Source organism: Pseudomonas sp. NPDC079086, assembly GCF_044542155.1.
GTDB lineage: Bacteria > Pseudomonadota > Gammaproteobacteria > Pseudomonadales > Pseudomonadaceae > Aquipseudomonas.
The window spans coordinates 1-115343 of the sequence record NZ_JBITTY010000001.1; the positions used below are offsets into that span (position 1 = coordinate 1).

The following is a 115343-nucleotide window of genomic DNA, read 5'->3' on the forward strand; positions in this document are numbered from 1 at the left end:
ACGAATTGCTTGATTCAGTTGTTAAAGAGCGGGTTGGTTAAGCCTTTCGTCTCAACCGAGGCGCGCATTCTACAGCAGCCTCACCTTCCGTCAAGTGATTTCGAAAATTTCTTTTCAATCTCAACCACTTGCGCCTTCGATCAACATCTAGCTTCTCGTCAGCGGGAGGCGAATTCTACAGCGTTTCAAACCGCTGTCAACCGCATCTTTTACCGCCTCCGATCAACTTGACCGACCCCCTTCAGACCTAAACACATCACCCCGAAGAGGAGGCTCATTCTACGCAGCTTTCGCTGCTTTGCAACCCCTTTTTAAATCTAACCTCTTGTTTTATAAGAAGTTTAAGGAGCCGCATACGCCTGAAGAGCTGCGCATTATAGGGACAATGAAACGCAGGTCAATCGATTGTTGTGCTTTTGTTGCAATAACCACCAACACCCAGGCCGCCAGCCCCAGAACCGCGTCGCCTGCAGAAACGACAAAGCCGTTGAAGCTGACGCTTCAACGGCTTTGTCGAACCAACCACACCTAACGCATCATGACTCGAGCTTAAGCGTAATGCGCGCAAACGCTTTCTTACCCGCCTGACAAACGTGCACCGCCCCCACCTTATATATAAAGGAGCGATCCACCACCTCACCATCCACGCGCACACTGCCAGAGCCCAGCAGATCACGCGCCATAGCAGCGTTCTTCACCAAGCCGGCTTTATTCAGCAACGCGGCTATTGGCATGTCCTCCGCAGACAACACCTCGATCTCTGGCAGATCTTCAGGCAGCTCGCCTTCTTTCATACGGTTGCCCGCCGAGCGATGAGCACTGAGCGCCGCCTCTTCGCCATGGAATCGCGCGACAATCTCTTCGGCCAGCTTGATCTTGATGTCACGCGGATTGGCACCCTGCTCGACATCACGCTTGAACTGCCCAATCTCTTCCATGGAGCGGAAGCTGAGCAACTCGAAGTAGCGCCACATCAAAGCATCCGGCATTGAGACCAGCTTGTTGTACATGACACCAGGCGCTTCTTGGATGCCTATATAGTTGCCCAATGACTTGGACATCTTCTTCACGCCATCCAGCCCCTCAAGCAACGGCATGGTGACGATGCACTGCGACGCCTGGCCATAGGAGCGCTGCAACTCGCGCCCCATCAGCAGGTTGAATTTCTGATCGGTGCCACCCAACTCGACATCCGCCTGCAGCGCGACCGAGTCATAACCCTGAACTAACGGGTAGAGGAACTCGTGGATGGCAATCGGTTGATTGGTCGAATAACGCTTACTGAAATCATCACGCTCGAGCATGCGCGCCACGGTGTACTGCGAGGTCAGGCGAATGAAGTCAGCCGGGCCCATCTTGTCCATCCAAGTGGAGTTGAAGGCGACTTCGGTTTTCGCCGGATCGAGAATCTTAAATACCTGGGTCTTGTAGGTCTCCGCGTTCTCCAGCACCTGCTCACGCGTCAGCGGCGGACGCGTTGCGCTCTTACCGCTGGGATCGCCGATCATCCCAGTAAAATCGCCAATCAGGAAAATCACCTGATGACCCAACTCCTGGAACTGACGCAGCTTATTGATAAGCACGGTGTGCCCGAGGTGCAGATCCGGCGCAGTCGGATCAAAACCGGCCTTGATACGCAGTGGCTGGCCACGCTTGAGCTTTTCAACCAGCTCGGCCTCAACCAGAACCTCTTCCGCACCACGCTTGATCAGCGCCAACTGCTCTTCAACCGACTTCATGACAGGACTCACGACCACTCAAAAACGAAAGGGAACCAACCATACAAGATCGCAGACAAATCACAAGTTCTGCCCACCACCCACCTACGCTAAGACCACCTTGCGACAACCGGGGTTGCCTAGCTAGCGATTTGGTTATATTTTATACAGTTACTGCATATTCATCATTTCGTTTATCTATTTCTTTTCATTTTTAAAGTCAAAAAGCAGCCTATGACCTCTACAACTAAAGCGCCGCCCCTGTACCCGAAAAGCCATATTCTGGCGGCCAGTGGCGTCGCCGCCCTACTGAGCCTTGCCCTACTGGTATTCCCCTCCCGCGAAGTCGAAGCAAAGAAAACCTACTTAAACCTTGAGCTGGACAACGGAGCAGAATACGCCGAGCAGCAGGATGGGCTGGAATCAGCCGCTTCACTGACGCGCCAGTCGCCGTTCGCCAGCACCGCCGTAACTGATACATCGACAAATGATGAGTCGCAGGCCGCACAAGTTGCCCCGCCACCAGAAACCGATCCATTGCACCGCATTGTTAGCGTGGAGAACGGCGATACGCTGTCCACGGTATTTGCCAAGGTCGGCTTGAGCGCTACCACTCTGCATACAGTGCTCAATAGCAGCAAAGAAGCTAAACAGCTGACTCGCCTGAAGGTCGGCCAGGCACTTGAGTTCAAACTGAGCGCGGATGGCCAGCTCGAAAGCCTGCATAGCAAGCTCAGCGACCTGGAAAGCATCGCACTGACGAAGAGTGATAACAGCTTCAGCTTCAAGCGTGAATTGGTCAAACCAGAAGTGCAGACTTCCTATAGTCACGGCGTAATCAAGAGTTCGCTGTTTCTCTCGGCCAAGCGCGCAGGCCTGTCGCATAGCCTGACCATGGATCTGGCCAATGTATTTGGCTACGACATCGACTTCGCCATGGATATTCGTGAAGGCGATGAGTTCGAGCTGATCTATGAAAAGAAAGTGGTTGACGGTAAACAGGTGGGCACCGGCAATATCCTTTCGGCGCGTTTCACCAACCGTGGCAAGACCTACACTGCAGTGCGTTACACCAACAAACAAGGCAACAGCAGCTACTACAGCGCCAATGGCGAGAGCATGCGCAAAGCCTTTATCCGCACCCCGGTGGATTTCGCCCGCATCAGTTCACGCTTTTCCACAGGGCGCCGCCACCCCGTGCTCAACAAGATTCGCGCACACAAGGGCGTGGATTACGCCGCACCACGCGGTACACCGATCAAGGCAGCCGGTGATGGCCGCATCGTCCTGGCCGGTCGCCACGGCGGCTACGGCAATGCGGTAATCATTCAGCACGGCCAACGCTACCGTACCCTGTATGCCCACATGAATGGCTTTGCCAAGGGCATCCGCAGTGGCGGCAACGTCAAACAGGGCCAAATCATCGGTTATATCGGCACCACCGGCCTGTCCACCGGGCCGCACCTGCACTATGAATTCCAGGTCAACGGCGTGCACGTTGACCCACTGAGTCAGAAGCTGCCTATGGCCGATCCTATCGCCAGCAGTGAGAAAGCCCGCTTTATGCAGTTGAGCAAACCGTTGATGGCACAAATGGACAAAGAGAAGTCCACGATGCTCGCCCTCAACAATCAGCGCTAAACCATGCCCCTCTATCTTGGCGTGATGTCCGGCACCAGCCTGGACGGGCTGGACATTGCGCTGATTGAGCAGGAACACAGCACCCGCCTGCTTGGCACCCGCTACCTGCCCATGCCAGACGAACTGCGTAGCAGCTTACTCAGCCTGTGTGCCTCCGGCCCGGATGAGCTTGCACGCGCGGCTATCGCCGAACAGCAGTGGGTTGCGCTCGCCGCACAAGGCATCAATGAGCTGCTGTTGCAGCACGACATACCAGCGCACAGCGTTCGCGCCATCGGCAGCCATGGTCAGACTGTGCGTCATGAGCCTGCTCGCGGCTTCAGTATCCAGATCGGCAACTCGGCCCTACTCGCTGAACTGACAGGTATCAGCGTCGTCAGCGACTTTCGCCGCCGCGATGTTGCGGCGGGTGGTCAGGGCGCACCACTGGTTCCGGCGTTTCACCAGGCATTGTTTGCAAGCGAGGGCAGCACTCGCGCCATCCTGAATATCGGCGGTTTCAGTAACCTCAGCCTGATTGAGCCCGAGCGACCAGTGCATGGCTTCGACTGTGGCCCTGGCAATGTGCTACTCGACGCCTGGATTCAACGCCACCAAGGTCTGACATACGACCAGAGCGGTCAGTGGGCTACCACCGGCCAGGTACAGGCGCTACTTCTGCAAGCGTTGCTGAGCGATCCCTACTTCCAGACTCAGGGCCCGAAGAGCACTGGACGTGAGCTGTTCAACCTTGCCTGGCTGGATAAGCACCTGCAGCACCTACCGACATTTGCGGCGGCTGACGTGCAGGCAACTCTGCTGGAACTGACTGCCATCAGTATTACCGAAGCGCTCAAAGCCGCTCAGCAGAACACCGAGATACTGCTGGTGTGCGGTGGTGGCGCGCATAATCATGCGCTGATGCACCGCCTTGCGCAGTTGCTGCCCAATAGCCAGGTGAGCAGTACCGATGCGCATGGTGTGCCCGCCGATTGGGTCGAGGCCATGGCTTTTGCCTGGCTGGCACACTGCTGCCTAGAAGGCATTCCCGCCAACCGGCCAAGTGTCACCGGCGCTCGCGGCCTGCGAGTGCTCGGCGCGATCTACCCCGCTTAACCACTTTTTCAAATCTGCGGCACCCAGAAACGAAAACGCCGCGCACAAGGCACGGCGTTCGCTTGAACAGCCTGCAGATCAGATCGAGAACGACGAGCCGCAACCGCAGGTGGTAGTAGCGTTCGGGTTGTTGATGACAAATCGCGAACCTTCCAGACCTTCCTGATAGTCGACCTCGGCACCTGCCAGATACTGGAAGCTCATCGGGTCAACCACCAGGCTCACGCCCTCGCGCTCAATAATGGTGTCATCGTCGGCCACTTCTTCATCGAAGGTGAAGCCATACTGGAAGCCGGAACAACCGCCTCCCGTTACAAACACGCGCAATTTCAGGCGCGGGTTGCCTTCCTCATCGACCAGGCTCTTCACCTTGTTCGCTGCGCCCTGCGTAAATTGCATAGCGCTGGGGGTGAAGGTTTCGACGCTCATGCTGATTAACTCCCGGCGCTACGCGCCATACTGCATTCTGATCGGCATTATCCGCTTACCCGAGAAAAGCGGTCAACTATTGTGCGGTATCCAGCGTTTCTGGCAACTCCAACGGCCGCGCCTCGTCTTGCAAGCGGCAGAGGCGGCCTTCGATCTGTGCGCCCATGGCCATTTCCATCAGGGCGTAATACAAATTGCCGCGCACTCGCGCCCGCGCGCCCAGCTCAAGATGGCCACTGGCGTGTACATCGCCAACTACTTCACCATCAATCACTATATGGGGGGCACGGATCTCACCTTCAACCTGGCCTTGCACACTGACGCGCACCATGCCTTCGCTGGCGACCAGGTTACCGATGACCTTGCCATCGACCTGAACTGCGCCTTGAAAGCGTAAATCGCCATGCAGTTCGGCACCTACCGCAATCAAGCTGGTCTTGCCCGCGAAACGCTGTACGTCAGTGCGCGCTTTATCTTTATTCCACATAAGGAACAGTTACTCCTCTTTGTTCCATTTGAATGTGCGCAGCAGAGGTTTCTCACCCTGCACCTCGGCACGCACCTTGATCTCGCGCGGGGTAAACCCTTCAGGCAACTTTAGCTCGGCAAATCGTCCCGCTTCGGGAATAGCCTGAAAGTGCTTGAAGGCGAAGGCAATAGGCTGTTCAGGCAGGCCATCCGGCAAGCCTGCACCAAGCGCCTCCAGCTCGAGCGTGACATCCTTGTCGCCCTGCTTGCCGGCGATCGACACATGCAGTTGGCCTTCCAGCGGCGCCTCGCCTTTACCCACGCGACTGAGGAGTATCTTGTAGCGGAAATGCTCAGGCCTGTCCGTGGCCTGCAGCTCAAAGGTTTTGATGCGCAAACCTTCACGACGGCTGGCAGGCGCTAGTACACCCTTATAAAAGGCCAGATCCTGTTGTTGTTTGTAGATCTGCTCTTCCAGCAGCTTGATGGTCAGACGGCTCTGCTCGTTGGCTTGCTGGCTGACCTTTTCCGCGCTGCTCAAGACCACCACACGCTGACGCAACTCATCGACCTCGCGCAACAACTGCTCATCGCGCACCGGCTTGGCCGGTTGCTCAGCAGTCACGGTAGGCTGCATGTACTGCTGCCACCAGCCGCCGACATAGAACGCCAACGGAATGCACAGCACCAGCAGCAGCCCGAGCATGCGCCGTCGCCGAGTGCGCCCCGGATCGCTTGGACGAACCTCCCAGCCCGCCATCAGGGCAACATGGCCGCATGAGACAGCCCCAAGCGCTCGTCGAGGCCGAAGAGAATGTTCATATTCTGCACCGCCTGGCCTGACGCACCTTTGACCAGGTTGTCGATTACCGACAGCACCACCACCAGGTCGCCATCCTGCGGCCGATGCACGGCGACCCGGCAAACGTTGGCACCGCGTACGCTGCGGGTTTCCGGATGGCTGCCGGCCGGCATCACATCGACGAAAGGTTCGTTGGCATAACGCGCCTCGAACAGCGCCTGCAGATCTACTGAGCGGTCGACCACAGTGGCGTAAAGTGTGGCGTGAATACCACGGATCATAGGCGTCAGATGTGGCACAAAGGTCAGGCCAACATCCTTACCGGCAGCCCGGCGCAGGCCCTGGCGAATTTCCGGCAGATGCCGGTGACCTTTAACCCCGTATGCTTTCATGCTTTCACCGGCTTCACTGAACAGCGAGCCAACGCTGGCACCACGCCCCGCACCGCTAACCCCGGACTTGCAGTCGGCAATCACTTGCGTGGTATCAGCCAGGCCAGCCTCTAGCAGCGGAATTAGCGCCAGCTGTGCGGCGGTGGGATAGCAACCAGGTACAGCGACCAGGCGCGCCTGCTTGATGGCTTCACGGTTGACTTCCGGCAAGCCGTAAACCGCCTCAGGCAGCAGATCCGGCGCACCGTGCGGCTGGCCGTACCACTTGGCCCATTCATCAGCATCCTGCAGGCGGAAGTCGGCGGACAGGTCGATCACCTTGGTCCCGGCGGCCAGCAGCTCGCCAGCAAGGGCATGAGCCACACCATGTGGGGTGGCGAAAAACACCACATCGCAAGCGCCCAGGGTCGCTACGTCCGGCACACTGAAGGCCAGCTTGTCGTAATGACCACGCAGGTTCGGGTACATCTCGTCGACACGCATGCCGGCCTCAGAGCGCGAGGTAATCACCTCGACCTGCGCTTGCGGGTGTTGCGCCAACAAACGCAACAGCTCGACACCGGTATACCCCGTGCCGCCGACGATTCCGACCTTGATCATCACTTGCCCCTTTGCAATACCAGCAGTGGAAAGCTGCCGATGATACGGCCGCTTCGGCCAGGGGCCAACACTTGAGCGCCACCAGTGATGACGGAGGCGGTCATGCCCACTACTATCGGGGCACTTTCCTGCAACGAGGTCGAACAATGCTCTATCTGTGGCTCAAGGCCCTGCACATCATCGCCATGGTCTGCTGGTTCGCCGGCCTGTTCTACCTGCCGCGCCTGTTCGTCTACCACGCCATGAGCACCGACGAGGTCAGCCGCGAGCGCTTCTGCATCATGGAGCGCAAGCTGTACCGCGGGATCATGTGGCCATCGCTGATTCTCACCGTCGGCCTGGGTCTGTGGCTGATCAGCCTCAACCCGAGCTACTACTTCAGCCAGGGCTGGATGCACGCCAAGCTGAGCCTGGTGCTGCTACTGGTGGTTTACCAGTTTATGTGCGGCGCCCAGATCAAGGCCTTTGCCCGGGGTGAGAATCAACGCAGCCATGTGTTCTACCGCTGGTTTAATGAAGCGCCCGTGCTGGCCTTGCTTGGCATTGTCATTCTGGTCGTGGTTCGCCCTTTCTAAATACATCAAGAGGATTACTGCATGTCGCTGCCAGCCCTGCTCGAACAACGCCTGCGCCTGCCCATCGTCGCGGCGCCGATGTTTCTGGTGTCCAACCCGCAACTGGTGCTGGCCTGCTGTAACAACGGCATCGTCGGCAGCTTCCCGGCGCTGAACCAACGCGACAGCAGTGGCTTCAAGGATTGGCTACAAGAGATCGAAGCCGGCCTGGACAGCTCAGCAGCACCTTATGCGGTCAACCTGATCGTACATGGCAGTAACCCGCGCCTGCAGGCAGACCTGGCCATCTGCGTCGAGCAACGCGTGCCTATCGTGATCACCAGCCTCGGCGCAGTGAAGGAAGTGGTAGATGCGGTGCACAGCTACGGCGGCCTGGTATTCCATGACGTGACCACTCGCCGACATGCCGAAAAAGCCGCCGAAGCCGGCGTCGACGGCTTGATCGCAGTCGCTGCAGGCGCTGGGGGGCATGCCGGCACCTGGAGCCCGTTTGCGCTGATCGCCGAAATTCGCCAGTTCTTCGATAAAACCCTGCTGCTCGCCGGCTGCCTTAATCAGGGCCACGAAGTGCTGGCCGCGCAACTGCTTGGCGCCGACCTCGCCTACCTCGGCACCCGCCTGATCGCCACCCAGGAAAATGCCGCTTCAGCTGCCTACAAGCAGATGATCCTCGACGCCAAAGCCGCCGATATCATTCACACCCCAGCGGTCTCCGGGGTGCCGGCGAGTTTTATGCGCCAGAGCCTGGAGCTGGCCGGCTACGATCTCAAGCAGCTGCAGAATAAAGGCGAGGTCAACTACGGCGAGAAGCTCAAACCCATGGATGAAGAAGCCAAGGCTTGGAAAACCGTGTGGTCGGCTGGCCAGGGCGTCGGCAATATCCGCGACCTGCCCAGCGTCGAGCAATTGATCGCCCGACTCGACAACGAATACCGCGCCGCCCTCACGCACAGCCTGCAGTTGCAACAACGCTGGGCGCGATGAAGCGACGCAGCCTGCTCGGCCTCGGCGCACTCGGGTTGTTGACCGGCTGGGCGCTGCGCCCGAGCGATCTCGGCCAGCCCCACGCGCCCTACTTTGCCGCACTCAATCAGTTGCTGCGGCGCGCAGGCACCGGGCTGCCGCTGCTGGTGGTAGACCTCGAACGGCTCGATCAAAACGCCGAGCTGCTGGCTAGTCAGCTGGGTAGCCGACTGCCGCTGCGCCTGGTAGCCAAATCGCTGGCGTCCATCGGTATGCTCGACTACCTGGCGAAGAAGCTCGGCACCCAGCGCTTTATGGTCTTCCACCAGCCGCAGATCAATCAGCTGGCGATGAGCTTCCCGCAGTCCGACCTGCTGCTCGGCAAACCCTTGCCCAGCGCAGCCGCCCTGAGTTTCTACCAGCAACTGCCACAAGACAGTGGCTTTTTCCCGGCCGAGCAACTGACCTGGCTGATTGATAGCCAGAGCCGTCTGCAGGAATACGCGGCTCTGGCCAACGCCCTCAACCAACCACTGCAGATTGCCTTTGAAATCGACATCGGCCTGGCCCGTGGCGGCTTTGCTACACCCGCCGAACTCGGCGCCGCATTTACCTGGCTAGATAACACCCCTAACCAGCTACACGTGCGCGGCCTCATGGGTTATGACGCCCACCTCGCCCATACGCCGTTCTGGACTGACCAGGCCAGCGCCTTTGCCCAAAGCGCTGCGCGTTACCGGGCGTTTATCGCCAGCGCGGCTGCATTCAACGAACTGTGGCCACAACAGCCGCTGCTCAATGGCGCAGGCAGCCTGACCTATGCCCTGCATACCAAACGCGATACACCGCTGAATGAAGTTGCGGTCGGCTCCGCATTGCTCAAACCCAGTGATTTCGACAGCGATCTGCTGGCCGCCCAACAAGCGGCCCTGTGGATCGCCAGCCCGGTGCTCAAGGCTCTGCCTGGGCAGCTGCCGTTTCTCGACAGTTCACAACAGCTGCTGCAACGCTGGAACCGCAATCGCCAGCAGGCTTATTACCTGTATGGCGGGCAATGGCCGGCAACCCCAGTGTCTCCAGCCGGGCTCAGCTATGACTCACTGTATGGCCGCAGTGCCAACCAGGAACGTCTGATCGGCTCAGCCGGCACAGGCTTACAGGTCGACGATTGGGTGTTTCTTCGGCCGCTGCGCTCGGAAGGTCTGTTCGAGTTGTTCAACCAGCTCTACTTGCTCCGCAACGGCCGCTTGGTCGGTAGCTGGTCCGCCAACAGAGCGTGAACCGCCTCTAGGCCCGTGCACATTTGCGCGCAGGCGGCTTGTTTACTGGCCTGCAGGCCGGCTAGTCTGTAGCGCAACTCCATTCTGGCACCGACAAGGACGCCGACATGACCCAAGCCCGCTTCAAGATTGTGTTCAACGGCGAGCTGATGCCCGACGTCAGCCTGGAAACAGCCAAAGAGAATCTCGCCCGCCTGTTCAAAAGCGACCAGACCCGGATCAACGCGCTGTTTAACGGCGGCAATGTCGACATAAAGCGTGACCTCAGCGAAAACGAAGCCGACCAGTACCTCAAGGCCTTGCAGAGCGCCGGCGCCAAAGTGCGCAAGGAACAGGACCTGGCGGCCAGCCTGAGCCTGGTGGAAACCGATGATCACCGTACGGAAAGCAGCGAAGCCGAAAACAACGTACCGATGACCTGCCCAAAGTGCGGCCACCAGCAAAGCAAAGCTATCGAGTGTTCGGCCTGCGGCATCGTTATCGAGAAATTTATAGCCCGCCAGGCCATGCTTGCGGAAAACCCGCCTGAAGTGGTCAGCGCAGCTGCCACCCCCTACGCCACACCCAAAGCAGCAGTGGCAGAAGCCTTGCCGGAGTTCGGCGAGCTGAAGGCTTTTACCACCGACGGGAGAATCGGTCGTTTGCGCTACCTGGCCTGGTCGATGGTGCTGATGCTGGCCTGCTTGCCGTTGTTCGGCATCGCCGGCGGCTTCTTCGCCGCATCGGAGATTCTCGGCGGTCTACTGATGGTGCTCGTGGGTATCGCCGTAGCGGTGGTGGGCATCATGTTCGGCGTACAGCGACTGCATGACATCGGCTGGTCTGGCTGGTTGCTGCTGGTCACCCTGGTGCCGATTGTCGGCGGGGTGTTCTCCCTGCTGATGTTTATCATCCCCGGCAGCACCGCCGCCAACCGCTTTGGTCCGCCGCCACCGCCGAACAGCCGCGCAGTGAAGATTCTCGCCCTGCTCTGGGTGGCAATGATCGTCATCGGTATTGTTGCGGCCATCGCCCTGCCTGCCTATATGGGTTATGCCGACGCCGGCCTGTAACCCACTGGCAACCTTGCGCGGCACATGGGGTCGAAAGGCCCCATCACGGAGAACGCTATGACCCGTTACGCGCTTATCACTGGAGCCTCTAGCGGCATTGGCCTGGCCCTGTCGGAAGCCCTGGCCCGGCGTGGCCGCAATCTGATTCTGGTGGCGCGCCAGCGCGATGCGCTGGAAAGCATTGCCTGCGAGCTGACACAACGCTTTTCCGTGGACGTGCTATTTCGCGTCTGCGACCTCAGCCAGCCGCTGCAGGTCAGCGGCCTGCTACATGAACTGGAGCAAGGCGAGCGCAGTATCGACCTGTTGGTTAACAACGCTGGAATTGGCACATCTGGCTCATTCGTTGCCCAGGACTGGGCGCGTGAGCAACAGTTGATCGAATTGAATGTTCTGGCCCTTGCCCGGCTCTGCCACGCCATCGGCACCATCATGGCCGGCCAGGGCAGCGGGCAGATTCTCAACGTCGCCTCGGTTGCCGGCTTTCAGCCAGGCCCAGGCATGAGCAACTACTACGCAAGCAAGGCCTACGTGCTGCACTTATCCGAAGGCCTGCGCGAAGAGCTGAAAGAGTACGGCGTTAAAGTCTCCGTACTCTGCCCAGGGCCAACCCGCAGCGCGTTTTTCCGCACGGCACGCATGAGCAGCGAGGCGCTACAGGGCAGCAAACTGATGATGAGCGCCGAGGAAGTGGCCTTGATAACCGTCAAGGCGCTGGAAAAAAACCGCGCGATCATTATTCCTGGCTGGCGCAACCGCCTGCTCGCCCTCAGCCCTCGACTGGGACCGCGCTGGCTGGTTCGGCGAATCAGCGCACGGCTCAATCGCCAGTTCGGCAAGCCAATCTAAGCGACTGTTCTAGCCCGCGTTGACCGTGCGCCCATCCGCCCAGGCGCGCAGCGCGGCAAGATCCTCGGCCATCACCACCGACAGTGGCGCAGTGCTCTGGATGCTCTGCAGCAGCAATGCCTGATCCACCATTTGTTGCTGGGCTTGCGCGGCATACAGGGCGCTGACCACCGCCTGTTCGATCTCCGCCCCGGAAAACCCTTCACAAGCAGCCGCCAGTTGCGTCAGATCAAAACCAGTCACTTCCAGCTCGCGCCGCGCCAGGTGAATCCGGAAGATTTCGGCACGCACCGCAGCATCCGGCAGATCGACAAAGAACAGCTCATCGAATCGCCCCTTGCGCACCAGTTCCGGCGGCAGCCGGGAGATGACGTTGGCAGTGGCCACCATAAATACCGGCGCCTTGCGCTCGGCCATCCAGGTCAGCAGGGTACCGAGCACGCGCTGGCTGACACCGCCGTCATGGTCACCGCTGGCCAGGCCTTTCTCGATCTCGTCCATCCACAGCACACAGGGCGCCATCTGCTCAGCCAGCTTGAGAGCCTCGCGCAGGTTGCGCTCGGTTTCCCCGAAGAACTTGTTGTACAGGCAGGCAAAGTCCAGACGCAGCAGAGGCAAGCCCCACAGACCGGCGATGGCCTTGGCGGCGAGACTCTTACCGCCGCCCTGCACCCCAACCAGCAGCACACCCTTGGGCAGATCAACGCCTTTGCCTTCAAGAAAGATGCTCTGCCGCTCACCCAGCCAGCGCTTGAGGTTGCTCAGCCCACCGACCTCGGCGAAACGTGCGGTGTCGTACTCGAAACTCAGCACGCCATCGAGATCGAGCAGCTGAAATTTGGTCTTGTTCAGCTCCGGCAGGTCTTCCTGGGTAATCGCGCCGTCATCGCAGATTACATTGCGCGCCAGCGCACGGGCCTCTGCATGGCTAAGGCCGCGCAGATTCTTCACCACCTGTTGCAGGGTGCGGTTATCGGTGCGCACGCGAGCATTGCGGTTGCGCGCACTCCAGGCCGTAGCCTCATCACGCACAATGGCCAGCAGCTCTTCCTCGGAGGGTAACGACAGGCTGAAACGCGAGGCGTAACGCTGCACTTCCGGCGGCAGTTTGCAGGCGTGGGATACCAGCACCAGTGTCGGTTTGCTGGGCTGCTCGTTCATGGCGATTTCTTTGAGCAAACGCACCAGTTTGGGATTGTCATCAAGAAAGGGATGCAGGTCGCACATCACATACAACGTCGGCTGCGTATCCGCCTTGATCAGACGTAGGGCGGTTTCTGGCTCAAGCGTCGTGCTGTCAACAGGCTCTTGAATGGAAAACCCCACCCGCTGCAAACCTTCGGTTACCGACCACAGCTGCAAGCCAAGACTGCGACGCACCGCCAGGCTGGTCAGGGTTTCCAGCACCCGCAGCTCATCCCAGGACTCAATCAGTACAAGCTTGGTCTTGGAATCCAATACCAAGCCCAGATCATGAATATCGTTTTTCACCCACGCTCCTTGTCCACAAAAAGGCCGTTGAAAAATGTCGGCGAGGCAGCCGAGACAAGGCAAAAGCAGACGAAAAAGCGGAGTTTACGAGTAGTAAATGAGCATTTTGAGTCTGTTTTTAACGCAGTATCGGCAACGCAGGTAGTTTTTCAACGGCCTGTTAAACTCGGCCTCTTAATATTGGCCGGGAGACTGTCCATGGACTGTCTATTTTGCAAGATCGTCGCTGGTGAAATACCGGCGCGCAAGCTTTATGAAGATGATCAAGTGATTGCCTTTCACGATATCGGCCCGCAAGCACCGGTGCACTTTCTGGTTATCCCGAAAAAGCACATCAGCACTCTCAATGATCTGAGCGCAGCCGACACGCCGCTGGCAGGGCATATCCTCTTCACCGCTCAGCGCCTGGCCAAGGAACAAGGCTGCGAGGAAGGCTTTCGCGTGGTGATGAACTGTAATGACCTAGGCGGCCAGACGGTGCACCACATCCATATGCACGTACTGGGTCAGCGGCAGATGGCATGGCCACCGGGTTGAATCGTTCATTACTCGGCACACTGACCTTGCTCGCCCTGCTGATTGGCAATCCAGCGCATGCGTATACGCCTGGCAGCGTTTTCAGCGACGCGTTGCCCCAGGATCAGCAAGGACCGCCGCTGGTTGTGGTCCCGCCCGGGCGCTATCTGCTGGGTGACCACAGCGGCCGCGGCAATCATAACGAACGCCCGCTTACCCCCATCGAAATCAGCCGTCCCTTTGCCATCGGTCGCTACGAAGTCAGCTTTACCGACTGGCAGCACTACGCCGAGGCCACCTCCACGGCGATGCCGGATAACGAGGGCTGGGGACTGTCGGCGCAGCGACCGGTAATCCATGTGTCATGGCATCAGGCCCTGGCTTACAGCCAATGGCTGTCGAAGGTTACCGGCCAGCGCTATCGACTGCCCACCGAAGCCGAGTGGGAATACGCCGCCCGCGCCGGCAGCACCAGCTACTACTGGTGGGGCGAGCAGCTCGACAGCCCGGAAACACGACCGCGCGCGCATTGCCGTGGTTGCGCAACGTCACGCCTGATCCAAAGCAAAACTGAGCGCGTCGGCCAATTCGCCGCCAATGCCTTCGGCCTGTATGACACCGCCGGCAATGTCTGGGAATGGACCGCCTCGCGCTTTGCCAGCCCCTTCGATGGCAGCGAGCAGCAGGCGGCCAGCCTGCTCGACAAAAGCCCCCGGGTGGTGCGCGGCGGCGCCTGGAACGGTGGTCCGACCTACCTGCGTAGCAGCCAGCGCGACATGAAACAACCACAGCACAAGGACTATGCCCTGGGTTTTCGCGTGCTACGCGAATTGCCCTGACGGTGGCCATGCTTCATAGGTGGTTGACGAATCGGCGAGGCTGCGACGAAACGTCAACAGACCTTCTCCCCCGCGTGGAGTAAACTGATCGCCGTCATCATCGCCGGAGGTCCCTATGGCCAGCGAACGTCACTTCTCACCTGTTGATCGCCTGCTGCTGCAAGCCGATGCTGCGCTGCGCACATTGCTGCCCTTCAGCGGTCAGCCGACCCGGCCATCGCCAGCCATCGTGCAGCCGGAAGCCGAGCTGGATGGACAGCAGGCCCAACATGTCGCTGGTTTGATGCGCATCAACCACACCGGTGAAGTCTGCGCCCAGGCGCTGTACCAGGGCCAGGCACTGACCGCCAAGCTGCCACAGGTACGCAAAGCCATGGAGCATGCCGCCGATGAGGAAATCGACCACTTAGCGTGGTGTGAGCAGCGTATCCGCCAGCTGGGCAGTCAGCCGAGCATCCTCAACCCGCTGTTCTACGGTTTGTCCTTTGGCGTAGGCGCGGCCGCCGGGCTGATCAGCGACAAGGTCAGCCTGGGGTTCGTCGCGGCCACCGAAGACCAGGTGGTCAAACACCTTGATGAACACCTGCAGCAGATTCCGCAGGAGGATCAGAAATCCCGCGCGATTCTCGAACAAATGCGTGTCGATGAAGAACAGCATGCCTGCAACGCTCTGGATGCCGGCGGCCTGCGCTTTCCGGCGCCGGTGAAGTTCGGCATGAGCCTGCTGGCCAAAGTGATGACCAGCACCACCTATCGGGTGTAAGGCTGAATGAGGGGCACAAAAAAGGGCACCGCGGTGCCCTTCTTCGTTCACGGGTTTATCGCAGCAGGCTACTCGCCCAGCTCGATAATCTCGTAGTCGTGGGTGATCTCAACGCCGCCACGGCCCAGCATGATCGAGGCCGAGCAGTATTTCTCTGCCGACAGTTCAACCGCACGCTTGACCTGAGCCTCCTTTAAACCGCGGCCCTTGACCACGAAATGCAGATGAATCTTGGTGAATACCTTGGGCTCTTCAGTGGCGCGCTCAGCTTCCAGAAAGGCTTCACAGCTTTCTACCGCCTGACGGGATTTTTTCAGAATGCTGACCACATCGAAGTTGCTGCAACCGCCCAAACCGATCAGCACCATCTCCATCGGGCGCACACCCAGATTGCGTCCACCGCTCTCTGGCGGGCCGTCCATTACCACCGCATGGCCACTGCCCGACTCACCGATAAACAGGGCTTCGCCGGCCCACTGAATACGCGCTTTCATTACTTGGGCTCCGCTGTTAAAAAGGAAGGGAGCTTAGCACAGCACCGTTACAACCTCTTTGGGTGCCAATAGAGCCAAAAGCTCGTGCTGAGTGTTAGCCAGGTCGCAAAACAACACCTAGTCTTGGACTGGTGGTTAAGCTGATAGCTAATTACTGGCACACTTGTACAGATAACTATTATTAGAACTTCAGCCGCACAACGGCTTACCTTTATAAATTCGGGATTCAGGCATGGTAGCTATTACCCTCACACCTAAAATAAAAAATCTCGACAAGCTTCTCGCGCATTGCCACCGTCGTCGCTACACCGCCAAGAGCACCATCATCTATGCGGGCGATCGCTGCGAAACGCTGTTCTTCATCGTCAAAGGGTCGGTCACTATCCTGATCGAAGACGATGATGGTCGTGAAATGATCATCGCTTACCTCAACTCCGGCGACTTCTTCGGAGAAATGGGCCTGTTCGAAAAGGACGGCACCGAAAAAGAACGCAGCGCCTGGGTGCGCGCCAAGACCGAGTGCGAGGTGGCGGAGCTGAGCTACGCCAAATTCCGCGAGCTGACTCAGCAGGACCCAGACATCCTCTACGCCCTGGGCAGCCAGATGGCCGAGCGCCTGCGCAACACCACGCGCAAGGTCGGCGACCTGGCCTTCCTTGATGTTACCGGTCGTGTTGCCCGTACCTTGCTCGATCTGTGCAAACAACCAGACGCCATGACTCATCCTGACGGCATGCAAATCAAGATCACCCGCCAGGAGATTGGCCGTATCGTCGGCTGCTCCCGCGAGATGGTTGGCCGCGTACTCAAGGCTCTGGAAGAGCAGGGCCTGGTTAACGTCAAAGGCAAGACCATGGTGGTATTTGGCACGCGCTAAGCCGTATGTCGCAGACATAAAAAAGCCGACTCATGCGTCGGTTTTTTTATGTCTGGCTATCAATCCACATCAGGCGAAGTGATCACCCGTTTGCGCTCAGGAAAAAACAAGCGCTCTAGCTCAGCGCCCGGATTATCAGCGCGCATAAATGCTTCACCGACCAGAAAGGCATACACCTCGCTGATTTCCATCAGCTCGACATCGGCGCGATTGAGGATGCCGCTCTCGGTCACCACCAGCCGGTCACGGGGAATGCGTGGCAGCAGGTCGAGGGTGGTTTCAAGATTCAGCTCGAAGGTGTGCAGGTTGCGGTTGTTGATGCCCACTAACGGCGTATCCAGGGTTTTCAGCGCACGCTCCAGCTCGTCGCCATCGTGTACTTCCACCAACACATCGAGATCGAAAGACTTAGCCGTGGCCGCCAGCTCGGCCATCTGCCCGTCTTCCAGCGCCGAGACGATCAGCAGCACGCAATCAGCCCCCAGGACGCGGGCTTCAACGACCTGATACGGGTCGATCATAAAATCCTTGCGAATCACCGGCAGCGTGCAGGCCGCACGGGCCTCCTGCAGGTAGCGATCGGCGCCCTGGAAGAAGTCGATATCGGTTAGTACCGACAGACAGGTAGCCCCGCCGGCCTGGTAACTCTGGGCAATCTCGGCAGGAACGAAGTGCTCACGCAGCACGCCTTTGCTCGGTGAGGCCTTTTTGATTTCAGCGATCACTGCCGGTTGTTTGCGCTTGGCCTGACTGATCAGTGCCTCGGCAAAGCCGCGTACCGGGTCGGCAGTGCGGGCTTGCTGCTCAAGCTCGGCCAGCGAAACAACGGCGCGGCGCGCGGCAACCTCTTCAGCCTTGCGCGCCAGAATCTTCTCCAGAACGGTTGGAATACTCACCCGGCATTCTCCTCTTTGAATACAGCGGTAAAGGACACCAACTCCTGCAACTTTTCCCAGGCCAGGCCGGTATGCAAGGCGTCATGGGCCAGCTGCACGCCCTGCTTGAGGCTGCTCGCCAGGTCCGCCGCATACAGCGCCGCACCGGCATTCAGGGCAATCATGTCGGCTGCTTTCTGCCCGGCGTCGGTCTTGCGTTTCGTCAGGGCATCACGAATCAGTGCCAACGAGGCTTCCGGGCTTTCCACTGCAAGACCGACCAAACTCTGGCTCTTCAGCCCAAGGTCTTCCGGCAGCACTTCGTACTCGCTGATCTGCCCATCTTTCAGTTCCGCCACATGGGTCGCCGCCGCCAGGCTGAATTCATCCAAGCCATCGCGCGAATGCACCACCAGGATGTGTTGGCTGCCGAGGCGCTTGAGCACCTCGGCCAGCGGCCGACAAAGGGCCTGACTGAACACGCCCACCACCTGATGCTTGACCCCGGCCGGATTGGTCAGCGGGCCGAGCATATTGAAGAGGGTACGCAGGCCCAGCTCACGACGCGGTACGGCGGCATATTTCATCGCTGAGTGATGCACCTGGGCAAACATGAAGCCGACGCCGACGCTCTCGATACAACGCGCCACCTGCACGGGCGTCAGGCTCAGGTAAATCCCTGCAGTCTCCAGCAGATCAGCACTGCCGCTCTTGCCAGAAACCGCACGATTGCCGTGTTTGGCCACCTTGCCGCCTGCAGCCGCAACCACAAAGCTTGCCGCCGTGGAGACGTTGAAGATGTTCGCACCATCGCCGCCGGTGCCGACGACATCCACCACATGATCGAGGGTCTGCAAGTGCACATGGCTGGCCAGCTCACGCATCACCGAGACCGCTCCGACGATTTCGTCGATGGTCTCGCTTTTCATGCGCATGCCCATCAGGAAGGCGCCGATCTGCGCATCCGCGCACTGGCCCGTCATGATTTCGCGCATGACGTCCTGCATTTCTTCGGTGCTAAGGTCGAGCTGATTGACCACTCGATTGAGGGCTTCCTTGATATTCATCAGCGCAGGCCTCCTTGTTGTTTGAGGAAGTTAGCAAACAGCTCATGGCCCTGTTCGGTAAGGATCGACTCAGGGTGGAACTGTACGCCCTCGATATGCAGGGTCTTGTGGCGCAGGCCCATGATCTCATCCATCGAACCATCTTCATGCTGGGTCCAGGCGGTGATTTCCAGGCAGTCCGGCAAGGTTTCGCGTTTGACCACCAGGGAATGATAGCGGGTGACCGTCAACGGGTTGTTCAGGCCGGCGAAGACGCCCAGATCACGGTGGAACACCGGGCTAGTCTTGCCGTGCATCACCTGGCGGGCGCGCACGACATCGCCGCCGAAAGCCTGGCCGATGCTCTGGTGGCCCAGGCACACACCGAGAATCGGCAGCTTGCCGGCGAAATGCAGGATGGCCTCAATGGACACCCCTGCTTCAGTCGGCGTGCACGGCCCCGGAGAGACCACGATGCGCTCAGGCTGCAGCGCCTCGATCTCGGCAATCGACAGCTCATCATTGCGGATCACATGCACGTCAGCGCCCAGCTCACCCAGGTACTGCACCACGTTGTAGGTAAAGGAGTCGTAGTTATCGATCATCAAAAGCATGGCGGGACTCCTCAGCGCGTGGACAGGTCAGTGACGGTTTGCTCGGCGAGCGCCACAGCACGGAACATGGCGCGACGCTTATTCAGCGTCTCCTCCCACTCCAACGCGGGCACCGAGTCGGCCACAATGCCGGCACCGGCCTGCACGTGCAGTTCACCGTTTTTGATCACTGCGGTACGGATAGCGATGGCAGTGTCCATATTGCCGTTCCACGCCAGGTAGCCCACGGCGCCGCCGTAGACACCGCGTTTGACCGGCTCCAGCTCGTCGATGATTTCCATCGCACGAATCTTCGGTGCGCCGGACAAGGTGCCTGCCGGCAGAATCGCGCGTAGCGCGTCCATCGCCGTTAAGCCTTCCTTCAACTGGCCGGTAACGTTGGAGACGATATGCATCACGTTGGAATAGCGCTCGATCACCATCTTCTCGGTGAGTTTGACGCTGCCGGTACTGGCCACCCGGCCAACATCATTACGGCCCAGGTCAATCAGCATCAGGTGCTCGGCAACTTCCTTAGCATCGGACAGTAGGTCTTCTTCCAAGGCCAGATCGGCTTCTTCGTTCACGCCACGCGGGCGTGTGCCGGCAATCGGGCGTACGGTGACCAAGCCATCTTCCAGGCGTACCAGTACTTCTGGCGAACTGCCGACTACGTGGAAGTCGCCGAAGTTGAAGAAGTACATATAGGGCGTCGGGTTGATACAACGCAGCGCACGATACAGATCAATCGGCGCGGCCTTGAAGGGGATCGACATACGCTGCGAGATCACCACCTGCATGCAGTCGCCAGCGAGGATGTAATCCTTGATCGCCTTAACCGCGTGCTCGTAATCATCGCGTTTGAAACTGGAAACGAAGTCTGGATCAGCCGCTGCAGGCGCTGCCAAGTCAACACCCAAGCGCGGAGTGATCGGCTGACGCAACTTGTGCAGAATTTCCTGCAACCGCGCCTGCCCCTGTTCCAACGCATCGGCATCAGCGGGGTCAACCAGCACAATGGCGTGCATCTTGCCGGCGAGGTTGTCGAACACCACCACGGCATCGGAGACCATCAACAAAATATCCGGCGTGCCCAGTGCGTCCGGGTTCACGCCCTTGGCCAGCTTTGGCTCGACATAACGCACGCTGTCGTAACCGAAGTAACCGACCAAACCACCGTTAAAACGCGGCAAGCCTGGCAGGGTCGGTACCTTGTAGCGGTCCTTGAACTGCTCGACAAAGGCCAACGGGTCTTCGCAGTGATGGCGCTCGACCTCCACACCATCGACGCTGACCGTTACATCGTGCTCATAAGCCCGCAGCACGGTGCGAGCCGGCAAGCCGATGATCGAGTAACGCCCCCACTTCTCACCGCCCTGCACGGATTCGAGCAGGTAGGTGTTGGCTTCGTCAGCCAGTTTTAAATAGATGGACAGCGGCGTATCGAAATCCACCAGGGTTTCGCAGGCAACAGGAATGCGGTTATAGCCGGCAGCGGCTAAACGCAGGAATTCTTCGCGGGTCATGATCAGCCTCGTGGCTTGAGGTTAAAACGGTCGTGTGCAAACGCGCCGGCTAAGCGGCCAAGATCAGGTCAGAGGCGCCAGCGCCAACGGGCCAAGGCCTTGATGATTTTCATGTCGGAACTTGCCGACCAGCGATTGCAGGTAACCACCACGAAGCTCTCTTAATTCAGGCGGGATTGAATTCCGGCCACACTAGCGCAGGGCCGGAAGCGAATCAACCCGCAAGGCCCGGCAAAAGCGTGGGCTCGGCGGAGCGCAGTAAACCGCTCAGGCAATCCAGCACATGCGCCGGGTTCTCCTCGGCAATCGGCCGCCCGTGGTTATAGCCATAACTCAGCGCCACACACTGGACATCTGCAGCCTTGGCCGCCAGCACGTCATTGCGCGAGTCGCCGACAAACAGTGCCTGCGCCGCATCTACCCGCGCCAGCTGCAGCACATGCAGCAACGCCGCAGGGTCGGGCTTCTGCTGCGGCAAGGTATCTCCGCCGATAATCCAGCGAAAATAGCCCCCCAAACCCTTCTCATCCAGCAGCGGCGCGACAAAACGCTCGGGCTTATTGGTGACAATCGCCAGCTCGACCGGCTGCTCGCGCAGCCAGTCCAAGGTAGACCGCACGCCAGGATAGACCTGGGTCAGCGTGTGGTTTTCGGCGTAGTACTGCATAAACAGCTCCAGCGCCTGCTCGGTACGGGCCTCGTCTATATGCTCATGCTGCAGGCCGCCCGCCAGGGCGCGGCGCACAAGCACCCGCGCGCCATTGCCAACCCAATCGCGCACCTGTTCGATGCCCGCTGCCGGCAGGCCGAGCAGCAGCAAGGTTTTGTCGATGGCGACAGCCAAATCAGGCACCGAATCCACCAGGGTGCCGTCCAGGTCGAACATCACCAAGCGCGGCAGCTCACCCTGGAACAGCTCGCGCAGCAGACTCACCCGCGCGCCTTTGCCAGTTCGGCACGCATGGCGTCGATTACGGTTTTGTAATCCGGCTGATTGAAAATAGCCGAGCCGGCGACAAAGGTATCGGCGCCCGCCGCAGCGATTTCGCGGATGTTCTGCACATTCACCCCACCGTCGATTTCCAGGCGAATATCACGCCCCGATGCGTCGATCAGTGCACGCGCCTCTTTGAGCTTCTCCAGTGTATGGGGGATAAATTTCTGCCCGCCGAAGCCGGGGTTGACGCTCATCAGCAGGATCATGTCGACCTTGTCCATGACGTGTTTGAGCACCTCCAGCGAGGTGGCCGGATTGAACACCAGCCCGGCCTTGCAGCCGCCATCGCGGATCAGCTGTAGAGAGCGGTCGATATGCTGCGAAGCTTCAGGGTGGAAGGTGATGTAGCTCGCCCCGGCCTCAATAAAGTCGCCAATGATACGGTCCACCGGCTGCACCATCAGGTGCGCATCAATCGGCGCGGTGATGCCATATTTACGCAGCGCGGCGCAGACCATCGGGCCAATCGTCAGGTTAGGCACATAGTGGTTGTCCATCACATCGAAGTGCACGATGTCAGCCCCGGCGGCGAGCACCTTGTCCACTTCCTCACCCAGGCGAGCGAAGTCAGCAGAAAGAATCGACGGAGCAATGGCGAAGGGTTGCATAACGCACCTCGGTGGCATTCACGGAAGGCGCGCATTGTACCAGCCCGATCCAAGGCCTGGCGCGCGTGAGCGACACCTGACAAAGCTGGACGGAAAAGGCTAGGCTGCTGAGACTCGATGTTCGCTGGAGAACCCCATGTTTTCGCGCCCCGCCACCCTTGCCCTGAGCCTGCTGCTAGCAATCAGCCCACTGCAGGCGGAAGAACAAACACCCGCAGAAGAAGCACCCGCGGCGACAGACAGCTCAACCGCACCTGCAGAAGAAGTGCGCGCGCCCTTAGCCGAACGCAGCGAGGTGGAAGCCACGGCGCTGGAGCAGCAACTGGAGCAAAAGGAACAGCAGCAACTGCAGGCTGGCGATGAACGCTTCCTGGCCCTCTGGCTACCTGCCAATGTTGCCGAGCCCAGCGGCGCGGTAATCATTCTGCCGGGCGACGATGAAAGCGCCGACTGGCCGCAAAGTGTCGGCCCCTTGCGCAGCAAGCTGCCCAATGGCGGCTGGCACAGCCTCAGCCTGACCCTACCCGACCCCAACAGCGATGCGCCGCCACTGCGCAGCGCCGAACCACCGACGACAGCCCCAACAGAAGACACTGCAGACGCCACGCAGACATCCGCAGAGGGCAGCCCTGCTGTAGATGAAGCCACTAGCAATAGCCAACTCGACAGCGCCGAAACCGCAGCGAGCAAAGTGAAGACCATCGAGGAGGAGGAGCAAGCCCATGCCGAACGCGTATTGGCACGCATCGAGTCGGCCATCGGCTTTGCCGAACAACAGCAAGCCAAGACCATAGTGCTGCTTGGCCACGGCAGCGGCGCTTACTGGGCCGCACGCTACCTGGCCGAACGCAAACCAGCCAAAATTCAGAACCTGCTGCTGGTAGCTGCACAATTGCCAGCCGGCTATACCCCGCCACTCGATGAGTTGATCCCGCAGCTGCAACTGGCCACCGGCGATTTCTATTACAAGGATCTACCCGCCGACCGCCAGGCCGCACTCAAACGCTCGCAAGCCAGCAAACGGCAGAAGCACCCCAGCTATATACAGATCGCCATGAAGGCGCTGCCGGGCAACCGTGAAGCCGAACAGGAGCAGCTCTACCGCCGTATTCGTGGCTGGCTGACACTGAAACTACAGGCGAAATAGCCGCTAACGAAAGCCGTGACGCTGGCGAATCAGGTCATAGGCCTGGTGCAACTCACGGGTACGCTCAGTCGCCTCGCGCACACGCCCTGGCGTGGCGCCGCTGCCCGCCAGTTTGTCGGGGTGATGGCGGCTCAATAAGCGCCGATAGGCCTGCTTGATCTGCGCCGGCTCGGCATCGGCATTCACGTTCAACAGATTCAGGGCACGCTGATAGGCATTGCTGGCCGTCGAAACCAGCGGCCCCCGTTGCGGCGCATAAGCATCACTTAGCTGCGCCTGGGTAGCAGATGAAACCTGCAGCCATTTACCCCAGAGCATAATCAGCTCGCGCTCGGCTTGACCGACCTGGCCATCCACCCAGGCCATTCGCCAGCACGCGCGCATCAGCATTTCACTTCGCGCGTGCTGGCGCCGCAGCGGCATGCGCAAACTGTCGCGCCCGGTCTTGCCCCGAGCAAAAGCCGCGATGGCCTGACGCTGCCCCTCGGCATTCAGCCCCAAGCGCTGCATTTCCGCCTGCGCCTGCTGGATATGCGCCGGCATCACGCGACCACCGCTTTTGGCCAAACGCCCCAAAAGCACGAATAGCAGCCACTCGTCACGCACCTCGGCACGGCCGCCTAGGCGCTCCCGCAAGGCCGCCCAAGACTGCAGACGCAAGCGCCGATCCAGAACCTGGCCCAGCAAACCGCCGAGCATGGCACCTGGAATACTGGCAACCGCCAGCCCGGCAACCGCCCCTAGAAAGGTCACAGGCCAGATCATCCTAGCCGCGCGCCTCAAGCAAACGCTCGACCTGAGCCAGCCGCTCATGGGTACCCACATCCACCCAGCAACCGGCAAACCGCTCGCCGCTGACCTGCCCCGTCGCCATGGCCGCACGCAGCAATGGCGCAAGCGAGAACACGCCTGCCTCACAACCAGCAAACAGCCCAGGCGATAACACGGCCATGCCGCTGTAGGTCAGACTGTCCTGCCCTTCCTGCGCGTCCGTAACCTGCCCATTCTGCAAACAAAAATCGCCCTTGACGTGATGGCCAGGGTTATCGATCAGCACCAGGTGAGCCAGGCCGGATAACGGACGGCGCAACTCGGCAAAGGGGTAGTCGGTGAAGATATCGCCATTGATCAATACAAACGGCTGATCCCCCAGCAGCGGCAAAGCCTGGAATATCCCGCCGCCAGTTTCCAACGGCTCCCCTTCAGCGGAATAGGCAATGCTGACGCCAAAGCGCGATCCATCACCCAGGTAATCCTCAATCTGCTGCCCCAGCCAGGCATGATTGATCACCAATTCGGTAAACCCGGCCGCTGCCAACGCGCGCACGTGGTATTCGATCAAGGGCACGCCAGCCGCACGCACTAACGGTTTGGGTGTGTGCAGGGTCAGCGGGCGCAGCCGCTCACCTTTACCGGCAGCCAGAATCATCGCCTTCATACAGGTTCCCGCCGAAGGCTGCCAAGTAGCTCAGCCAGCTCAGCCAACTCCGGCCGACGCGCCAATACCGCTTCTACATAAGAGAAAAACCGCGGCACATCCCCCAGGTACTTGGGCTTGCCATCGCGATGGCAGATGCGTGCGAAGATGCCGATGACTTTGAGGTGGCGTTGTACGCTCATCAAATCACTGGCACGCAGGAAGTCTTCCAACTCTGCCTGTACCGGTACACCCAGATCACGCGCCTGCTGCCAATATTGCTCCAACCAACTGCGCACGCGCGCCTCGGGCCAACTAAGGAAGGCGTCTTTGAACAGACAAGTGACGTCATAAGTCACCGGCCCATAGACCGCATCCTGAAAATCCAGCACACCAGGATTCGGCTCACTGAGCATCAGGTTGCGCGGCATATAGTCACGATGTACCAGCACCTTGGGTTGGGCCAGGGCGCTGTCGATCAGCAGCTGACTGGCGCGCTGCCACAGGGCCTGCTGCTGCTCACTGAACTCAACACCCAGGTGGCGTTGTACATACCACTCGGGGAATAGCTGCAGCTCACGGCGCAGCAGGGCATCATCGTAGCTGGGTAGCGGCGTGGTCATCGGCAGCTGCTGAAGTGCCAGCAGGGCCTGCATGGCATCTGCAAACAGCACATCCGCATTGTCTTCGTTGATCACATCCAGATAGGTCTGCCGGCCCAAATCGTTGAGCAATAAAAAGCCTCGCTCAAGATCAGCGGCGAGAATCTGCGGCACGTTGAGGTGCGCCTCAGCCAGTAGCTGCGCTACTTTGACAAAAGGCGCACAGTCTTCCTGTGGCGGCGGCGCATCCATAACGATCAGGCTGCGCCCAGCTCCTTGCCAGCGGAAATAACGACGAAAACTGGCGTCACTGCTGGCAGAGGTAAGCGTGGCGGCCGGTACAGCGCCCCAACCCTGCTCGGCAAACAGCCCAGGCAGCTGCTGATCCAGCCAGTTTTCGAGAAGTTTTAAGCGTACATCTTCATCAGGCATTACAAGGTCTCCGACGGCGCTAGCCGTTGCGCGGGTCATGCTTTATTATCCAGCATCTTTTCAAGCCCATCGAGAGGCGTGCGGCCTCAGGGCCATTGGCGCGCAGGAAGCCCGGAAAAAATAAGATGGCAGTAAAATACCCCGCGTTTCGTAAAAAATTCCCTCTACTGGTAACTGGCAGCCTTCTGGCGCTACAACCTTTAGCCGTTCCTTTTGCTATCGCTGCCGAGCAGTACGATTGCCAGGTTTCCGCCACCGGCGGCTGGGCATGCGCCCCGAAGACCAGCAATGCTGCACTGCCAGCACGGCCAGTACAACGTGATTCGCTTGCCAGCAGCAAGGCAGGTGAAAGCAGCGCTGAACCCGGCCAGAGCAAAGCAGCGCAAGCAACTCTGGTTACGGAAAGCCGTGGCAAAGGCCTGTCATCGCGCAGCGCCGACTACAGCCACCTCGATTGGGTCTCACGTGAAAACCTCACAGCGGCTCAACTGGCTGAAGCCGGCCCATACTGCGCAGGTGCGTATGTAGAGCCTATTCGACCAGGCATGAACGACAAGACGCCAATGAGCGAAGCGCCGATGTTCCTCTCTGCCAAAGCCTCGCGCTATGAGCAGGAAGAGCAAGTCGCCACCCTCGCCGGTGATGTAGTGCTGCGTCAAGCTGGCATGCAGGTTGAGGCCGATGAGGCCAATCTGCGCCAGGCGGAAAACCGTGGCGAGCTGATCGGTAATGTACGCCTGCGCGATCAAGGCATGCTGGTTGTCGGTGACCGCGCCGAGCTGCAACTGGACAACGGTGAAGCCAAAGTCGATAACGCCGAATATGTGCTGCACAAGAGCCATATTCGCGGTAACGCGCTCTACGCCAAGCGTGAAGAAAGCGCGATTATCCGCCTGAAAGACGGCACCTATACTAGTTGCGAACCGGGCAGCAATGCCTGGCACCTGAAGGGCAACAACATCACACTGAACCCGGCAACCGGCTTCGGCACTGCAACCAACGTTACCTTGCGGGTGAAGAATATTCCGGTGTTCTACACACCTTATATTTACTTCCCGATTGATGACCGTCGCCAGTCCGGTTTTCTGCCGCCGAGCATTAGTAGCTCAGGCAGTAATGGCCTGACACTGCAAACGCCTTACTACTTCAACCTGGCACCGAACTACGATGCCACGCTGTACCCAACCTACATGAGCGACCGCGGCTTGCTGATGGAAGGCGAATTCCGCTACCTCACCAAGAACAGCGAAGGCCAAGTTGGCGGCGCATTCCTGCAAGACAGCAATGACGACCGCAAACTGCAGTCTGATTATGAAGATCAGCGCTGGATGTACAGCTGGCAGCACAAGACTGGCCTTACCTCACGCCTGCTGGCCGAAGTCGACTACACCGACATCAGTGACCCTTACTACTTCCAGGATCTGAGCACAGATCTGGGTGTTGGCTTCAACAGCTACGTCAATCAGCGCGGCACTCTGACTTACCGTGGCGACAGCTATACCGCGCGCTTTAACGCTCACGCCTACGAGCTGGCGAATATCACTGACACCACACCTTATAACCGCTTACCGCAGCTAACGCTTGATGGCGTACTGCCATTTAAGCCTGCTGGGGTTAACTTCAGTTATGGCACGGAATACGTGCGCTTTGACCGCAGCCTACGTAAAGGCAGCTTTATCGACGAAGACGGCGGTCCGCTCAACCCCGACGGTACAGTAGGCACGCCATGGTACGACACTCGCCTAAAAGGCCTGGCCCGCGCGAACGGTGACCGCCTGCACGTAGAGCCAGGGATTAGCCTGCCGTTGAACTGGAGCTGGGGCTATATCAAACCCCAGGTCAAATACCTGCAGACCAATTACGATCTGAGCCTGGACCCGCAAGGCAAAAGCACTTTACTGGACGAACAGACCTACAAGAGCAGCCAGAGCCGAGGCGTCGGCATGTTCAGCTTAGACAGTGGCCTGTACTTCGACCGTACCACTCAGCTGTTTGGTACCCAGTACCGACAGACACTAGAACCACGCGCCTTCTATCTTTATGTCCCAGAAGAAGACCAGACTGATATTCCAGTCTTCGATACTGGCGAAAGCACTTTCAGCTACTCCTCGCTGTGGCGCGAAAACCGCTTTTCAGGCAAGGACCGCATCGGTGACGAGAACAAGTTGTCGCTGGGGATAACAAGCCGCCTGATTGAGTCAAACGGCTTTGAGCGCCAGCGCTTTAGCATCGGCCAGGCCTTCTATTTTGAAGATCGTCAGGTGCAACTGCCAGGTATTGATTACCGCACACGTGCCGACGCAACAGCATCAACCTCACCTTATGCGCTTGAGTACCTGTATCGCTTTAACCGCGACTGGCGCTTCTCCTCCGACTTCAACTGGGATCCGGATAGCGGCAGCACCCGATCGGGTAGTGCAATGTTCCATTACCAACCGGAAGATAACCCAAACAAGGTGATTAACGCCGGTTATCGCTACCGCAATGACACTGTGCGCTATGACGAGGCAAGCGGTAATTGGGTAGTAGGCGGTGGCGACTACGGCACCCCTGGGTCGCCTGAATTCATCAAGGACTACTACAAGATCAGCCAGCACGATTTCTCGGTTATCTGGCCAATCGTGCCACAGTGGAGCGTGATCTCCCGCTGGCAGTATGACTACGGCCGCGACCGTACGCTGGAAGCCTTTGCCGGCTTCGAGTACGACAGTTGCTGCTGGAAACTACGCCTGATCAACCGTTACTGGATCGACTACGACGAAGTCAGCCTCAACCCGTCGCTGAACGACCAGGCTGATCGCGGCATCTTCCTGCAGATCGTACTCAAAGGCCTGGGCGGTGTAGTGGGTAGTAAAGTTGAGACTTTCCTCGACAAAGGCATTCAAGGTTATCGTGAACGTGAAGATCAAGCTTTCTGATTGCGTGCGCCCCCTGCTGTTGGGCGCGCTGTTTCTGGGTACTGCGGCAAACGCTGAGGTACAACCACTCAACCGCGTTGTAGCGATTGTCGATAACGATGTCGTCATGCAAAGCCAGCTCGATTCACGCTTGCGTGAGGTGCAGCAGACCATCACACAGCGCGGTGCGGCTTTGCCGCCTGAGCATGTGCTCAGCCAGCAGGTGCTTGAACGCCTGATCATCGAGAACATTCAGCTGCAGATTGGTGAGCGCTCGGGTATTCGCATTACCGACGAAGAACTGAACCAGGCCATCGGCACCATTGCCCAGCGCAATGGCATGAGCATCGAGCAGTTCCGTGCAGCCTTGGCGAAAGACGGCCTGTCCTATACCGACGCCCGTGACCAAGTGCGCCGCGAGATGATCATCAGCCGCGTGCGCCAACGTCGTGTGGCGGAGCGTATCCAGGTAACCGATCAGGAAGTGCAGAACTTCCTCGCCTCGGACATGGGCAAGATGCAGCTTTCGGAAGAGTTCCGCCTGGCTAACATTCTTATCCCAGTACCCGAAGGTGCCTCCCCGGAGGACATCCAGGCTGCTGACCGCCAGGCCCGCGACCTGTATCAGCAATTGCAGCAAGGCGCCGATTTCGCCCAGCTAGCTATCGCTCGCTCTGCCAGTGAAACCGCGCTGGAAGGTGGCGAAATGGGCTGGCGCAAGGCCGGACAACTGCCACCGCCCTTCGACAAAATGCTCAGCGCCTTGTCGGTTGGCCAGGTGACTGAACCGATGCGTACCCCGGGCGGCTTTATCATGCTCAAGCTGCTGGAAAAGCGCGGCGGCGACAGCCAGGTACGTGACGAAGTGAATGTTCGCCACATCCTGATCAAGCCAAGCGAAATCCGTAGCGAGGCCGAAACCAAACGCCTGGTCGAGCGCCTGTACCAGCGCATCCTGGCCGGGGAAGATTTCGCCGAACTGGCGAAGAACTTCTCCGAAGACCCAGGCTCTGCGTTGAACGGCGGTACGCTGAGCTGGATCGACCCGAACGTATTGGTGCCCGAGTTCCGCGAAGTGATGAACAGTACGCCGGCAGGCGAGCTGTCCAAGCCGTTCAAGAGTCCTTATGGCTGGCACGTACTGGAAGTAATGGGCCGCCGCGCCACCGACAGCAGCGTGCAGTTCCGCGAACAGCAGGCGATGACTGTGCTGCGTAACCGCAAGTACGACGAAGAGCTGCAAGCCTGGCTGCGCCAGATCCGCGATGAAGCCTACGTCGAGAGCAAGCTCTGATCGACCTAGCACGCGGACGCAGCTAGCGTACGCAACAAATCAAGCCCGGCTTTATGCACACGCAAAGCCGGGCTTTTTTTCGCCTGCTAACAACGCGCCTCTTTACTAACCGCTGCCGCACTAACAGAGTTGGCGCATCGCCACGGAGAGTTCACCAATGACCACGCCCCGCCTTTTCGCACTGACTCCCGGCGAGCCGGCAGGAATAGGCCCTGACCTGTGCCTGCTGCTGGCACGCGAAGCACAACCACACCCGATCATCGCAATAGCAAGTCAACAACTGCTGGCCGAACGCGCGAAACATCTGGGCCTGAATATCCAGCTGATCAGCGTCAGCCCCGACACCTGGCCGCAGCAGGCCGCAGCTTCCGGCAGCCTGTATGTCTGGGACACACCATTGGCAGCGACGGTCATTCCCGGTCGACTGAGCAACGCTAACGCCGCCTATGTACTGCAAACCCTGACACGTGCCGGGCAAGGCTGCATCGACGGGCACTTCGCCGGAATGATTACCGCCCCCGTACACAAAGGCGTAATCAACGACGCAGGTATTGCCTTCTCCGGCCATACTGAATTTCTAGCCGAGCTGACCCACACCGAGCAGGTGGTGATGATGCTCGCCACCCACGGTCTGCGCGTAGCGCTGGTGACCACGCACCTGCCACTCAAGGACGTAGCCGCAGCTATCACCCCAGAGCGACTCAGCCGAGTCACGCGCATTCTCGATCATGACCTGCGCACAAAATTCGGTATCGCCCAGCCGCGCATTCTGGTTTGCGGCCTCAACCCGCATGCCGGCGAGGGCGGCCACCTGGGCCGGGAAGAGATCGAAGTGATCGAACCCACCCTGCAGCAGTTGCGCAGCGAAGGCATCGACCTGATAGGCCCGCTGCCGGCCGACACCCTGTTCACCCCCAAACACCTCGATCATTGCGACGCGGTGCTGGCCATGTACCACGACCAGGGCTTGCCGGTGCTCAAATACAAAGGCTTTGGCGCTGCAGTAAACGTCACCCTGGGCCTGCCCATCATCCGCACCTCGGTCGACCACGGCACCGCGCTGGATCTGGCCGGCAGCGGCAAAATCGACAGCGGCAGCCTGCAGGTCGCCCTGCAAACCGCGTATGAAATGGCCGCCAGCCAGGTGAAAAGCGCCTGACTGCCACGCCCGGCACGGGGCGTACGCCGCCAATGCTGTTAAACTGCCGGGCTTTCTACCCGCGTTACATTCGCTTCAAGCCGATGCTTTGAAGCCTGGAGCTGCTGCATGTCCGAATACCAACACCGCGCGCGCAAGCGTTTCGGCCAGAACTTCCTGCATGACGCCGGGGTGATTCATCGCATTCTGCGCGCCATCCACGCCCGCGAAGGTGAGCACATGCTGGAAATCGGGCCAGGCCAGGGCGCACTGACCGAAGGCCTGCTGAACAGCGGCGCGCAGCTCGACGTGATTGAGCTCGACCGCGACTTGGTGCCAATCCTGCAACACCAGTTCGGCAGCAATCCGCGTTTTCGCCTGAACCAAGGCGATGCCCTCAAGTTCGACTTCAATCAGCTGCAGGCCGCGCCACACAGCCTGCGCGTGGTCGGCAACCTGCCGTACAACATCTCCACGCCACTGATATTCCACCTGTTGAGCAATGCCACGCTGATTCGCGATATGCACTTTATGCTGCAGAAGGAAGTGGTCGAGCGACTGGCCGCCGAGCCTGGTGGCGGCGACTGGGGTCGCCTGTCAATCATGGTGCAGTACCACTGCCGCGTGGAACATCTGTTCAACGTCGGCCCCGGCGCGTTCAACCCGCCGCCCAAGGTCGACTCGGCGATCGTCCGCTTGGTGCCGCACGAAGTGCTGCCTCATCCGGCCAAGGACCATCACCTGCTCGAACGCGTGGTACGCGAAGCCTTCAACCAGCGCCGTAAGACCTTGCGCAATACTCTCAAGGCCCTGCTGCCGGCCGATGCCATCGAAGCGGCAGGTGTGGATGGCAGCCTGCGCCCTGAACAACTGGACCTGGCTGCGTTTGTACGCCTGGCGGACAAACTGGCCGAACAACCCAACACCGACTGACAACGGCTAGACTGGTTTTCTGCCTACCGAGTTAATTACGCATGAGCGATTCGCGCTACAACATCGACGTCAGCGTCGTTACCCGCTACCTGCCGGAGCAATCGCAGCCGGAGCAGAACCGCTTTGCCTTCGCCTACACTGTCACGGTGAGCAACAACGGCGAACTGCCGGCCAAACTGCTCTCGCGGCACTGGGTGATTACCGATGGCGATGGCCGCGTGCAGGAAGTACGCGGTGCCGGCGTGATCGGCCAGCAGCCACTGATTGAAGCCGGCGCCAGTCACACCTACAGCAGCGGCACGGTGATGACCACCCGCGTGGGCATTATGCAGGGCAGCTATCAGATGCTCGCCGACGACGGCAAACGCTTTGACGCCCTGATCGCGCCCTTCCGTCTCGCGGTGCCGGGCTCGCTGCACTGATGGCCACCTACGCCGTTGGCGACTTGCAAGGCTGCCTAAAGCCCTTGCAATGCCTGCTTGAACGCGTGGCCTTTGACCCGGCACAAGACAAACTGTGGCTGGTCGGTGACCTGGTCAATCGCGGTCCCGAGTCTCTGGCGACGCTGCGTTTTCTCTACAACATTCGTGACGCGCTAACCTGCGTACTGGGCAATCACGACCTGCACCTTCTGGCCGTGGCGCACAATATCGAACGCCTGAAAAGAGGCGACACCCTGCGCGAGATCATCGACGCACCGGATGCTGCCGATCTGCTCGACTGGCTACGCAGGCAGAAGCTTCTGCATTTCGACGAAGCCCGCGCTACCGCTCTGGTGCATGCTGGCATCCCGCCGCAGTGGAGCATGGACAAAGCGCTCAGACGCGCCGCCGAAGTGGAGGCAGCCCTACGTGACGATGCACTCATGCCGCTGTTTCTCGACGGTATGTATGGCAACGAGCCCGCCAAGTGGGACGGCGACCTGCATGGCGTAACCCGCCTGCGGGTGATCACCAATTACTTCACCCGCATGCGCTTCTGTAAAGCCGACGGCACCCTCGACCTGAAGAGCAAGGAAGGCGTCGGCAGTGCACCACCGGGCTACGCGCCCTGGTTCAGCTACAAGCAGCGCAAGACCCGCGGCCAACGGATCATCTTCGGCCACTGGGCAGCGCTCGAAGGGCAATCCACGGAACCCGACGTGATTGCCCTGGATACCGGCTGCGTCTGGGGTGCGAGCATGACCTTGATGAACATTGATAGCGGCGAGAAATACACCTGCGACTGTAAGGAGCAAGCATGAGCGAATTTAAACGCATCCCCCCCGAGCAGGCTCAGGCCTTACGTCAGCAGGGCGCAGTGGTGGTCGACATCCGTGATCCACAGAGCTTCGCCGCCGGCCATATCAGCGGCTCACAGCACCTCGATAACCACTCGCTGCATACCTTTATCACCCAGGCGGATCTCGATGCGCCGCTGATTGTTGCCTGTTATCACGGCAACTCCAGCCAAAGTGCAGCGGCCTACCTGGTCGGCCAGGGCTTCAGTGATGTGTACAGCCTCGATGGCGGTTTCGAGCTGTGGCGTGCGACCTTCCCTGGCGATACCGCACAAGCGTCCGAAGAATAATTTTTTCAACGGCCAGGCCGCACCAGCAGCGGCCTGCCGGCCCCTCCCGACCAACGGTAATATCCTGTTATCGTTGCGCGCCCCTTGCCCCCGCCGATTCCGAACTATCCTTTGTCTCAGGCCATCCAAAACAAGGTAGAGCCGGCCAAACGGCATCGGGCCATCGGTAAGACTATTAGGTGTTCTGGGGGGTTATCCCGGCTGTATCCGCACCGGAGCTGCCAAGCACCTGACCGATCCCGCACCGGCTCTGCGCATCGAGCGAGGTGAAGTCATGAGTATTTTCAGCCACTTCCAACAACGTTTCGAAGCGACTCGCCAGGAGGAGTTTTCCCTCCAAGAGTACCTCGAACTGTGCAAGCAGGATCGTAGCGCCTACGCATCGGCGGCCGAACGCCTGCTACTGGCCATTGGCGAGCCTGAATTGCTCGACACCTCAACCGATCCACGGCTGTCGCGCATCTTCTCCAACAAGGTGATCCGCCGTTACCCTGCCTTTGCCGACTTCCACGGCATGGAAGAGTGCATCGACCAGATCGTCTCCTACTTCCGCCATGCCGCTCAGGGCCTGGAAGAGAAGAAACAGATTCTCTACCTGCTCGGCCCGGTGGGCGGCGGCAAATCGTCCCTGGCGGAAAAGCTCAAGCACCTGATCGAGAAAGTACCGTTCTACGCGATCAAGGGCTCGCCCGTATTCGAGTCGCCACTCGGCCTGTTCAGCGATGCCGAGGACGGCGCCATCCTCGAAGAGGATTACGGCATCCCACGGCGCTACCTCAACAGCATCATGTCGCCCTGGGCGACCAAGCGTCTGCAGGAGTTCGGTGGCGATATCAGCCAATTCCGCGTGGTCAAGCTCTATCCCTCGATCCTTAACCAGATCGCCGTCGCCAAGACAGAGCCGGGCGATGAGAACAACCAGGACATCTCCGCCCTGGTCGGCAAGGTAGACATTCGCAAGCTCGAGGAATACCCACAGAACGACGCCGATGCCTACAGTTACTCGGGCGCGCTGTGCCGAGCCAACCAGGGCCTGATGGAATTCGTCGAGATGTTCAAGGCGCCGATCAAGGTGCTGCATCCGTTGCTGACCGCCACCCAGGAAGGCAACTACAACAGCACCGAAGGCCTCGGCGCGATTCCTTACAGCGGCATCCTGCTGGCTCACTCCAACGAATCGGAATGGCACAGCTTCCGCAACAACAAGAACAACGAGGCGTTCATCGACCGCATCTACATCGTCAAGGTGCCGTACTGCCTGCGCGTAACCGACGAGATCAAGATTTACGACAAGCTGCTGTTCAACAGCTCCCTGGCCAAAGCCCATTGCGCCCCAGACACACTGAAGATGCTCGCGCAGTTCTCCACCCTCAGCCGCCTGAAGGAGCCGGAGAACTCCAACGTTTACTCGAAAATGCGCGTGTATGACGGCGAAAACCTAAAGGACACCGACCCCAAGGCCAAGTCGATTCAGGAATACCGCGACACCGCTGGCGTCGATGAAGGCATGAACGGCCTGTCGACCCGCTTCGCCTTCAAGATCCTTTCCAAGGTATTCAACTTCGATCCCCACGAAATTGCCGCCAACCCAGTACACCTGCTCTACGTGCTGGAGCAGCAGATCGAGCAGGAACAGTTCCCCGCCGAAGTGCGCGAGCGTTACCTGCGCTTTATCAAGGAGTACCTGGCGCCGCGTTATATCGAATTCATCGGCAAGGAAATCCAGACCGCCTACCTCGAGTCCTACAGCGAGTATGGGCAGAACATCTTCGACCGCTACGTGCTGTATGCCGACTTCTGGATTCAGGATCAGGAGTACCGCGACCCGGAAACCGGCGAGATTCTCAACCGCGTAGCACTAAACGAGGAGCTGGAGAAAATCGAAAAACCTGCCGGTATCAGCAATCCGAAGGATTTCCGCAACGAGATCGTCAACTTCGTGCTGCGCGCCCGCGCCAACAACAACGGCAAAAACCCAACCTGGCTCAGTTACGAAAAGCTGCGTGTGGTGATCGAGAAAAAAATGTTCTCCAACACCGAGGACCTGCTGCCGGTCATCAGCTTCAACGCCAAGGCGAGCAAGGAGGATCAACAGAAACACAACGACTTCGTCACTCGCATGGTCGAGCGCGGTTACACCGACAAGCAGGTACGCCTGCTGTCCGAGTGGTATCTGCGGGTTCGTAAATCGCAATAACGCGGCCTGACGCGACAGGCCGCCAGTGGGTACAGGGCGCGCAACTAACGCCGCCCTGTACTCGCTGCGCCTGATGTCTGCAGCGCACGGAGGGCAGTTATGAGCCATGTAATCGACCGACGCCTGAACGGCAAAAACAAGAGCACGGTAAACCGCCAGCGCTTCCTGCGGCGTTACCGCGACCATATCAAGAAGGCCGTCGAAGAGGCGGTCAGCCGCCGCTCCATTACCGACATGGAGCACGGCGAGCAGATCAGTATTCCCGGCCGCGATATCGACGAGCCGGTGCTGCACCACGGCCGCGGCGGCCGCCAGACCACCGTGCACCCCGGTAACCGCGAGTTCACTACCGGCGAGAAGATTGCCCGCCCGCAAGGCGGTGGCAGTGGCCAGGGCGCAGGCAAGGCAAGCAACTCCGGCGAAGGTATGGATGAGTTTGTCTTCCAGATCACCCAGGAAGAATTCCTCGACTTTATGTTCGAGGACCTGGAGCTGCCCAACCTGATCAAACGCCACCTGACCGGCAGCGACACCTTCAAGAGCGTGCGCGCCGGCATCAGTAATGAAGGCAACCCGTCACGCATCAATATCGTCCGCACCCTGCGCTCGGCTCACGCCCGGCGTATTGCACTGTCCGGCAGCAGCCGCAACAAACTCAAGAGCGCACAAGCCGAACTGGAACGTCTGAAGCTGGAGCAGCCGGATAACCTTGGCGATATCCAGGCACTGGAAGAGGAAGTCAGCAAACTGCGCGCACGGATCAAGCGCATCCCCTTCCTCGACACCTTCGACCTCAAGTACAACCTGTTGGTTAAACAGCCTAACCCCAGCTCCAAGGCAGTGATGTTTTGCCTGATGGACGTGTCCGGCTCGATGACCCAGTCGACCAAGGACATCGCCAAACGCTTCTTCATCCTCTTGTACCTGTTCCTCAAACGGAACTACGACAAGATCGACGTGGTGTTTATCCGCCACCACACCAGCGCCAAAGAGGTCGACGAAGAGGAATTTTTCTATTCGCGGGAAACGGGCGGCACCATTGTCTCGAGCGCCCTCAAATTGATGCACGAGGTCATGACCGAGCGCTATCCGATCAACGAATGGAATATCTATGCCGCCCAGGCGTCGGATGGCGACAACTGGAATGACGACTCCCCCGTCTGCCGCGATCTGTTGATCAATCAGATCATGCCGTTTGTGCAGTACTTCACCTACGTCGAGATCACCCCGCGCGAGCACCAGGCGCTGTGGTTTGAGTATGAACAAGTCAGCGAGGCCTTCGCCGACACCTTTGCCCAGCAGCAGCTGGTATCGGCCGGCGACATCTACCCGGTATTCCGCGACCTGTTCCAGCGGAGGCTAGCCACATGAGCACCAGCAAAGACAAGCGCCGCCAGCCGATCTCCACCGGTTCGGAATGGACCTTCGAGCTGATCCGTCAGTACGACCGCGAAATCGGTCGCATCGCCGAACGCTATGCCCTGGACACCTACCCCAACCAGATCGAGGTGATCACCGCCGAGCAGATGATGGACGCCTATGCCTCGGTCGGCATGCCGCTGGGCTACCACCACTGGTCCTACGGCAAGCACTTTCTCAGCACTGAGAAAGGCTACAAGCGCGGGCAGATGGGTCTGGCCTACGAGATCGTGATCAACTCCGATCCATGCATCGCCTACCTGATGGAAGAAAACACCATCTGCATGCAGGCCTTGGTGATCGCCCATGCCTGCTACGGCCACAACAGTTTCTTCAAGGGTAACTACCTGTTCCGCACCTGGACCGACGCCAGCTCGATCATCGATTACCTGGTGTTCGCCAAGCAGTACATCATGCAATGCGAGGAACGCCACGGCATCGACGCGGTGGAAGACTTGCTCGACTCCTGCCACGCCTTGATGAACTACGGCGTCGACCGCTACAAACGCCCCTACCCGATTTCTGCCGAGGAAGAACGGCGGCGCATGAAAGACCGCGAAGAACACCTGCAAAAGCAGATCAACGACCTCTGGCGCACCATCCCGAAAAACGCCAGCAAGGGCAGTGACACGGACAGCAAGCGCTTCCCCGCCGAACCGCAGGAAAACATCCTGTACTTTCTGGAGAAGCACGCCCCGCTTCTGGAGCCCTGGCAGCGCGAGATCATCCGTATCGTGCGCAAGATCGCCCAGTACTTTTATCCACAGCGCCAAACCCAGGTGATGAACGAAGGCTGGGCGACCTTCTGGCACTACACCCTGATGAACGACCTGTATGACGAAGGCCTGGTCACCGAAGGCTTCATGATGGAGTTCCTGCAGTCGCACACCAGCGTGGTCTACCAGCCACCGTTCGACAGTCCCTACTACAGTGGCATCAACCCTTACGCCCTGGGCTTTGCCATGTACCGTGACATCCGGCGCATCTGCGAAGAACCTACCGAAGAAGATCGCCGCTGGTTCCCGGAGATCGCCGGCAGCGACTGGTTGAGTACCTTGAAGTTCGCCATGAACAGCTTCAAGGACGAGAGCTTTATTTTGCAGTACCTGTCACCCAAGGTGATCCGCGACCTCAAGCTGTTCAGCATTCTCGATGACGACCAGAAAGACGAATTGTACGTCCCGGCGATTCACGACGAACCCGGCTACCAGCAGATTCGTGAAACCCTGGCCGCGCAGTACAACCTCGGTAACCGCGAGCCCAATGTACAGATCTGGAGTATCGACCGCCGCGGCGACCGCTCATTGACCCTGCGCCACCAACAGCACGACCGCAAACCGCTGGGCAACTCAACCGAGGAAGTGCTGAAACACCTGCACCGCCTATGGGGCTTCAATATCCACCTGGAGATGTACCAGGGTGAACAGCTGATCGGCACCCAGCATGTACCGCCCAAGCATGAAGCCGAACATGACAGCGATTACCCACGCCTCGACCTGATGATCCCGCCCATTTGATCGGTTGCGCACCCACGATGCCAAGCACCAGCATGCGCAGCAGGCCAACCAGGAATCTGCCGATGCGTTTGTTTATCGTATTACTGCTGTGCCTGGCGCTGGCCACCTGCAGCAGCCAGTTGCCACGCGCCCAGGTGCTGACACCCGCCAGCGCAGAGCTGACAGGCAAACGCAGCTTCAGCCTGATCGCTGCCGAACAGGCAGTAGCAGGTCACGTGCCATTTGCCGAGCGCTATGCTCAGCTTGAGCAATTGTTGCGTGCAGGTTTGAGCGCGCGCGGTTACCAGGCCAACCCGCAGGCAGAGATTCAGGTGTATTACTGGCTGGCCGTGCAGGACAGTCCACTGGAGTTCAAAGCTGATGCTGCCCCACCAACCCCGCTCGGCCCTTACCAGGCCATCCATCGTCTGCGCGATGAAACTGGCACCCTGCGCATCCGCCTAACCACCCCAGAACAGCACATCCTCTGGGAGGGTCTGATCAGCACCGGCCTGAGCCCAGCCAAGGACAGCGCCGAACTGCTCGAACGCGCCACCCTAGTACTATTGCAGCAGATTCCCGAAGCAGCCCTCTAGCAGGTAGTTCCTAGCCCGGATCTCGCACTGAAAAACTCTCAGGACTGCATCCAGGCTACCCCTCGTCAGCGGCCAGCCGCTATCCTCCGCACTTAGCGGAGGAACCATGATGCAGATTTACAAAGTAGGCGGCGCAGTACGGGATCGCCTGTTAGGCCGCGCGGTCAGCGAGATCGACTGGGTAGTGGTCGGCGCCAGCGCCGAACAGATGCTCGAATTGGGCTACCGCCCGGTGGGGGCGGACTTCCCGGTGTTTCTGCATCCGCAGAGCGGCGAGGAATATGCCCTGGCCCGCACCGAGCGCAAAAGCGGGCGCGGCTACGGCGGCTTTACCTTCTTTGCCAGCCCGGAAGTAACCCTGGAAGAAGACCTGATCCGCCGCGACCTGACCGTCAATGCCATGGCCGAGGACGATCACGGCACGCTGATCGACCCCTACGGTGGCCAGCGCGACCTCGCTGCTCGGCTGCTACGCCATGTATCTCCCGCCTTCGCCGAAGACCCGCTGCGCGTGCTGCGCGTTGCCCGTTTTGCCGCCCGCTACGCGCCTCTGGGCTTTACGGTTGCGCCGGAAACCATGGCACTGATGCGTGCACTGAGCGAGTCCGGCGAACTCAACGCGCTGACGCCCGAACGCAGCTGGAAGGAAATCTCCCGTGCGCTGATGGAGCCGCGCCCGGATGTGTTTATCCAGGTGCTACGCGACTGTGGCGCGCTGCGCGAGCTGCTGCCCGAGGTCGACGCACTGTTTGGCGTGCCGCAGCCGGCCGCCCATCACCCGGAAATAGATACAGGCGAACATGTACTCAGCGTGCTGCGCCAGTGCGCCGAACACCAGCAACCACTGACCGTACGCTGGGCCTGCCTGCTGCACGATGTCGGCAAAGGCCTGACACCCGAGGCCGAATGGCCCCGGCATATCGCCCACGAACACACCGGGCTGAAGCTGATCCGCGCCATCAACCAGCGCTGCAAGGCACCCAAGGATTGTCAGGAACTGGCCCTGCAGGTCGGCGAGTTCCACACCCACGGCCATCGCGCCCTGGAGCTGAAAGCCTCGACCCTGCTCAAGCTGCTGCAAGGCTTCGATGTGTTCCGCCGCCCGCAGCGCTTCGAAGAGTTTATTGCCGCCTGTGAAATGGACGCCCGCGGCCGCCTCGGCCTGGAACAACGCGCCTACCCGCAAGCGGACTACCTGCGCGCCGCCATGCACGCCGCCCGTGCAGTGGCTGTGCAACCGCTGCTCGAGCGCGGCCTGCAAGGGGCCGAACTGGGCAGCGCACTACAAGAAGAACGCCTGCAGGCGCTTCAACAATTTCGCCAGAACCACCCTCAACCGTAGCGTTACGCGCAGCACACTGATAGGCTGCAGGCCTTGCAGCACTAGGCCTCCAGCCATATCACGCATAAATTTTGACGCCAAAATATAAGCATGTGAGCTTTACTTAAAAGAGCCTGCCTCGCCACGCGTCAACGCGCGTCGCATCAGCGCCGAACAGGCCACGCCGGAGACCTATACCTTGTACCTGAATCGTCCAGTGTTTATGCGCGCCAACCGAAAAGTTCTCTGCTGCACCCTACTGGCACTCTTGCCGATACCGGCCCACGCCGAATCGAGCGACGCGGACAGCGCCACGCTGCGCGCCACTCAGGTTGCCCATGTGGTGCACGGCATCCTCAGTTATGCGCGCTGGCCGCAGCAGCCAGAAACGCTGCGCCTGTGTGTGATTGCACCAACTGAGTACGCTGACTTGCTGTGGCAGAACCACGAGCTGGAGTCCCGCCAGCCTGTAGAGGCCAAACGCCTGCTGATCGACAGCCCACTGCTGGAAACCGACTGCGAAGCCGTTTACCTCGGAGTGCTCGAGGAAAGCCAGCGGATTGCCCTGTTCAGCCGCCTGGTCGGCAAACCCATCCTGACTATCAGCGAAAGCAGCCAGGCCTGCAGCGAAGGCAGCCTGTTCTGCCTGGGTATCAGCGATGAACATGTGGGATTCAAGGTCAACCTCGATGCCGTCGCGCGTAGCGGCATTCGCATCCACCCGAACGTGCTGCAGCTGGGCAAGCGCGCAGGACCGCAACCATGAATCGCAGAAAGCCCGAAGTCATCCAGCAGCGCCCAAGCCTGCGCCGCCTGCTGCATAACGCCCACCTGCGTGTCGCGCTGCTGGCCATGGGCCTGACCAGCCTGTCACTGACCCTCGTCAGCCTGCTGGCGCTCAGCACCTACGCCAGCCATAACCTGCAACTGATCGCCCGCTCCCTGGCTTATACCCTGGAAGCTGCCGTGGTGTTCAACGACCGCGCGGCAGTGCGTGACGCCTTGGAGCAGATCTGCAAGACCGAGGAAATCGCCCAGGTCGCGGTCTTCGATAAAGACGGCACGCTGCTCGCCAGCCTGGACGCACCCAGTAACACCGTACTCAGCAACGCCGAACAATCGATCGCCCGCCTGCTGCTGCCGGATACAGTGGTTCAACCCATCACCTATCAAGGGCAACAGATCGGCGCGCTGCACCTCAGCGGCCAAGGCACCACCCTGCTGCGCTTTCTGATCGGCGGACTGCTTGGCCTGTTGGCCAGTTTGGCACTCAGCGCCCTGGGAGCCACCTATGGCTCCAAGCGCATACAGCGAGCAATTACTCAGCCGCTGCGTAACCTGTCGTTAGTGGCGCACAACATTTCCGTGGAGCGCACCTTCAACCAACGCGTACCGGCTACCCATATCGCCGACCTCAACGAGCTGGCCGAGGACTTCAACGCCCTGCTCGACCAACTGGAGGCCTGGCAGCATCAGTTGGAGCGCGAGAACGCCTCGCTAGCACACCAGGCCAGCCACGACGCCCTTACCGGGCTACCCAACCGCGCTTTCTTCGAATCGCGCCTGCTCGGCAGCATGCGCGAGGCCCGCGACAGCCAGACGCAGATGGCCGTGCTGTTTCTCGACAGCAACCGCTTCAAGGAAATCAACGATCAGCTCGGCCACGCCGCCGGCGATGCGGTGCTGATCGCCATTGCCCAGCGCCTGCGCGCCCAATTGCGTGAAGGCGACACCGTTGCACGCCTGGGCGGCGACGAGTTTGCCGTGCTGCTCAAACCTATACACCACGAAGACGATGCCGTGCTGATCGCCGACAAGATCATCGACAGCATGCACGAGCCTATCGCCCTGCCCGAAGGCGGCAGCATCACCACCTCACTGAGCATCGGCATCGCCCTCTACCCGGAGCACGCCGACAACCCTGAAGCCTTGGTACACGAGGCAGATGTCGCCATGTATCACGCCAAACGCAGCCAGGGCGGGCGAACCATGGCCAAAAGCCAGGACTCACTTACCAACTGAAAAGGAGCTTCATCTTGCGCAGCTTAATGCGATTGATCTTTATCGGCGTGCTCGGCGCGGCACTGCTCATCAGCGGCTGCCAGAGCACACCCAAAGGCCTCAGTGCCGAGCAAGTGGCCTTGCTCAAAAGCCATGGTTTCCAGTGGACCGAAGACGGCTGGGAACTCGGCCTCTCCGGCAAAGTGCTATTCGATACCGACTCGGAAGTCGTCTCCAGCGCCAGCACTGTACAACTGACGCAAATCACCCAGGCGCTGCTTGGCGTCGGTATTCAGCAGGTGCGCCTGGAGGGCCACACCGACAATGTCGGTGTGGCGGTTTATAACCAACAGCTGTCGCTACGCCGCGCCCAGACGGTAGCAGCCGTAATGCAAGGCGCAGGCATGGATGCGCAATTGATTGCGACATACGGCATGGGGCAGAGCAAACCGATTGCCGACAACAACACCGCCGAAGGGCGCAGCGAAAACCGCCGCGTGGCGATTATCGTCAGCACGCCCTGATCAGGGTTTGGCCGGAAACTCGGCGCATAGCGCCGCCGGCGTCAGCTGCTGCTCACGCCAGCTGAAGGCTACTGGCCACAGCTGCTGGTCAATCTGAGCGGCCTGCCAGAGTTCGACAAAGCTGCGCTGCACGCCTGGATGCAGAGCATCCGGCACCAGCAGAGCCAGGGGCCAGAGGACGAAGGCGTTCTTGAGGATTTCTGCACGCGGCAGGATCAAGCCGTCGAAGTTGCCAACCAGATCGCCATACAACAGCACGTCGATATCCAGCGGCAACCCCCTACGCTCAGGCGCATAACGGCCGTTGTCGGCTTCGATAAATTTCAGCCGACGATCCAGCTCACCCAGCGGCAGGTCGCTGTAGCCGGCCACCACCAGGTTGAAGAACGGCCCGCTCTTGATGCCCACCGCCTGGCTTTCGAAGACCGGCGAACAGCGCATGTCACTGAGCAGGCAGGCGAGCGCATCGAGGCCCGCGCACAGGTGCGCTTCGCGGCCAATATTGCTGCCCAGACCGAGTAGAACGCGAGTTAGCGACATCCGCGCTCGATCTCCACACCGACCCCACCACTGGCCGCCGGCACCGCGCCGGGCTTGGTCAGCTTGAGTCGTACCCAGGGAATCTGGAACTCGCTCATCAGTAACTCGACGAGCCGCTCGGCAAAGGTTTCCACTAGGATAAATTGCGACTCGCTGGCAAATGCCTGAATCCGCTGCGAGACCTTGGCGTAATCAAGCGCCTTGTCCAGCTCATCACCGGCGGCGGCAGGACGGTTATCCCAGCCCAGGTAAAGATCCAAGCGCAAACACTGGCGAATGGTGCGTTCCCAGTCGTAGGCACCGATCACCGTATCGACTTCCAGGCCCTCGATAAAAACTGTGTCCAAGCACGCTCTCCGTGGCACGACAAGGCTGCCGCACCTAGTTAGAATCAGGGCTCCCTTGCCCCGGAATGGATACCATGTTTTGGCTGTTGGCGTCCCTCGCCTACCTGCTCGGCTCGTTGTCCTTCGCCATTCTGCTCAGCCGCCTGGCCGGCGGACCGGACCCGCGCGCCAGTGGCTCGGGCAATCCCGGGGCCACCAACATGTTCCGGGTCGCCGGCAAACGCCTGGCCATTCTCACGCTGATCGGCGACCTGCTCAAAGGCCTGCTGCCGATACAGATCGCCAACCTGCTCGACTTCAGCCTGCAGCAGCAAGCTTGGGTCGGCCTGGCAGCCGTTATCGGCCACCTGTATCCGCTGTACTTCAACTTCCGTGGCGGTAAAGGTGTCGCCACGGCCGCCGGCATGCTCCTGGGACTTTACCCGCCCGCCGCCTTGCTGGCCGTTGCCGCCTGGCTACTAACGTTTGTCCTGACCCGCACCAGTTCACTGGCCGCACTGATCGCCACGCCACTGACCCTGCCACTGCTGGCCTGGCAACAACCCGACGCTTTACTTCCCGTTTGCGTACTGACCGGCCTGATCGTCTGGCGCCATCGCGGCAATTTACGCGATCTGTTCGCCGGCCGTGAGCGGCATTTCTAAATCGACCAGGTGAATCCGGCTCAGCACGCCCGCGCTCACAGCGCCGGCAGCTGCTCCATCGGCCAACGCGCCTGCACCTTGATGCTCAAATCCTCATGCTGCCCCGCCAGCAAACGCTGGCAACCGGCGTAGGCGATCATCGCGCCGTTATCAGTGCAGAACGCCGGGCGGGCGTAGAACACCTCGCCCTTCAGCTCAACGAGCATCTTTTCCAGCGACTGACGCAGCGCCTGGTTGGCACTCACACCGCCAGCGATGACCAAGTTGTTCAACCCAGTTTGCTTCAGAGCACGCTTGCATTTAATGGTCAGGGTATCGACCACTGCCTGCTGGAATGCCAGGGCAATGTCACAGCGGGTCTGTTCGGAGTTATCGCCAGCAGCTTGGCACTGCTGCCAGGTGTTCAGGGTAAAGGTCTTCAGGCCACTGAAGCTGAACTCCAGCCCAGGCCGATCAGTCATCGGCCGTGGGAATTTGAAGCGCCCAGGCGTGCCGCTCAGCGCCAGGCGGGCAATCTCCGGGCCGCCGGGATACTGCAGGCCCATCAGCTTGGCTGTCTTATCGAAGGCCTCGCCCGCGGCATCATCCAGGGACTCGCCGAGCAGTTGGTATTGACCGATGCCATCGACGCGAACCAGCTGGGTATGCCCGCCCGACACCAACAAAGCGACGAACGGAAACTGCGGCGGCGGCTCTTCCAGCATCGGCGCCAGTAAGTGGCCTTCCATGTGGTGTACGCCCAGCGCCGGAATGTCCCAGGCAAAGGCCAGCGCCTGCGCGCAGGACGCGCCTACCAGCAGCGCACCGACCAGACCAGGGCCTGCGGTGTAGGCAATGGCATCGATATCGGAGTTGTCCTTACCGGCCTCGGCGAGCACCTGGCGGATCAACGGCAGCATGCGTTTGACGTGATCGCGCGAGGCCAGCTCCGGCACTACGCCGCCATACACACGGTGCAGATCAATCTGGCTGAACAGCGCATCGGCCAGCAGGCCGTGCTCGCTGTCGTAGAGCGCGACACCGGTTTCGTCGCAGGAGGTTTCCAATCCCAGAACCAGCATGGGCAGTGCCTTGTAGTAGTGTGTGCAACTTCGAAGGCGCGCATGATAATGGCCGCTGCCGCGAGCCGGCCAGCGCTTTTCGATCAGAGGCTTTGCATTCCTCGCGATGAGGCGGTAACATCCGCAACCCTTAAAAACCTACGTTCTCCAGCGCCATCTGCCAGGAGTAACGTTACCCCCGGTAATAAAGAAGGTAAGCCCTGGATGCCAGCCGTCAAAGTTAAAGAGAACGAACCCTTCGACGTAGCTCTGCGTCGTTTCAAGCGCTCCTGCGAAAAAGCCGGTGTTCTGGCTGAAGTTCGCAGCCGTGAATTCTACGAAAAGCCGACTTCCGAGCGTAAGCGTAAAGCAGCAGCCGCTGTTAAGCGTCACGCCAAGAAAGTGCAGCGCGAGCAGCGCCGCAGCGTTCGCCTGTACTAATCGCCGCAGCCTCGCCTGCACGATTGCCTACAAGCAACGCCTGATACCCGGCTTCGGCCGGGTTTCGCTTTTAGACTCCGCGCCACCTCCGGGTGACGATCGGAGTCTTTTAGTTTTTGCCCGACCTGTTCTGCCCCAGCGCATGACAGTATCCTGAGCGCCTATGGCCGGCCTGATCCCACAGTCTTTTATCGATGATCTGCTCAACCGCACCGACATCGTCGACGTGGTCGCTTCACGCATCCAGCTGAAAAAGGCCGGCAAGAACTACACCGCCTGCTGCCCCTTCCATAAAGAAAAAACCCCCTCGTTCAGCGTCAGCCCGGACAAACAGTTCTATTACTGCTTTGGCTGCGGCGCCGGCGGCAACGCCCTGGGTTTTGTCATGGACCACGATCAACTGGATTTCCCCCAGGCAATCGAGGACCTGGCCAAGCGCGCCGGCATGGAAGTGCCACGCGAGGAAGGCGGACGTAACAACAAGCCACGCCAGCCCACCGACTCGCCGCTTTACCCGCTGCTGACTGCCGCCGCCGAGTTTTACAAGCAGGCACTGAAAAGCCATCCGCAGCGCAAAGCCGCAATTGAATACCTGAAAGGCCGTGGCCTGTCCGGCGAGATCGCCCGCGACTTCGGCATGGGCTTCGCCCCACCCGGCTGGGACAACCTGCTCAAGCACCTGGCTAGCGACAGCCTGCAACAGAAGGCGATGATCGACGCCGGCCTGCTGGTGGAGAACGCCGAAAGCGGCAAACGTTATGACCGCTTCCGCGACCGCATCATGTTTCCTATCCGCGACAGCCGCGGCCGGGTGATTGCCTTTGGCGGCCGCGTACTCGGCGATGAAAAGCCAAAATACCTGAACTCCCCGGAAACCCCGGTGTTCCACAAGGGCCAGGAGCTCTACGGGCTGTTCGAGGCGCGCAAGCACAACCGCGACCTTGACGAAATCATGGTGGTTGAAGGCTACATGGACGTCATTGCACTGGCCCAACAAGGCCTGCGTAACGCCGTCGCCACCCTTGGCACCGCCACCAGCGAAGAACACCTCAAACGCCTGTTCCGCGTAGTACCGAGCGTACTGTTCTGCTTCGACGGTGACGCCGCCGGGCGCAACGCCGCCTGGCGCGCCCTGGAAGCCACCCTTTCGAGCTTGCAAGACGGCCGTCGCGCGCGTTTCCTATTCCTACCCGATGGCGAAGATCCAGACACTCTGGTCCGCAGCGAAGGCACCGACGCCTTCCGCGCCCGCATCAACCAGCACGCACAGCCATTGGCCGACTACTTCTTCCAGCAACTCAGCGAAGAAGCCGACCCGCGCTCCCTGGAAGGCAAAGCGCACCTGATGACACTGGCCGCACCTCTGATCGACAAGATCCCCGGCAACAACCTGCGCGCTCTGATGCGCCAGCGCCTGAGCGAAATCACCGGCTTGTCCGGCGAAGCCATGCAACAAATGGCGCCAACTGCGCGCAGCAGCCAGCCGAGCCAGAACAGCGCACCGCCCAGTGACTACCCGGATTACCCCGAAATTCCCGACAGCGCCTATTACGATGTCGAGCCGAGCCGCAACGAATACGAAAACCCCAGCCCCGCCCCGGAATTTGAGCGCAACAAAGGCAAGGGCAACTGGAAAAAAGATGGCGGCAAGTGGAGCAAGAAGGGTCAGGGCGAGTTCGCACCGCGCGCACCACGCACTGCGGTCAGCGTCGAATCGCCACACCTGAGCGCATTGCGCACCCTGCTGCACCACCCGCAATTGGCGCAGAAGGTCGAAGATGTTAGCCATTTCGCTGCCGAAGACGATACCTACGCACAACTGTTGGTCGCCTTACTTGGCGCCCTGCAGAAGAGCCCGAACCTGCGCTCACTGCAGCTGATCGCACGCTGGCACGGCACCGAACAGGGCCGCCTATTACGCGCCCTGGCAGAAAAGGAATGGCTGATTTCAGCCGACAACCTTGAACAACAGTTTTTCGACACTATAACTAGTCTAGTAGCCCGCCAACGCGAGCGCAGCCTGGAACATTTGCTGCGCAAAGCCCGTCAAAGTGAGTTGAGCGCAGAAGAGAAAGATCAGCTGCGCAGCTTGCTGAGCCGTAATGCATCACTGGTAATCCCGAGTCCAACTGGCGCTTAGGGGTGTTACTCGGGTATAATCCGCGGCTTGTTTTTTGCCCGCCAAGACCTTCAGTGGATAGGGTGTTATGTCCGGAAAAGCGCAACAGCAGTCTCGTATCAAAGAGTTGATCACCCTGGGTCGTGAGCAGAAGTATCTGACTTACGCAGAGGTCAACGACCACCTACCGGAAGATATTTCTGATCCGGAGCAGGTGGAAGACATCATCCGCATGATTAACGACATGGGGATCCCCGTACACGAGAGTGCTCCCGATGCGGACGCCCTTATGTTGGCCGACGCCGATACCGACGAGGCAGCCGCTGAAGAAGCAGCTGCAGCGCTGGCAGCGGTAGAGACCGACATCGGCCGTACGACGGACCCAGTGCGCATGTATATGCGCGAAATGGGTACCGTGGAATTGCTGACCCGCGAAGGCGAGATCGAAATCGCCAAACGCATTGAGGAAGGTATCCGTGAGGTGATGGGCGCTATCGCTCATTTCCCCGGCACTGTCGACAGCATTCTGGCCGAGTACACCCGTGTCACTACCGATGGCGGCCGTCTGGTTGAGGTTCTCAACGGCTATATCGATCCGGATGACGGCATCGTTCCCGCCGAAGCGGCTGCGCCTGTTCCAGTTAAAGACGGCGATGCTGCCGAAGAAACTGACGACGACGAAGCTGACTCCAGCGATGACGAGGAAGAAGAAGGCGACGGCGGTCCGGATCCTGAAGAGGCCCTGCGCCGCTTCACCGCGATTGGCGACGCCCTCGAACTTGCCAAGAAAGCCCTGAAAAAGCACGGCCGTAGCAGCAAGCAAGGCATTGCCGCGCTGAAAGAAATGGCTGAGCTGTTCATGCCAATCAAACTCGTACCTAAACAGTACGACGCTCTGGTTGTCCGTGTTCGCAGCTCACTGGAGCGCCTACGCGCCCAGGAACGCGCCATCATGCAGCTCTGCGTACGTGATGCCCGCATGCCGCGCGCAGACTTTCTGCGCCTGTTCCCAGGCAATGAAGTCGACGTCGAGTGGTCCGCAGGCCTGGCCAAAGGCAAAGCTAAGTACGCCGAAGCCATTGGCAACCTGCAAGGCGACATCCAGCGCTGCCAGCAAAAACTGTCTGCTTTGGAAGCCGAGTGTGAGCTGACGCTGGCAGAGATCAAGGACATCAACCGTCGCATGTCGATCGGCGAGGCCAAGGCCCGTCGCGCGAAGAAAGAGATGGTTGAAGCGAACTTGCGTCTGGTGATCTCGATTGCCAAGAAATACACCAACCGTGGCCTGCAGTTCCTCGACCTGATCCAGGAAGGCAACATTGGCCTGATGAAGGCGGTGGACAAGTTCGAATACCGTCGCGGCTATAAGTTCTCGACCTATGCCACCTGGTGGATTCGTCAGGCGATCACTCGCTCGATCGCCGACCAGGCCCGCACCATCCGTATTCCGGTGCACATGATCGAGACGATCAACAAGCTCAACCGTATTTCCCGGCAGATGTTGCAGGAAATGGGTCGTGAACCGACCCCGGAAGAGCTGGGCGAACGCATGGAAATGCCTGAGGATAAAATCCGCAAGGTGTTGAAGATCGCCAAAGAGCCGATCTCCATGGAAACCCCAATCGGTGATGACGAAGACTCCCATCTGGGTGACTTCATTGAAGACTCGACCATGCAGTCGCCAATCGATGTTGCAACCGTTGAGAGCCTCAAAGAAGCAACTCGCGAAGTACTCTCCGGCCTCACCGCGCGTGAAGCCAAGGTACTGCGCATGCGCTTCGGCATCGACATGAATACCGACCACACCCTTGAGGAAGTCGGTAAGCAATTCGATGTAACCCGCGAGCGGATTCGTCAGATCGAAGCCAAGGCGCTGCGCAAGCTGCGCCACCCGACGAGAAGCGAGCACCTGCGCTCCTTCCTCGACGAGTAACACCAGAACCCCCGGCCTGCCGGGGGTTTTGCATTCTGGGCAACTACCAAGGCCTGCCAGGCGGTCTACACTTCCCCTAATAGCCCAGAGAACGAGTCAACCCATGCCGCGTGTTGCAGCCACCCTCCTGTTGTGTCTGGCGTGCTGGGCCGTGCCCGCGCTCAGCCTTGAGCTGACGCCCGCCGAGCAAACATGGCTGGCCGAACATCCGCAACTGCGCCTGGGCGTTGACCGCGACTGGCCACCCTACGAATTTATCGACACCGACGAGCAGTACCAGGGCCTAGCCGCCGACTATGTGCGCCTGATTGAACAACGCCTGCCGATTACTCTGCGCCCAGCGCCCGCACAGAACTGGAGCGAAGTGCTGGCCGACGCCAGAACCGGCAAGTTGCACCTGCTGCCCAGCCTGATGGCCACCCCCGAACGCCAGCAGTACTTGACCTTCACCCGCCCCTACCTCGACTTCCCGATTGTTATTCTTAGTCAGGAGCAAGGCCCGCAACCGCGCAGACTGCGCGAACTGCAAGGGCTGCGCGTGGCCGTGGTCGACAGCTACGCCACCCACGAACTGCTGCGCGACAAACACCCAGAGTTGCGTCTCTGGCCACGCCCCAGCGTGGCAGCCGCCTTGCAAGCACTGGCCTCCGGGCAAGCCGATGCGATGGTCGGCGATCTCGCCTCCAGCGTCTGGCACCTGCGTCAACTCAAGCTCGACGGCATCATCATCAGCGGCCAGACCCCGTATCGCTACCAGCTGGCGATGGCCGTACCCAAGGATCAAACGATCCTAGCCGGCATTCTCGACAAACTGCTGGCCGAACTCACCCCCAGTGAAATCGCCGACATCCAGCAGCGCTGGGTGGGTGATCCGCTTGATGAGCGTCCGTTCTGGCGAAGCCTGCTGCTGTTTGGCCTGCCAGGTCTGTTGGCAGCCCTACTAATCATCTTCAGCATCCTGCGCATCAACCATCGCCTGCGCAGTGAAATGCACAGCCGCGCCTTGCTGGAGAGCGAGCTGCGCAACAGCGAGCAGCACTACCGCGGCCTGGTGGAAAGCCTGAATGCAATCGCCTGGCAAATGGACCCCAGCGACTTCCGCTTTACGTATGTCGCCCCACAGGCAGAAAGACTGCTCGGCTACCCCATTCAAGACTGGCTAGAGCCCGGCTTTATCGAACGCACGCTGCACCCTGATGACGCGACCCATACCCTCAACTACTGCCGCAGTGAAACCCTGGCAGGACGTGACCACAGCATGGATTACCGCATGCTCGCTGCCGACGGCCGCGAAGTCTGGGTACGCGACATCATCACCCTGTCACCACAGGGTGATGAGCAGATGATGCGCGGCCTGCTAATCGACATTACCGACACTAAACGCACTGAGCATGCGCTGGCCCTCTCAGAACAGAAATTCGCCTCGGTTTTCCACAGCTGCCCCGACATCCTCGTTCTGCTCAACGTACACGATGGCCGCCTGCTGGCGGTCAACAACACCTTCGAGCAACAGTTCGGCATCAGCGCCGCCGAGGCTATTGGCCATACCAGCTCAGAGCTGGACCTATGGATCGAACAAGGCATTGGCCCACGCGTTCTCGAAATACTTCGCGAGGGCCGCACACACAACATTGAGGGCACATTCCAGCGACGCGACGGCAGTCAATTCACCGCGCTGATTTCCGCCCAGAAAGTCACCCTGGATGATGTCAGCACCCTAGTCGTAGCGGTGCGCGATATTAGCGAACTGAAGGACATCCAACAGCGCCTCAAACTTTCAGAGGACAAATTCGCCAAAGCTTTCCATGCCTCGCCAGATGGCCTGCTGATCACCCGCCTGAGTGACGGCCAGCTGCTGGACGTCAACGAAGGATTCAGCCGCATCACCGGCTACAGCATCAACGAAGCAACCGACAGCTCGACCCTGCAACTGGGCATCTGGGCCGACCCGGGCGACCGCAGCCGGATGTTCGAGCACGTGCAACAGCACGGCTCGGTGCGCGACTTCCGCGCCATTATTCGCACCCGCAACGGCTCGCTGCGCACCTGCGAGATGTCGGTACAACCGATCCCTATCGAAGGCGACACCTGCATGCTGACCATCGCGCGCGACATCACCGAGCGCGAGCAGATGCAGGAAAACCTGAAACAGGCCGCCACCGTCTTCGAAAGCACCGCCGAAGGCGTGATGATCACCGACCTGCAGCAGCGCATCACCGCAGTAAACCGCGCATTCACCACCATCACTGGCTACAGCGAAGCCGAAGCCCTCGGCCAGTCGCCGCGCCTGCTCGCCTCCGGCAACCACGACAGCGCGTTCTACGCCGCCATGTGGCACAACCTCAGCGCATCAGGGCACTGGCAAGGCGAGATATGGAACAAGCGTAAGAGCGGCGAGCTCTACCCGGAATGGCTGACCATTAGCGCCGTGCGCGACAGCGATCAGCAGATCACTCACTTTGTCGGCGTGTTCGCCGATATCAGCTCGCTCAAGCACGCCCAGGCCAGCCTCGACCACCAGGCCCATCACGACCCGCTCACCGGCCTGCCCAACCGCATGCTGTTCGAGGCCCGCTTACGCGTCGCCCTCGAAGACGCGCATATCGATAAGCGCATGGGCGCGGTACTTTTTATTGACCTGGATCGCTTCAAACATATCAACGACAGCCTCGGCCACCCGGTCGGCGACCAACTGCTGAAGAGCATTGCCGAGCGCCTGAAAACCCACCTGCGCGATATCGACACCGTGGCCCGCCTCGGTGGTGATGAATTCATCATCCTGCTACCCGGCCTGCTGCACGATGGCGATGCCGAGCTGGTCGCGCACAAGTTGCTCGACTGCTTCAGCCTGCCCTTCCAGTTCGACGAACAGGAGCTGTTTATCAGCGCCAGCATCGGCATCAGCCGCTACCCGGATGACGGCGACGATGTCGCTACCCTGGTGAAAAATGCCGACGCCGCCATGTACCGCTCCAAGGCGCGCGGGCGCAACCGTGTGGAGCTGTACACCCGCGACCTGACCTTCCAGGCCACCGAACGCATGGCCCTGGAACGCGAACTGCGCCGCGCCATCGAACTGGAACAACTGCAACTCTACTACCAACCCAAGCGCAGCCTGAGCAGCAACCGCCTGATCGGCGCCGAAGCACTGGTGCGCTGGCATCACCCGCTATTCGGCGAAATCCCGCCGGATCGCTTTATTCCCCTGGCCGAAGAAACCGGCCTGATCATCGCCCTCGGCGAATGGGTACTGCGCCAGGCCTGTTGGCAAATGCAGCAATGGCAACAACAGCACGCCCCATTCGGTCCGCTGTCGGTCAACCTGACCGGCGTGCAACTGCGCCAGCCGCACTTGCTGGTACGCATTTCTAGCCTGCTGGAAGACCACGACCTGGCCCCAGAACTGCTGCAGCTGGAAATCACCGAAAGCTTCATCATGAACCAGGCCGAAGAAGCGCTGAATCTGCTCCATAAACTGAAAGACTTGGGTATTCAACTGGCCATCGACGACTTCGGCACCGGCTACTCCTCCCTCAGCTACCTCAAGCGCCTGCCAGTCGACACCCTGAAAATCGACCAATCCTTCGTACGCGGCCTGCCCAATGACAGCAACGATGTTGCCATCGTGCGCGCCATCATCGCCCTGGGCCGCAGCATGCAACTGACCGTGATCGCCGAAGGGGTAGAAACCAAAGCCCAGGAGCTGTTCCTCGCCGCCGAAGGCTGCGAGCAGATCCAAGGCTTTGTCATCAGCCGCGCTATTCATGCGGACGCCTTCGCACAAAACTTCCTCACCCCGCGCCATTCGGTTGGCGCTGCCGAGAAGGCACCGGTATAATCCGCCCGCCTCTGAGGGCCCATAGCTCAGTTGGTTAGAGCAGAGGACTCATAATCCTTTGGTCCACGGTTCGAGTCCGTGTGGGCCCACCAAACAAAAAGCCGCGCACTGCGCGGCTTTTACGTTTCTACCCGTATCGACTTCATATCTACCTCTCAACCATTCTGCCTTTCAACAAACGCAGTAAACGCCCCCAGCGGCAGCGGCTTACTAAACAGATATCCCTGAAACTGCATGCAGCCATTACTGAGCAAAAACTGCTGCTGTGCTTCGGTTTCCACGCCTTCGGCTATCACCGTCATACCCATGCTTTGCCCCAGGGCGATCACCGTGCGCACGATAGTTTGGCTGCTGGTGTCGGTGAGAACGTCGCTGATAAATGAGCGGTCGATTTTCAGGGTGTTGAGGGGCAGGCGTTTGAGGTGGCTAAGGGAGGAGAAGCCGGTGCCGAAATCGTCCAGGGAGAAGCGCACTCCATGCTCGACCAATATGGCCATTTTGCGCATCAGGTCGTCGATGTCGTGGACGATCAGGGTTTCGGTCAGTTCCAGCTCGAGGTGACGCGCGTCGATACCGTAGGTATTGATCAGCCCGAGCATGTCGGTGACAAAATTGGCTTGGCGAAACTGCTTCTGGCTGATGTTGACCGCCAGGCTGATGTCGCAGTAAAGCGGGTCGTCCTTCCAGGCGCGCAGTTGGGTAAACGCTTGCTCCAGCACCCACTGGCCAATTGGGATAATCAGCCCGGTTTTCTCGGCATGCCCGATGAACTCGGCGGGGGGCACCAGCCCGCGCAGCGGGTGCTGCCAGCGGATCAGCACTTCGGCGCCGGTGACGTTGCCGCTGCTGTCCAGTTGCGGCTGGTAGTGCAGCACGAACTGCTGCTCAGCCAGCGCGGCGTGCAGGTCGCGGTCGAGCATCGAACGCTCGGCGGCGTCGCTCTGCAGAACATGCAGCAGGGCAAACAGCATCAGCATGGCCGCTACGCTCTGTATCCAGGAACCGGCGATGCGCACTTCATCCGGTAGGTGGAAGGCGCTGGTTGGGCTCCAGGATGAGGAGGCCAGAACGGTAAATAAGCTGAGGCATAACAGTGCAACGCCGTAGCGCAGCCACAGACGCTCGTCGCGAAATGCCATCAGCGCCGCCACCGCAAGCGGCAGCAGGTATAGGTGGGTCGCACGCGGCGCGGCGGCGGTGTGCGGGTCCATCAACAAAGTGGTGCCGACAATCACCAGGATGATCACCCCGAACAGCAGCAGATTGGCCAGGCGCACGCGGTTGCGCAGGGTCAGGATAAATACGCTAAGGCCGCAGAGGATTAGCAGCAGGTCCATCAGGGCGACGCCCCACTCGCCGCGCAGGCTGAAGAAGAGGCCCCAGAAGCTGCCGACCAGCAGCAGTACCAAGCTGGCAAGCATGCGCATGCGCCGCTCGCGGCGTTGACCGATCAGGGCCAGGTCGGGCGAATGCCAGAGCTTGAGAATCTGCTTGAGAAAGGCAGAAAGGACGGTCATGAAAAATCTCTGAGTGACCTGTTGTTTCGCGACAAAAGCCGCTCGAGGCATGCCCGCACTACGATTGTTAAATGGGCAAAGATGAGTGTAGACGCCGTAGCAAGGGCCTTCTGCGCGATTGCGCGCGGCGCAGGCAGCGCTTACTCGGTATTGCGTTTGTCCACCTAACTGCTACGGCCAACCAGGCGATTGCGACCCAGTTCCTTGCCGCGATACAGGCGCTGATCGGCGCAGCGATAAAGCTGCTCGGCGCTGCTGCCATCGACAGGCCACTCGGCCAGGCCGAAGGTAGCCGACAGGGCAATGTCCTGATCACCGTAGCGCATTGGCTGGCTACACAGCTGCGCGCGCAGACTTTCCACCAGCGGTTCGGCGCCCTGGCCATCGGTATTGCGCAGCAGCAGGCCGAACTCCTCGCCTCCCAGGCGGCCAAGGGTATCGGTGGCACGCAGACGCTGGCCAAGGCTGTTACAAATATGCCGCAGGGCCTGGTCGCCGGCATCGTGGCCGTACTGGTCATTAACTGCTTTGAAATAGTCGATATCCAATACCACCAGCACCAGCTTGGCCTGGCTGCGCTGCGCCTCACGAATGCTTTGTTCCAGGCTCTGCTGGAAACTGCCACGGCTGGCCACGCCGGTCAGCGCGTCGGTGCGCGCCATGTGTTGCAACTGCTGGTAGGCAGCGGCGCGGCGGGCTTCGTAGAGGTAGACGAAGACCAGAATCATCAGCCCACAGAACACTGCGTTACCCAGATCAATCAGGCTCTCGGCATCCCAGTGGATCGGGTAGGTGTAGAGGTACAGCAGGCAGGCGCCGATGACGAAGGGCAGCGCCAGCAGGCTGCCGCGCTTGAGACCGAGCAGCAGGTAGGACATCACGGGGATGCTGTAGACCCAGACGAAGGCGGTTTTCGAGGCGTTGGGGATAACGATGATGTACAGCAGAAAGCTGAAGGTCGGCAGCAGGTAGAGGTAGATCCAGGGCAACAGGTTGCGCGCCCTGACGACGCGCCAGGCGCCCCACAACAAGACGCCGGTGGCCAGCAGTTCAAAGCTGGCAAACAGGTAGTTGCCGGCCATAAATTGCAGCACGCAGAACACCCCGAGGGTCAGCCCGGTGGTGGCAAATATCATACGGATCAACGACCGCTGGCCGACATCCTGCAAGTCGGTGACGGCGGCACTGCTGTCATTGCCCGGTTTGGTTCGCGGTCGAAAAAACATGGCCTGACGCTGTATAGATGGCGGTTTGATGGCTCACTGTGCCTCAACTGCCAGGTCCTTGGCCAGATAGCGTGACATGAACCGTCGGCCTCTGGCTTACGTAAGCGTCGCGGGCCACTTGCTGCGTAGGCCCGCAAACCTTTCATAAAGCCTTGCTCGGCAGCTCGCGCACCGCCCGCTGGTTGCCCCTTGCGCGCAGCGCCACCCATAATCGGCCGCACCTGATTCTGGATGTACTGCGCCCATGGCCATTGCCCGCGACGACCTCGACCAACACGGTTTGATCATCGGCGTTTCGCCCGAGCGTTTTCGCGCCGTGGCCATGCCGCTGCTGTTCGACCACCTGAATGCGCAATGCGAGGGCACCATCGCAGTCAACCGCCAGGCGCGCATCGTCTGGATCAACGACAAGTACGCCGAGAAGGTCGGCATCAGCGACCCGCGCAGCGTGCTCGGCAAGGAAATCGAAGAAGTACTGCCGGCCAGTCGCCTGCGCGAGGTGGTGGAAAGCGGCCAGCCAAGCATGCTCGACCTGATGGCCTTTGGCAGCGAGCATTTCGTGGTCACGCGCATTCCGCTGCGCGATGAGGACGGCACCCTAGTCGGCGCGCTGGGTTTTGTCCTGTTCGACCGCGCCCGCCACCTCAAGCCGCTGATGGCCAAGTTCAACCTGCTGCAGAGCCAGCTAGTCGCCACCCAGCACGAGCTGGCCAAGGCGCGCCGTGCGCGTTACACCATCGCCGGATTTATCGGCGCCAGTAGCGCGGCCAGCGAGGTCAAACGCCAGGCCCGCCGTGCCGCACAACTGGATGCCACAGTGTTGCTGCGCGGTGAAACCGGCACCGGTAAAGAGTTGCTGGCCCAGGGCATTCACAACCTGTCGCCACGGGCCAACGGGCCGTTTGTCGCGGTCAACGTCGCCGCCATTCCGGAAACCCTGGTCGAGGCCGAGCTGTTCGGCACCGCGCCCGGCGCCTTTACCGGTGCGGATCGCAAGGCGCGGATCGGCAAGTTCGAGGTGGCCAACGGCGGCACGCTGTTTCTCGATGAAATCGGCGACCTGCCGCTACCGCTGCAAGCCAAGCTGCTGCGCGTATTGCAGGAACAGGAAGTCGAGCCGCTCGGCTCCAATCAGGTCAAACCGCTGAATGTGCGGGTGATTGCCGCCACGCATATCGACCTGGAAGCCAAGGTCGCAGCCGGGCAGTTCCGTGACGATCTCTACTACCGCCTCAACGTCCTGGCCCTGCGCGTACCGCCCCTGCGTGAGCGCCGCGAGGACATTCCGGCGTTGCTGGAGCACCTGCTCGACGATATCGCCAATCGCTCCGCTCAAGCCCCGCTGGAAGTGAGCGACGACGCCCTCGTCCTGCTGAGCGCACAGCCCTGGCGCGGCAACGTGCGCGAACTGCGCAACCTGCTGGAGCGCGCGCAATTGGATGTCGACGGGCGCCTAGACGCGTCAGCTGTGCGGGCGTTGCTGGTCGATCCGGTGACGCCCGCAGCGCACAACCTTGCCCCACAGCCCGCCGCTACAGTGGCGCAAACCCTGGCAGAGCAACTGGCGCAGGCCGAACGCCAGGCACTGATCGACGCCCTGCAAGCCACTGCAGGCAACCGCCAACAGGCTGCGGAACGCTTAGGCATTTCCCGCGCTGGGCTGTATGCCAAGCTGGCCCTGCATGGGTTGGGTAAGCATGATTAAGCGAGGCAGCGCAGTCTGCTAAAGCGAACGCAATTCCCTGTAGGAGCGGGCTTGCCCGCGATGCTTTTGAGCCCGCAAGAGATCGCGGGCATGCCCGCTCCTACAAAAGCGAAAATCCAGAATTCTGGACTTTAAGCTTACTCAGCAATCCAAATATCTGGACTAATTCCAAAAATAAAGACACGCCCACCTCCCCCAGCAACCCCGCCGGCTCCCCTATAAACCCACGCAATCCATCAACCACAAGCCTTTCACCCACCTAGACCAAAGTCGTAGCCCTGCCTGGCACAGCTTTCGCTCTAGTCTGCTCAACGCTTTGTCTCGGTGCCTGATTTCACGAGCAAGCTCATCAGCACCGCCGCAGAGCGGTGCTTAAAACAACAACAAAAGGAACCAGCCATGGGTACCCTCGGTATTCTGATTTCCCTCGCATTGTTGATGTACCTCGCCTATCGCGGCATCAACGTGCTGATCCTCGCCCCACTGCTGGCCCTGCTGGCATTGCTGTTTGCCGGCGATATTGGCCTGCTGCTGCCCACCTACACCCAGGTGTTTATGAAGGCCATGGGCGGCTATGTGATGCAATTTTTCCCGCTATTCCTGCTCGGTGCCTTGTTCGGCAAGTTGATGGACGACTCGGGCTCAGCCCGCGCCATCGCCCACGGCATTGTTGCCAAGGTCGGCAGCGAGCGGGCGATTCTGGCCATTGTGCTGGCGTGCGGCATCCTCACTTACGGCGGCGTGTCGCTGTTTGTCGTGGCATTCGCCGTGTACCCGATTGGCGCGGCACTGTTCCGCGAGGCGGGCATTCCCAAGCGGCTGATCCCCGGCGCTATCGCACTCGGTTCGTTCACTTTCACCATGACCGCCCTGCCCGGCACGCCAGCGATTCAGAACGCCATCCCCAACCCGTTTTTCGGCACCGACGCGTTTGCCGCGCCGGGCCTTGGGGTGATCGCCGGACTGACCATGTTCGGCCTCGGCACCTGGTGGCTCACCGCCCAGTCGCGCAAATTGATGGCGGCTGGTGAGGGCTACGGCGAGCACCGCGACGATCCCATCGTCGAGGAGAAGCGCACTATCCCTGGTTTCTGGCTGGCACTGCTGCCGATCTTTGTGGTGATCGGCCTGAACTTCCTGATGGCCAAGCAGATTCTGCCAAGCCTCGACACCAGCTACCTGGCCAAGCCGGAGTTCGGCGGCCTGCAGGACGCCAAGTCGCTGATCGGCATCTGGGCGATTATCGTCGCCCTCAGTGCGGCCATCCTGCTGCTGATTGCCATGCACTGGAAGCGCTGGATGGACCTGAAGAAGAGCGTCAACGACGGCGCGTTCGGCTCCATGCTGCCAATCCTCAACACCGCCGCCGAAGTCGGTTACGGCACGGTGATCGCCTCCCTAGCCGGCTTTGTGATCATTCGCGACCTGGTGCTCGGCGTCTCCGCTAACCCGCTGATCTCCGAAGCCGTGGCGGTGAATATCCTCGCCGGCATCACCGGCTCGGCGTCTGGCGGTATGTCGATTGCGCTGAAGACCCTCGGCGAGCAGTACCTGACTCTGGCCAACACCGCCGGCATCAGCCCCGAGCTGCTGCACCGCGTCGCTGCCATGGCCTCCGGCTGCATGGACACCCTGCCGCACAACGGCGCGGTGATCTCGCTGCTGGCGATCTGCAAACTCACCCACCGCGAGTCGTACAAATTTATCTTCGTCAACACCGTGGCCTTCCCGATGGTGGCGTTGGCCGTGGTGATTACCCTGGGCACGCTGTTTGGCAGCTTTTGATCCGATGCATCCGTAGGAGCGGGCCATGCCCGCGAACCGCTATCGCGGGCATGGCCCGCTCCTACAGGGTGACGCCGTTATCCCATCCCGCTTTTTGAGTAAGCACCATGAGCAAGATCATGACCGCCGCAGCAGCTGTGGCGCGCATCCCGGACAACGCCAACCTGGCTACTGGCGGCTTTGTCGGCATCGGTTTCGCCGAGGAAATCGCCATTGCTCTGGAGCAGCGCTTTCTTGCTGAGCAGGCACCACGCGACCTGACCCTGGTGTATGCCGCCGGCCAAGGCGATGGCAAAGGTCGCGGCCTTAACCACCTGGCCTATGAGGGATTGGTGCGGCGAGTGATCGGCGGACACTGGGGGCTGGTGCCGGGGCTGCAGAAGCTGGCGGTGGATAACCGCATCGAGGCCTACAACCTGCCGCAGGGGGTGATCTCCCAGCTGTTTCGCGATATCGCCGCCGGCAAACCGGGGCAGCTGTCGCGGGTTGGTTTGGGCACTTATGTCGATCCGCGCCACAGCGGCGGCAAGCTCAATGCGCGTACCACCACCGAGCTGGTGCGGCTGATGCCCATCGACGGTGAGGACTACCTGTTCTACCCGACCTTTCCGATTCACGTTGCCGTGGTGCGCGCCACCAGCAGTGATGCCGATGGCAATCTGAGTTTCGAGCGCGAGGCGCTGACCATCGAGAGCCTGGCCATCGCCATGGCTGCGCACAACTCGGGCGGGCTGGTCATCGCTCAGGTCGAGCGCATCGTCGAACGCGGCTCGATAAATGCGCGCGAGGTGAAGATCCCCGGGATTTTGGTCGATTGTGTGGTGGTGGCTGACCCGGCCAATCACCAGCAGACCTTCGCCACTGCTTACAACCCGGCTTTCGCCGGCGAAACCCGGGTGCCAGTAGACAGCCTAAAGGCCATGCCGTTGGATATACGCAAACTGATTGCGCGCCGCGCGGCGCTGGAGTTGAAAGCTGGTGCGGTGGTCAACCTCGGCATCGGCATGCCGGAAGGCGTGGCAGCGGTGGCCGCCGAAGAAGGCGTGATCGAGCGCCTGACCCTGACCGCCGAACCCGGGGTGATCGGCGGCATACCCGCCTCGGGGTTGGATTTTGGCGCGGCGAGCAACCACAGCGCGCTGCTCGACCAGCCTTATCAGTTCGATTTCTACGACGGCGGCGGTCTGGATATCGCCTTTCTCGGCCTGGCCCAGGCCGATGCAGCGGGCAATCTCAACGTGTCCAAGTTCGGTTCACGTCTGGCCGGTGCCGGCGGCTTTATCAATATCAGCCAGAACGCCAAGCAGGTGGTATTCCTCGGCACCTTTAGCGCCGGGCCGCAGGATATCCGCATCGAGAACGGCCAGTTGCGCATCATCAAGGACGGCGAGCTGCGCAAGTTCGTCGCCGAGGTAGAACACCGTACCTTCGCCGGCTATCAGGCCGCCGAACGTGGCCAGCCGGTGCTGTATGTCACCGAGCGCTGCGTCTTCCGCCTGACCCTGGATGGCCTGGAGCTGATAGAAGTGGCGCCGGGCGTGGATATCCAGCGCGACATCCTCGATCGCATGAACTTCAGCCCCATCGTGCGTGCACCGCATCGGATGGATGCACGGCTGTTTCTGCCGACATCCATGGGCCTGAGCGAGCGATTGAATGCTGACTAACATTTGAGTGTGAGTTTACGGGCCCGCTGGGCCCGTTTTTTTATCGCGAAGCCTGAATTGGCTTTGGCCAACATGCTCAGTTCTTGTAGGCCCCATCAGAATCGCATGGTGGACCACTCTTCACCGGTCCACCATGGGCGGCCGAGGTGAATGCCAATGGTGGAAATAAACAGCGATTTCCACCCTAGGTATTTCCCTCTCAACGCTCGCCGACTTTGTGCCGCGCGGCATACAAGCACACCAACTCCATCGCCACGGTAGCGCCGGCCAGAGCCGTGACTTCGGCGTGGTCGTAGGGCGGCGAAACTTCCACCACATCCATGCCGACCAGATTGATCCCACGCAGGCCGCGGAGAATTTCCAGCGCCTGATGGGTACTCAGGCCGCCGCACACTGGCGTGCCGGTGCCGGGGGCAAAGGCCGGGTCGAGGCAGTCGATATCGAAGGTCAGGTACACCGGGTTATCACCGACCCGTGCGCGGATCTGCGCGGCGATCTGCTCCGGCGTACTGCGGTGCACCTGGCGCGCGTCCAGCACCTGAAAGCCCATCACGTCGTCATTGGTGGTGCGCAGGCCGATCTGCACCGAGCACGATGGATCAACCAGGCCCTCGCGCGCGGCATGGTAGAACATGGTGCCGTGGTTAACGCCCTGCTCGCTGTCATCGGCATCCGGCCAGGTGTCGCTGTGCGCATCAAAATGCACCAGCGACAGCGCGCCGTACTTACGCGCATGGGCCTTGAGCAGCGGGTAGCTGATGAAGTGGTCGCCGCCCAGGGTGAGCATGGCGCAACCGGCCTGGACGATATGCTCAGCATGCGCCTCGATGGCCGCAGGAATCTTGTGCGGCAGGGCATGGTCGAAATTGCAGTCGCCGTAATCAATTACTGCCAGATGATCGAAGGGGTCGAATTCCCACGGGTAATGCCGTTCCCAGGCGCTGGTCACCGAGGCTGTACGAATCGCTCGCGGACCAAAACGGGTGCCGGGGCGGTTGGTGGTAGCGGTGTCGAAGGGCACGCCGCTGACTACCAAATCGACGCCCTGCAGATCACGGCTGTAACGCCGGCGCATAAAGCTGGTGACGCCCGCATAGGTCGGTTCCGAAGCTGTGCCGTAGAGGCTATCGCGGGTAAATGCCTGATCGTTGCCGTTAAATTCTTCCATTAGCGGGTACTCAATACTGACTGCGGAAAGTGGTCCAGATACGTGTGCGCTCACGCTGTTGACGCAGCGGCATCAACTGCTCGGCAAACAGCCGCGCACGCACCGTTTCACCGGGGTAGATATCGGCATCGCCGCTAATCGCAGGGTCGACCAAGGCGGTGGCAGCCTGGTTGGCGTTGGCGAAGAACACGCTGTTAGTCAGCTCGGCTATGGCCTCGGGGCGCAGCATGTAGTCAATAAAGGCGTGGGCGGCCTCGGGGTGCGGCGCATCGGCGGGAATCGCCATGGTGTCGAACCACAGCAGTGTGCCTTCACGCGGAATGCGGTACTGCACCTCGAATGGCTGCTTGGCCTCAGCGGCGCTGGCCGCCGCCATGTAGGCGTCGCCGTTGTAGGTCAGCGCCAGGCAGATTTCGCCCTTGGCCAGATCATTGATATGCCGCCCGGCGCCGACATAGCGCAGGTTCGGTTGCAGCTGGGCCAGCAGCTGCGCCACCGCATCAAGGTCGGTGCGCTCAGTGCTGTAAGGGTCCTTGCCCAGGTAATTGAGGACGATGCTGATCACTTCCTGCGGCGAGTCGATCACCGCGATGCCGCAATCTTTCAGCTTGCTGGCGTACTCAGGCTTGAACAGCAGATCCAGGCTGTTTAGCGGTACGCCGGGCAGGCGTTGTTCGAGCGCCTGCCGGTTGAAACCCACGCCGACCGTGCCCCAGGTGTATGGCAGGCCGTAAAGGTTGCCAGGGTCGGCACTGGCGAGCTTACCCAACAGCTCATCGTCTAGGTTGCCCAGGTGTGGCAGCTGGCTGCGATCCAGCGGTTGCACGGCCTTGGCCTGAATCGCCCGGGCCAGGCCGCTGGAGGCCGGAAAGACGACGTCATAACCGCTGCCGCCGGTGAGCAGTTTGCTGTCCAGGGCTTCGGCGCTGTCAAAGATGTCGTATTTGACAGTGATCCCGGTTTCATCCTTGAAGCGCTGCAGGGCTTGCTCCGGCAGGTAGGCGGACCAGCTGTAGAGGTTCAGGGCCTTATCTTCGGCTTGCGCAGCAACGACGCAGCACAGCAATAACAGTGGCATGAGCGGGCGCATGGTGAGCTACCTCATCGGCTTTCAAGTGGTGTGAAGCCATCCTGCCGCGCGGCTTGCTTCGGATAAATATGAAGTGATGCACGCTGACATTGTCATCTACCAATGTTTAAACAGATGAAGCCGTTCGCTAAGCCAGTAGCCGACTAGTCTTGCTAGACCACCACGGAGAGCGGCCCTATGCACGAGTTGCAGGTCGACGACAGCTTCTGGCTCGATGCCGATCAGGACAAGCGCGACCTCGATGGCCTGTGCGCAGCCCTGCACCAGCGCGCGCAAAGCGGCGCGCCGATGCGCGGCTTCCAGCTCAAGTACGCACAACTCGCCGGCATTGACCTGGTCAACCATAACCAGCGCACAGGCCATGACCTTCGCGATAGCGATCTGTACCGCGCCGATCTACAGAAAGCCCATCTGTTCGGCCTCGACCTGCGCGGCAGCTCGCTGATGAAAGCCGACCTACGCGGCGCCAACCTGCATTGCTGCGACCTGCGCGACTGCAACCTGCTGGGCGTGCAACTGGACGGCGCGCGCCTGGACAACGTGATCTGGGACCGACGCCTGCGCCAGGAGCGCCAGGGCCGCGCGCACCAGCGCCTGGGCGACAGCACTGCCGCCCGACGCTGCTTCGAAGAGGCCGAAGAAACCTACCGCAACCTGCGCCTGCATCTGGAGAAAGCCGGACTGTTCGAACAGGCCGGCATGTTCTTTCACCGCGAAATGGTGATGCGCCGCCGGCAACTGCCACGCTACTCCGGCAGACGCGCGCTGTCCTGGCTGGTCGACCTACTCAGCGGCTACGGCGAAAAGCCACTGAACGTTGTGCTGTTCTCAATCGCGCTGATCGTTTTCTGCGGCCTGCTGTACTTTCTGGTCGGTGTACAACACGCCGGCCAACCTCTGGGCCTGGCCCTGGAGCGCGGCTGGCTAGCCAACCTGGACGACCTCGCCGACTGCCTCTACTTCAGCGTAGTGACCTTCACCACCCTAGGCTACGGCGATATCACCCCCCACGGCATAGCCCGCCCGATTGCCGCCTTCGAGGCCTTTGCCGGCAGCTTTACCATGGCGCTGTTTGTTGTGGTGTTTGTGAAGAAGATGACTCGCTAGCCAAGTTGCATCGAAGAAAACCCAAGTGATCTACTGGCGCATCGACCATCAGCAATGTTTGGAGCCGTCATGCTCAGCCAGTTACGCGACCTTGATCTGCAGTTGCTGCGCCTGTTCGTTACCGTGGTCGAGTGTGGCGGCTTTAGCGCCGCTCAAGGCGAACTGGGGATCGGTCAGTCGACTATCAGCACGCAGATGGCCAAGCTGGAAACCCGCCTGGGTTTTCGCCTGTGTGAGCGCGGCAAGGGCGGTTTTCGCCTGACGCGCAAAGGCGAGCAGGTGCTGAGTGCCACGCGCAAATTGTTCAGCGCCATTGATACCTTCAAGAACGAAGCCCAGGGCATGGCCGACAAGCTACTGGGCGAGCTGCGCATTGGTTTGTCCGAAGGCCTGGCAGCCAACGTGCTGGAACAGGTGGCCGAGGCCATTGGCCATTTTCGCGGACGTAATCAAGCGGTGCAGATCGAGCTGCTCACGGCCATGCCTGCCGAGCTGGAGCGCCGTCTATTGCAGGGCCAGTTACATCTGGCCATCGGCTACTTCTCCGGCAATCAGACCGCGCTGGATTATCAGCCGCTGTTTCGCGAGCGTCAGGTGCTGTTTTGCGCGGCTGGGCATGCGCTGTTCAAGTGCCCACAAATCAGCCTGGAAGACTTGCAACAGACCGACCGGGTGCATCACCCCTACCGTTTCGTACAAGCCCGCGAGCCCTTCCAGAGTGCGGCCAGTTCGGCGCAAACCGAGCAGGTGGACGGCACCCTGGCGTTTATCCTCTCCGGCCAGCATGTCGGTTATCTGCCCGAACATATCGCCGCGCCCTGGCTGGCCAGCGGCCGCCTGCGTGCACTGCAGGCTGAAGAGCTGGGTTTTGAGGTGCAGTTTCACTTGGCCAGCCATCGCGGCCAGCCCCCCAGTGATGCGCAGCGGGCGTTCAGTGAGGATCTGCTGGCGGCCTTCGCCATCTGAAGCAGAACGGCGCACGGGTTGTGGCGGTCTATAGTTTTCAGTCTCGTCACTCACCCCCAAGGAGTCGTCATGAACAAGACTTACAGCGTCGCCGTGCTGGTCGGTAGCCTGCGCAAGGCTTCGATCAACCGCAAACTGGCACTGGCCCTGAGCGAACTCGCCCCACCCTCGCTGCAGCTGAAGATTATCGAGATCGGCGAGCTGCCGCTTTACAACGAAGACATCGACCAGGACAACCCGCCCGCCGCCTATAACGACTTCCGCAGCCAGTTGCAGGCGGCCGATGCGCTGCTGTTTGTTACCCCGGAGTACAACCGCTCGGTGCCGGCACCGATGAAGAACGCCATCGATGTCGGCTCGCGGCCCTACGGCAAGAGTGCCTTCAGCGGTAAACCCGGCGCCGTGTTGAGCGCCTCGCCAGGGGCCATCGGCGGCTTCGCGGCCAACCACCACCTGCGCCAATCCATGGTGTTTCTCGACGTTCACATGATGCAGCAGCCGGAAGCCTACCTCGGCGGGGCCGGCAGCTTCTTCGATGAAGCCGGCAAGCTCGACGATGGCATCAAACCGTTTCTGCAGAAGTTTATCGACGCCTATGCCGCCTGGGTGGCGCGGCATCTCTAGCAGGCCGCAGGCTAATGCGTCGGCGGCTGAAGCAACTGCCCAGCCAGCCGGTCGATGGCGGCGATGGTCTGAACGATATCGGCGTGGATATTTGGCGTACCCAAGCAGGTCCTGTCAGGGTACGCCCGGTATTCGCGGGTTTCCGCTTCCAGCTGCAGGCGTGGATCGAACAGCCCTTGGGGCAGGGGTTGGAAAATAGTCACAGGATGCTCCTTGCCGGCTACACGCAGGCGTGACGATCGAGGTCAGGAGGCAGTAGCAAGGGGCACAAGGCCGCGACAGCGTTTCTTATGACTAGAAGCGTCTTTAGGTTGCAGAGGCCGAGAGGGCAAACGCGACCCGCCGACGCCTTAACAGTCCGCCGATTACCGCGACGGGTCAAGCCATCGGCCGCCGGACGGTCAGCCCTGGCTCAGCAGCGGCGGCATTGGGCAGTCGAGAATATCCGCCACCGCTCGCATCAACTCGGCCTCCTCAGCGCTGATCTGGCCGTCATGCTCGATGCAGCGTGCCATCGCTTTGAGCAGCTGCGGCTTCTGCAACGGCCAGAGCAGACTCAAGCGCCGCAGCGCAAGTTCCAGCGCGGATAAGCCACTTGCGCTGGCCGATAGCAACGGCTCAAGCGGGAACGGTAATTCGCTACCGGCATGCTTGAAAGCGAGCTGCGCAGCTGATTCATCCACTCCGCCTGCGCGGGCCAGCAGCGACAGCACCACGCGGGTTTCAGCGGCCAGATCCTGCAGCTGATAACGGCTGGTCTGCGCGCGTACGCCTTCGACATTACGCTCAACAATGCGCAGTAGCGTCCACTCCAGCAGTGCGACCCGGCCATCGGCGCGGATCAGCAAGGCCAGGTTGGCCTTGAGCACGGCGAACTGATCAGTCGCCAGTTGCTTGAGGGCGGGCATGGCCAGATCCAAAAGAGACAAGCGCATCCCAGGCGCCAGCCGGCGCAGCGGCTCGCGCAACTGCTCAAGCTGCGCGGCAACCTCAGCGGCGATGCGCGGCTGCAGCAGCTGTAATTGCTGCGCCGCTTGCGCCTCGACCGGGTCGAGCAGCAGGCCGTAGAGCAACGCCTGCGCACCATTGCAGCTATGCGCAGCCTCGCTCAGAGCAATATCCAGATGTGCCAGGGTGCTGCGCGCAGCCAGCAAATGTGGCGCCTGTGGATCGCCAATGGCACCAATCGCCTCACTCGCCGAGGCCGGGCTTAAACCTGGAACAAAGGCACTCGCGTCATACAACTTGGCGGCAGAATCGCTGCCCCCGGCGCCCGGCGCTGCAGTGCTGATCTCCGCCACATGCGGGTAACGGCCATCCCAGCCTGGGGTAATCCTGAGGATGCGCTGGTCCAGCGGCGGATGAGTGGCCAGCATGCCTTCCAGCGCCTGGCTGATGCCAGCGGCAAAATACATATGGCTGAACTCGGCGGCATGCCCGGCCTGCAGTTGTGAGCCATACAAATTGCCGCCGATCTTCTTCAAGGCGCCAGCGATGCTGTCTGGGTTGCGGGTGTACTGCACCGCCGAGGCGTCGGCGAGAAACTCGCGCTGGCGGCTTACGGCAGCCTTGATCAGGTTGCCGAAAAAGGTTCCGGCATAGCCTAGCACCCACAGTGTGACGCCAATGGCGAGCACGATCGCCACCGAGTTATCGCGACTGGAACGGCTACCACGGCCGCTGCTGCGCAGCAGAAAGCCGCCAATCAGGCCCAGCAGCAGAATGCCGTGCAGCACCGACACCAGGCGCGTATTGAGACGCATATCGCCGTGGAAGATATGACTGAACTCGTGGGCGATCACGCCCTGCAATTCATCGCGACTGAGCTGGCAAATCGCGCCACGGGTTATCCCGATCACCGCATCCTGCGGCGTCAGGCCGGCAGCAAAGGCGTTGATCCCAACATCATCAAGCACATACACCGGCGGCACCGAGGTGCCCGAGGCCAAGGCCATTTCCTCCACCACATTGAGCAGCCGGCGCTCTTCCAGGCTCTGTGGCGACAGGTTGATCAACCGCCCGCCCAAGCGCTCGGCAATCGCCTGGCCGCCGCGGCTCAGCTGCAGCTGCTTGTACAGACTGCCGAGCAACACTACGCCAATCACCGCCAGCGCGACGCAACCCACCAGTGGCCAACTGGGCAGTACGCTGTTCGGTGCGTCACTGGCCAACCACAACGAGGTGTGACTCTGGCCAAACAACTGCCAGACCAAGCCCAGCACCAGACTGGTCAAGGTAATCAGGCTAAGCACCGCCAGCACCATAAGGATCAGCAACCGCCCGCTGTTACGCCGGGCGCGATCCTGTTGCTCGAAGAAATTCATCGTGCCGAGCCCTTAACTTAGAACGACACCTTCGGCGCTTCCTGAATCGCCGCGCTGTCGGCGAACTCCAGCAGGGTGGCATCTTGGGCGTGGCCGAAACTGGCGGCCAGCAATACCGGCGGGAACGCCTGCTTGTAGGTGTTATAGGCCATCACCGCATCGTTGAAGGCCTGGCGGGCGAAGGCCACCTTGTTCTCGGTGCTGCTCAACTCTTCACTGAGCTGCTGCATGTTTGCCGAGGCTTTGAGGTCCGGGTATGCCTCAAGCGTAACGTTCAGGCGACCCAAAGCGCTGTTCAGCAACCCTTCCGCGCCGCCCAGCTGCGCCATGCTCTGCGCATTGCCAGGCTGCGCCGCAGCGGCCTTGAGCCCGGTTACCGCGTTATTGCGCGCGGCAATCACCGCCTCCAGGGTTTCCCGCTCGTGGGCCATATAGCCCTTGGCGGTTTCCACCAGGTTGGGGATCAGGTCATAACGGCGTTTGAGCTGCACCTCGATCTGCGCAAAGGCGTTCTGAAAGCGGTTACGCAAGGTCACCAGCTGGTTGTAAATGCCGATCACGAAAAAGATCAGCGCGGCGACAACCGCCAGGAAAATCAACGTGGAGATGGACATGGGGGAAATCCTTATCGCATGCGGGGGAGATGCAGATGGTAGCGGAAAAGCGCTGCAGCGAATGCTCACCGGCGCAAAACTGCAGGCCCTAAACCGCCACTGAACAACGCCACACGTCCTGACGCTTGGCTTATGCAGTGTTATCCAGATATCGCATGGTGGAAAAAAATCTTGGCAAAACAGACCGACCGGTCTATATATTTAACCCATGAAAAAAACCTCGACCCGCGACAAACTGATTCACGCCATGGCCGACTCCCTGCAACGCAAGGGGCTGCATGGCGTTGGCCTGAGTGAGCTGCTGGAAATTGCCGGCGCGCCCAAGGGCAGCCTTTATCACCACTTCCCTGGCGGTAAAAGCGAGCTGGCGGTGGCGGCTATTGACCATATCAGCCGGCATATCGACAGCCTGTTCAGCCAGCTTTTTGCTCAGCAGCCCGATCCGCTCAAGGCGCTGCACAACTGGTTGCAAGGTGCCCTGCAGCAGCTGGAGAACAGCCAGTTCGAACGTGGTTGCCCGCTGGCCACCATCGCCTTGGAAAGCGGCCCGGAAGATCTGGAGATTCGCGCCGCTCTGCAGCGCAGTTTCACCGCCGTACGCCAGGCCCTGAGCGTCCAACTGCATGCCTACGGCTACCCCAGCGAGCAGGCGGACAATCTCGCCGCACTGTTTGTAGCGCTGTATGAAGGCGGGCTGCTGCAAGCCCGCGTGGCCGGTAGTAGCGAGCCGCTTAAGCGCGCCGCCACTGCCCTGTTCAACCTAACCCGCGAACAGTTTCCGGGAGGAGTCCGCCCATGAACACCCCAGCCATTATTAGCGAAACGGTGCAGCTGCCGGCACTCGACGGTTATCCGCTCACCGCCACGCTGTATCACGCCCCGGAGCCAGTGGCGCAACTAGTGATTGCCGGCGCCACCGGCGTGCCTCAGGGGTTCTACCGGCGCTTTGCCGAGTACGCCGCGCAACGCGGCTATAGCACCCTGACCCTCGACTACCGCGGCATCGGCCAATCGAAGCCGGCCAGCTTGCGCGGCTTTGCCATGGATTATCTGGACTGGGCGCACCTCGACCTCGCAGCGGCTGTCGACCAGCATCGTCACCCGCAGCGACCGCTGTATATGGTCGGCCACTCCTTTGGTGGGCATGCCTTCGGCCTGCTGCCGAACCATGATCAGGTTCAGGGTTTCTACACTTTCGGCACCGGAGCCGGCTGGCATGGCTGGATGCCCAAGGCCGAACAGCTGCGCGTGCTGATCATGTGGCGGCTGATCGGCCCACTGCTGACCCGCTACAAGGGCTATCTGGCCTGGAGCAAACTGGGCATGGGCGAGGATTTGCCGCTGGGCGTATACAAACAGTGGAAGCGCTGGTGCAGCTTCCCACGCTATTTCTTCGAAGACCCGCAGATGCCGGATCTCGCCGAGCGCTTCGCCCAGGTCAGCACGCCGATTATTGCTGCCAACGCGCTGGACGACCTGTGGGCACCGCCCGCCTCGCGCGATGCCTTTATGGCCGCCTACAGCGCCGCGCCCTATCAAGCACGCACTATCGATTCAGTCGCCAGCATCGGTCCTCTCGGCCATATGGGCTACTTCCGCCCGGCTGCGCAGTCGCTGTGGGATGAAACGCTGAACTGGTTCGCTGAATTGCAGGCGCAACGCCAAGCCGCCTGAACAACCCAGATTGAAGGAGGTTTCGCTGATGAGCATGATCCCAGCAGGCTTTACCCCACTGTTTCGCAGCAGCCCCTTTCTTGATTTGCTCGGGCCGATCTATAACCAGCGCACCGACTCGGGCTTGGTGATTGGTCTGCGCGCCGAGGATAAACACTGCAATGCCCGAGGCTTGGTGCATGGCGGCGTACTCAGCAGCCTGGCTGATGTAGCCCTGGGCTATAACAGCGCCTTCGCCCAGGAGCCGCCTACTCCGATAGTGACCAGCAGCCTGACCATCGACTACGCCGGTACCGCCAAGCTCGGCGACTGGATCAGCATCGAAACCGATGTACAAAAGGTCGGCAAAAGCCTGGCGTTTGCCAATTGCTACTTTGTGGTCGAATCAGTGCGCATCGCCCGCGCCAGTGCGGTCTTTAGCGTGATCACGCGATAGCATGCGGCAGATCAAGAAGGGTTATATGACTTGGCGAACGCCATAAAAAAATTGCCTGGAGCAATTTTTAACATCGCGCAGCGATGGCCCGAAGGGTGGCTGCCATGGATGGCATGGACACAAAAACGTCGGGAGCGTTTTTGCGCGCAAGCCCCAGAGGGGTGACGCGCATGGAAGCGTTGAGCATAAAAAAGAAAACCCCGCATTGCGGGGCCTTTGCAGACTGTTTGCTGACATCCTTGATCTGCTTGCCATCCTGGCAGCTGTCCCGCGTATCCCTGTTGCTAAAGTGCGCTTCCTGCGCGACGTCCATGGGCAGCAGATTAGCCGCCGGCCTGCATGCGGCATAGTGGCGATCTGCAGCACGTCGTGTAAGCCATAGCCTACACGACGCCTTCTCGAGTAAAACCGAGCAAACGCTCGGCTTTATTTTGTGACGCAGGTCTTGTTAGACTCGATCTTGTCTTACAAAAACAACAGACCCCGTCAACGGCGGTCATTGGGGCCACACATGCGCTCATTGCTTCTTGCCATCAGCTGCCTAACAGCCAGCATCAGCCCACTTGCATTCGCGAATGGGCAAGATCAACTTTCCGATCCCAAAGCCGCCGTGCAACTGTTCTGGAGCCAGCTTTATGGCCAGGGCGGCAGCACGCTGTATTGTGGGAAAGAGTTCACCGAGGAAAGCGGCCAGTTCAAAGCCAGCCCTATTTACAGCAGCAAGCAGCTGAAAAGCGCGCTGCGCTGCGTCACCGACCGCCAGTGCAAGATCATGAACCCTCGTTACGTCTATATGGCGTCCGATTTGCACAACCTCTACCCGGCAATGACCCGCGTCGAGCTGGTGCGGCGCAATGCGCAATTCGGCGATCTGGACGACAGTGTGCCGAGCAAGTTCGACGATATCGGCTGCGATATGAAAACCAGTTTTCAACTGGTGGAGCCACGCGACGAAGCCAAGGGCAACGTGGCCCGGGCGATCTTCTATATGCACGTCGAATACAACCTGCCCATCGTCGGTCAGGTGCAGGTGTACAAGAAGTGGCACCAGATGGACCCGCCGGACGCCGAAGAAAAGGCGCGCAACGACAAGATTGCCAGCCTGCAAGGCACCCGCAACCGCTTTATCGACAACCCCGAACTGGTCGAGCAGCAGATCAATAACTGATGCGTGTTCAGCGCCGAGGTTTATGGCTGGAGCGCAGCTTATAACGATCGCCCGGATGGATCAGCCGGGCGTAGCTGATCAGATGCTCATCCGACCAGGTGCGGCGGATCACACTCAGGCAAGGCGCGGCCACTTCGATAGCCAACCAATCAGCCACCTGCTGATCCACCAGCACCGCCTCCACTACATGCTCGACATCGGAAATCGGGCAGCTGCTGACCAGCACCTCGTTAGGCGTCTGCAGAGAGAAATCACTGTCCAGGTAATGCGGCACCCAGCGCGGATTGACGAAGCGGTCTTCCAGCTGGATCGGCACGCCATCCTCGCGGTGCACCAGGATGCTGTGAAACACCTCAGCGCCCAACCGCAGGCCCAGACGCAACGCCACTTCATCATCCGCGGCCAGCGCTTCACAGCGAATGATGTCGTTGCTGTAGGCATGCCCACGGCCGCGCACTTCATTGGCGATGTTCAGCACTTCATGCAGCGATGATTCGGCCTTGCGGTCGGTGACGAAGGTGCCCAGGCCAGCCTGGCGCAGTAGGTAGCCCTTCTGCACCAGGTCGCGGATGGCCTTGTTGGCGGTCATCCGGCTGACCCCAAAATCCCGCGCCAGCTGCTCTTCCGCCGGAATCTGATGGTTAACCGGGTAAGCGCCGCTGTGGATGCGCTCCAGCAGAAACGCTTCAATCGCCTTGTAGCGCGGGGTTGTACTGCTCACAGCGGCTCCTTGGGTGGTTACCCGATGCGCGGATAATAACCGGCTTACCTGCCCTCTCCCACCATGGAGAGGGGTACAACGGCTTACGCCAGCGACGGCAATACCCCGCTCGGCAACAACGGGGTCAGCACGCGCTCGGCGAGCAGAGCATTGGCGGCCTCGATATCCGGGGCGAAGAAGCGGTCTTCCACGTAGTACGGCACCTGCGCGCGCAGGGCCTGACGTGCCTGCTCCAGCAGCGGCGAGCTTTTCAGCCCTTCGCGGAAATCCAGGCCCTGGCAGGCGCCCAGCCATTCGATAGCCAGCACGCCACGGGTATTGGCAGCCATTTCCCACAGGCGCTTGCCAGCAGCTGGGGCCATGGACACATGGTCTTCCTGGTTCGCCGAGGTCGGCAAGCTGTCGACGCTGTGCGGATGAGCCAGTGCCTTGTTCTCGCTGGCCAATGCTGCAGCGGTGACCTGGGCGATCATAAAGCCGGAGTTGACCCCGCCATTGGCCACCAAAAACGGCGGCAGTTGCGACATATGTTTGTCCATCATCAGCGAGGTGCGGCGCTCGCTCAGTGCGCCGATTTCGGCGATGGCCAGGGCGATATTGTCGGCGGCCATGGCCACCGGCTCGGCGTGGAAGTTGCCACCGGAAATCACATCACCCTCGGCGGCGAACACCAGGGGGTTATCCGATACTGCGTTAGACTCGACTGCCAACACCTCGGCGGCTTGACGCAACTGAGTCAGGCAGGCGCCCATGACTTGTGGTTGGCAGCGCAGCGAGTACGGGTCCTGCACCTTGTCGCAGGCTTCGTGGGAGCGGCCAACTTCACTGCTATCACCGAGCAGATGACGATACACCGCAGCCGCGTCGATCTGCCCGCGCTGACCACGGGCGGCATGGATGCGCGCATCGAACGGCGAACGCGAACCCAGTGCGGCTTCGACGGTCAAGCCACCGCAAACAGTAGCGGCGGCAAACAGGTCTTCGGCCTCGAACAGGCCACGCAGGGCGTAGGCGGTGGACACCTGGGTGCCGTTGAGCAGGGCCAGGCCCTCCTTGGCCGCCAGGGTCATCGGCTCGAGACCGGCAATGGCCAGGGCTTCTGTGGCCGGCAGCCATTGGCCCTTGTGCCGCGCCTGGCTCTCGCCGAGCAGCACCAGCGACATATGCGCCAGCGGCGCCAGGTCGCCGGAGGCACCGACCGAGCCCTTGAGCGGAATATGCGGATAGACCTCGGCATTGATCAGAGCGATCAGCGCCTCGATCACCTCGCGGCGAATACCGGAAAAACCTCGCGCCAGGCTGTTGACCTTGAGCAGCATGATCAGCCGCACCATAGCGTCATCCAGCGGCGCACCGATGCCGGCGGCATGCGACAGCACCAGCGAGCGCTGGAGTTTTTCCAGGTCCTCGTTGGCGATGCGGGTCGAGGCCAGCAGGCCGAAACCGGTGTTGATGCCGTAAGCGGTACGGCCTTCGGCAATGATGCCGTTGACGCAGGCAACACTGGCTTCGATGGCCGGGTAGGCCGACGCTGCCAGGCTCACGCGCAGGGGTGCCTGGTAGGCGGCGCGCAGTTGGGCCAGGGTCAACTGGCCAGGGTGCAGGGTGAACAGACTCATGCTCGGGCTCCTTGAGTTGCGCTAATCATAGGCAAGTCGAGGCCCTGTTCACGGGCGCAATCGACAGCAATGTCATAACCGGCATCAGCGTGACGCATCACCCCAGTGCCTGGATCGTTACGCAGCACGCGGCCGAGACGAGCACGGGCTTCGGCGGTGCCGTCAGCGACGATCACCACGCCGGAATGCTGCGAGTAGCCCATGCCGACGCCGCCGCCATGGTGCAGCGACACCCAGGTCGCGCCGCCTGCGGTATTCAGCAGAGCGTTGAGCAGCGGCCAGTCGGACACGGCGTCGGAGCCGTCCTGCATGGCTTCGGTTTCACGGTTGGGGCTGGCCACCGAGCCGGAGTCCAGATGGTCGCGACCGATCACGATGGGCGCCTTCAGCTCGCCGCTGGCGACCATGTCGTTGAAGGCTTGAGCCAGGCGCGCGCGGTCTTTCAAGCCGACCCAGCAGATACGTGCTGGCAGGCCCTGGAAGCTAATGCGTTCGCGGGCCATGTCCAGCCAGTTGTGCAGGTGGGCGTCGTCAGGAATCAGTTCCTTGACCTTGGCGTCGGTCTTGTAGATGTCCTCAGGGTCGCCGGACAACGCCACCCAGCGGAAGGGGCCGATGCCCTGGCAGAACAGCGGACGGATATAAGCAGGGACGAAACCGGGGAAGTCGAAGGCGTTGTCGACGCCCTCCTGCAGAGCCATCTGGCGGATATTGTTGCCGTAGTCGAAGGTCGGCACGCCCATCTGCTGGAAGGCCAGCATGGCGCGCACGTGCACAGCCATCGACTGTTTGGCGGCCTTGACCACCACGGCCTCTTCAGTTTTGCCGCGGGCGACGTATTCATCCCAGCTCCAGCCAATCGGCAGGTAGCCGTGGCGCGGGTCGTGGGCGCTGGTCTGGTCGGTGACCATGTCCGGACGCACGCCACGCTTGACCAGTTCCGGCAATATTTCAGCCGCGTTGCCACACAGCGCGATGGACACTGCCTTGCCTTCGCTACAGTACTTGTCGATACGCGCCAGGGCGTCGTCCAGATCGCTGGCCTGCTCGTCGACATAACGGGTCTTCAGGCGGAAATCGATACGGCTCTGCTGACACTCGATATTCAGCGAGCAAGCGCCGGCCAGGGTCGCCGCCAGTGGCTGCGCGCCGCCCATACCGCCCAGGCCTGCAGTCAGCACCCACTTACCTTTGAGGTTGCCGCCGTAGTGCTGGCGACCGGCCTCGACGAAGGTTTCATAGGTGCCCTGGACGATGCCCTGGCTGCCGATATAGATCCAGCTGCCAGCGGTCATCTGGCCGTACATGGCCAGGCCCTTGGCATCCAGTTCGTTGAAGTGCTCCCAGGTGGCCCAGTGCGGCACCAGGTTGGAGTTGGCCAGCAGCACGCGCGGCGCGTCTTTGTGCGTTTCAAACACGCCGACCGGCTTGCCGGATTGAATCAGCAGGGTCTGGTTGTCTTCCAGGCGGGTCAGCACTTCGACGATCTTGTCGTAGCACTCCCAGTTGCGCGCGGCGCGGCCGATGCCGCCATACACCACAAGCTCCTTGGGGTTCTCGGCGACTTCCGGGTCGAGGTTGTTCATCAGCATGCGCAGCGGCGCTTCGGTCAGCCAGCTCTTGGCGGTCAGCGTGGTGCCACGGGCGGCGCGGATTTCGGTGTCACGGAAAAGGCTCATAACAAGCTCCTTATCAACAGATCGTTAGGTGCGGGCGGCTTACAGCCAGCCCATGTAAAGCGCCAGGTAGCCCAGCGGAATGCTGAACAACAGGCTTAAGAACGTGCGCTGCAGCCAGACCAGCAACAGGTCGCGCAGGCGCAGGGGAATTCGCGTGGCCAGCACGCAGGGAATCGAGGCCGAGAGAAACAGCACGCTGCTCACCGAGACGATGGCGGTGACGAATTTGACCAGCATGTCGGCGTCTTTCAGCAACATGGCCGGCAGGAACATCTCCGCCAGGCCGGACGAAATGGCGCGGGCCACCTGCATCGGCTCATTCAGACCAAACAGCCAGGTCAGCGGGTAGAACAGCACACCGAGGGCATCGAACAGCGGGGTGTATTTGGCGGCGAGCAAACCGAGCAGGCCGACGGCGAGAATGCTCGGCAGGATGGCGGCGGTCATGCGCAGGCCATCGACAAAAGTCTCGCGCAACGCGCTGAGCAGCGAGGGCGCACTTGCTGCCTGGCTGAGCCCGGCACGCCAGGCATTGCCGATACGGCTTTCGCCTACTTGCAGCTGCGGCTCGGGACGGCTCTCGGTGGGCAGACGTGACAGCGGGTAGATACGCGCGCTGACGGCGGTAACGGCAAAGGTCACCAGCATCGCGCTCCAGAAATACAGGTTCCAGATTTCCATCAGACCCAGGGTCTTGGCGATGATCACCATAAAAGGCGCCGACACCGTGGAGAAGCCGGTGGCGATAATCGCCGCCTCACGCACGCTGTAGTGGCCCTGCTGGTACATGCGGTCGGTGATCAGCAGGCCCACCGAGTAGCTGCCAACAAACGAGGCCACGGCATCGATTGCCGACTTGCCCGGCGTGCGCCAGATCGGCCGCATCACCGGCTGCATCAACACGCCGACCAGCTCGAGCAGGCCGAAGCCGATCAGAAACACCAGGGCCAGCGCCCCCAGCGGCACGATCAGCGCCAGGCTGAGTACCAGCTTGTCAAAAAGAAACGGCAGCATGCCCGGCTGGTACAGCGCTTCAGGCCCGACACGGAAGAGATAGGCGACACCGATCAGCAGGCCGAACACCTTGAGCACGCTAAACACGATTCGGGTCAGGTCGCCGCGCCAGCTGCCGCTAAGCCAGGGCTGCAGCGCGCCGTAGAACATAAACAGCATGGCAATAGTGATCACCAGCGGCCGCGCATGGATTTGCAGGGCGCTGGCAGCATGGTCGAGAAGGATGGTCGAGCGCCCGCCGATTTCGAAGGGTACGAAAAACAGCAGCAGGCCGATCAGGCTATAGCCGAGCAACCGGGCCAGGGCGCGCCCCTTGGACACGCTGGCGAGCGCCGTAAGTTGTTCAGACATGACGGCTCTCCGCAGGCAACAAACGGGGTGCCGGGCTGCCGCCGTGGCGGTGCTGGGTGAAGGGTGTCATCTGTGCATTCCTCTGTATTTATTGTTGTCAGGGAAGTGGCCAAGTAGCGCTTAGCCGGTCAGGGTCAACAGGTGGATCAGCCGCGCCGCGACCTTGGCGGTGCGGCTGTCGATATCGTGTTCGGGGTTGAGTTCGGCCAGGTCCATCAGGCGCAACTTGCCGCTGTCGCGCACGGTTTCCAGCAGCGGTTCAAGCAGCGCCAGCGGCACGCCACGCGCTGCCGGAGCGCTGACACCTGGGGCTTCGCAGGCCGGCAGCACGTCGATATCGATGGTCAGGTAGATCGCGTCGCAACCGGCGATAAAGGCCTGCAATTCAGCGCTGATGGCTGCCAGGCTGGCCTCACGAATCTCACGGTCTTCGCGAACCAGCACGTTCAGTTCGGCGGCGCGCTGGAACAAGGCGCGGGTATTGCTGGCGCGGCTGACGCCGAGGCAGGCATAGGCGAACGGCCAGCCACGGGCGGCGCACTGCTCGGCGATCTGCGCGAACGGCGTACCGGAGGAGCGGGCGTGAGCCGGGTCACGCAGGTCGAAATGCGCGTCGAAATTGATAATGCCGATCCGAGGTTTGCCACCAGCTAAGTGTTCGGCAATACCCTGCCAGCTGCCGAAGGCCACCTCATGGCCGCCGCCTAGAACAACCGGCAGATGCCCGGCATCCAGCAGCGCGCAGACGTTGTGACCTAGGCGCGCCTGGGCGCTTTCCAGATCGCCATCGGCGCACAGCACATCGCCGGCGTCATAGGCGGCGCCCTGGCGATGCCAGGCAAGATTGGCCAACGCCTTGCGCATGGCCAGCGGACCATTTACCGCGCCAACGCGGCCATGGTTGCGGCGCACGCCTTCGTCGCTGGCGAAACCGAGCAGCGCCACGCCAGGCTGGCTGTCTGCACTGAGCGCCTGAATGCGCTGATGCCAGCGCGGGCTGTCGGCTTCCGGGTCGATGCGGCCCCGCCAGAGGTTCATGGAGTTGCGATCAGCGTGCATAGGTGTTGACCTCTTTGCTATAGCTAATGGCGCCGTTGAAGATGCGCTGACGCAGCCGGCCCGGCTGGACCGCATAGGCCAGTTCGGCAGGTTGCTGCACATCCCACAGGCACAGATCGGCGGGGGCCCCAACCTCAATCCGCCCCAGGTCAGGGCGGCCGAGGGCGCGGGCGGCATGGGCGGTCATACCGGCCAGCGCTTCGCGCGGGGTCAAACGGAACAGGGTGCAGGCCTGGTTAAGGGTCAGGGTCGGAAAGCAGATCGGCGAGGTGCCGGGGTTGGCATCGCTGGCCAGGGCCATCGGCACTTTGTACTGTCGCAGCAACGCGATAGGCGGCAGCTGGGTTTCGCGCAGGGTGTAAAAAGCCCCCGGTAACAGGGTGGCCACGGTGCCGGCAGCGGCCATGGCCTGCACCCCGGCCTCATCGAGAAACTCGATATGGTCGGCCGAGAGGCCCTGATAGCGCGCGGCCAGGGCACTGGCGCCCTGATTGGACAGCTGCTCGGCGTGCACCTTGATCGGCAGGCCGTGACGTTGCGCAGCCTGAAATACCAACTCGCACTGCGCAGGGCTAAAGGCGATGTTTTCGCAGAACACATCCACCGCATCGACCAGACCTTCGGCAACGGCCGCCGGGATCATCTCGTTGCACACCAAGGCGATATAGCCATCGCTGTCGCCGGCGAACTCCGGCGGCAAGGCGTGGGCGCCGAGCAAGGTGGTGGTGATGCGCAGCGGCAGCAACTCGCCGAGGCGGCGGGCAACGCGCAGCATCTTCAATTCATCAGCGGTGCTCAGGCCATAGCCGGATTTGATTTCCAGGGTGGTCACACCGTCGTCCAACAGCGCCTGCAAACGCGGCAGGCTCTGCGCCAGCAGCTCGTCCTCGCTGGCTGCCCGGGTGGCGCGCACGGTACTGAGAATGCCGCCGCCGGCCTTGGCGATCTCGGCATAGCTGGCACCTTCGAGGCGCTGCTCGAACTCGCCGGCGCGGTTGCCGGCGTATACCAGATGCGTATGGCAATCCACCAGACCCGGGGTCATTACCCCGCCACGCCCGGCTTCGACCGCGCCTTCAGCCATAGCTTCAGGAAACGCGCTGGTAGGCCACAGCCCCGCGACCTTGCCATCCGCCACCAGCAGATTGGTCGGCTCAGCCAGCGTGGTCAGGCCATCAAAGAGGCAGAGCTCGCGCCAAAGCAGGCGCGGGGCGGACGGGGGCATAGGACTCTCCTTGAGCGAATATGTATATACAATAAAATTCGACCATGCAGTCGTCAACCCCGTTCGTCACCGAAAAATCACTGCCGTGCTACAACCGTCATATGCCCGCGCTAAGGCATAACCAAAGAAATCACCGAGATAGACGGCGCATGCTGTTCAGCAGCAAAGTCCAGCAGCAGACGAACGGCAGCGCTCGGCTCACACAGCCGCTGTGCAGCCGCAAAACGTTAATGTATATACATACACGAACAACCTGTATGAGCAACCTGTATGAGCAACCGCCGTGAGCATTCGGATTATCGACAGCAGCACCGCCCGCCAACTGCCGTGGAAGAACGGCAAGGGCGTAACCCTGGAACTGGCCATCGCACCGCCTGACGCGAGCCTGGACGATTTCGACTGGCGCATCAGCAGCGCGCGGGTGGAAAGTGCCGGCCCCTTCTCTCATTACCCCGGCATCGACCGCAGCCTGGGCCTGCTCAGCGGCGCCGGCCTGCGCCTGAATCTGCCCGAGCAGATCAGCCTTGAACTCGATAGCCACACTCCGGTGGTAGCCTTTCCCGGCGAGCTGGATATGCAGGCCGAGCTGCTTGATGGCCCGGTGCAGGACTTCAATCTGATGAGCCGTCGTAATCGCTGGCAACACCGCCTGGAATACCGCGAACTGCAGGGCCAGCAGTGGCTCGACAGCAGCGCCGTGCTGTTTATCTACTGCTGCAGCGGCGCTGGCCTGACGTGCGCCAGCGCCGAGACCGCGCCCGTCAGCCTGAAAGCCGGACAAGGCTTGCTGCTGGAAGACGAAGTCGGCCCCTGGCGGCTGACCAGCCAGGGCCGCAGCGCCCTCTACCTGGCGCGACTGGAGCCGGCCAGCGCCGGACAGGACGCCATTGATCTGCTAAGCGACAACTGGGTTTAGCGCCAGACAAATCCAGGCCCTTAAACGCAAAAGCCCCGGCACTGGGCCGGGGCTTTGCTTTACTGCAAACGCCGTTAGAACTGCGCGGCGTCGAGCAGATACAGCGACTCGCTACCAGCTTTAACCGAAGCAGTCAGCGAGTGGATACGCGGCAGCAGACGGGCGAAGAAGAAACGCGCGGTACCCAGCTTGCTGACGTAGAACTCGTCCTGATCCTGCTTGGCCAGCGCGGTGCGTGCCATCAGGGCCCACATGTAGGCGTAGGCGGTGTAGCCGAACACCTGCAGGTACTCGACCGAGGCAGCGCCGACTTCGTTCGGGTTGGCCTTGGCGCGTTCCAGCAGATCGGCGGTCATCAGTTCCAGGTTGGCGATGGCGTCTTTCAGCGGCTCGATAAACTCGGCCAGGCTGCTGTCGGCGGAATCGGTGAAGGCTTTGATCTCTTCGGCGAAGTGCTTGTAGAACGCACCGCCGCTGCCAACCACTTTACGGCCGACCAGATCGAGCGCCTGAATGCCGTTGGTGCCTTCGTAGATCTGGGTGATGCGGCAGTCGCGGATCAGCTGCTCCTGGCCCCACTCACGGATATAACCGTGGCCGCCGAAGATCTGCTGGCCGTGGGTGGTGGTTTCCAGCGCCATATCGGTGAGGAAGGCCTTGGCTACCGGGGTCAGCAAAGCCACCAGCTCTTCCGCGCGTTTGCGGGTGGCGGCGTCTTCGCTGAACTTGGCGGTGTCCAGCTGCATGGCCACGTAGCTGGAGAAGGCACGGCCGCCTTCGTTCAGCGCTTTCATGGTCAGCAGCATGCGACGTACGTCCGGGTGCACGATGATCGGGTCGGCGGCTTTGTCCTTGGCTACCGGGCCAGTCGGCGCACGGCTCTGAATACGGTCGCGGGCGTATTCCACGGCGTTCTGGTAGCTGCGCTCGCCCAGAGACAGACCCTGGATGCCAACGCCCAGGCGCTCGTAGTTCATCATGGTGAACATGGCGGCGAGGCCCTTGTTCGGCGCATCGACGATCCAGCCGGTGGCGCCGTCGAAGTTCATCACGCAGGTGGCCGAGGCCTTGATGCCCATCTTGTGTTCGATCGAGCCGCAGGACAGGCTGTTCTGCTCACCCAGGGAACCGTCGGCGTTAACCATAAACTTCGGAACCAGGAACAGCGAGATGCCTTTCGGGCCCGCCGGTGCGTCCGGCAGCTTGGCCAGCACCAGGTGAATGATGTTCTCGGTCAGGTCGTGCTCACCGCCGGTGATAAAGATCTTGGTGCCGGACACCTTGAAGCTGCCATCAGCCTGCGGCTCGGCCTTGGTGCGGATGATGCCCAGGTCTGTACCCGCATGCGGTTCGGTCAGGCACATGGAGCCCGCCCAGACGCCGGAATACATGTTCGGCAGGTATTTTTCTTTCAGCTCTTCGCTGGCGTGGGCATTGATCGACAGGCAGGCACCGGCCGTGAGCATCGGGTACAGGCCGAACGACAGGTTGGCCGAGTTGACCATTTCCTCGACCTGGGCCGAGATCGCCTTGGGCATGCCCATGCCGCCGAATACCGGATCACCGCCTACACCGACCCAGCCGCCTTCGGCGTAGGTTTTGTAGGCATCCGGGAAGCCGGCTGGGGTTTTCACCGAGCCGTTGGCCCAGGAGCAGCCTTCTTCGTCGCCACTGCGGTTTAGCGGGGCGATCACGCCGCCGGTGACCTTACCGGCTTCTTCGAGAATCGCCGCTGCAGTGTCCTCATCGACCACTTCAGCCAGGGCCGGCAACTGGGCCCACAGCTTGGAAACTTCAAACACTTCATTGAGCACGAAGCGCATATCGCGCAGGGGAGCTTTGTAGTCAGCCATGGGGCAATTCCTCGGACGAACCAACGGGTATACAGAAGTGTTTTGAGTTTACCCGAACAACTTTTCAGACACATAGGGTCGCGTCGTGACCGCCAATTCACAAGCAGTATCAAAACCCGCAGCACCGATACCTCACAGACCCTGAGCCAACTACCGCTCGTCAGAAGCAACGCCACTCCACCGTCCCAATTCTGAGTTTGGCCACACATGTCGGCGAGGCCCGCTTAAGCCAGCGGGATAACTCCCCATAAGCAGGCCTGGAATTCGCCAAACAGTTCTCATTTTTCAGGAATCCCCCCTCGAGCAGCTTTCGTGATGTAACAACCAAGCTCACGTCAACTCTACTTAAGCACGGGGCAATACTGGTCTAGTCCAGATTAGTGTTTGCCATCCATTAATTGTCAGCGTTTCGCCGCTTAATCAATTACGACAAGGATGTATGCGTGTTTAAAGCTTTTCTTGGCGCCTGCCGTTTGTGCTTGCACCTGCCTCTGCTCTGCAATTTGTGGCTAGCCGCCAGCCCACAGCTGTATGCGGCAGAAGCTCCTGCCCAGAACACTGAGGGCTTGCGTCAGCAGCAACAGCAACAGCACGAACTCAGACAACTGCAACAGCAGCAGCGCCAGCGCCAGCTCGAACGTGGCGCTTTTTCCACCGACAGCGCCGTACAGGCAAAGCCAACGAGCGCCGAGCAAGACAGCCAGTGCTGGCCCTTGAGTGGTACCCGAATTGGCGGTGTCACCCTGCTTGAGCGCTCAGAGCTGGATGCGCGACTGCAACCGCTGATCGCCCCCTGCATGGGCGTCAGGCAGATCAACCAGTTGCTCAGTACCATCACACAGTTGTATGTCGAGGCCGGTTATATCGCCAGCCGCCCTTACCTCAGCAGCCCTCCGGCAGCCGGTCAGTCGCTGGATATTCTGGTCGAAGAGGGTTTCGTCGAATCCATCGAACTGGCCGACCAAACGCTAGCGGTGTCACTGCGTGGCGCATTCCCTGGCATGCTCGGCAAGCCGCTGAATCTGCGCGATTTGGAACAGGGCCTCGACCAGCTCAATCGTCTGCGCGCCTTCGATCTCACAGCCGACATCGCCCCTGGCACGCTGCAAGGCGGCTCGCGCATCATCATCCGCCCACGCGCCCTGATGAAACGCTGGGGGCTGGATGTCGGTCTGGACAACCTCGGCAGCGCCAGCACCGGGCGCGACCGCGCCACGCTCAGTCTAAGCCTGGACAGCCCACTGGAGCTCAACGACTACTTCAATCTGAGCCTGAGCGACACGCTCAACAGCGACGCCCGCTTCAGTCGCAGTCGCAGCCTTTACTACAGCGTGCCCTATGGCTACTGGAACCTGGCTCTATTCGCCAGCCGCGCCGAATACTGGGCGCCGGTGCACCTGAGCCAGCAGACCGTGGACAGCGAGGGCCGCACCGACCAGCTCAGCCTGCGTCTGGACCGGGTTCTGTGGCGCGGCCAGCGCCATCAGTTGAGCGGCAACCTGCAGCTCGCGCACAAGCGTGTCGAAAGTCTGTTCCTCAACCAGCGCTTGCAGATCCAGAGCCCGACCCTGACCGTGGCCGAGGCCGGCGTCAGTCTATTCTGGCTGGACAACGCCACGTGGAACCTTGATCTCGGCTACGCCCAAGGCCTGACCTGGTTCGGTGCCGATCGCGACGATGAGCGCCTGTTCGACGACCTGCCACGCCCGCAATTTCGCAAATGGCGCGCCAGCCTCGGTCAATGGCGCAATGGCCTGTTCGCCACTCAACCCTGGCAGTGGCACAGCCAGTTATCGCTGCAGTACAGCCCCGACCCACTGCCGGCCATCGAGCAAGTCCTGGCCAGCGACGACTCGGCGGTACGGGGGTTTCGCCGCAACTCGGCCTCCGGCGCCAGCGCGGCCATCTGGCGCAACACCCTGCGACTGCCACAGCAGCTCGAGCATGGGCTGCTGCTAACACCGCGCCTGGGCCTGGATAGCGGCTGGGTCAAGGCCGATCACGGCGTCGCTCCGGAGCAGCTGGCCGGTGCCAGTGCTGGCCTGAGCCTGAACTGGCACGACCTGCGGCTGGACCTGGATTACCAACGCAGCCTGCACCGCCCGCAAACCTTCACTCACGAACCAGAAATCTGGCTGATGCGCCTGAGCCTGTCGCTCTAGCTCATCGCCCGACAGAGCCGCGGGTCTACGCGCGAAGCCTGTGGCCATACGAAGACGCGCACTCCTATTCCTCTCCACAAAATGAAGGTGTTTATGCCCAACAACACGGAAGTATTTCTGCTCTCGCCCAGAGGCAGGCTGCGCTGGTCCATCGCCGGCCTGATGCTGTTTCAATCGCTGCAACCGGCCTTCGCCGCCGGCCTGGCTGCCGCTAACGGCCCCGGCGGCACGCCGCAGATTCACAACCAGCAAGGCGTACCGGTGATCAACATCGTCGCCCCCAACGCCTCCGGGTTGTCGCACAACCAGTTCCTCGACTTTAACGTCGACCGTCAGGGGCTGGTGCTGAACAACGCCTTGAGCAATGGCCAATCAATCCTGGCCGGACAGCTGGCGGCCAACCCGCAACTGCAGAGCCAGGCCGCCAGCGTGATCCTCAACGAAGTGATCAGCCGCAACGCCTCGCAGATCAACGGTGCCCAGGAGATCTTCGGTCGCCCCGCCGACTATGTCCTGGCCAACCCCAATGGCATCAGCGTCAACGGCGCCAGCTTTATCAACGCACCACGCGCCAGCCTGGTGGTGGGCAAGCCCGAACTGCAGGACGGTCAACTGCAAGGGCTGAACACGCAGAATGCCAACGGCAAGCTCACCATCCAGGCCGGGGGGCTGCGCAACGACGACGGTCGACTGGACCTGCTGGCTCCCCAAATTGATAGTCAGGGACAAATTCGCGCCCGCGATGAGCTGAACCTGACCGCCGGACGTAACCAGGTCGGCTACACCGATGGCCAGGTGCACGCCAGCGCCATGGCCAGTGCTGGCCCCGGCCAGCGCATCGACGCCAGCCTGTTCGGCGCCATGCAAGCCGGACGCATCAATATCGTCAGCACCGCTGAAGGCGCCGGGGTCAAGGTTGGCCCGACTCAGATCGACGGGCGCGACGGCGTCAGCATCAGCTCGGCTGGCGACCTGACCATCAGCGGCCAAGCGGCCCAGAACAACAGCCTCAACGGCCGCCTAGCCAACGTGCGCAGCAGCCAGGGCGACGTGGCCCTCAAGGCCGCCGCCGACCTCGGCCTAGCCGCCAGCGAGGTCAGCGGGCGCGACGTGCAACTCAGCGCCGGGCGCAACCTGACCTTGAGCAGCCTGGAAAGCAAGCAGCTACGCGAGTCGCGCAACAACTGGAACAACAAGTTCTGGGGCATCACCTACGAGACCTACGACCAGACCATCACCGACCGCGACTCGCGCCAACACGGCAGCACCATCAAGGCCAGTCGCGATGCCAGCCTGCAGGCCGGCGCCGACACCCGCCTGCAAGGCTCCAGCGTCACGGCCGGTAAACAGCTCAAAGTCGACAGTAGCGGCGACCTGACGCTCAGCGCAGCCAACGAGGTCAGCGAACACCGTGACCGCGGCAACCATCGCAAGCACCTGTGGAAAGCCAACTGGGACAACAGCTCCCGCAGCGAGCGCAGCATCGCCAGCCAGCTCAAGGCCGACGGCGACGCGGCAGTCCAGAGCGGCGCCAACCTGCGCCTGGAGGGTGCCGTGGTGCAAAGCGGTGGCGACCTGATCCTCGGCAGCAAGCAGAAAATCGAGATCGACACGGCCACGCGCAGCCAGAGCAACAGCAACAGCAGCTACTCCGGCGACCTCACCGGCGGCAGCTTCTTTGGCAAGAATGGCAGCGGCGACAAGGCCCAGACCCTCAACCAGCGCAGCGAGGTCAACGCCCAGGGCAAACTGCTAATCGCCGCCGACGACGTGCGCATCAGCGGCAGCCAGGTGCGCGGCAAGACCGACGCCAGCGTGATCAGCCAACAGGGCAGCCTGACCATCGACGGTGTGCAGGACAGCTCCTTGAGCAATCAGCATGACAAGGACAGCAAGCTGTTCGGCCTGGTCAAGGATGAGCAACGCAGCCGGGTCGCCAGCAGCACCCTGGTGCGCAGTGAGCTGAGCTCCGACAGCAACCTGCAGCTCAAGAGTGCCGCCGACCTGTCCGTGGTCGGTGCCTTGGTCGAGGCCGCCGACAAGCTCAAGCTCGATGCGGTGGGCAGCATCGATGTGCTGGCGGCGAAAAACACCGAACAAACCACCGTCACCACCGACAGCCACGGCTTCTCCGCCTACGCCAAGGAAATCCAGGTCGCGACCGACACGCAGAAAGGCTCGCGGCAGTATCGCGCGGGCATCCGCTATGAGCAGGTCGAGGAAACCCGCAACAGCGACACCACCAGCCATCAGGGCAGCGAGCTCAAGGGCGGTACGGTAGCGCTGGCGAGCCAGGCCGAGCTGACCTTGCAGGGTTCGCAGATCGGCGCCGGCCAAGGCGGCGCCAGCCTGGCCGCCAGGGACGTCAACCTGCTAGCGGCCCAGGACAGCAGCCACAGCGACAGCAGCCAAACCACCACTGGCGTGGGTTTCTACTACACCGGCGGCCTGGATCGCGCCGGCAGCGGCTGGGAGGGTGGGCAACAAACGCTCGATAGCAGTGCCACGGGCAGCACGGCCAAGACCAGCGGCATTGCTTCCGCCGGGCAACTGCGCATCGACGCAGCTAACGGCAGTGGCACCCTGACCAGCCAAGGAGCGCAACTCGGCGCTGGCGATAGCCTCCACATCAGCGCCGGAACGGTGGATAACCGGGCCGCACAAAATAGCCAGAGCAGCACCCGCGACGAACAAGGCTGGAGCGTCGATCTGGGGGCGAACATTGAGTACAAGGGCATTACGCGGCCCATCGAGAAAGCCGTAGAAGGCGTGGCCCAACGCAACTTCTTTCAGCCAGGCCTGCTCGATGCCTTCGAGCAGCCCAACCTCGGCCTCGACCTTGACGTTGCCTACCAGAACAGCCATAGCCAGCAACAAGACAGCACGGCCGTGGTCAGCCAGTTCCGCGCCGGCCAGCTGCTGCTGGACGTCGCCGGACACGTACAGGACCAGGGCACCCAGTATCGCGCCGATCAAGGCCAGCTGCAGATCAATGCCGGTAGCCATACCCTGAACGCCGCCAGCGACAGCCACAGTACGAGCGCCGACAACCTCAACGTGAAGACCACGCTGCGCGTCTACACCACCACCGGCAAGGACATCAACGGACGCCTCAGCGGCATTGGTGGCTCTGCCGAGAGCAGCAGCAGCAACAGTAAGGCAGTGCTCGGCAGTCTCAGCGGCAGCCAGGGTATTCAGGTCCAGCTGGGCACCGACGGTGCCTACGAAGGCAGCCGTTTCAATGGCGGGCAGGGCGGCGTGCAGCTGCAAGCCGGCGGCGACCTGGTGCTGAACCAGGCCAACGACCGACAAGCCAGCGACAGCCACAGCCTGAAGGGCGACGCCAGCCTGCAAGCTGGCATGAGCAAGGGTTCGAGCGGCAAGGGCGGCAGCGTTTCGGCCAGCTTCCTGGTCAACGACCAGCGCCTAAATAGCCAGGACAGCCAGGCCCAGGTCGCCACGTTCGCCGGTAACGGCCCCATCGTGCTGGACAGTGGTGGCGACCTGCACTTGCAAGGCAGCCAGTTCGGTAGCGCCGAGCAGCAGGTGGGGGACGTTCGTCTGAACGCTGCGGGCCAGCTGGACTTCCAAGCAGCCACCAACAGCCACCGAGCCGAAGGCAGCAACCTCGGTGGTGGTCTGAGCCTCGGCGCGAGCAAGACCAAAGGGGCGGAGACCAGCAACTCAGGCGCCAGCGTCGGCAGCCAGTTCGCCATCGGCAGGGTGCAGGAAAACAGCCTGACAGCCAAAGGCGGCACGCTGTACAGCCAGGGTCGGGTCGAGCTGAGTGCGGCGGCCGCAGACGCCCAGGCACTGCATCTGCAAGGCACCCGGATCAACGCCCAGAGCGTCGACCTGAATGCCAGCCAGGGTGACATCCTGCAAGAGTCGGCGCAGTCAACCGAGCACCGCAACACCTGGGGTCTTGGCCTCGGCCTGGGCGGTAGCGGCGGCAAGACCTATCAGAATCAGGGCGCCAGCAAGGACACTGACCAGGACAACTACGGCGTCTACGGTCGGGTCAAGATCGATGTCGACAAACTCGACAGCACCACCCAGCACAACAGCCAGATCCAGGCCAAGCGGGTGACGCTGAACAGTCAGGGCGATACCCGCCTGGCCGGTGCGACCATCGAGGCGGATCGGGTCGGGGGCCATATCGGCGGTAACCTGAGCGTCGAGAGCCGCAAAGACAGCGAGCAGCGTCTCAAACTGGGCATCGACCTGCGCCTCGCCGGCGAGAAGAACCAGCCCGGTCTGGTAGAGAAACTCGGCAAAACCACCGGCCCCCTCGCCGACCCGCTCAAGGAGAAGAGCCAAGCCGCCTTCGACAAGCATCGCGGAAAGCTGGAAAACGGAGTGGACAAGGTCGCCGGCAAGCTGGGTGACGCCAAGGATAGCCTGGTCAGCCAGGCCGGCATTGCCAAGGACAAGCTGACTGACGCTCTCTCGCGCAGCGGCAGCTACGACGTCAATCCAGAACCGCGCAGCGCCCTGGGCAACAAGCTGGATCAGGCCAAGGGCTACCTGGCCGACAAGGCCAGCGCCGCCGCCAACGGTTTGGCCAAGCTCAAGGACAAACTCGGCGGCAGCAAGGAAGGCAGCTACGCGGTGAACGACAAAACCAGTACCGGCAAGACAGTGGCCGACAAGGTGGGCAACGTGCTGTTCGGTGACAAGAGCAACACGGCAGCGCTCACTCCGACCCTGTATCTGGACGTCAGCCATATCGACAAGGATGCCGTTACCTCGGCCTCGGGTATCAGCGCCAGCCAAGGGATCGAGCTACAGGTCGGCGGTACGCCCCAACTGACTGGCGCAACCCTCAAAGCCAGTAACGGTGCAGTCGACCTCGGCGGCTCGACTGTCAGCAGCAGCGCCCTCGACAGCAAGGACTACCGCGCCGACCTCGGCCTCAACCTGTCCAAGTCACCGGTGGATTTGTTGTTCGGCATCAAGGACGAGCTGACCCAGCAACAGGACGCCGCCACTCAGCAGGAGCAACTGTTCAATATCGGTGTACTACGGGTCGGCGGTCACAATGACCGGCACCTGGTACAGGCCGGTATCGAACAGGCCGCCAACACTCAGGAGCAATAAGTCCACCAGGGCACACGCGCAACGCCGGCAACATAGCCGGCGTTGCTGCATTAGCTGAGCAGGCGAGCCACACCCTGCAAGTGCATCTTGAGCAAACTAACCAGGGGACACAGATGCGCCGGCCAACTCGTCGCATAGACATGACGCACATAGGTCGGTGCGACAGCGCCATCCAGTTGGGCAACACGCGCGAAGTAGGAATACGCCAAGTTCAAGCACGCGCAATGCAGAGAAAAAACCGCTGCTTTCTCGGGCAGCGGCTTTTCGAGCCGACATCACGCCAGTGCTTAGCAGTCCAGGGCAAAGTCGCCTGCTTTCATTGCCATCAGGTTGTCCGCCCCAGACAGCATGGCCACCTCATGACTAAGGGTGCGTGGCAGGATACGTGCGAAATAGAAATGCGCTGTTTGTAGTTTTGCCTGGTAGAACGCTGCATCACCCGCGCCCGCAGCCAGCTTCTGCTCGGCCACCAGGGCCATACGCAGCCAGAAGTACGCCAGGGTGACGTAACCGGAATACATCAGGTAATCCACCGACGCCGCGCCGACTTCGTCCGGGTTCTTCATCGCCGCCATGCCGATCTTCTGGGTCAGCGCGCCCCACTGCTGGTTCAGCGTCGCCAGTTGGGCGACATAACCCTTGAGCTGCGGGTGCTCGGCCTGAACCTCGCAGAACTTGTGCACGATCTTGGTAAAGCCGCGCAACAGCTTGCCCTGGCTGCCGAGCACCTTGCGCCCGAGCAGGTCGAGGGCCTGGATGCCGTTGGTACCTTCATAGATAGGTGCGATGCGGCAGTCGCGCACCAGCTGCTCCATGCCCCACTCGCGGATAAAGCCATGGCCGCCGAATACCTGCATGCCGTGGTTGGTTACCTCCAGGCCGGTCTCGGTCATAAAGGCTTTGCAGATCGGCGTGAGGAAAGCCAGCAGGTTCTCCGCCTCTTCACGCTGCTCGGCGCTGTTACCGCGGTGCGCCTGATCGATCAGCTGCGCGGTGAAATAGGCCAGCGCGCGGTTGCCTTCGTTGAACGCCTTCATGGTCAGCAGCATGCGCCGCACATCGGGATGCACGATGATCGGGTCGGCGGCTTTATCCGGCGCTTTCGGCCCGGTCAGCGCACGCATCTGCAGACGCTCAGTGGCGTACTTGATCGCGCCCTGGAAGCTGGTTTCACCGAGACACAGGCCCTGCATGCCGGTGCCCAGGCGCGCGTGGTTCATCATGGTGAACATGCAGTTGAGGCCCTTGTTGGCCTCGCCGATCAGGTAGCCGGTGGCGCTGTCGAAGTTCATCACGCAGGTGGCCGAGGCCTTGATGCCCATCTTGTGCTCGATCGAGCCGCAGCTGACGCCATTGCGCGCGCCTGCCTGACCGTCAGCGTTGGGCAGGAACTTGGGCACGATAAACAGAGAAATGCCCTTGGTGCCAGCCGGCGCGTCGGGCAATTTGGCCAGCACCAGATGGACGATGTTCTCGCTCATATCGTGCTCGCCGGCGGAGATAAATATCTTGCTACCGCTTACCGCGTAACTGCCGTCAGCCTGGGGCACGGCGCGGGTCTTGATCAGGCCCAAGTCGGTGCCGCAGTGGGCTTCGGTCAGGCACATGGTGCCGGTCCAGCTGCCTTCGGTGAGTTTGCTCAGGTAGGTCTGCTTCTGCTCCTCAGTGCCGTGGGCGTGGATCGCCGACATCGCGCCGTGGGTCAGGCCGGGGTACATGCCCCAGGAGGTGTTGCTCGCGCCGACCATTTCCCCGATCAGCAAGCCGAGGGAATGCGGTAAACCCTGACCGCCATAGGCCGGGTCAGCCGCCAGGCCGTTCCAGCCGCCTTCAACGTACTGGGCAAAAGCTTCCTTGAAGCCCTTGGGCGTGGTCACCACGCCGTCGTTGATCTGGCATTCCTCTTCATCGCCGGAGCGGTTCAGCGGGGCGAGTACCTGCTCACAGAACTTCGCACCTTCGGCGAGAATCGCGCTGACCATATCCGGGGTGGCATCGCTGGCACCCATCGCGGCGTAGCCGGCATGAAAGTCGAAGACCTCGTCGATCAGAAAGTGCATATCGCGCAGGGGGGCTTTGTACTCGGGCATGCTGGCATCTCCGTCAGCTAGAGCGTGGATTAGTGCTCTACGCTAAGGCCCATGCCGCGCCGCAACAATCACAGTGCAGGTGCTGAATACACTGCCATTAGCCGACGGCCTTAGTTACGCGAAGCTTCCAGCTTTACCGCGCCGCGCCGCTGGCCATAACTGCGCACACAGTTACGCCCGGCGCCCTTGGCGTTATACAACGCCTGGTCGGCGGCCTTGAGTACTTCCTCTGGGCTACGCTGCTCCAGCCCGCGCTCGGCCACGCCCATACTCACCGTCACCGACACCTGACTGGCCGCGCTACCGGCCCGCCGCGCTCTGCCCTGCTTGTCATCCTGCGGGCGCTGCTGTTTATCGCGTAGCTGGATGCGGTAGGTCTCGATGGCCTGGCGTATCACTTCAAGGTGCGGCAGGCATTCCTCAAGCGTCTTGCCGGGGAACACCAGGGTGAACTCCTCGCCACCATAACGGTAGGCCTTGCCCCCGCCACCGATCTTGCGCAGCTGAGCGGCGACCAGGCGCAGCACCTGATCGCCAACATCGTGGCCGTGGGTGTCGTTGAATTTCTTGAAATGATCGACATCGGCCATAGCAATCACATAACTACGGCCCAGACGCTGCAGGCGTTCATTCAAGGCGCGGCGTCCCGGCAGGCCGGTAAGTTCGTCACGGAAGGCCATCTGATAGGCCTCGTGCGCCACCGCCGCGACTAGGATCAGCATGATCTGGCTGCTCATTACATTCAGCGCATTGGGCAAGATAAAAGTATTCGGCAGCATCCACAGCAGGCCGCACAACCCCAGCAACTGCGCCGCATGCAACGGCCGTGGCGCGCGCAGGTACTGTACCGCCAGCAGGATCAGACCAAGGATAAATACCGGATAGGCCAGTTGCACCAGCGCCAGCCACTCGACCTGCAGCGCCGGCCAGCGCACCAGCGACAACCAGTGCAGCAACGCCTCGGGAAAGCGCTGCGCCAGGCCCACTGCCACCGCACTGACCGCCAGCAGAACAGCAGCCCGGGCGATCAGGTCCTGCAGCAGGTGAGTGCGCTCCTGCCAGGCGGCGTAAAGGCTGTAGAGCAGCGGCAGCAATAGGCTGCACAGATGGAAGATCAGCGCCGCATCACTGCGCACCTGCCCCGTGGCGCGAAAGTGATCGACCTGGGTATCGAGCAGGAAGTAACCGAGGTACAGCGTCAACAGCAGAAACACTTCGCGCTGGCGGCCATACACCATACAGAACGCGCCGCCGAGCAACAGCAGCAGCGTAGGCAGCACATTGAACAACGAAGTGAAAAATTCACTCAGCACCGCCAATCGCGCCAACAGCAAGCCGCCGACCAGAAGCAGCAGCGAAGGCAGAAAATGGCTGAAGCGCACAGCAACAAGACGCGACAAGACAGGCTCCACACCGCAATAAAAGTGGATAACGTCGCGCAGTTTGCCTGCAACGAGCGCATTGCGCACGGAACCTCACAGGCAAATCGACAAGCTGCCCGGGACTTTTCAGTTCGCCCAACAAAAAACTGTCTGGGACAGTTTTTAACTGTCGCGCAGCGACGGCCCGAAGGGTGGCGGCCAGGGATGGCGGGTCACAAAAGCGCCGGGAGCGCTTTTGCGCGCAAGCCCCAAAGGGGTGAAGCACATGGATGTGCTGAACATAAAAAAACCGCCACCCCAGGGGGTAGCGGTTTTCGATCTGCGGTGGAGCCTAAGGCTTAGTAGCCCAGAGCAAAATGCTCTTCGTCCATATCCATCAGGTTGTTGGCACCAGACAGCATGGCGTCAACGTGCGCACGGGTGCGCGGCAGAATGCGTGCGAAGTAGAAGTTGGCAGTCTGCAGCTTGGCTTTGTAGAAAGCCTCGTCTTCAGTACCTGCAGCAATCTTCTCGGCAGCCAGGCGAGCCATATCAGCCCAGAAGTAAGCCAGGCAGACGTAACCGGAATACATCAGGTAATCCACCGAAGCGGCGCCGACTTCTTCACGGTCCTTCATGGCGGCCATGCCCACTTTCATGGTGATGTCGCCCCACTCTTTGTTCAGCTTGGCCAGTGGTGCAACCAGCGCTTTGACAGCGTCGTTGCCTTCGTTGGCCTGGCAGAACTTGTGCACGATCTTGGTGAAGCCTTTCAGCGCTTCGCCTTGAGTCTGCAGCACTTTACGGCCCAGCAGGTCGAGTGCCTGGATACCGGTGGTGCCTTCGTACAGCATGGAGATACGGCTGTCGCGAACGTTCTGCTCCATGCCCCACTCGGCGATAAAGCCGTGGCCGCCATAGATCTGTACGCCGTGGTTGGCAGCTTCAAAGCCAACTTCGGTCATGAACGCTTTAGCGATTGGAGTAAGGAAAGCCAGCAGTGCGTCGGCTTGCTTCTTCTCGGCTTCGTCTTTGCTGTACTTGACGATATCAACCTGCTTGGCGGTGAAGTACACCATCGCGCGGTTGCCTTCGGCGAAGGCTTTCATGGTCAGCAGCATGCGACGCACGTCCGGGTGGACAATGATCGGGTCAGCAGCTTTTTCCGGCGCTTTCGGGCCAGTCAGGGAACGCATCTGCAGACGCTCACGAGCGTACTTCAGGCCACCCTGGAAACCGATTTCAGCGTGAGCCAGACCTTGCAGAGCAGTACCCAGGCGAGCCGTGTTCATAAAAGTGAACATGCAGTTCAGGCCTTTGTTGGCTGGACCGATCAGGTAACCGGTTGCACCGTCAAAGTTCATCACGCAGGTGGCGTTACCGTGGATACCCATCTTGTGTTCGAGCGAGCCACAGGAAACGGCGTTACGTGCGCCAACGGTGCCGTCAGCGTTAACCGAGAACTTCGGCACGATGAACAGCGAGATGCCTTTGGTGCCTTGCGGCGCGTCCGGCAGGCGGGCCAGAACGATGTGGACGATGTTATCGGCCATGTCGTGCTCACCAGCGGAGATAAAGATTTTGGTGCCGGATACTTTGTACGAGCCGTCAGCCTGAGGCTCAGCCTTGGTACGCAGCATGCCCAGATCGGTGCCGCAATGCGGCTCGGTCAGGCACATGGTGCCAGTCCACTCACCGGATACCAGCTTGGTCAGGTAAGTGTGCTTCTGATCGTCAGTACCGTGCTCAGCAATGGTGTTCATCGCGCCGTGCGACAGGCCTGGGTACATGCCCCACGACCAGTTCGAGGTGCCGACCATTTCGCTGACAACCAGACCCAAGGACTCAGGCAGACCTTGGCCACCATGGTCAACGTCGTGAGCCAGGCTCGGCCAGCCGCCTTCTACATACTGCTTATAGGCTGCTTTGAAACCGGTTGGGGTTTTCACGCCTTCGGCGGACCAGGTGCAACCTTCGGTGTCACCTACACGGTTCAGTGGAGACAGCACTTGCTCACAGAACTTGGCGCCTTCTTCAAGGATGGCGTCGACCATATCCGGAGTAGCGTCCTGGCAGCCAGGCAGGCTCTGATAATGCGCTTCGTAGCCGAGCAGTTCGTCGCGTACGAAACGGATATCACGCAAGGGGGCCTTGTAATCAGGCATAGCGGTTGACCTCTGCGGTGGATTCTTAGTGTGTAGGTGACCGGTTATTCGGTCGTTTTCGGGAGCAATCCCGGTGCTCGCCTGCCCCTTGGCAACCGAGCTAATCAAACAAGCGTTTGAAACATACGTTTATGCCTATTTAATGTCAAGCACCCCAAGCGCCGTTCAGGCCACCAGATCGACAACCGGGGCCGGCGCCTGCAAACCACTTAGTTGCTTGTACAGATCAAGACTAGGTGGTGGTGGCTGATCCTGCTGGGTCGCAGCAGCGGATTTGTCATCCTCGGCAGGCTTCTCATCTTCTTTACGCTGCTCGGCACGCGCATCAATGGCAGCCTGCGCTTCACTGCGCTGCTGCTGCGCCAGCTGCACACGGGCCTCGGCCATTTTTACCTGCGCCTGCGCTGCCACCTGGCGATCCTGCGCAGAGGGTTCGGCAGGAGCCAGAGCCGCGCGAATGACCAACTCCATCTTGCTCAGGGTGGCTTCAGGATTATTCGGCACGGCTCCGGTATCGATGCCAACCTCACCCCCAATCGCGTAGCGTTTACCGTCAGGCCCGCGCTCATAGGTGTAACTCGGCGCGCCGGCATAGCGACCGCCAACGGCAGCGTGCGCTTGCTCGTGGGTGCGCACCTCCTGATCACGACTGACCAGCTTGGCGATTTCCAGCTGTTCGCTACGTTGCTGCTGGGGGCTGGGTTCGCCTTCGGGGCTTTTGGACTTATCAGAATTTGCCGAGGCGTCGGCTGGCTTGTCGGCCTCTTCACGCGCGGAAGCCGATTGCTCGTCGGCTAACGGCTGGCCAGCGGTTACCGGCGCCTGGACGGCACGGGTGATATCGGGGGACACATCAGGGGAAACATTGGACGCAAGAGAGCGAGCCGGCAGTAGAGTTGCTGCAGGCGCAGGATAAGACGTTGCGCCACCAATCTGCATGCAATGACTCCTCGCCCCTGACAGCTAAAACTCCGCAACAGAGCCGGACTACGCTCGGGGCAAGCGTATCAAGCCGTTGTATCAATCAGGGTACCGAGCACCTCATCGGCAGTTTTCACCACCTTGGCACCCGCTTCCGCCTCACTCTGACCTTGGCGCAGGGCGACCAGACTTTCCGCCAGATCGGGACGAGTCTGCTCGGCCGAGCTGGGCGCAGGATTGACCTGATTGGCTGGCGGCGTGGAATTCGGCTGCTGCGGCTGGGTAACCGCATTGCTGGCGATATCCGCCGCAGCCTGATCGACCCGACGCTGGCCGGATTGAATGGTGCTGATGCCCGAATTGAAGGCGCTTCCAGAAATTTCCATGCCCAAGCTCCGCTATGGCAAACCACTAACGATTCAATTGAAGCAGAAATTGCTCGAAAAACGTACAAGCAAAAGGCTATGGCACTTGCCCGGCTTATAGCGCGCGGTGCAATAAGCCGAGGTTGAGATAGCCAGAAACCGCAGCCGGCGTGGCCTCGGCCAGGCGCGGCACATAGCCTAGGCAGGGCGCAGGCAAACGCTCGGCCAGGGTGGCCAGATTGTCCTCAAGACGCGAGGTATGCGGGTCGACAAGATTGGCCACCCAGCCAGCCAGCGTCAGGCCGTCACGCAGGATTGCCTCTGCCGTCAGCAGCGCCTGATTGATGCAGCCCAGGCGCACGCCAACCACCAGAATCACCGGTAATTGCAGGGCAACTGCCAGATCAGACAAGGACGCCTGCCCAGCTAACGGCACGCGCCAACCGCCCGCACCTTCGACAAGGGTAAAGTCCGCGTGCTTATCCAGAATCGCCTGCACCGGCCCCTGCAGCGCGGCAACATCCAGCAACACACCCACTTCGCGCGCTGCCAGATGCGGGGCAATCGCCGGCTCGAATGCCAGCGGATTAACCTCTTCGTAACGTAGCGCCAGGGTGCATTCGCCGAGCAGCGCCAGTGCGTCATCATTGCGCAGCCCATCGACCGTCCGCACGCAGCCGGAAGCCACCGGCTTGGCCGCAGCCGTGGATAAGCCGGCCAAACGCGCCCCATGCAGCAAGCCGGCGGCGATGGTGGTTTTGCCGATTTCGGTATCGGTGCCGGTGACGAAAAAAGCCGTGCTCATATCAATCCTTACGCAACACGCCGTAAACCACCTGATAGGTCGCCGGCAGGCCTTGCGGCTGACGGAACTGTTCATAGGCATTGAGCAGCGCCAGCATGCGCGCCCGCCCGGTCAAACCGCCTGGCCGGCCGGGGTTGAGGTTGTGCGCACCGAGGGCCTTTAGCTCATGGGTCAGGCTGCGCACATCCGGGTAATAAAGAGTTTCAGGCGTGACGTGCAAGGCAAGCGGCGCCAAGCTGCTGTCGCTGCACAGGCGCTGATAATCCTCGAAGCGGCGGAAGCGGTTGACGTGAATAAAGCCATCCACCGCCAGCCAGCTGTCGCGCAGCTCCTGCAGGGTGCCGACGCACAGACTGCTAAATGCCAACACACCGCCAGGCCTGAGCACGCGCGCCGCTTCGCTAAGCACAGCGGTAAAGTCCGCACACCACTGCAGCGCCAGACTGGAGAACAGCAGGTCGCAGGATTCGTTACGCAACGGCAAACGCTCGGCATCGCCTGCAATAAACTGCTGCGCGCCGCCCAGCGGCCGAGCGTGCTGCAACATGCCTTCGGCAATATCCAGGGCCACGCCCTGACTGGCCGGAAACCGCGCGCCCAGGGCGCGACTGAAATAGCCCGTGCCGCACCCCAGGTCGAGCCAGCGCTCCGGGCTGATCGTGGCCGGTAACTGCGCCAGCAACTGCTGACCGACATCGCGCTGCAGAGCTGCCACGCTGTCGTAGCTGTCAGCCGCGCGGGAGAACGACGCCGCTACCTGACGCTTATCCGGTAGGCTGCCGCGTGGGTCATGGGCCAGGTCAGTCATCACCGGCCTCATGCAGGAACGCCTGAATCGCCGCCGCAATTTCATGCGGACGCTCCAGGGCAAAGGCGTGGCTAGCGTTATCAATCAGGCCAACCTCGACATCCGGCAGCAGCGCCAGCAAGGCCTGCGCGGCACCTGCAGGAACCAGGGCATCTTGACCGGCGAACAGATGCAGCTGCGGTCCGACAAAGGCTTGCAGCGCGGCCCGCGCATCCAGGTTCGCGAGCAGGTCCAGCCCGGCCAACAGCATCTCTGGCTGCACCTGCGGAGCCGCCGCCTGTAATTGCCGCGACAGGCCGCGAGCATCCGCCGCACCCCGGGCACAAAGCAGAGCAAAACGCTTCAGGGTCGCGGAGACATCGGCGGCGCAGCCCTGACGGAAAGCGTTAAAAGTCTCGGCAGACATCGCTGCAGGCCAACCTGGCTCAGCCACAAAGCGCAGATTGCTGGCCATAGTCAGTAGGCCACTGCAGCGTTCGCCACGGCGCGACGCCAGCTCAGCGGCGAGCATGCCGCCGAGTGACCAACCACCGAGCCAGACGTCCTGTGGCAAGCTGGCGTCCAGCTCGTCCAGCCAATCGGCGGGGTCGCTGGAGGACAGTAAAGGCAGCGGCTCAATCTGCACATGTAGCCGTGAATCGAGGCCATGCAAGGCATCAGCCAGCGCCTGCAATGGCGCAGTGCCGAGGCCCCAGCCGGGTAACAGAATCAGCCGATCACGCATGTGCAGCTGCCTCGCCAGTCAGCAGCGGCCAGCACTCAGCTAACGCTTCCAGCAGCAGCTCCAGCTGTTCAAGACTATGGGCGGCGGACAGGGTCACGCGCAGGCGGGCGCTGCCGGATGGTACGGTGGGCGGTCGAATCGCGGTAACCAGCAGACCGCGCTCGCGCAGCATCTGTGACAGCTGCATGGTGCGGCCGCTGTCGCCGATCAGAATCGGCTGAATCGGCGTGGTGCTGTCCATCAGTTCAAGGCCGATGGCCTGGGCGCCTTCGCGGAAGCGCTTGATCAATGCATTCAAATGCTCGCGCCGCCAGTGCTCGCTGCGCAGCAATTCCAGGCTTTTCAGGGTGGCGCAGGCCAGCGCCGGTGGCTGGCTAGTGGTGTAGATATAGGGGCGAGCGAACTGCACCAGGGTTTCGATCAGCTCCTCGCTGCCGGCGACAAAGGCACCGGCGGTGCCGAAGGCCTTGCCCAAGGTGCCAACCAGTACCTGCACATCATCTGCGCCCAGACCGAAATGCTCGACAATCCCGCCGCCGGTGGCGCCCAGCGGGCCGAAACCATGGGCATCATCAACCATCACCCAGGCATTGGCGCGACGCGCTTCGGCACAGAGTGCAGGCAAGTCGGCCAGATCGCCGTCCATGCTGAATACGCCGTCGGTGACCACCAAGGTATTGCCAGTAGCTTTGCGCAGGCGATTGGCCAGGCTCACCGTATCGTTGTGTAGATAGCGGGAAAACCGCGCACCGCTGAGCAAGCCGGCGTCCAGCAGGGAGGCATGGTTAAGGCGGTCCTCCAACACACTGTCGCCCTGCCCGACCAACGCAGTGACCGCGCCGAGGTTGGCCATATAGCCGGTAGAAAACAGCAACGCCCGGGGCCGCTCAGTAAACTCGGCGAGCGCTTCTTCTAACTCATGGTGCGGCGTGCTATGGCCAATCACCAGATGCGATGCGCCGCCGCCCACCCCCCACTTTTCCGCGCCGGCGCGCCAGGCTTCGATCACTTGCGGGTGATTAGCCAGGCCGAGGTAGTCGTTGGAACAGAAGGCCAGCAGCTGCCGACCATCGACCTGCACCAACGGCCCTTGCGGCGATTCAAGCATGGGGCGCTGGCGATAGAGGTTGGCGGTGCGGCGCTCGGCGAGGCGAGTGGCAAGATCGAAGCTCATGGCTATCTCGGAGGAGGCATTAACGCCCCACTCCGGATATAGGAGTGAGGCGCGTACAGCAGTCAGACCGCAGCGTTGTAGAACAGCTTGGAGTCGCGCTGCTCGACCAAGGCCTGCTCGATAGCGGCCTGATGCACTTCATCTGCGTGCTCTTCGCGCTCTTCCGGCTTGATGCCGAGGCGGGCAAACAACTCCATATCTTTGTTGGCCTGCGGGTTTGCGGTGGTCAGCAGCTTCTCGCCATAGAAGATCGAGTTGGCGCCGGCGAGGAAGGCTAGAGATTGCATCTGCTCATTCATTGCCTCGCGACCGGCGGACAGGCGCACGTGCGACTGCGGCATCATGATCCGCGCCACGGCGAGCATGCGAATAAAGTCGAACGGGTCAACGTCCTGCTCATCGGCCAGTGGCGTGCCCTTGACCTTCACCAGCATATTGATCGGCACCGACTCCGGATGCTCCGGCAGGTTGGCCAGCTGAATCAGCAGCCCAGCGCGGTCGTCCAGCGACTCGCCCATGCCGAGGATGCCACCGGAGCAGATCTTCATCCCAGAATCACGCACATAGGCCAGAGTTTCCAGGCGCTCGCCGTAGGTACGGGTGGTGATGATGTTGCCGTAGAACTCCGGCGAGGTATCCAGGTTGTGGTTGTAGTAGTCGAGGCCCGCTTCGGCCAGGGCTTGAGTCTGCTCCTTGTCGAGCTTGCCCAGAGTCATGCAGGTTTCCAGGCCCAGGGCCTTCACACCTTCAACCATTTTCAACACGTAAGGCATGTCTTTGGCAGACGGATGCTTCCACGCCGCGCCCATGCAGAAGCGCGTGGAGCCGATAGCCTTGGCCTCAGCGGCGGCCTCCAGCACCTTCTGCACTTCCAGCAGTTTTTCCTTTTCCAGGCCGGTGTTGTAGTGGCCGGACTGCGGGCAGTATTTGCAGTCTTCTGGGCAGGCGCCGGTCTTGATCGAGAGCAAGGTCGAAACCTGCACACGGTTCGCATCAAAATGCGCGCGGTGCACGGTTTGCGCAGCGAACAGCAGGTCGTTGAACGGTTGCTCGAAGAGCGCTTTGACCTCAGGGAGAGTCCAGTCGTGACGCAGATTGGCAGCGGTAGTAGCGCTCATCGGTTATTCCTTGTTATTGGCAGTGGCTTGCTACGCTGAGCAAGCACGACACGGATGTTCGGCATAGTTATGGAAGGCTTATGCGCTGTCAACCTCACTCACCACGCCAGGTTTACAACTGGCTAAAAAACAAACAATCTTGTTTGCTCTGCGATGAAGCTGCAGATGGCACGCTGCCCATCTGCACCAACTGCGAGGCAGAGCTGCCTTGGTTGAGTGGACATTGCCAGGTTTGCGCGCTGCCATTACCCAGCCATGGGTTGGTGTGCGGGGGCTGCCTGAAAAAACCACCGAGTTTTACCAAGGTTGAGGTTCCTTGGCGCTACGCCTTTCCCATCGACAGCCTGATTACTCGCTTCAAGCATCAGGCCAAGTGGCCATTGGGACGTCTGCTCGGCGAGCTTTTGTCACATCACCTGCGCCATGCCTTCGATGACGGCCTGCGTAAACCTGATCTGCTGCTACCCGTGCCGCTGGCGGATAAACGTCAGCGTCAGCGTGGTTTCAACCAGGCCTCCCTACTGGGTGAATGGTTAAGCCCCCCACTGCAACTGCCGCTACAAAAAGACTGGTTGCAGCGGGTCATCGACACCCCGGCGCAACAGCAACTGGATGCAGCCACGCGCAAACGCAACCTGCGCAAGGCCTTCGCTCTGGCGCCGGGTAGCCAAGTCAGTGGTCTGCATGTGGCGCTGGTCGATGATGTGCTAACCACCGGCGCCACCGCCGAGAGCCTGGCGCATCTACTAAAGAAAGCCGGTGCGGCGCGAGTCGATGTGTATTGCCTGGCGCGCACGCCAAAGCCGGGGGATTGAGCGCTGCCGGCCATTGTCGGCGATAGAAGGGTTACACTTTGCGGCCAACTCACCGGAGTAGCCCATGTCCCATCCATTTGCCGCACTCACACCCGACCTGGTGCTGGATGCCGTGGAGAGCATCGGCTACCTCAGCGACGCCCGCGTACTGGCGCTGAACAGTTATGAAAACCGCGTCTACCAGGTGGGCATCGAAGACGAAACGCCACTGATCGCCAAGTTCTATCGCCCAGACCGCTGGACCGATGCAGCGATTCGCGAGGAACACAGCTTCACCTTCGAGCTGGCCGAGTGCGAGGTGCCGGTGGTTGCGCCACTGGTGCGCGATGGCGAAACCTTATTTGAATACTCCGGCTTTCGCTTTGCGCTATTTCCGCGTCGCGGCGGCCGCGCACCGGAGCCAGGTAACCTCGACCAACTTTACCGCCTCGGCCAACTGCTCGGCCGCCTGCACGCGGTCGGCTCACTCAAACCATTTGCCCACCGTGAAGCTTTGCAGGTGAGCAACTTCGGCCATGAATCGCTGGCAACGCTGCTGGATGGCAACTTTATTCCACGCAGCCTGCTGCCGGCTTACGAGTCGGTCGCGCGCGATTTGCTCAAGCGTCTGGATGTACTGTTCGCCGCCAACCCGGTGCAGGCGATACGCCTGCACGGCGACTGCCACCCGGGCAACCTGCTGTGCCGTGACGAGACCTTCCACATGGTCGACCTCGACGACTGTCGCATGGGGCCGGCGGTACAGGATTTATGGATGATGCTGGCTGGCGAACGTCATGAGCGCCTCGGCCAGCTCTCAGAGTTGATGGATGGCTATCAGGAGTTTCACGATTTCAATCAGCGCGAACTGCCGCTGATTGAGGGGCTGCGCGCACTGCGCCTGATGCACTACAGCGCCTGGCTGGCACGGCGCTGGGACGACCCAGCCTTCCCGATGAGCTTCCCCTGGTTCGGCAGCGAGCGTTACTGGGGCGATCAGATCCTGATTCTGCGTGAGCAGCTGTCGGCGCTGGATGAAGAGCCGCTAAAGCTGTTTTGACGTCCACTGCATAGCCCGGGTGCAATCCGGGCTAGGCCTGACCACTACAGTTAGCCCTGCAGCTGTAACGTCTTTGTTACAGCCAAGTAGCCTGGAACGCCGAAGAAAATCCTGCCCGTCCAGACAAGCCCGCACTGCGCCGACTAGAATCGCAAACCTCTAGTTAGCAGCCTAAGCAAGGACCCTGCATGGCCACCGCCAACCCGCGTCGCGGGTACATACTCGGCCTGACCGCCTACATCATCTGGGGTCTTTTCCCGCTCTACTTCAAAGCCATGCAAAGCGTTCCGGCGGTGGAGATCATCGTGCATCGGGCACTCTGGTCGGCCGTGTTCGGGGCCTTGCTGCTGATGGCCTGGAAGCACCCCGGCTGGCTGCGTGAGCTGCGGGACAATCCCAAGCGCTTCGCCGTTTTGGGCCTTAGCGGCATGCTGATCGCCAGCAACTGGCTGGTGTATGTATGGGCGGTAAATAACGGTCGCATGCTCGAAGCCAGCTTGGGTTATTACATCAATCCGCTGATCAATGTGCTGCTGGGCATGCTGATTCTCGGCGAGCGCTTACGTCGACTGCAGTGGCTGGCCGTGACCTTGGCCGCACTAGGGGTGCTGCAACAGCTGTGGCAGGTTGGCAGCATTCCTTGGGTATCACTGGTGCTGGCGCTGACTTTTGGCTTCTACGGATTGATTCGCAAACAGGCTCCGGTGGCAGCCCTGCCCGGGTTAGTAGTGGAAACCTGGCTGTTACTACCTGTGGCCATCGGCTGGTTACTCCTCAACCCGGCAGCGATGAGCACTCAAGCCGATTTCTGGAACACGCCAGAGGCCCTCTGGCTGATAGCAGCAGGCCCAATCACCCTGGTGCCACTGGTGTGCTTCAATGCTGCGGCACGGCACCTGCCCTACACCACCCTAGGCTTTCTGCAGTACCTGGCGCCAACCCTGGTGCTGCTGCAGGCGATCTTCCTGTTCGGCGAACACTTCGACCCGAGCAAGTTGCTGGCCTTTATCTGCATCTGGGCCGGCCTGGCGATCTATAGCGTGGATGCCTGGCTGACGCTACGTAAACGCCAACCTGGTTAAAAAACAGACAACTGGCTGCAGCTTACAGCGCGCCTGGGCTGCAGCCAGTTGCCCCCGGCTTATCCACAGAAGCATCCCCGACCTTTGTGCACAACCAGTTGCTAAGCGCTTAAAAAATAAGCACTTAGCAAAAAGCCCCGGGGCACTAAGCAGTGCTCCGGGGCTCCTCATGCTACTCACAGAGTTATCCACATCGATCGTGGATAAGCAGTGGCTCTAGCAGGCTGTTGAAGCGTAGGCGAGGCAGGCAAGACAAGGCAAAAACTGGCGAGGAAGCGGAGTTTGCTGGTGTAAATGAGCATTCCGAGCCTGTTTTTAACGCCGTATTGCCAACGCAGGTAGCCTTCAACGGCCTGCTAGTCTTCAGCCTGCAACTTCAGCTCAACCATCAGATCATCAGCCAGGGTTTCCAGGTGCGTCTGCAACTGCTCTAGGCTCAGGCTCTGCGGCACGCCCAATAACGCCTGGGCCTGGAATAGCAGTTCACCACTCATGGGCGCCGGCACCACCTCGGTGCTCAAGCGTTCCAGGTTGACGCCATGGCTGCTAAGCAGGCGGGTGATATCGCGCACGATACCTGGCCGATCATTGCCCACCAGTTCCAGGCGAATCGCCTGCCAAACGCTTGCCGGCTCAATCCCTCCTGCGGCGACTTGCACTCGAATGCCCTGCCCCTGCAACGCCTCCAGCGCCGCAACCAAACCGGAGTGCGCATCCAGTGGCACATCGACCCGCAGAATCCCGGCGAACTGCCCGGCCATGCGTGACATACGGCTTTCTAGCCAGTTGCCGCCGTGCTCACTGATGCACTGGGCGATACGCTCGACCAGCCCTGGCTGATCCTGGGCAATAACCGTCAATACCAGATGATCCATAAACAGCTCCTTATACGAGGCTTATTTGAGCGCCAGCCAATAGGTATAAAACACCTCATCACGCACATAACCCAGGCGTTCGTAGAGGGATTGTCCTGGCAGATTGCTCTTTGCCGTCTCCAACTGCAAACCGCAGGCGCCCGCGGCTTCGGCATGAGCACGGACCGCATTCATCAGCGCTTCGCCAACGCCTTGGCGGCGTGCCTGTTCGCTGACATACAGATCACTCAGCAACCAAGCTGGCTGCAGCGCCAGCGAGGAGAAAAACGCATAGAGCTGAACAAAGCCCAATGCCGCCCCCCGCTCATCACGAGCCAACAAGATGGTCGAATCACTGCTGTGCAGACGCGCGGCGAGAAAGGCCCGCACCTGCGCCTGAGGTTTAGCCACCTCATAGAAGCGCAGATACGCGCCAAACAGCTCGGCCAGCTCGTCCAGATCTGCTGCTGTGGCTGCCAGTATATGCATGGTGGTCACACTCCTAGACGGTGGGGCTGCAGTATAGGCAGGCATGCCAAGGCAAGCAGAGCGAGAAACTCGCGCAATAAACTGTGTACTGTTTTTTAACTTTTATGAAACAATATTCAAAGCTTACCGCGACAATACGCCACACACAGTGACTGCAAAGCACTTCTTGGTCGCAGAGCGACGCGCACCCACTGATTTTCCCCGGATCTTGATGTAGTATGCCGCGCCTCGGACTACATGACGTATTTCCCATGTCCGACGCGGCTATTGAGTAGAGCTGAGCAGAGTGAGGCAAGTGATGACTGAACGCGTTCAAGTAGGCAGCCTGCAGGTTGCCAAAGTGCTGTTCGACTTCGTGAATAACGAAGCCATCCCCGGTACCGGCATTGCTGCCGAAACGTTCTGGGCGGGTGCCGAAGCGGTCATCAATGACCTGGCCCCGAAAAATCGTGCGCTGCTCGCCAAACGCGATGCGATTCAGGCGCAGATTGACGGCTGGCATCAAGCCCGCGCTGGCCAAGCGCATGACGCAGCAGCTTATAAAGCCTTCCTTCAGGAAATCGGCTACCTGCTACCCGAGCCAGCTGACTTCCAGGCCACCACGCAGAACGTCGACGAAGAAATCGCCCGTCTGGCTGGCCCGCAGTTGGTTGTGCCGGTGATGAACGCGCGCTTTGCCCTCAACGCCTCCAACGCACGCTGGGGCTCGCTGTACGATGCCCTGTACGGCACTGACGTGATCAGCGAAGAAGGCGGCGCCGAGAAAGGCCGCGGCTACAACAAGGTTCGTGGTGACAAGGTAATCGCCTTCGCCCGCGCCTTCCTCGACGATGCCGCGCCGCTGGCTGCGGGCTCGCACGTCGATTCCACCGGTTACCGCATCGAAGCCGGCAAGCTGGTTGTCAGCCTCAAAGGCGGCAGCAACAGCGGCCTGCGTGACGACGCGCAACTGGTTGGCTTCCAGGGCGCAAGCGATGCGCCAATCGCCGTACTGCTCAAGCACAACGGCCTGCATTTCGAAATCCAGATCGACGCCAGCACCCCAGTCGGCCAGACCGACGCGGCCGGCGTTAAAGACGTGCTGATGGAAGCTGCGCTGACCACCATCATGGACTGCGAAGACTCCGTAGCCGCCGTCGATGCCGACGACAAAGTGGTGATCTACAAGAACTGGCTCGGCCTGATGAAGGGCGACCTGGCGGAAGAAGTGGTCAAGGGCGGCCAGACCTTCACCCGCACCATGAACCCGGATCGCGTCTACACCAAGACCGATGGTAGTGAGCTGACCCTGCACGGTCGCAGCCTGCTGTTCGTGCGTAACGTCGGCCACCTGATGACCAACCCGGCGATCCTCGATGCCCAAGGCAACGAAGTTCCGGAAGGCATTCAGGACGCGCTGTTCACCAGCCTGATCGCCGTGCACAATCTGAATGGCAACACCAGCCGCAAGAACACCCGCACCGGTTCGGTGTACATCGTTAAACCGAAGATGCACGGTCCGGAAGAAGTCGCTTTCACCACCGAAATCTTCGGTCGCGTTGAAGACGTCCTGGGCCTGACTCGCAACACCCTGAAAGTCGGCATCATGGACGAAGAGCGCCGCACCACCGTCAACCTCAAGGCGTGTATCAAAGCAGCCAGCGAGCGCGTGGTGTTCATCAACACCGGCTTCCTCGACCGCACCGGTGACGAAATCCACACTTCCATGGAAGCCGGCGCCGTGGTGCGCAAAGCCGCCATGAAAGCCGAGAAGTGGATCAGCGCTTACGAGAACTGGAACGTCGACATCGGCCTGGCCACCGGCCTGCAAGGTCGCGCGCAAATCGGTAAAGGCATGTGGGCCATGCCCGACCTGATGGCTGGCATGTTGGAGCAGAAGATCGCTCACCCACTGGCCGGTGCCAACACCGCCTGGGTACCGTCGCCAACCGCCGCCGCGCTGCACGCGCTGCACTATCACAAGGTCGACGTGTTCGCCCGTCAGGCCGAACTGACCAAGCGTGAGCGCGCGTCCATCGACGACATCCTGAGCATCCCGCTGGCCAAGGATACCAACTGGTCGGCTGACGAGATCCAGAACGAACTGGACAACAACTCGCAGGGTATCCTCGGTTATGTAGTGCGCTGGATCGACCAAGGCGTCGGCTGCTCCAAGGTGCCGGATATCAATGACGTCGGCCTGATGGAAGACCGCGCCACCCTGCGTATCTCCAGCCAGCTGTTGGCCAACTGGCTGCGTCATGGCATCGCCACTGAAGAGCAGATCGTGGCCAGCCTCAAGCGCATGGCACCGGTGGTTGATCGTCAGAACGCGGCTGACCCGCTGTACCGTCCGCTGGCACCGAACTTCGACAGCAACATCGCCTTCCAGGCCGCCCTGGAACTGGTGGTCGAAGGCGCCAAGCAGCCGAACGGCTACACCGAGCCGGTCCTGCACCGCCGCCGCCGCGAGTTCAAAGCCGCCAACGGCCTGTAACCCGCAGCTGTAGCCACATAAAAACCGCCCTTCGGGGCGGTTTTTTATTGCGCACAAGTACCCAAAAACTGGCCATTTCAGGCGGCGCCTGCCGTCTAGACTTACGTCCAATGGCTCGTGCGACAGCAAAGGCCGATCATGCGTATATAGCCAACCCCCGAGGCCGCCCATGAGCAGCGCAGACGCAATCGCACAGGCAGGCAAGACGGCGGTGCTGCAGAACATCCATGGCACCATGGCCTTTCTGCAGAAATTCCCGCCGTTCAATCAGATGGATGCCGCTCACTTGGCGTATCTGGTGGAGAACTGTCAGCTGCGTTTTTATGGCGAAGGTGAAACCATCATCAAGCCAACCGACGGCCCGGTTGAGCACTTCTACATCGTCAAACAGGGCCGCGTGCATGGCGAACGCCCACATTCGGCGCGGCGCGGTACGGAAACCACCTTCGAGATCACCACTGGCGAATGCTTCCCGCTGGCCGCGTTGATTGGCGAGCGCGCGACCCGCACCGAACACCTAGCCGCCGAAGACACCTTCTGCCTGCTGCTGAACAAGCCGGCCTTTATCAAGCTGTTCTCGCTGTCCAACCCGCTGCGCGACTTTGCTCTGCGCGGGGTCAGCAGCCTGCTCGATCAGGTCAACCAGCAGGTGCAGATGCGCGCGGTGGAAACCCTCGGCGCGCAATATTCCCTCGACACCCGCCTCGGCCAACTGGCCATGCGCACCCCGATCAGCTGCGCCCCGGACATGCCGCTGCGCGATGCGGTCAAACTGATGCACGAGCAGCAGGTCGGCAGCATCGTGATCGTTGATCCCAAACTGAAACCACTGGGCATTTTCACCCTGCGCGACCTGCGCCGCGTGGTGGCCGATGGCGTCGACCTGACCCAGCCCATCGACCGCCTGATGACCCAATCACCCTTCCATCTGCCGCCAGATGCCAGCGCCTTCGATGCGGCGATGGCCATGACCGAGCGGCATATCGCCCATGTGTGCCTGGTTGAGCATGGCCAACTGTGCGGGGTGATTTCCGAGCGTGATCTGTTCAGCCTGCAGCGGGTCGATCTGGTCCATCTGGCGCGCACCATTCGCCACGCCGGACGGGTGGAAACCCTGGCAGCGCTGCGCAGCGATGTCCGCCAACTGGTCGACAGCATGCTCGCCCACGGCGCCAGCTCGACGCAGATCACCCAGCTGATCACCCTGCTCAACGACCACACCGTCTGCCGGGTGATCGAACTGACCCTGGAAGACCTCGGTGACCCTGGCGTGCGATTCACCTGGCTGGTGTTCGGCAGCGAGGGCCGCAGCGAGCAAACCCTGTACACCGACCAGGACAACGGCATCCTCTTCGAAGCCGCCGACGCAGCTGAGGCCGCCGCCATTCGCGGCCGCTTGCTGCCGTTGGCGCATGAGATCAACCTGCGCCTGGCGCAGTGCGACTTTACCCTGTGCAAGGGCAACATCATGGCCGGCAACCCCGAGCTGTGCCTGTCGCGCCAGGAATGGTCACGGCGCTTCAGCAGCTTTGTGCAGGAGGCCACCCCGGAGAATCTGCTGGCTTCGAGCATCTACTTCGATCTGCGTGCGGTATGGGGCGAGCCACAGGGTTGCGAGCAACTGCGCCAAGGCCTGCTCCAGCAGGTAGCCGGCAATAGCCTGTTCCAGCGCATGCTGGCAGAAAACGCCCTGCGCCAGCGCCCACCGGTTGGGGTATTTCGCGATTTCGTAGTGGCGCGCAAAGGCGCCGAGAAGGACACCCTGGACCTCAAGGTGCAGGGCCTGACACCCTTTGTCGACGGCGCCCGCCTGCTGGCCCTGGCCCATGGCGTAACCGCCGTTGGCACCCTGGAACGGCTGCGCGCGCTGATCAAGCTGGAGGTCATCGACGCCCAGGATGGCGCGGCCTACGAGGAGGCCTATCACTACATTCAACAGGCGCGAATGCAGCAGCACCAACTGCAAGCGCGCGATGGCCTGCCCTACTCCAACCGGGTCGACCCCGATAATCTCAACCACCTCGACCGACGCATCCTGCGCGAGTCCTTCCGCCAGGCGCAACGGCTGCAAAGCAGCCTGGCCGTGAGGTACCAACTATGAGCAAGTTCACCTGGTTTAGCGGGCGTGGCCCGGCGCTGACCCAACTGCAGCTGGAGCGGCGTAGCAAGCTGGCCGAGCCCTGCGCCTTCAACGAACGCTCACTGCAGCAGCAGCGCTTCGTTATCCTCGACCTGGAAACCAGCGGGCTGAATATGCGCCGTGACCAGGTACTGTCGATCGGCGCGGTGGTAATCGACAACGGCGCCATCGACCTTAGCCAGCAGTTCGAATGCACCCTGCAGCGCCTGAATCATCAGGCCAGCGCCAGCACGCTGATCCATGGCATCGCGCCCAACGAAATCGCCAATGGCGAGGACCCAATCGAGGCGCTGCTGAGCTTTATGGAGTTTGTCGGCGACAGTACGCTGCTGGCTTTCCACGCCGAGTTCGACCAGCGCATGCTCGCCCGCGCCCTCAAGCAGAGCCTGAGCTACCGCTTACGCCATGCGTTCTTCGATGTCGCCGAGATCGCACCGCTGGTCTGCCCCAAAGCCAACCTGCCCCACGCCGGACTGGACGACTGGACCGCGCATTTCGGCCTGCAAGTACAGCAGCGTCACCATGCCAGCGCCGACGCCTTGGTCACCGCCGAACTCGCGCTGATTCTATTTTGCAAGGCGCGCCAGCAGCACCTCGACAACCTGCCAGCGCTATTACAACAGCTCAATAGTCGCCGCCGTCAGCGGGCACATTCGATGTAAGGGCAGCGCCCTACAGATCGCGCATCAGCAGGCCATATTCCAGCTGCACCTCAGGCGGCACCGGCAGGTACAGCACATGGCCGTCACCCGGCGCTACGGTTGCGGCCTGGCCCTGGCGGCTCTCCAGCTGTTCGAGGCCAAAACGCAGATTGCCCTGGGGCGTCATCAACTCCAGGCCATCGCCGATGGCAAAGCGGTTCTTTACCCGTACCTCGGCCAGCTCACCACGGCGTTCGCCGGTCAGTTCACCAACAAATTGCTGCTGTTCGGAGACCGAGCTGCCGCGCTCGTAGTTCTGATATTCATCGTGCACATGGCGGCGCAAAAAGCCCTCGGTGTAGCCGCGATGAGCGAGGGACTCCAGGGTATTCATCAGGGATTTGTCGAAAGGTTTGCCGGCCACTGCATCATCAATGGCCTTGCGATACACCTGAGCAGTGCGCGCCACGTAGTAGTGGGATTTGGTGCGCCCCTCGATCTTCAGCGAATGCACGCCCATCTGCACCAGGCGCTCGACATGCTGCACCGCGCGCAAGTCCTTGGAGTTCATGATGTAGGTGCCGTGCTCATCCTCAAAGGCCGCCATCTGTTCGCCTGGGCGGCTGGCATCTTCCAGCAGAAACAGCTGCTCGGTAGGGGCGCCGACGCCCAAGGTCGGTTCGACAAGCTGCACCACCTCGCCCAGCTCGTTCTCGCCGGCCGGAGTGGCCTGGTATTGCCAGCGACAGGCATTGGTGCAACTGCCCTGGTTGGGGTCGCGCTTGTTGATATAACCCGACAGCAGGCAGCGCCCGGAGTAGGCCATGCACAACGCGCCATGGACGAAGACTTCCAGCTGCATGCCCGGCACTTCGCTACGAATCTCGGCGATTTCTTCCAGCGACAGCTCGCGCGACAGAATCACCCGGCTCAAGCCCTGCTGCTTCCAGAACTTCACACTGGCCCAGTTCACCGCATTGGCCTGCACGGATAGATGAATCGGCATCTGCGGGAAATGTTCACGCACCAGCATGATCAGCCCAGGGTCGGACATGATCAGCGCATCCGGGCCCATCAGCACCACCGGCAACAGATCGCGAAGAAAGGTTTTCAGCTTGGCGTTATGCGGCGCGATATTCACCACCACATAGAACTGCTTGCCCTGGGCGTGCGCCTCGCGGATGCCCGCCTCCAGATTGGCGTGGTCGAACTCGTTGTTGCGCACCCGCAGGCTGTAACGCGGCTGCCCGGCGTACACCGCATCCGCACCATAGGCGAAGGCGTAACGCATGTTCTTCAGGGTGCCCGCTGGGGACAACAGTTCAGGATAAGCAGGGTGAGTGACCATAAACCGCGGGCTCGGAAAACCAAGGGGCTCGCGATTTTAGTGAGTCAGACAGAGAGCGGCATTGATCTGCGTCTATAGCACCGCTTCAAACGCCATGCGCAGGCTAACACCGAGGACAGTACAAATAACCCAAACGCCCGAGCTTGTGCTCAGGCGTAGATAGATGATTAAGAACAGGCACGCCGGTAAAGCATACCTTCGCGGTCAATGCGCTTCATCTGCTCCAGCAGTGGCTTCTTCTGCGCATCCAGTGGTAGCAGCTCTGCGGTGTTGCAGTTGAGTAAATGTGGCTGATGACTGACCCGATCGACATGCTGCTTTTCAAAGCGGTACAGGTTGAAGGCAACCACGTCGTTACCTGCAGCCCCCTGACGTAACAGGCTTTTGCTGTCGAGCACGGTGAAGGCGGTGGTCATCGGCCAGTAGTAGGTCCAGGGGCGCCAGAACACTTCACCAGTTTCACTGGCTACGACCACAGACTCTGCCGGCTGACGCTGTAGCTGGAACTCAAACCAGGAGTACTCGTAGTAAATCTGATAAGCCAGCATGCCCAAACCGCCGCACGCGGGAATGATCCACTTCGGCAAACGGTTGCCCGTCAACTTGCGCAACAGCATGGCAATACCAGCCGCACCCAACCCCGCAACCACGATGGCAAGTATTGTCCAAAGCATTAACTCACTCCTGAAATAAAAAACTGCCTGGAGCAGTTTTTAACGTTGCGCAGCGACGGCCCGCTGGGTGGTCGCCATGGATGGCGGAAATAAAACGGGCCTCCCAAGGAGGCCCGCTAATAAGACCCTGACGCAAGTAACGCGCAGTCAGGCCCGATTATGCTTAGTGGCTAATAGCACCGCCAGCACCTTTCGGAGTACGTACGCTTTCTACCAGGTCCTGAATTTCCTGCGGCGGAGCCTCAGTAGACAGGGACACGGCATAGGCTACGGCGAAGTTGATCACTGCACCCACAGTACCGATGGACAGCGGCGAGATGCCGAGCATCCAGTTATCCGGCGTGTTGGCGAAGGTCGCAGTGCCTGGAATGAAGAACCAGCCCAGGTACAGGAAGATGTAAACCACAGTGAACACCAGGCCTACCAGCATGCCGGCGATGGCGCCTTTGTTGTTTACCCGCTTGGAGAAGATACCCATCATCAGCGCCGGGAACAGCGTGGCCGCGGCGATACCGAAGGCCAATGCCACCACCTGCGCCGCAAAGCCTGGCGGGTTAAGCCCCAGATAGGTGGCCAACAGAATCGCGACCCCCATGGAGATCCGCGCGGCGAGCATTTCGTTCTTCTCACTGATCTTCGGATTGATCATGTTCTTGATCAAGTCATGACTCACTGCCGAAGAGATTGCTAGCAACAGACCGGCTGCCGTCGACAATGCTGCAGCAATCGCACCCGCTGCAATCAAACCGATCACCCAACCTGGCAGGTTGGCAATTTCAGGGTTGGCCAATACCAGGATGTCGTTGTTAACGGTCAACTCGTTGCCTTTCCAACCGCGAGCTTCTGCAGCTGGGGTAAAGGCAGGCGCTGCATCGTTGTACATCTGGACGCGACCGTCGCTGTTCTTGTCTTCCCACTTGATCAAACCGGTGGTTTCCCACGTTTTGATCCACTCAGGACGCTCTGCATAGTTCATTGCTTGAGCGGTCGGACCTTCTGGGTAGATGGTATTGACCAGGTTCAAACGGGCCATGGAACCCACTGCAGGCGCGGTGAGATACAGCAAGGCGATGAAGATCAGGGTCCAGCCGGCAGACCAACGTGCGTCAG

At 60.8% G+C, this 115343-nt stretch carries 99 protein-coding genes, 1 tRNA gene and 1 pseudogene (1 of these 101 running past the window's edge); 52 read left to right on the forward strand and 49 right to left on the reverse strand.

Annotated elements, in window-relative coordinates; translation table 11 throughout:
• Nucleotides 1-536: 536 nt before the first annotated feature.
• The gene (gene tyrS / locus ACIGEK_RS00005) at nt 537-1739 is read right to left on the reverse strand and encodes a tyrosine--tRNA ligase (RefSeq protein ID WP_397491372.1); all 1203 of its coding nucleotides are present in this window, start codon (nt 1737-1739) and stop codon (nt 537-539) included.
• A gap of 213 nt (nt 1740-1952) precedes the next feature.
• Here tyrS and ACIGEK_RS00010 point away from each other — a divergent pair, with 213 nt between their 5' ends.
• Together ACIGEK_RS00010 and ACIGEK_RS00015 are read left to right on the forward strand one after the other, a co-directional pair.
• A complete protein-coding gene (locus ACIGEK_RS00010) occupies nt 1953-3359 on the forward strand; it encodes a peptidoglycan DD-metalloendopeptidase family protein (RefSeq protein WP_397491373.1) in 1407 nt (468 codons plus the stop codon).
• A 3-nt stretch (nt 3360-3362) separates the two neighbouring features.
• Nucleotides 3363-4454: an anhydro-N-acetylmuramic acid kinase gene (locus ACIGEK_RS00015; RefSeq protein WP_397491374.1), complete on the forward strand. Its 1092-nt coding sequence runs from the start codon at nt 3363-3365 to the stop codon at nt 4452-4454.
• A gap of 78 nt (nt 4455-4532) precedes the next feature.
• Here ACIGEK_RS00015 and erpA read toward each other — a convergent pair whose 3' ends face one another.
• The 4 genes from erpA to argC form a co-directional block, all read right to left on the reverse strand.
• A complete protein-coding gene (gene erpA / locus ACIGEK_RS00020; RefSeq protein WP_339525693.1) occupies nt 4533-4883 on the reverse strand; it encodes an iron-sulfur cluster insertion protein ErpA in 351 nt (116 codons plus the stop codon).
• 76 nt (nt 4884-4959) lie between these two features.
• Entirely contained in the window at nt 4960-5370 is a 411-nt protein-coding gene (locus ACIGEK_RS00025; RefSeq protein ID WP_397491375.1) for a polymer-forming cytoskeletal protein, read from the reverse strand.
• Between the two features lie 9 nt (nt 5371-5379).
• Complete coding sequence (locus tag ACIGEK_RS00030) at nt 5380-6057, reverse strand: DUF6776 family protein (protein WP_397491376.1); 678 nt, start codon at nt 6055-6057, stop codon at nt 5380-5382.
• 53 nt (nt 6058-6110) lie between these two features.
• Nucleotides 6111-7145: an N-acetyl-gamma-glutamyl-phosphate reductase gene (gene argC / locus ACIGEK_RS00035; RefSeq protein WP_397491377.1), complete on the reverse strand. Its 1035-nt coding sequence runs from the start codon at nt 7143-7145 to the stop codon at nt 6111-6113.
• A 146-nt stretch (nt 7146-7291) separates the two neighbouring features.
• On the opposite strand from argC, the gene hemJ reads away from it, so the two are divergent.
• The 5 genes from hemJ (at nt 7292) to ACIGEK_RS00060 (ending at nt 11864) form a co-directional block, all read left to right on the forward strand.
• The gene (hemJ, locus tag ACIGEK_RS00040; protein WP_397491378.1) at nt 7292-7720 is read left to right on the forward strand and encodes a protoporphyrinogen oxidase HemJ; all 429 of its coding nucleotides are present in this window, start codon (nt 7292-7294) and stop codon (nt 7718-7720) included.
• Between the two features lie 21 nt (nt 7721-7741).
• Complete coding sequence (locus tag ACIGEK_RS00045; protein ID WP_397491379.1) at nt 7742-8704, forward strand: NAD(P)H-dependent flavin oxidoreductase; 963 nt, start codon at nt 7742-7744, stop codon at nt 8702-8704.
• On the forward strand, nt 8701-9963 hold the full coding sequence (locus ACIGEK_RS00050; RefSeq protein ID WP_397491380.1) for an alanine racemase: 1263 nt from the start codon (nt 8701-8703) through the stop codon (nt 9961-9963). Before ACIGEK_RS00045 ends, ACIGEK_RS00050 begins: the two co-directional genes overlap by 4 nt.
• Before the next feature lie 107 nt (nt 9964-10070).
• On the forward strand, nt 10071-11015 hold the full coding sequence (locus tag ACIGEK_RS00055) for a DUF805 domain-containing protein (protein ID WP_397491381.1): 945 nt from the start codon (nt 10071-10073) through the stop codon (nt 11013-11015).
• Between the two features lie 57 nt (nt 11016-11072).
• Nucleotides 11073-11864 (forward strand): SDR family NAD(P)-dependent oxidoreductase, encoded by a 792-nt coding sequence (locus ACIGEK_RS00060; RefSeq protein WP_397491382.1) that lies wholly within the window; start codon nt 11073-11075, stop codon nt 11862-11864.
• Between the two features lie 9 nt (nt 11865-11873).
• Here the strand turns inward: ACIGEK_RS00060 and ACIGEK_RS00065 are convergent, their stop codons facing one another.
• Entirely contained in the window at nt 11874-13355 is a 1482-nt protein-coding gene (locus ACIGEK_RS00065; RefSeq protein ID WP_397491383.1) for an AAA family ATPase, read from the reverse strand.
• Nucleotides 13356-13553: 198 nt separating this feature from the next.
• Between ACIGEK_RS00065 and ACIGEK_RS00070 the strand changes: the two genes are divergently transcribed.
• The 3 genes from ACIGEK_RS00070 to coq7 all read left to right on the forward strand — a co-directional run bounded on the left by ACIGEK_RS00070 (nt 13554) and on the right by coq7 (nt 15473).
• The gene (locus ACIGEK_RS00070; protein WP_339412847.1) at nt 13554-13892 is read left to right on the forward strand and encodes a histidine triad nucleotide-binding protein; all 339 of its coding nucleotides are present in this window, start codon (nt 13554-13556) and stop codon (nt 13890-13892) included.
• Nucleotides 13877-14710, forward strand: a complete 834-nt coding sequence (locus tag ACIGEK_RS00075; RefSeq protein WP_397491384.1) for a formylglycine-generating enzyme family protein — start codon at nt 13877-13879, stop codon at nt 14708-14710. The genes ACIGEK_RS00070 and ACIGEK_RS00075 overlap by 16 nt, the downstream gene beginning before the upstream one ends.
• Nucleotides 14711-14825: 115 nt before the next feature.
• Complete coding sequence (coq7, locus tag ACIGEK_RS00080; RefSeq protein WP_397491385.1) at nt 14826-15473, forward strand: 2-polyprenyl-3-methyl-6-methoxy-1,4-benzoquinone monooxygenase; 648 nt, start codon at nt 14826-14828, stop codon at nt 15471-15473.
• A 68-nt stretch (nt 15474-15541) separates the two neighbouring features.
• Here coq7 and ACIGEK_RS00085 read toward each other — a convergent pair whose 3' ends face one another.
• Entirely contained in the window at nt 15542-15967 is a 426-nt protein-coding gene (locus ACIGEK_RS00085; protein ID WP_160089400.1) for an OsmC family protein, read from the reverse strand.
• Between the two features lie 232 nt (nt 15968-16199).
• On the opposite strand from ACIGEK_RS00085, the gene crp reads away from it, so the two are divergent.
• Complete coding sequence (gene crp / locus ACIGEK_RS00090) at nt 16200-16844, forward strand: cAMP-activated global transcriptional regulator CRP (protein ID WP_136664372.1); 645 nt, start codon at nt 16200-16202, stop codon at nt 16842-16844.
• A 59-nt stretch (nt 16845-16903) separates the two neighbouring features.
• Here crp and trpC read toward each other — a convergent pair whose 3' ends face one another.
• From trpC to rpe, 6 genes and pseudogenes are all read right to left on the reverse strand, one after another.
• Nucleotides 16904-17740 (reverse strand): indole-3-glycerol phosphate synthase TrpC, encoded by an 837-nt coding sequence (gene trpC / locus ACIGEK_RS00095; protein WP_397491386.1) that lies wholly within the window; start codon nt 17738-17740, stop codon nt 16904-16906.
• Nucleotides 17737-18786, reverse strand: coding sequence for an anthranilate phosphoribosyltransferase (gene trpD, locus ACIGEK_RS00100; RefSeq protein WP_397491387.1), 1050 nt, complete (start codon nt 18784-18786; stop codon nt 17737-17739). The genes trpC and trpD overlap by 4 nt, the downstream gene beginning before the upstream one ends.
• Nucleotides 18786-19379, reverse strand: a complete 594-nt coding sequence (locus ACIGEK_RS00105) for an aminodeoxychorismate/anthranilate synthase component II (protein ID WP_397491388.1) — start codon at nt 19377-19379, stop codon at nt 18786-18788. Before ACIGEK_RS00105 ends, trpD begins: the two co-directional genes overlap by 1 nt.
• An 11-nt stretch (nt 19380-19390) precedes the next feature.
• Complete coding sequence (trpE, locus tag ACIGEK_RS00110) at nt 19391-20884, reverse strand: anthranilate synthase component I (RefSeq protein ID WP_397491389.1); 1494 nt, start codon at nt 20882-20884, stop codon at nt 19391-19393.
• 68 nt (nt 20885-20952) lie between these two features.
• A pseudogene (locus tag ACIGEK_RS00115) lies at nt 20953-21818 on the reverse strand (phosphoglycolate phosphatase).
• Complete coding sequence (gene rpe / locus ACIGEK_RS00120; RefSeq protein ID WP_397491390.1) at nt 21815-22489, reverse strand: ribulose-phosphate 3-epimerase; 675 nt, start codon at nt 22487-22489, stop codon at nt 21815-21817. The pseudogene ACIGEK_RS00115 and the gene rpe overlap by 4 nt, the downstream one beginning before the upstream one ends.
• Before the next feature lie 136 nt (nt 22490-22625).
• On the opposite strand from rpe, the gene ACIGEK_RS00125 reads away from it, so the two are divergent.
• The gene (locus tag ACIGEK_RS00125) at nt 22626-23636 is read left to right on the forward strand and encodes an alpha/beta hydrolase family protein (protein WP_397491391.1); all 1011 of its coding nucleotides are present in this window, start codon (nt 22626-22628) and stop codon (nt 23634-23636) included.
• A gap of 3 nt (nt 23637-23639) precedes the next feature.
• Here the strand turns inward: ACIGEK_RS00125 and ACIGEK_RS00130 are convergent, their stop codons facing one another.
• From ACIGEK_RS00130 to ACIGEK_RS00140, 3 genes are read right to left on the reverse strand one after another with little or no spacing between them, the layout of a single operon-like run.
• On the reverse strand, nt 23640-24401 hold the full coding sequence (locus ACIGEK_RS00130; RefSeq protein WP_397491392.1) for a DnaJ domain-containing protein: 762 nt from the start codon (nt 24399-24401) through the stop codon (nt 23640-23642).
• A gap of 1 nt (nt 24402) precedes the next feature.
• Nucleotides 24403-25074, reverse strand: a complete 672-nt coding sequence (murU, locus tag ACIGEK_RS00135; protein WP_397491393.1) for an N-acetylmuramate alpha-1-phosphate uridylyltransferase MurU — start codon at nt 25072-25074, stop codon at nt 24403-24405.
• Nucleotides 25071-26087, reverse strand: a complete 1017-nt coding sequence (locus tag ACIGEK_RS00140) for an aminoglycoside phosphotransferase family protein (RefSeq protein WP_397491394.1) — start codon at nt 26085-26087, stop codon at nt 25071-25073. The genes murU and ACIGEK_RS00140 overlap by 4 nt, the downstream gene beginning before the upstream one ends.
• A gap of 125 nt (nt 26088-26212) precedes the next feature.
• Between ACIGEK_RS00140 and ACIGEK_RS00145 the strand changes: the two genes are divergently transcribed.
• The 15 genes from ACIGEK_RS00145 (at nt 26213) to ACIGEK_RS00215 (ending at nt 43472) form a co-directional block, all read left to right on the forward strand.
• A complete protein-coding gene (locus ACIGEK_RS00145; protein ID WP_397491395.1) occupies nt 26213-29005 on the forward strand; it encodes an LPS-assembly protein LptD in 2793 nt (930 codons plus the stop codon).
• Nucleotides 28986-30278 carry a peptidylprolyl isomerase gene (locus ACIGEK_RS00150; protein ID WP_397491396.1) on the forward strand — a complete coding sequence of 431 codons (1293 nt, stop codon included), beginning with the start codon at nt 28986-28988 and terminating at the stop codon, nt 30276-30278. Before ACIGEK_RS00145 ends, ACIGEK_RS00150 begins: the two co-directional genes overlap by 20 nt.
• 157 nt (nt 30279-30435) lie before the next feature.
• Nucleotides 30436-31437: a 4-hydroxythreonine-4-phosphate dehydrogenase PdxA gene (pdxA, locus tag ACIGEK_RS00155; RefSeq protein ID WP_397491397.1), complete on the forward strand. Its 1002-nt coding sequence runs from the start codon at nt 30436-30438 to the stop codon at nt 31435-31437.
• Nucleotides 31438-31545: 108 nt separating this feature from the next.
• Nucleotides 31546-32349: a 16S rRNA (adenine(1518)-N(6)/adenine(1519)-N(6))-dimethyltransferase RsmA gene (gene rsmA, locus ACIGEK_RS00160; protein WP_397491398.1), complete on the forward strand. Its 804-nt coding sequence runs from the start codon at nt 31546-31548 to the stop codon at nt 32347-32349.
• Nucleotides 32350-32390: 41 nt separating this feature from the next.
• Nucleotides 32391-32771, forward strand: a complete 381-nt coding sequence (apaG, locus tag ACIGEK_RS00165) for a Co2+/Mg2+ efflux protein ApaG (RefSeq protein WP_397491399.1) — start codon at nt 32391-32393, stop codon at nt 32769-32771.
• The gene (locus ACIGEK_RS00170; protein ID WP_397491400.1) at nt 32771-33592 is read left to right on the forward strand and encodes a symmetrical bis(5'-nucleosyl)-tetraphosphatase; all 822 of its coding nucleotides are present in this window, start codon (nt 32771-32773) and stop codon (nt 33590-33592) included. Before apaG ends, ACIGEK_RS00170 begins: the two co-directional genes overlap by 1 nt.
• Nucleotides 33589-33918 (forward strand): thiosulfate sulfurtransferase GlpE, encoded by a 330-nt coding sequence (gene glpE, locus ACIGEK_RS00175; RefSeq protein ID WP_397491401.1) that lies wholly within the window; start codon nt 33589-33591, stop codon nt 33916-33918. The genes ACIGEK_RS00170 and glpE overlap by 4 nt, the downstream gene beginning before the upstream one ends.
• A 274-nt stretch (nt 33919-34192) precedes the next feature.
• Nucleotides 34193-36115: a PrkA family serine protein kinase gene (locus ACIGEK_RS00180; RefSeq protein ID WP_275962392.1), complete on the forward strand. Its 1923-nt coding sequence runs from the start codon at nt 34193-34195 to the stop codon at nt 36113-36115.
• Nucleotides 36116-36214: 99 nt separating this feature from the next.
• Nucleotides 36215-37486, forward strand: a complete 1272-nt coding sequence (locus ACIGEK_RS00185; RefSeq protein ID WP_397491402.1) for a YeaH/YhbH family protein — start codon at nt 36215-36217, stop codon at nt 37484-37486.
• Nucleotides 37483-39051 carry a SpoVR family protein gene (locus ACIGEK_RS00190; protein ID WP_397491403.1) on the forward strand — a complete coding sequence of 523 codons (1569 nt, stop codon included), beginning with the start codon at nt 37483-37485 and terminating at the stop codon, nt 39049-39051. The genes ACIGEK_RS00185 and ACIGEK_RS00190 overlap by 4 nt, the downstream gene beginning before the upstream one ends.
• Before the next feature lie 62 nt (nt 39052-39113).
• A complete protein-coding gene (locus tag ACIGEK_RS00195) occupies nt 39114-39626 on the forward strand; it encodes a hypothetical protein (RefSeq protein ID WP_397491404.1) in 513 nt (170 codons plus the stop codon).
• A gap of 109 nt (nt 39627-39735) precedes the next feature.
• On the forward strand, nt 39736-40968 hold the full coding sequence (locus ACIGEK_RS00200) for a multifunctional CCA addition/repair protein (protein ID WP_397493053.1): 1233 nt from the start codon (nt 39736-39738) through the stop codon (nt 40966-40968).
• Nucleotides 40969-41170: 202 nt separating this feature from the next.
• The gene (locus ACIGEK_RS00205) at nt 41171-41713 is read left to right on the forward strand and encodes a YfiR family protein (protein ID WP_397493055.1); all 543 of its coding nucleotides are present in this window, start codon (nt 41171-41173) and stop codon (nt 41711-41713) included.
• Complete coding sequence (locus tag ACIGEK_RS00210) at nt 41710-42969, forward strand: diguanylate cyclase domain-containing protein (protein ID WP_397491405.1); 1260 nt, start codon at nt 41710-41712, stop codon at nt 42967-42969. The genes ACIGEK_RS00205 and ACIGEK_RS00210 overlap by 4 nt, the downstream gene beginning before the upstream one ends.
• A gap of 26 nt (nt 42970-42995) precedes the next feature.
• Nucleotides 42996-43472 (forward strand): OmpA family protein, encoded by a 477-nt coding sequence (locus ACIGEK_RS00215; protein ID WP_397493056.1) that lies wholly within the window; start codon nt 42996-42998, stop codon nt 43470-43472.
• Here the strand turns inward: ACIGEK_RS00215 and folK are convergent, their stop codons facing one another.
• Complete coding sequence (folK, locus tag ACIGEK_RS00220; protein WP_397491406.1) at nt 43473-44012, reverse strand: 2-amino-4-hydroxy-6-hydroxymethyldihydropteridine diphosphokinase; 540 nt, start codon at nt 44010-44012, stop codon at nt 43473-43475.
• A complete protein-coding gene (folB, locus tag ACIGEK_RS00225) occupies nt 44003-44359 on the reverse strand; it encodes a dihydroneopterin aldolase (protein WP_397491407.1) in 357 nt (118 codons plus the stop codon). Before folB ends, folK begins: the two co-directional genes overlap by 10 nt.
• A 74-nt stretch (nt 44360-44433) precedes the next feature.
• Between folB and plsY the strand changes: the two genes are divergently transcribed.
• Nucleotides 44434-45003, forward strand: coding sequence for a glycerol-3-phosphate 1-O-acyltransferase PlsY (gene plsY, locus ACIGEK_RS00230; RefSeq protein WP_397491408.1), 570 nt, complete (start codon nt 44434-44436; stop codon nt 45001-45003).
• Between the two features lie 35 nt (nt 45004-45038).
• On the opposite strand, the gene tsaD is transcribed toward plsY, so the two are convergent.
• Nucleotides 45039-46064 (reverse strand): tRNA (adenosine(37)-N6)-threonylcarbamoyltransferase complex transferase subunit TsaD, encoded by a 1026-nt coding sequence (gene tsaD / locus ACIGEK_RS00235; RefSeq protein ID WP_397491409.1) that lies wholly within the window; start codon nt 46062-46064, stop codon nt 45039-45041.
• Nucleotides 46065-46268: 204 nt separating this feature from the next.
• Here tsaD and rpsU point away from each other — a divergent pair, with 204 nt between their 5' ends.
• From rpsU to ACIGEK_RS00260, 5 genes are all read left to right on the forward strand, one after another.
• A complete protein-coding gene (gene rpsU, locus ACIGEK_RS00240; protein WP_003296736.1) occupies nt 46269-46484 on the forward strand; it encodes a 30S ribosomal protein S21 in 216 nt (71 codons plus the stop codon).
• A gap of 163 nt (nt 46485-46647) precedes the next feature.
• Nucleotides 46648-48624: a DNA primase gene (dnaG, locus tag ACIGEK_RS00245; protein ID WP_397491410.1), complete on the forward strand. Its 1977-nt coding sequence runs from the start codon at nt 46648-46650 to the stop codon at nt 48622-48624.
• Nucleotides 48625-48691: 67 nt separating this feature from the next.
• On the forward strand, nt 48692-50536 hold the full coding sequence (gene rpoD, locus ACIGEK_RS00250; RefSeq protein WP_397491411.1) for an RNA polymerase sigma factor RpoD: 1845 nt from the start codon (nt 48692-48694) through the stop codon (nt 50534-50536).
• A gap of 103 nt (nt 50537-50639) precedes the next feature.
• Complete coding sequence (locus ACIGEK_RS00255; protein WP_397491412.1) at nt 50640-54374, forward strand: bifunctional diguanylate cyclase/phosphodiesterase; 3735 nt, start codon at nt 50640-50642, stop codon at nt 54372-54374.
• A 15-nt stretch (nt 54375-54389) separates the two neighbouring features.
• Nucleotides 54390-54466, forward strand: a tRNA-Ile gene (locus ACIGEK_RS00260).
• Nucleotides 54467-54529: 63 nt separating this feature from the next.
• Here ACIGEK_RS00260 and ACIGEK_RS00265 read toward each other — a convergent pair.
• Both ACIGEK_RS00265 and ACIGEK_RS00270 read right to left on the reverse strand, forming a co-directional pair.
• Entirely contained in the window at nt 54530-55891 is a 1362-nt protein-coding gene (locus tag ACIGEK_RS00265) for a putative bifunctional diguanylate cyclase/phosphodiesterase (RefSeq protein ID WP_397491413.1), read from the reverse strand.
• Nucleotides 55892-56055: 164 nt separating this feature from the next.
• Nucleotides 56056-57117, reverse strand: a complete 1062-nt coding sequence (locus tag ACIGEK_RS00270) for a GGDEF domain-containing protein (RefSeq protein WP_397491414.1) — start codon at nt 57115-57117, stop codon at nt 56056-56058.
• 244 nt (nt 57118-57361) lie between these two features.
• Between ACIGEK_RS00270 and ACIGEK_RS00275 the strand changes: the two genes are divergently transcribed.
• The 3 genes from ACIGEK_RS00275 to ACIGEK_RS00285 all read left to right on the forward strand — a co-directional run bounded on the left by ACIGEK_RS00275 (nt 57362) and on the right by ACIGEK_RS00285 (nt 62274).
• A complete protein-coding gene (locus ACIGEK_RS00275; RefSeq protein ID WP_397491415.1) occupies nt 57362-58822 on the forward strand; it encodes a sigma-54 interaction domain-containing protein in 1461 nt (486 codons plus the stop codon).
• 399 nt (nt 58823-59221) lie between these two features.
• Nucleotides 59222-60607: a GntP family permease gene (locus ACIGEK_RS00280; protein ID WP_397491416.1), complete on the forward strand. Its 1386-nt coding sequence runs from the start codon at nt 59222-59224 to the stop codon at nt 60605-60607.
• A gap of 107 nt (nt 60608-60714) precedes the next feature.
• Nucleotides 60715-62274: an acyl CoA:acetate/3-ketoacid CoA transferase gene (locus tag ACIGEK_RS00285; RefSeq protein ID WP_397491417.1), complete on the forward strand. Its 1560-nt coding sequence runs from the start codon at nt 60715-60717 to the stop codon at nt 62272-62274.
• A gap of 199 nt (nt 62275-62473) precedes the next feature.
• Here ACIGEK_RS00285 and speB read toward each other — a convergent pair whose 3' ends face one another.
• Together speB and ACIGEK_RS00295 are read right to left on the reverse strand one after the other, a co-directional pair.
• On the reverse strand, nt 62474-63442 hold the full coding sequence (gene speB / locus ACIGEK_RS00290) for an agmatinase (protein WP_397491418.1): 969 nt from the start codon (nt 63440-63442) through the stop codon (nt 62474-62476).
• A 10-nt stretch (nt 63443-63452) separates the two neighbouring features.
• Nucleotides 63453-64532, reverse strand: a complete 1080-nt coding sequence (locus ACIGEK_RS00295) for an extracellular solute-binding protein (protein WP_397491419.1) — start codon at nt 64530-64532, stop codon at nt 63453-63455.
• Nucleotides 64533-64709: 177 nt separating this feature from the next.
• On the opposite strand from ACIGEK_RS00295, the gene ACIGEK_RS00300 reads away from it, so the two are divergent.
• The 3 genes from ACIGEK_RS00300 to ACIGEK_RS00310 all read left to right on the forward strand — a co-directional run bounded on the left by ACIGEK_RS00300 (nt 64710) and on the right by ACIGEK_RS00310 (nt 67229).
• The gene (locus tag ACIGEK_RS00300; protein ID WP_397491420.1) at nt 64710-65639 is read left to right on the forward strand and encodes an ion channel; all 930 of its coding nucleotides are present in this window, start codon (nt 64710-64712) and stop codon (nt 65637-65639) included.
• A 69-nt stretch (nt 65640-65708) separates the two neighbouring features.
• Nucleotides 65709-66605, forward strand: a complete 897-nt coding sequence (locus ACIGEK_RS00305) for a LysR family transcriptional regulator (RefSeq protein ID WP_397491421.1) — start codon at nt 65709-65711, stop codon at nt 66603-66605.
• A 69-nt stretch (nt 66606-66674) separates the two neighbouring features.
• On the forward strand, nt 66675-67229 hold the full coding sequence (locus ACIGEK_RS00310) for an NADPH-dependent FMN reductase (protein WP_397491422.1): 555 nt from the start codon (nt 66675-66677) through the stop codon (nt 67227-67229).
• 11 nt (nt 67230-67240) lie between these two features.
• Here the strand turns inward: ACIGEK_RS00310 and ACIGEK_RS00315 are convergent, their stop codons facing one another.
• The 3 genes from ACIGEK_RS00315 to ACIGEK_RS00325 all read right to left on the reverse strand — a co-directional run bounded on the left by ACIGEK_RS00315 (nt 67241) and on the right by ACIGEK_RS00325 (nt 70167).
• Nucleotides 67241-67432, reverse strand: coding sequence for a hypothetical protein (locus ACIGEK_RS00315; RefSeq protein WP_397491423.1), 192 nt, complete (start codon nt 67430-67432; stop codon nt 67241-67243).
• Nucleotides 67433-67630: 198 nt separating this feature from the next.
• Complete coding sequence (locus ACIGEK_RS00320; protein ID WP_397491424.1) at nt 67631-69553, reverse strand: M48 family metallopeptidase; 1923 nt, start codon at nt 69551-69553, stop codon at nt 67631-67633.
• A gap of 17 nt (nt 69554-69570) precedes the next feature.
• On the reverse strand, nt 69571-70167 hold the full coding sequence (locus ACIGEK_RS00325) for a LemA family protein (protein WP_397491425.1): 597 nt from the start codon (nt 70165-70167) through the stop codon (nt 69571-69573).
• A 208-nt stretch (nt 70168-70375) separates the two neighbouring features.
• Between ACIGEK_RS00325 and ACIGEK_RS00330 the strand changes: the two genes are divergently transcribed.
• Genes ACIGEK_RS00330 through ACIGEK_RS00340 form a run of 3 tightly spaced genes read left to right on the forward strand, consistent with a single transcriptional unit; the run spans nt 70376 to nt 72277 of the window.
• Nucleotides 70376-70966 carry a TetR/AcrR family transcriptional regulator gene (locus ACIGEK_RS00330; protein ID WP_397491426.1) on the forward strand — a complete coding sequence of 197 codons (591 nt, stop codon included), beginning with the start codon at nt 70376-70378 and terminating at the stop codon, nt 70964-70966.
• Nucleotides 70963-71841 (forward strand): alpha/beta fold hydrolase, encoded by an 879-nt coding sequence (locus ACIGEK_RS00335; protein WP_397491427.1) that lies wholly within the window; start codon nt 70963-70965, stop codon nt 71839-71841. Before ACIGEK_RS00330 ends, ACIGEK_RS00335 begins: the two co-directional genes overlap by 4 nt.
• Before the next feature lie 28 nt (nt 71842-71869).
• Nucleotides 71870-72277, forward strand: coding sequence for a PaaI family thioesterase (locus ACIGEK_RS00340; RefSeq protein WP_397491428.1), 408 nt, complete (start codon nt 71870-71872; stop codon nt 72275-72277).
• A 67-nt stretch (nt 72278-72344) separates the two neighbouring features.
• Here ACIGEK_RS00340 and ACIGEK_RS00345 read toward each other — a convergent pair whose 3' ends face one another.
• Nucleotides 72345-72590: a hypothetical protein gene (locus ACIGEK_RS00345; RefSeq protein WP_397491429.1), complete on the reverse strand. Its 246-nt coding sequence runs from the start codon at nt 72588-72590 to the stop codon at nt 72345-72347.
• 198 nt (nt 72591-72788) lie between these two features.
• Between ACIGEK_RS00345 and ACIGEK_RS00350 the strand changes: the two genes are divergently transcribed.
• A complete protein-coding gene (locus ACIGEK_RS00350; RefSeq protein ID WP_397491430.1) occupies nt 72789-73445 on the forward strand; it encodes an endonuclease I family protein in 657 nt (218 codons plus the stop codon).
• 7 nt (nt 73446-73452) lie between these two features.
• On the opposite strand, the gene hutC is transcribed toward ACIGEK_RS00350, so the two are convergent.
• The 6 genes from hutC to hutI all read right to left on the reverse strand — a co-directional run bounded on the left by hutC (nt 73453) and on the right by hutI (nt 81113).
• Nucleotides 73453-74166 (reverse strand): histidine utilization repressor, encoded by a 714-nt coding sequence (gene hutC / locus ACIGEK_RS00355; protein WP_397491431.1) that lies wholly within the window; start codon nt 74164-74166, stop codon nt 73453-73455.
• 83 nt (nt 74167-74249) lie between these two features.
• Nucleotides 74250-75785: a histidine ammonia-lyase gene (gene hutH, locus ACIGEK_RS00360; protein WP_397491432.1), complete on the reverse strand. Its 1536-nt coding sequence runs from the start codon at nt 75783-75785 to the stop codon at nt 74250-74252.
• The gene (gene hutU, locus ACIGEK_RS00365) at nt 75782-77464 is read right to left on the reverse strand and encodes a urocanate hydratase (RefSeq protein ID WP_397491433.1); all 1683 of its coding nucleotides are present in this window, start codon (nt 77462-77464) and stop codon (nt 75782-75784) included. Before hutU ends, hutH begins: the two co-directional genes overlap by 4 nt.
• A gap of 39 nt (nt 77465-77503) precedes the next feature.
• Nucleotides 77504-78829: a YjiH family protein gene (locus ACIGEK_RS00370; RefSeq protein ID WP_397491434.1), complete on the reverse strand. Its 1326-nt coding sequence runs from the start codon at nt 78827-78829 to the stop codon at nt 77504-77506.
• A gap of 120 nt (nt 78830-78949) precedes the next feature.
• Nucleotides 78950-79888: a formimidoylglutamase gene (gene hutG, locus ACIGEK_RS00375; protein ID WP_397491435.1), complete on the reverse strand. Its 939-nt coding sequence runs from the start codon at nt 79886-79888 to the stop codon at nt 78950-78952.
• Nucleotides 79878-81113 carry an imidazolonepropionase gene (gene hutI, locus ACIGEK_RS00380; RefSeq protein WP_397491436.1) on the reverse strand — a complete coding sequence of 412 codons (1236 nt, stop codon included), beginning with the start codon at nt 81111-81113 and terminating at the stop codon, nt 79878-79880. Before hutI ends, hutG begins: the two co-directional genes overlap by 11 nt.
• A 283-nt stretch (nt 81114-81396) precedes the next feature.
• On the opposite strand from hutI, the gene ACIGEK_RS00385 reads away from it, so the two are divergent.
• Complete coding sequence (locus tag ACIGEK_RS00385) at nt 81397-82029, forward strand: HutD family protein (RefSeq protein WP_397491437.1); 633 nt, start codon at nt 81397-81399, stop codon at nt 82027-82029.
• Nucleotides 82030-82103: 74 nt separating this feature from the next.
• On the opposite strand, the gene ACIGEK_RS00390 is transcribed toward ACIGEK_RS00385, so the two are convergent.
• Nucleotides 82104-83882 (reverse strand): acyl-CoA dehydrogenase C-terminal domain-containing protein, encoded by a 1779-nt coding sequence (locus ACIGEK_RS00390; RefSeq protein WP_397491438.1) that lies wholly within the window; start codon nt 83880-83882, stop codon nt 82104-82106.
• A 443-nt stretch (nt 83883-84325) separates the two neighbouring features.
• Here ACIGEK_RS00390 and ACIGEK_RS00395 point away from each other — a divergent pair, with 443 nt between their 5' ends.
• Entirely contained in the window at nt 84326-86044 is a 1719-nt protein-coding gene (locus tag ACIGEK_RS00395; protein WP_397491439.1) for a ShlB/FhaC/HecB family hemolysin secretion/activation protein, read from the forward strand.
• Nucleotides 86045-86137: 93 nt separating this feature from the next.
• Nucleotides 86138-91144: a hemagglutinin repeat-containing protein gene (locus ACIGEK_RS00400; RefSeq protein WP_397491440.1), complete on the forward strand. Its 5007-nt coding sequence runs from the start codon at nt 86138-86140 to the stop codon at nt 91142-91144.
• 287 nt (nt 91145-91431) lie between these two features.
• Here the strand turns inward: ACIGEK_RS00400 and ACIGEK_RS00405 are convergent, their stop codons facing one another.
• From ACIGEK_RS00405 to bioB, 10 genes are all read right to left on the reverse strand, one after another.
• Nucleotides 91432-93234, reverse strand: coding sequence for an acyl-CoA dehydrogenase C-terminal domain-containing protein (locus tag ACIGEK_RS00405; protein ID WP_397491441.1), 1803 nt, complete (start codon nt 93232-93234; stop codon nt 91432-91434).
• A gap of 110 nt (nt 93235-93344) precedes the next feature.
• Complete coding sequence (locus ACIGEK_RS00410) at nt 93345-94634, reverse strand: GGDEF domain-containing protein (protein ID WP_397491442.1); 1290 nt, start codon at nt 94632-94634, stop codon at nt 93345-93347.
• Nucleotides 94635-94954: 320 nt separating this feature from the next.
• The gene (locus ACIGEK_RS00415) at nt 94955-96760 is read right to left on the reverse strand and encodes a phenylacyl-CoA dehydrogenase (protein WP_304871147.1); all 1806 of its coding nucleotides are present in this window, start codon (nt 96758-96760) and stop codon (nt 94955-94957) included.
• Between the two features lie 165 nt (nt 96761-96925).
• Nucleotides 96926-97612: a putative metalloprotease CJM1_0395 family protein gene (locus tag ACIGEK_RS00420; protein WP_397491443.1), complete on the reverse strand. Its 687-nt coding sequence runs from the start codon at nt 97610-97612 to the stop codon at nt 96926-96928.
• Between the two features lie 155 nt (nt 97613-97767).
• The gene (locus ACIGEK_RS00425) at nt 97768-98067 is read right to left on the reverse strand and encodes a hypothetical protein (protein ID WP_397491444.1); all 300 of its coding nucleotides are present in this window, start codon (nt 98065-98067) and stop codon (nt 97768-97770) included.
• 94 nt (nt 98068-98161) lie between these two features.
• Entirely contained in the window at nt 98162-98851 is a 690-nt protein-coding gene (bioD, locus tag ACIGEK_RS00430) for a dethiobiotin synthase (protein ID WP_397491445.1), read from the reverse strand.
• A 1-nt stretch (nt 98852) separates the two neighbouring features.
• Nucleotides 98853-99659, reverse strand: coding sequence for a malonyl-ACP O-methyltransferase BioC (gene bioC / locus ACIGEK_RS00435; RefSeq protein ID WP_397491446.1), 807 nt, complete (start codon nt 99657-99659; stop codon nt 98853-98855).
• Complete coding sequence (locus tag ACIGEK_RS00440; RefSeq protein ID WP_397491447.1) at nt 99652-100383, reverse strand: alpha/beta fold hydrolase; 732 nt, start codon at nt 100381-100383, stop codon at nt 99652-99654. Before ACIGEK_RS00440 ends, bioC begins: the two co-directional genes overlap by 8 nt.
• Complete coding sequence (bioF, locus tag ACIGEK_RS00445) at nt 100376-101557, reverse strand: 8-amino-7-oxononanoate synthase (protein WP_397491448.1); 1182 nt, start codon at nt 101555-101557, stop codon at nt 100376-100378. The genes ACIGEK_RS00440 and bioF overlap by 8 nt, the downstream gene beginning before the upstream one ends.
• 62 nt (nt 101558-101619) lie before the next feature.
• On the reverse strand, nt 101620-102675 hold the full coding sequence (gene bioB, locus ACIGEK_RS00450; RefSeq protein WP_397491449.1) for a biotin synthase BioB: 1056 nt from the start codon (nt 102673-102675) through the stop codon (nt 101620-101622).
• Nucleotides 102676-102755: 80 nt separating this feature from the next.
• Between bioB and ACIGEK_RS00455 the strand changes: the two genes are divergently transcribed.
• From ACIGEK_RS00455 to rarD, 3 genes are all read left to right on the forward strand, one after another.
• On the forward strand, nt 102756-103490 hold the full coding sequence (locus ACIGEK_RS00455) for a ComF family protein (RefSeq protein ID WP_397491450.1): 735 nt from the start codon (nt 102756-102758) through the stop codon (nt 103488-103490).
• Between the two features lie 64 nt (nt 103491-103554).
• On the forward strand, nt 103555-104529 hold the full coding sequence (locus ACIGEK_RS00460; RefSeq protein ID WP_397491451.1) for a serine/threonine protein kinase: 975 nt from the start codon (nt 103555-103557) through the stop codon (nt 104527-104529).
• 188 nt (nt 104530-104717) lie between these two features.
• On the forward strand, nt 104718-105611 hold the full coding sequence (rarD, locus tag ACIGEK_RS00465) for an EamA family transporter RarD (protein WP_397491452.1): 894 nt from the start codon (nt 104718-104720) through the stop codon (nt 105609-105611).
• Nucleotides 105612-105967: 356 nt separating this feature from the next.
• Here the strand turns inward: rarD and ACIGEK_RS00470 are convergent, their stop codons facing one another.
• Entirely contained in the window at nt 105968-106486 is a 519-nt protein-coding gene (locus ACIGEK_RS00470; protein WP_397491453.1) for a glycine cleavage system protein R, read from the reverse strand.
• Nucleotides 106487-106507: 21 nt separating this feature from the next.
• Nucleotides 106508-106954: a GNAT family N-acetyltransferase gene (locus ACIGEK_RS00475; protein ID WP_397491454.1), complete on the reverse strand. Its 447-nt coding sequence runs from the start codon at nt 106952-106954 to the stop codon at nt 106508-106510.
• A 298-nt stretch (nt 106955-107252) separates the two neighbouring features.
• Between ACIGEK_RS00475 and ACIGEK_RS00480 the strand changes: the two genes are divergently transcribed.
• The 3 genes from ACIGEK_RS00480 (at nt 107253) to ACIGEK_RS00490 (ending at nt 112232) form a co-directional block, all read left to right on the forward strand.
• Nucleotides 107253-109430 carry a malate synthase G gene (locus ACIGEK_RS00480; RefSeq protein WP_397491455.1) on the forward strand — a complete coding sequence of 726 codons (2178 nt, stop codon included), beginning with the start codon at nt 107253-107255 and terminating at the stop codon, nt 109428-109430.
• Between the two features lie 169 nt (nt 109431-109599).
• A complete protein-coding gene (locus ACIGEK_RS00485) occupies nt 109600-111531 on the forward strand; it encodes a putative nucleotidyltransferase substrate binding domain-containing protein (RefSeq protein ID WP_397491456.1) in 1932 nt (643 codons plus the stop codon).
• Nucleotides 111528-112232 (forward strand): PolC-type DNA polymerase III, encoded by a 705-nt coding sequence (locus ACIGEK_RS00490; protein WP_397491457.1) that lies wholly within the window; start codon nt 111528-111530, stop codon nt 112230-112232. Before ACIGEK_RS00485 ends, ACIGEK_RS00490 begins: the two co-directional genes overlap by 4 nt.
• Nucleotides 112233-112242: 10 nt before the next feature.
• Here ACIGEK_RS00490 and yegQ read toward each other — a convergent pair whose 3' ends face one another.
• From yegQ to ACIGEK_RS00505, 3 genes are all read right to left on the reverse strand, one after another.
• Nucleotides 112243-113559, reverse strand: a complete 1317-nt coding sequence (gene yegQ / locus ACIGEK_RS00495; protein WP_397491458.1) for a tRNA 5-hydroxyuridine modification protein YegQ — start codon at nt 113557-113559, stop codon at nt 112243-112245.
• Between the two features lie 167 nt (nt 113560-113726).
• Nucleotides 113727-114233 carry a hypothetical protein gene (locus ACIGEK_RS00500; protein ID WP_397491459.1) on the reverse strand — a complete coding sequence of 169 codons (507 nt, stop codon included), beginning with the start codon at nt 114231-114233 and terminating at the stop codon, nt 113727-113729.
• A gap of 163 nt (nt 114234-114396) precedes the next feature.
• Nucleotides 114397-115343: the 3' portion of a sodium:solute symporter family protein gene (locus tag ACIGEK_RS00505; RefSeq protein WP_397491460.1), read on the reverse strand. 823 nt of this gene lie beyond the right edge of the window; the window shows 947 of its 1770 coding nt (coding positions 824-1770); its start codon lies off the right edge, out of view; the stop codon is at nt 114397-114399.

What these genes read in the sequence shown, in the direction of transcription:
- tyrS (WP_397491372.1), bottom strand. Translation starts at nt 1,739, where the DNA reads ATGAAGTCGGTTGAAGAGCAGTTGGCGCTGATCAAGCGTGGTGCGGAA.
- ACIGEK_RS00010 (WP_397491373.1), top strand. Translation starts at nt 1,953, where the DNA reads ATGACCTCTACAACTAAAGCGCCGCCCCTGTACCCGAAAAGCCATATT.
- ACIGEK_RS00015 (WP_397491374.1), top strand. Translation starts at nt 3,363, where the DNA reads ATGCCCCTCTATCTTGGCGTGATGTCCGGCACCAGCCTGGACGGGCTG.
- erpA (WP_339525693.1), bottom strand. Translation starts at nt 4,883, where the DNA reads ATGAGCGTCGAAACCTTCACCCCCAGCGCTATGCAATTTACGCAGGGC.
- ACIGEK_RS00025 (WP_397491375.1), bottom strand. Translation starts at nt 5,370, where the DNA reads ATGTGGAATAAAGATAAAGCGCGCACTGACGTACAGCGTTTCGCGGGC.
- ACIGEK_RS00030 (WP_397491376.1), bottom strand. Translation starts at nt 6,057, where the DNA reads ATGCTCGGGCTGCTGCTGGTGCTGTGCATTCCGTTGGCGTTCTATGTC.
- argC (WP_397491377.1), bottom strand. Translation starts at nt 7,145, where the DNA reads ATGATCAAGGTCGGAATCGTCGGCGGCACGGGGTATACCGGTGTCGAG.
- hemJ (WP_397491378.1), top strand. Translation starts at nt 7,292, where the DNA reads ATGCTCTATCTGTGGCTCAAGGCCCTGCACATCATCGCCATGGTCTGC.
- ACIGEK_RS00045 (WP_397491379.1), top strand. Translation starts at nt 7,742, where the DNA reads ATGTCGCTGCCAGCCCTGCTCGAACAACGCCTGCGCCTGCCCATCGTC.
- ACIGEK_RS00050 (WP_397491380.1), top strand. Translation starts at nt 8,701, where the DNA reads ATGAAGCGACGCAGCCTGCTCGGCCTCGGCGCACTCGGGTTGTTGACC.
- ACIGEK_RS00055 (WP_397491381.1), top strand. Translation starts at nt 10,071, where the DNA reads ATGACCCAAGCCCGCTTCAAGATTGTGTTCAACGGCGAGCTGATGCCC.
- ACIGEK_RS00060 (WP_397491382.1), top strand. Translation starts at nt 11,073, where the DNA reads ATGACCCGTTACGCGCTTATCACTGGAGCCTCTAGCGGCATTGGCCTG.
- ACIGEK_RS00070 (WP_339412847.1), top strand. Translation starts at nt 13,554, where the DNA reads ATGGACTGTCTATTTTGCAAGATCGTCGCTGGTGAAATACCGGCGCGC.
- ACIGEK_RS00075 (WP_397491384.1), top strand. Translation starts at nt 13,877, where the DNA reads ATGGCCACCGGGTTGAATCGTTCATTACTCGGCACACTGACCTTGCTC.
- coq7 (WP_397491385.1), top strand. Translation starts at nt 14,826, where the DNA reads ATGGCCAGCGAACGTCACTTCTCACCTGTTGATCGCCTGCTGCTGCAA.
- ACIGEK_RS00085 (WP_160089400.1), bottom strand. Translation starts at nt 15,967, where the DNA reads ATGAAAGCGCGTATTCAGTGGGCCGGCGAAGCCCTGTTTATCGGTGAG.
- crp (WP_136664372.1), top strand. Translation starts at nt 16,200, where the DNA reads ATGGTAGCTATTACCCTCACACCTAAAATAAAAAATCTCGACAAGCTT.
- trpD (WP_397491387.1), bottom strand. Translation starts at nt 18,786, where the DNA reads ATGAATATCAAGGAAGCCCTCAATCGAGTGGTCAATCAGCTCGACCTT.
- ACIGEK_RS00105 (WP_397491388.1), bottom strand. Translation starts at nt 19,379, where the DNA reads ATGCTTTTGATGATCGATAACTACGACTCCTTTACCTACAACGTGGTG.
- trpE (WP_397491389.1), bottom strand. Translation starts at nt 20,884, where the DNA reads ATGACCCGCGAAGAATTCCTGCGTTTAGCCGCTGCCGGCTATAACCGC.
- rpe (WP_397491390.1), bottom strand. Translation starts at nt 22,489, where the DNA reads ATGCAACCCTTCGCCATTGCTCCGTCGATTCTTTCTGCTGACTTCGCT.
- ACIGEK_RS00125 (WP_397491391.1), top strand. Translation starts at nt 22,626, where the DNA reads ATGTTTTCGCGCCCCGCCACCCTTGCCCTGAGCCTGCTGCTAGCAATC.
- ACIGEK_RS00130 (WP_397491392.1), bottom strand. Translation starts at nt 24,401, where the DNA reads ATGATCTGGCCTGTGACCTTTCTAGGGGCGGTTGCCGGGCTGGCGGTT.
- murU (WP_397491393.1), bottom strand. Translation starts at nt 25,074, where the DNA reads ATGAAGGCGATGATTCTGGCTGCCGGTAAAGGTGAGCGGCTGCGCCCG.
- ACIGEK_RS00140 (WP_397491394.1), bottom strand. Translation starts at nt 26,087, where the DNA reads ATGCCTGATGAAGATGTACGCTTAAAACTTCTCGAAAACTGGCTGGAT.
- ACIGEK_RS00145 (WP_397491395.1), top strand. Translation starts at nt 26,213, where the DNA reads ATGGCAGTAAAATACCCCGCGTTTCGTAAAAAATTCCCTCTACTGGTA.
- pdxA (WP_397491397.1), top strand. Translation starts at nt 30,436, where the DNA reads ATGACCACGCCCCGCCTTTTCGCACTGACTCCCGGCGAGCCGGCAGGA.
- rsmA (WP_397491398.1), top strand. Translation starts at nt 31,546, where the DNA reads ATGTCCGAATACCAACACCGCGCGCGCAAGCGTTTCGGCCAGAACTTC.
- apaG (WP_397491399.1), top strand. Translation starts at nt 32,391, where the DNA reads ATGAGCGATTCGCGCTACAACATCGACGTCAGCGTCGTTACCCGCTAC.
- ACIGEK_RS00170 (WP_397491400.1), top strand. Translation starts at nt 32,771, where the DNA reads ATGGCCACCTACGCCGTTGGCGACTTGCAAGGCTGCCTAAAGCCCTTG.
- glpE (WP_397491401.1), top strand. Translation starts at nt 33,589, where the DNA reads ATGAGCGAATTTAAACGCATCCCCCCCGAGCAGGCTCAGGCCTTACGT.
- ACIGEK_RS00180 (WP_275962392.1), top strand. Translation starts at nt 34,193, where the DNA reads ATGAGTATTTTCAGCCACTTCCAACAACGTTTCGAAGCGACTCGCCAG.
- ACIGEK_RS00185 (WP_397491402.1), top strand. Translation starts at nt 36,215, where the DNA reads ATGAGCCATGTAATCGACCGACGCCTGAACGGCAAAAACAAGAGCACG.
- ACIGEK_RS00190 (WP_397491403.1), top strand. Translation starts at nt 37,483, where the DNA reads ATGAGCACCAGCAAAGACAAGCGCCGCCAGCCGATCTCCACCGGTTCG.
- ACIGEK_RS00195 (WP_397491404.1), top strand. Translation starts at nt 39,114, where the DNA reads ATGCGTTTGTTTATCGTATTACTGCTGTGCCTGGCGCTGGCCACCTGC.
- ACIGEK_RS00200 (WP_397493053.1), top strand. Translation starts at nt 39,736, where the DNA reads ATGCAGATTTACAAAGTAGGCGGCGCAGTACGGGATCGCCTGTTAGGC.
- ACIGEK_RS00205 (WP_397493055.1), top strand. Translation starts at nt 41,171, where the DNA reads ATGCGCGCCAACCGAAAAGTTCTCTGCTGCACCCTACTGGCACTCTTG.
- ACIGEK_RS00210 (WP_397491405.1), top strand. Translation starts at nt 41,710, where the DNA reads ATGAATCGCAGAAAGCCCGAAGTCATCCAGCAGCGCCCAAGCCTGCGC.
- ACIGEK_RS00215 (WP_397493056.1), top strand. Translation starts at nt 42,996, where the DNA reads ATGCGATTGATCTTTATCGGCGTGCTCGGCGCGGCACTGCTCATCAGC.
- folK (WP_397491406.1), bottom strand. Translation starts at nt 44,012, where the DNA reads ATGTCGCTAACTCGCGTTCTACTCGGTCTGGGCAGCAATATTGGCCGC.
- plsY (WP_397491408.1), top strand. Translation starts at nt 44,434, where the DNA reads ATGTTTTGGCTGTTGGCGTCCCTCGCCTACCTGCTCGGCTCGTTGTCC.
- tsaD (WP_397491409.1), bottom strand. Translation starts at nt 46,064, where the DNA reads ATGCTGGTTCTGGGATTGGAAACCTCCTGCGACGAAACCGGTGTCGCG.
- rpsU (WP_003296736.1), top strand. Translation starts at nt 46,269, where the DNA reads ATGCCAGCCGTCAAAGTTAAAGAGAACGAACCCTTCGACGTAGCTCTG.
- dnaG (WP_397491410.1), top strand. Translation starts at nt 46,648, where the DNA reads ATGGCCGGCCTGATCCCACAGTCTTTTATCGATGATCTGCTCAACCGC.
- rpoD (WP_397491411.1), top strand. Translation starts at nt 48,692, where the DNA reads ATGTCCGGAAAAGCGCAACAGCAGTCTCGTATCAAAGAGTTGATCACC.
- ACIGEK_RS00255 (WP_397491412.1), top strand. Translation starts at nt 50,640, where the DNA reads ATGCCGCGTGTTGCAGCCACCCTCCTGTTGTGTCTGGCGTGCTGGGCC.
- ACIGEK_RS00265 (WP_397491413.1), bottom strand. Translation starts at nt 55,891, where the DNA reads ATGACCGTCCTTTCTGCCTTTCTCAAGCAGATTCTCAAGCTCTGGCAT.
- ACIGEK_RS00270 (WP_397491414.1), bottom strand. Translation starts at nt 57,117, where the DNA reads ATGTTTTTTCGACCGCGAACCAAACCGGGCAATGACAGCAGTGCCGCC.
- ACIGEK_RS00275 (WP_397491415.1), top strand. Translation starts at nt 57,362, where the DNA reads ATGGCCATTGCCCGCGACGACCTCGACCAACACGGTTTGATCATCGGC.
- ACIGEK_RS00280 (WP_397491416.1), top strand. Translation starts at nt 59,222, where the DNA reads ATGGGTACCCTCGGTATTCTGATTTCCCTCGCATTGTTGATGTACCTC.
- ACIGEK_RS00285 (WP_397491417.1), top strand. Translation starts at nt 60,715, where the DNA reads ATGAGCAAGATCATGACCGCCGCAGCAGCTGTGGCGCGCATCCCGGAC.
- speB (WP_397491418.1), bottom strand. Translation starts at nt 63,442, where the DNA reads ATGGAAGAATTTAACGGCAACGATCAGGCATTTACCCGCGATAGCCTC.
- ACIGEK_RS00295 (WP_397491419.1), bottom strand. Translation starts at nt 64,532, where the DNA reads ATGCGCCCGCTCATGCCACTGTTATTGCTGTGCTGCGTCGTTGCTGCG.
- ACIGEK_RS00300 (WP_397491420.1), top strand. Translation starts at nt 64,710, where the DNA reads ATGCACGAGTTGCAGGTCGACGACAGCTTCTGGCTCGATGCCGATCAG.
- ACIGEK_RS00305 (WP_397491421.1), top strand. Translation starts at nt 65,709, where the DNA reads ATGCTCAGCCAGTTACGCGACCTTGATCTGCAGTTGCTGCGCCTGTTC.
- ACIGEK_RS00310 (WP_397491422.1), top strand. Translation starts at nt 66,675, where the DNA reads ATGAACAAGACTTACAGCGTCGCCGTGCTGGTCGGTAGCCTGCGCAAG.
- ACIGEK_RS00320 (WP_397491424.1), bottom strand. Translation starts at nt 69,553, where the DNA reads ATGAATTTCTTCGAGCAACAGGATCGCGCCCGGCGTAACAGCGGGCGG.
- ACIGEK_RS00325 (WP_397491425.1), bottom strand. Translation starts at nt 70,167, where the DNA reads ATGTCCATCTCCACGTTGATTTTCCTGGCGGTTGTCGCCGCGCTGATC.
- ACIGEK_RS00330 (WP_397491426.1), top strand. Translation starts at nt 70,376, where the DNA reads ATGAAAAAAACCTCGACCCGCGACAAACTGATTCACGCCATGGCCGAC.
- ACIGEK_RS00335 (WP_397491427.1), top strand. Translation starts at nt 70,963, where the DNA reads ATGAACACCCCAGCCATTATTAGCGAAACGGTGCAGCTGCCGGCACTC.
- ACIGEK_RS00340 (WP_397491428.1), top strand. Translation starts at nt 71,870, where the DNA reads ATGAGCATGATCCCAGCAGGCTTTACCCCACTGTTTCGCAGCAGCCCC.
- ACIGEK_RS00345 (WP_397491429.1), bottom strand. Translation starts at nt 72,590, where the DNA reads ATGGACGTCGCGCAGGAAGCGCACTTTAGCAACAGGGATACGCGGGAC.
- ACIGEK_RS00350 (WP_397491430.1), top strand. Translation starts at nt 72,789, where the DNA reads ATGCGCTCATTGCTTCTTGCCATCAGCTGCCTAACAGCCAGCATCAGC.
- hutH (WP_397491432.1), bottom strand. Translation starts at nt 75,785, where the DNA reads ATGAGTCTGTTCACCCTGCACCCTGGCCAGTTGACCCTGGCCCAACTG.
- hutU (WP_397491433.1), bottom strand. Translation starts at nt 77,464, where the DNA reads ATGAGCCTTTTCCGTGACACCGAAATCCGCGCCGCCCGTGGCACCACG.
- ACIGEK_RS00370 (WP_397491434.1), bottom strand. Translation starts at nt 78,829, where the DNA reads ATGTCTGAACAACTTACGGCGCTCGCCAGCGTGTCCAAGGGGCGCGCC.
- hutG (WP_397491435.1), bottom strand. Translation starts at nt 79,888, where the DNA reads ATGCACGCTGATCGCAACTCCATGAACCTCTGGCGGGGCCGCATCGAC.
- hutI (WP_397491436.1), bottom strand. Translation starts at nt 81,113, where the DNA reads ATGCCCCCGTCCGCCCCGCGCCTGCTTTGGCGCGAGCTCTGCCTCTTT.
- ACIGEK_RS00390 (WP_397491438.1), bottom strand. Translation starts at nt 83,882, where the DNA reads ATGGCTGACTACAAAGCTCCCCTGCGCGATATGCGCTTCGTGCTCAAT.
- ACIGEK_RS00400 (WP_397491440.1), top strand. Translation starts at nt 86,138, where the DNA reads ATGCCCAACAACACGGAAGTATTTCTGCTCTCGCCCAGAGGCAGGCTG.
- ACIGEK_RS00405 (WP_397491441.1), bottom strand. Translation starts at nt 93,234, where the DNA reads ATGCCCGAGTACAAAGCCCCCCTGCGCGATATGCACTTTCTGATCGAC.
- ACIGEK_RS00415 (WP_304871147.1), bottom strand. Translation starts at nt 96,760, where the DNA reads ATGCCTGATTACAAGGCCCCCTTGCGTGATATCCGTTTCGTACGCGAC.
- ACIGEK_RS00425 (WP_397491444.1), bottom strand. Translation starts at nt 98,067, where the DNA reads ATGGAAATTTCTGGAAGCGCCTTCAATTCGGGCATCAGCACCATTCAA.
- bioD (WP_397491445.1), bottom strand. Translation starts at nt 98,851, where the DNA reads ATGAGCACGGCTTTTTTCGTCACCGGCACCGATACCGAAATCGGCAAA.
- bioC (WP_397491446.1), bottom strand. Translation starts at nt 99,659, where the DNA reads ATGACTGACCTGGCCCATGACCCACGCGGCAGCCTACCGGATAAGCGT.
- ACIGEK_RS00440 (WP_397491447.1), bottom strand. Translation starts at nt 100,383, where the DNA reads ATGCGTGATCGGCTGATTCTGTTACCCGGCTGGGGCCTCGGCACTGCG.
- bioF (WP_397491448.1), bottom strand. Translation starts at nt 101,557, where the DNA reads ATGAGCTTCGATCTTGCCACTCGCCTCGCCGAGCGCCGCACCGCCAAC.
- bioB (WP_397491449.1), bottom strand. Translation starts at nt 102,675, where the DNA reads ATGAGCGCTACTACCGCTGCCAATCTGCGTCACGACTGGACTCTCCCT.
- ACIGEK_RS00455 (WP_397491450.1), top strand. Translation starts at nt 102,756, where the DNA reads ATGCGCTGTCAACCTCACTCACCACGCCAGGTTTACAACTGGCTAAAA.
- ACIGEK_RS00460 (WP_397491451.1), top strand. Translation starts at nt 103,555, where the DNA reads ATGTCCCATCCATTTGCCGCACTCACACCCGACCTGGTGCTGGATGCC.
- rarD (WP_397491452.1), top strand. Translation starts at nt 104,718, where the DNA reads ATGGCCACCGCCAACCCGCGTCGCGGGTACATACTCGGCCTGACCGCC.
- ACIGEK_RS00470 (WP_397491453.1), bottom strand. Translation starts at nt 106,486, where the DNA reads ATGGATCATCTGGTATTGACGGTTATTGCCCAGGATCAGCCAGGGCTG.
- ACIGEK_RS00475 (WP_397491454.1), bottom strand. Translation starts at nt 106,954, where the DNA reads ATGCATATACTGGCAGCCACAGCAGCAGATCTGGACGAGCTGGCCGAG.
- ACIGEK_RS00480 (WP_397491455.1), top strand. Translation starts at nt 107,253, where the DNA reads ATGACTGAACGCGTTCAAGTAGGCAGCCTGCAGGTTGCCAAAGTGCTG.
- ACIGEK_RS00485 (WP_397491456.1), top strand. Translation starts at nt 109,600, where the DNA reads ATGAGCAGCGCAGACGCAATCGCACAGGCAGGCAAGACGGCGGTGCTG.
- ACIGEK_RS00490 (WP_397491457.1), top strand. Translation starts at nt 111,528, where the DNA reads ATGAGCAAGTTCACCTGGTTTAGCGGGCGTGGCCCGGCGCTGACCCAA.
- yegQ (WP_397491458.1), bottom strand. Translation starts at nt 113,559, where the DNA reads ATGGTCACTCACCCTGCTTATCCTGAACTGTTGTCCCCAGCGGGCACC.
- ACIGEK_RS00500 (WP_397491459.1), bottom strand. Translation starts at nt 114,233, where the DNA reads ATGCTTTGGACAATACTTGCCATCGTGGTTGCGGGGTTGGGTGCGGCT.